At 40.8% G+C, this 115,343-nt stretch carries 87 protein-coding genes and 1 riboswitch (2 of these 88 only partly in view); of the genes, 61 read left to right on the top strand and 26 right to left on the bottom strand.

From position 1 onward, the window contains the following. The 5 genes from ACFSQ3_RS04025 to ACFSQ3_RS04005 all read right to left on the bottom strand — a co-directional run. Positions 1-1,268, bottom strand: the start of a protein-coding gene (locus tag ACFSQ3_RS04025; protein WP_380867722.1) for a S41 family peptidase. Its footprint begins 2,023 nt before the window's first position; the window shows 1,268 of its 3,291 coding nt (coding positions 1-1,268); it begins with the start codon at positions 1,266-1,268; its stop codon lies off the left edge, out of view. A 94-nt stretch (positions 1,269-1,362) separates the two neighbouring features. Next, positions 1,363-2,583 carry an OmpA family protein gene (locus ACFSQ3_RS04020; protein WP_380867720.1) on the bottom strand — a complete coding sequence of 407 codons (1,221 nt, stop codon included), beginning with the start codon at positions 2,581-2,583 and terminating at the stop codon, positions 1,363-1,365. A 217-nt stretch (positions 2,584-2,800) separates the two neighbouring features. Further along, positions 2,801-3,385: a hypothetical protein gene (locus ACFSQ3_RS04015; RefSeq protein WP_380867718.1), complete on the bottom strand. Its 585-nt coding sequence runs from the start codon at positions 3,383-3,385 to the stop codon at positions 2,801-2,803. Positions 3,386-3,398: 13 nt separating this feature from the next. Continuing rightward, positions 3,399-4,430, bottom strand: a complete 1,032-nt coding sequence (galE, locus tag ACFSQ3_RS04010) for a UDP-glucose 4-epimerase GalE (RefSeq protein ID WP_380867715.1) — start codon at positions 4,428-4,430, stop codon at positions 3,399-3,401. Then, positions 4,423-5,415, bottom strand: coding sequence for a UDP-glucuronic acid decarboxylase family protein (locus ACFSQ3_RS04005; RefSeq protein ID WP_380867714.1), 993 nt, complete (start codon positions 5,413-5,415; stop codon positions 4,423-4,425). The genes galE and ACFSQ3_RS04005 overlap by 8 nt, the downstream gene beginning before the upstream one ends. Positions 5,416-5,537: 122 nt before the next feature. Here ACFSQ3_RS04005 and ACFSQ3_RS04000 point away from each other — a divergent pair, with 122 nt between their 5' ends. The 7 genes from ACFSQ3_RS04000 to ACFSQ3_RS03970 all read left to right on the top strand — a co-directional run bounded on the left by ACFSQ3_RS04000 (position 5,538) and on the right by ACFSQ3_RS03970 (position 13,672). Further along, a complete protein-coding gene (locus ACFSQ3_RS04000) occupies positions 5,538-6,548 on the top strand; it encodes a Stealth CR1 domain-containing protein (protein ID WP_380867712.1) in 1,011 nt (336 codons plus the stop codon). Between the two features lie 15 nt (positions 6,549-6,563). Further along, on the top strand, positions 6,564-7,346 hold the full coding sequence (locus tag ACFSQ3_RS03995; RefSeq protein WP_380867710.1) for a glycosyltransferase family 2 protein: 783 nt from the start codon (positions 6,564-6,566) through the stop codon (positions 7,344-7,346). A gap of 56 nt (positions 7,347-7,402) precedes the next feature. Next, positions 7,403-8,341 (top strand): capsular polysaccharide synthesis protein, encoded by a 939-nt coding sequence (locus ACFSQ3_RS03990; protein WP_380867708.1) that lies wholly within the window; start codon positions 7,403-7,405, stop codon positions 8,339-8,341. A 280-nt stretch (positions 8,342-8,621) separates the two neighbouring features. Next, on the top strand, positions 8,622-9,449 hold the full coding sequence (locus ACFSQ3_RS03985; protein ID WP_380867705.1) for a hypothetical protein: 828 nt from the start codon (positions 8,622-8,624) through the stop codon (positions 9,447-9,449). Positions 9,450-9,510: 61 nt separating this feature from the next. After that, positions 9,511-10,536, top strand: coding sequence for a hypothetical protein (locus ACFSQ3_RS03980; RefSeq protein ID WP_380867703.1), 1,026 nt, complete (start codon positions 9,511-9,513; stop codon positions 10,534-10,536). Between the two features lie 74 nt (positions 10,537-10,610). Further along, a complete protein-coding gene (locus ACFSQ3_RS03975) occupies positions 10,611-11,789 on the top strand; it encodes a glycosyltransferase family 4 protein (RefSeq protein WP_380867700.1) in 1,179 nt (392 codons plus the stop codon). A gap of 2 nt (positions 11,790-11,791) precedes the next feature. Then, positions 11,792-13,672: an alpha-1,2-fucosyltransferase gene (locus ACFSQ3_RS03970; protein ID WP_380867698.1), complete on the top strand. Its 1,881-nt coding sequence runs from the start codon at positions 11,792-11,794 to the stop codon at positions 13,670-13,672. A gap of 21 nt (positions 13,673-13,693) precedes the next feature. Here ACFSQ3_RS03970 and ACFSQ3_RS03965 read toward each other — a convergent pair whose 3' ends face one another. The 10 genes from ACFSQ3_RS03965 to metF form a co-directional block, all read right to left on the bottom strand. Continuing rightward, positions 13,694-14,434, bottom strand: a complete 741-nt coding sequence (locus ACFSQ3_RS03965; RefSeq protein ID WP_380867696.1) for a LytR/AlgR family response regulator transcription factor — start codon at positions 14,432-14,434, stop codon at positions 13,694-13,696. A gap of 3 nt (positions 14,435-14,437) precedes the next feature. Beyond that, on the bottom strand, positions 14,438-15,472 hold the full coding sequence (locus tag ACFSQ3_RS03960) for a sensor histidine kinase (protein ID WP_380867695.1): 1,035 nt from the start codon (positions 15,470-15,472) through the stop codon (positions 14,438-14,440). Positions 15,473-15,481: 9 nt separating this feature from the next. Then, positions 15,482-16,093, bottom strand: coding sequence for a tetratricopeptide repeat protein (locus tag ACFSQ3_RS03955; RefSeq protein ID WP_380867694.1), 612 nt, complete (start codon positions 16,091-16,093; stop codon positions 15,482-15,484). 213 nt (positions 16,094-16,306) lie between these two features. Next, positions 16,307-18,469, bottom strand: a complete 2,163-nt coding sequence (locus ACFSQ3_RS03950) for a TonB-dependent receptor (RefSeq protein WP_380867691.1) — start codon at positions 18,467-18,469, stop codon at positions 16,307-16,309. Between the two features lie 99 nt (positions 18,470-18,568). Further along, positions 18,569-19,486, bottom strand: coding sequence for an AEC family transporter (locus ACFSQ3_RS03945; protein WP_380867688.1), 918 nt, complete (start codon positions 19,484-19,486; stop codon positions 18,569-18,571). Then, a complete protein-coding gene (locus ACFSQ3_RS03940; protein ID WP_380867686.1) occupies positions 19,473-21,008 on the bottom strand; it encodes an FAD/NAD(P)-binding protein in 1,536 nt (511 codons plus the stop codon). Before ACFSQ3_RS03940 ends, ACFSQ3_RS03945 begins: the two co-directional genes overlap by 14 nt. A 159-nt stretch (positions 21,009-21,167) precedes the next feature. Then, a complete protein-coding gene (locus ACFSQ3_RS03935; RefSeq protein WP_380867684.1) occupies positions 21,168-22,715 on the bottom strand; it encodes a DUF5689 domain-containing protein in 1,548 nt (515 codons plus the stop codon). Positions 22,716-22,741: 26 nt separating this feature from the next. After that, entirely contained in the window at positions 22,742-24,163 is a 1,422-nt protein-coding gene (locus tag ACFSQ3_RS03930; RefSeq protein WP_380868473.1) for a SusD/RagB family nutrient-binding outer membrane lipoprotein, read from the bottom strand. A gap of 59 nt (positions 24,164-24,222) precedes the next feature. Further along, complete coding sequence (locus ACFSQ3_RS03925; RefSeq protein ID WP_380867681.1) at positions 24,223-27,480, bottom strand: SusC/RagA family TonB-linked outer membrane protein; 3,258 nt, start codon at positions 27,478-27,480, stop codon at positions 24,223-24,225. A 303-nt stretch (positions 27,481-27,783) separates the two neighbouring features. Then, complete coding sequence (metF, locus tag ACFSQ3_RS03920; RefSeq protein WP_380867679.1) at positions 27,784-28,740, bottom strand: methylenetetrahydrofolate reductase [NAD(P)H]; 957 nt, start codon at positions 28,738-28,740, stop codon at positions 27,784-27,786. Between the two features lie 61 nt (positions 28,741-28,801). Continuing rightward, positions 28,802-28,906, bottom strand: a riboswitch (SAM riboswitch). 165 nt (positions 28,907-29,071) lie between these two features. Between metF and ACFSQ3_RS03915 the strand changes: the two genes are divergently transcribed. The 40 genes from ACFSQ3_RS03915 (at position 29,072) to ACFSQ3_RS03720 (ending at position 76,882) form a co-directional block, all read left to right on the top strand. Next, positions 29,072-29,551, top strand: a complete 480-nt coding sequence (locus ACFSQ3_RS03915) for an adenylyltransferase/cytidyltransferase family protein (RefSeq protein ID WP_380867676.1) — start codon at positions 29,072-29,074, stop codon at positions 29,549-29,551. A gap of 74 nt (positions 29,552-29,625) precedes the next feature. Beyond that, complete coding sequence (locus tag ACFSQ3_RS03910) at positions 29,626-30,918, top strand: nucleotide sugar dehydrogenase (RefSeq protein WP_380867674.1); 1,293 nt, start codon at positions 29,626-29,628, stop codon at positions 30,916-30,918. A 139-nt stretch (positions 30,919-31,057) separates the two neighbouring features. Beyond that, the gene (locus ACFSQ3_RS03905) at positions 31,058-31,522 is read left to right on the top strand and encodes an adenylyltransferase/cytidyltransferase family protein (protein ID WP_380867671.1); all 465 of its coding nucleotides are present in this window, start codon (positions 31,058-31,060) and stop codon (positions 31,520-31,522) included. Between the two features lie 18 nt (positions 31,523-31,540). After that, positions 31,541-32,593 (top strand): dTDP-glucose 4,6-dehydratase, encoded by a 1,053-nt coding sequence (gene rfbB / locus ACFSQ3_RS03900; RefSeq protein WP_380867670.1) that lies wholly within the window; start codon positions 31,541-31,543, stop codon positions 32,591-32,593. A 1-nt stretch (position 32,594) separates the two neighbouring features. Beyond that, on the top strand, positions 32,595-33,161 hold the full coding sequence (gene rfbC / locus ACFSQ3_RS03895) for a dTDP-4-dehydrorhamnose 3,5-epimerase (protein WP_380867668.1): 567 nt from the start codon (positions 32,595-32,597) through the stop codon (positions 33,159-33,161). Between the two features lie 68 nt (positions 33,162-33,229). Further along, positions 33,230-34,078, top strand: a complete 849-nt coding sequence (gene rfbD / locus ACFSQ3_RS03890) for a dTDP-4-dehydrorhamnose reductase (protein ID WP_380867665.1) — start codon at positions 33,230-33,232, stop codon at positions 34,076-34,078. Between the two features lie 76 nt (positions 34,079-34,154). Then, complete coding sequence (gene rfbA / locus ACFSQ3_RS03885; RefSeq protein ID WP_380867662.1) at positions 34,155-35,018, top strand: glucose-1-phosphate thymidylyltransferase RfbA; 864 nt, start codon at positions 34,155-34,157, stop codon at positions 35,016-35,018. 38 nt (positions 35,019-35,056) lie between these two features. Further along, complete coding sequence (locus tag ACFSQ3_RS03880) at positions 35,057-36,577, top strand: lipid II flippase MurJ (protein ID WP_380867660.1); 1,521 nt, start codon at positions 35,057-35,059, stop codon at positions 36,575-36,577. Beyond that, entirely contained in the window at positions 36,574-37,668 is a 1,095-nt protein-coding gene (locus ACFSQ3_RS03875; RefSeq protein WP_380867658.1) for a glycosyltransferase, read from the top strand. Before ACFSQ3_RS03880 ends, ACFSQ3_RS03875 begins: the two co-directional genes overlap by 4 nt. Before the next feature lie 354 nt (positions 37,669-38,022). Beyond that, positions 38,023-38,895, top strand: coding sequence for a hypothetical protein (locus tag ACFSQ3_RS03870; RefSeq protein ID WP_380867656.1), 873 nt, complete (start codon positions 38,023-38,025; stop codon positions 38,893-38,895). Then, entirely contained in the window at positions 38,888-39,835 is a 948-nt protein-coding gene (locus tag ACFSQ3_RS03865; RefSeq protein ID WP_380867654.1) for a glycosyltransferase family 2 protein, read from the top strand. The genes ACFSQ3_RS03870 and ACFSQ3_RS03865 overlap by 8 nt, the downstream gene beginning before the upstream one ends. Before the next feature lie 2 nt (positions 39,836-39,837). Then, complete coding sequence (locus ACFSQ3_RS03860; protein WP_380867651.1) at positions 39,838-40,968, top strand: hypothetical protein; 1,131 nt, start codon at positions 39,838-39,840, stop codon at positions 40,966-40,968. Then, positions 40,965-42,128, top strand: coding sequence for an EpsG family protein (locus ACFSQ3_RS03855; RefSeq protein WP_380867649.1), 1,164 nt, complete (start codon positions 40,965-40,967; stop codon positions 42,126-42,128). The genes ACFSQ3_RS03860 and ACFSQ3_RS03855 overlap by 4 nt, the downstream gene beginning before the upstream one ends. Next, positions 42,022-43,608, top strand: a complete 1,587-nt coding sequence (locus ACFSQ3_RS03850; RefSeq protein WP_380867647.1) for a right-handed parallel beta-helix repeat-containing protein — start codon at positions 42,022-42,024, stop codon at positions 43,606-43,608. Before ACFSQ3_RS03855 ends, ACFSQ3_RS03850 begins: the two co-directional genes overlap by 107 nt. A gap of 1 nt (position 43,609) precedes the next feature. Further along, positions 43,610-44,707, top strand: coding sequence for a glycosyltransferase (locus tag ACFSQ3_RS03845; RefSeq protein WP_380867644.1), 1,098 nt, complete (start codon positions 43,610-43,612; stop codon positions 44,705-44,707). Continuing rightward, on the top strand, positions 44,700-45,854 hold the full coding sequence (locus ACFSQ3_RS03840) for a glycosyltransferase (protein WP_380867641.1): 1,155 nt from the start codon (positions 44,700-44,702) through the stop codon (positions 45,852-45,854). The genes ACFSQ3_RS03845 and ACFSQ3_RS03840 overlap by 8 nt, the downstream gene beginning before the upstream one ends. A gap of 3 nt (positions 45,855-45,857) precedes the next feature. Beyond that, positions 45,858-46,781 carry an NAD-dependent epimerase/dehydratase family protein gene (locus tag ACFSQ3_RS03835; protein WP_380867639.1) on the top strand — a complete coding sequence of 308 codons (924 nt, stop codon included), beginning with the start codon at positions 45,858-45,860 and terminating at the stop codon, positions 46,779-46,781. Between the two features lie 20 nt (positions 46,782-46,801). After that, complete coding sequence (locus ACFSQ3_RS03830; protein ID WP_380867636.1) at positions 46,802-47,761, top strand: MraY family glycosyltransferase; 960 nt, start codon at positions 46,802-46,804, stop codon at positions 47,759-47,761. 12 nt (positions 47,762-47,773) lie between these two features. Next, entirely contained in the window at positions 47,774-48,211 is a 438-nt protein-coding gene (locus ACFSQ3_RS03825; protein WP_380867633.1) for a hypothetical protein, read from the top strand. Between the two features lie 71 nt (positions 48,212-48,282). After that, positions 48,283-49,071, top strand: a complete 789-nt coding sequence (locus ACFSQ3_RS03820; RefSeq protein ID WP_380867631.1) for a polysaccharide biosynthesis/export family protein — start codon at positions 48,283-48,285, stop codon at positions 49,069-49,071. A 6-nt stretch (positions 49,072-49,077) separates the two neighbouring features. After that, the gene (locus ACFSQ3_RS03815; protein WP_380867628.1) at positions 49,078-51,471 is read left to right on the top strand and encodes a GumC family protein; all 2,394 of its coding nucleotides are present in this window, start codon (positions 49,078-49,080) and stop codon (positions 51,469-51,471) included. 449 nt (positions 51,472-51,920) lie between these two features. Next, positions 51,921-53,561: a polysaccharide biosynthesis protein gene (locus ACFSQ3_RS03810; RefSeq protein WP_380867625.1), complete on the top strand. Its 1,641-nt coding sequence runs from the start codon at positions 51,921-51,923 to the stop codon at positions 53,559-53,561. 151 nt (positions 53,562-53,712) lie between these two features. Beyond that, the gene (locus ACFSQ3_RS03805) at positions 53,713-55,419 is read left to right on the top strand and encodes a tetratricopeptide repeat protein (protein ID WP_380867624.1); all 1,707 of its coding nucleotides are present in this window, start codon (positions 53,713-53,715) and stop codon (positions 55,417-55,419) included. A 386-nt stretch (positions 55,420-55,805) separates the two neighbouring features. Next, on the top strand, positions 55,806-57,224 hold the full coding sequence (locus ACFSQ3_RS03800) for an exopolysaccharide biosynthesis polyprenyl glycosylphosphotransferase (protein ID WP_380867622.1): 1,419 nt from the start codon (positions 55,806-55,808) through the stop codon (positions 57,222-57,224). 350 nt (positions 57,225-57,574) lie between these two features. After that, on the top strand, positions 57,575-58,318 hold the full coding sequence (locus ACFSQ3_RS03795) for a tyrosine-protein phosphatase (RefSeq protein ID WP_380867620.1): 744 nt from the start codon (positions 57,575-57,577) through the stop codon (positions 58,316-58,318). Between the two features lie 33 nt (positions 58,319-58,351). Continuing rightward, entirely contained in the window at positions 58,352-59,170 is an 819-nt protein-coding gene (locus ACFSQ3_RS03790) for a polysaccharide biosynthesis/export family protein (protein ID WP_380867618.1), read from the top strand. A 56-nt stretch (positions 59,171-59,226) separates the two neighbouring features. Beyond that, positions 59,227-61,584: a GumC family protein gene (locus tag ACFSQ3_RS03785; RefSeq protein ID WP_380867615.1), complete on the top strand. Its 2,358-nt coding sequence runs from the start codon at positions 59,227-59,229 to the stop codon at positions 61,582-61,584. A 50-nt stretch (positions 61,585-61,634) separates the two neighbouring features. After that, the gene (gene menD, locus ACFSQ3_RS03780) at positions 61,635-63,368 is read left to right on the top strand and encodes a 2-succinyl-5-enolpyruvyl-6-hydroxy-3-cyclohexene-1-carboxylic-acid synthase (protein WP_380867608.1); all 1,734 of its coding nucleotides are present in this window, start codon (positions 61,635-61,637) and stop codon (positions 63,366-63,368) included. 15 nt (positions 63,369-63,383) lie between these two features. Beyond that, positions 63,384-64,946: a lipopolysaccharide biosynthesis protein gene (locus ACFSQ3_RS03775; protein WP_380867605.1), complete on the top strand. Its 1,563-nt coding sequence runs from the start codon at positions 63,384-63,386 to the stop codon at positions 64,944-64,946. Then, on the top strand, positions 64,909-65,781 hold the full coding sequence (locus tag ACFSQ3_RS03770; protein ID WP_380867604.1) for an SDR family NAD(P)-dependent oxidoreductase: 873 nt from the start codon (positions 64,909-64,911) through the stop codon (positions 65,779-65,781). Before ACFSQ3_RS03775 ends, ACFSQ3_RS03770 begins: the two co-directional genes overlap by 38 nt. 5 nt (positions 65,782-65,786) lie before the next feature. Continuing rightward, the gene (locus tag ACFSQ3_RS03765; protein ID WP_380867602.1) at positions 65,787-66,938 is read left to right on the top strand and encodes a polysaccharide pyruvyl transferase family protein; all 1,152 of its coding nucleotides are present in this window, start codon (positions 65,787-65,789) and stop codon (positions 66,936-66,938) included. Positions 66,939-66,960: 22 nt separating this feature from the next. Continuing rightward, the gene (locus ACFSQ3_RS03760) at positions 66,961-68,232 is read left to right on the top strand and encodes a VpsF family polysaccharide biosynthesis protein (protein ID WP_380867600.1); all 1,272 of its coding nucleotides are present in this window, start codon (positions 66,961-66,963) and stop codon (positions 68,230-68,232) included. After that, positions 68,216-69,256: a glycosyltransferase family 2 protein gene (locus ACFSQ3_RS03755; protein ID WP_380867599.1), complete on the top strand. Its 1,041-nt coding sequence runs from the start codon at positions 68,216-68,218 to the stop codon at positions 69,254-69,256. The genes ACFSQ3_RS03760 and ACFSQ3_RS03755 overlap by 17 nt, the downstream gene beginning before the upstream one ends. A gap of 18 nt (positions 69,257-69,274) precedes the next feature. Beyond that, a complete protein-coding gene (locus ACFSQ3_RS03750) occupies positions 69,275-70,375 on the top strand; it encodes a glycosyltransferase family 4 protein (RefSeq protein WP_380867596.1) in 1,101 nt (366 codons plus the stop codon). Beyond that, positions 70,368-71,501: a polysaccharide pyruvyl transferase family protein gene (locus tag ACFSQ3_RS03745; protein ID WP_380867594.1), complete on the top strand. Its 1,134-nt coding sequence runs from the start codon at positions 70,368-70,370 to the stop codon at positions 71,499-71,501. The genes ACFSQ3_RS03750 and ACFSQ3_RS03745 overlap by 8 nt, the downstream gene beginning before the upstream one ends. Before the next feature lie 2 nt (positions 71,502-71,503). Continuing rightward, a complete protein-coding gene (locus tag ACFSQ3_RS03740; RefSeq protein WP_380867591.1) occupies positions 71,504-72,394 on the top strand; it encodes a glycosyltransferase family 2 protein in 891 nt (296 codons plus the stop codon). A gap of 11 nt (positions 72,395-72,405) precedes the next feature. After that, positions 72,406-73,503, top strand: coding sequence for an acyltransferase family protein (locus ACFSQ3_RS03735; RefSeq protein WP_380867590.1), 1,098 nt, complete (start codon positions 72,406-72,408; stop codon positions 73,501-73,503). Then, entirely contained in the window at positions 73,487-74,242 is a 756-nt protein-coding gene (locus ACFSQ3_RS03730; protein ID WP_380867587.1) for a WecB/TagA/CpsF family glycosyltransferase, read from the top strand. The genes ACFSQ3_RS03735 and ACFSQ3_RS03730 overlap by 17 nt, the downstream gene beginning before the upstream one ends. A 48-nt stretch (positions 74,243-74,290) precedes the next feature. Beyond that, positions 74,291-75,673 (top strand): nucleotide sugar dehydrogenase, encoded by a 1,383-nt coding sequence (locus ACFSQ3_RS03725; protein ID WP_380867585.1) that lies wholly within the window; start codon positions 74,291-74,293, stop codon positions 75,671-75,673. A gap of 105 nt (positions 75,674-75,778) precedes the next feature. Beyond that, positions 75,779-76,882, top strand: coding sequence for a glycoside hydrolase family 26 protein (locus tag ACFSQ3_RS03720; RefSeq protein ID WP_380867583.1), 1,104 nt, complete (start codon positions 75,779-75,781; stop codon positions 76,880-76,882). A gap of 72 nt (positions 76,883-76,954) precedes the next feature. On the opposite strand, the gene ACFSQ3_RS03715 is transcribed toward ACFSQ3_RS03720, so the two are convergent. Next, a complete protein-coding gene (locus tag ACFSQ3_RS03715) occupies positions 76,955-78,505 on the bottom strand; it encodes a capsule assembly Wzi family protein (protein WP_380867582.1) in 1,551 nt (516 codons plus the stop codon). 295 nt (positions 78,506-78,800) lie between these two features. Here ACFSQ3_RS03715 and ACFSQ3_RS03710 point away from each other — a divergent pair, with 295 nt between their 5' ends. Together ACFSQ3_RS03710 and ACFSQ3_RS03705 are read left to right on the top strand one after the other, a co-directional pair. After that, positions 78,801-79,799 carry a mannose-1-phosphate guanylyltransferase gene (locus ACFSQ3_RS03710; protein ID WP_380867580.1) on the top strand — a complete coding sequence of 333 codons (999 nt, stop codon included), beginning with the start codon at positions 78,801-78,803 and terminating at the stop codon, positions 79,797-79,799. 72 nt (positions 79,800-79,871) lie between these two features. After that, positions 79,872-81,428, top strand: coding sequence for a gliding motility protein RemB (locus tag ACFSQ3_RS03705; RefSeq protein WP_380867577.1), 1,557 nt, complete (start codon positions 79,872-79,874; stop codon positions 81,426-81,428). A 68-nt stretch (positions 81,429-81,496) separates the two neighbouring features. Here ACFSQ3_RS03705 and ACFSQ3_RS03700 read toward each other — a convergent pair whose 3' ends face one another. The 7 genes from ACFSQ3_RS03700 to ACFSQ3_RS03670 all read right to left on the bottom strand — a co-directional run bounded on the left by ACFSQ3_RS03700 (position 81,497) and on the right by ACFSQ3_RS03670 (position 93,664). Further along, complete coding sequence (locus ACFSQ3_RS03700) at positions 81,497-81,997, bottom strand: hypothetical protein (protein WP_380867575.1); 501 nt, start codon at positions 81,995-81,997, stop codon at positions 81,497-81,499. A 145-nt stretch (positions 81,998-82,142) separates the two neighbouring features. After that, positions 82,143-83,951, bottom strand: coding sequence for a RagB/SusD family nutrient uptake outer membrane protein (locus ACFSQ3_RS03695; protein WP_380867574.1), 1,809 nt, complete (start codon positions 83,949-83,951; stop codon positions 82,143-82,145). A gap of 23 nt (positions 83,952-83,974) precedes the next feature. Continuing rightward, positions 83,975-87,073 carry a SusC/RagA family TonB-linked outer membrane protein gene (locus ACFSQ3_RS03690; protein WP_380867572.1) on the bottom strand — a complete coding sequence of 1,033 codons (3,099 nt, stop codon included), beginning with the start codon at positions 87,071-87,073 and terminating at the stop codon, positions 83,975-83,977. A 29-nt stretch (positions 87,074-87,102) separates the two neighbouring features. After that, a complete protein-coding gene (locus ACFSQ3_RS03685; RefSeq protein ID WP_380867569.1) occupies positions 87,103-87,675 on the bottom strand; it encodes an ATP/GTP-binding protein in 573 nt (190 codons plus the stop codon). Between the two features lie 246 nt (positions 87,676-87,921). Next, positions 87,922-88,719 carry a tyrosine-protein phosphatase gene (locus tag ACFSQ3_RS03680; protein WP_380867568.1) on the bottom strand — a complete coding sequence of 266 codons (798 nt, stop codon included), beginning with the start codon at positions 88,717-88,719 and terminating at the stop codon, positions 87,922-87,924. 324 nt (positions 88,720-89,043) lie between these two features. Continuing rightward, a complete protein-coding gene (locus tag ACFSQ3_RS03675) occupies positions 89,044-90,687 on the bottom strand; it encodes a RagB/SusD family nutrient uptake outer membrane protein (RefSeq protein WP_380867565.1) in 1,644 nt (547 codons plus the stop codon). 19 nt (positions 90,688-90,706) lie between these two features. After that, positions 90,707-93,664, bottom strand: a complete 2,958-nt coding sequence (locus ACFSQ3_RS03670; protein WP_380867563.1) for a SusC/RagA family TonB-linked outer membrane protein — start codon at positions 93,662-93,664, stop codon at positions 90,707-90,709. A 579-nt stretch (positions 93,665-94,243) separates the two neighbouring features. Here ACFSQ3_RS03670 and ACFSQ3_RS03665 point away from each other — a divergent pair. The 5 genes from ACFSQ3_RS03665 to ACFSQ3_RS03645 all read left to right on the top strand — a co-directional run bounded on the left by ACFSQ3_RS03665 (position 94,244) and on the right by ACFSQ3_RS03645 (position 102,441). After that, the gene (locus ACFSQ3_RS03665; protein WP_380867561.1) at positions 94,244-97,723 is read left to right on the top strand and encodes a SusC/RagA family TonB-linked outer membrane protein; all 3,480 of its coding nucleotides are present in this window, start codon (positions 94,244-94,246) and stop codon (positions 97,721-97,723) included. Positions 97,724-97,741: 18 nt separating this feature from the next. Further along, on the top strand, positions 97,742-99,337 hold the full coding sequence (locus tag ACFSQ3_RS03660; protein ID WP_380867559.1) for a RagB/SusD family nutrient uptake outer membrane protein: 1,596 nt from the start codon (positions 97,742-97,744) through the stop codon (positions 99,335-99,337). A 14-nt stretch (positions 99,338-99,351) separates the two neighbouring features. Then, positions 99,352-100,251 carry a zinc-binding metallopeptidase gene (locus tag ACFSQ3_RS03655; RefSeq protein ID WP_380867558.1) on the top strand — a complete coding sequence of 300 codons (900 nt, stop codon included), beginning with the start codon at positions 99,352-99,354 and terminating at the stop codon, positions 100,249-100,251. 6 nt (positions 100,252-100,257) lie between these two features. Beyond that, complete coding sequence (locus ACFSQ3_RS03650; RefSeq protein ID WP_380867556.1) at positions 100,258-101,547, top strand: DUF4302 domain-containing protein; 1,290 nt, start codon at positions 100,258-100,260, stop codon at positions 101,545-101,547. A gap of 231 nt (positions 101,548-101,778) precedes the next feature. After that, positions 101,779-102,441, top strand: a complete 663-nt coding sequence (locus tag ACFSQ3_RS03645; protein WP_380867555.1) for a hypothetical protein — start codon at positions 101,779-101,781, stop codon at positions 102,439-102,441. 58 nt (positions 102,442-102,499) lie between these two features. On the opposite strand, the gene ACFSQ3_RS03640 is transcribed toward ACFSQ3_RS03645, so the two are convergent. After that, entirely contained in the window at positions 102,500-104,950 is a 2,451-nt protein-coding gene (locus tag ACFSQ3_RS03640; RefSeq protein ID WP_380867553.1) for a TonB-dependent receptor, read from the bottom strand. A 329-nt stretch (positions 104,951-105,279) separates the two neighbouring features. Here ACFSQ3_RS03640 and ACFSQ3_RS03635 point away from each other — a divergent pair, with 329 nt between their 5' ends. From ACFSQ3_RS03635 to ACFSQ3_RS03605, 7 genes are all read left to right on the top strand, one after another. Then, positions 105,280-106,452: an amidohydrolase family protein gene (locus ACFSQ3_RS03635; RefSeq protein WP_380867551.1), complete on the top strand. Its 1,173-nt coding sequence runs from the start codon at positions 105,280-105,282 to the stop codon at positions 106,450-106,452. A 14-nt stretch (positions 106,453-106,466) separates the two neighbouring features. Next, entirely contained in the window at positions 106,467-106,754 is a 288-nt protein-coding gene (locus ACFSQ3_RS03630) for an acylphosphatase (RefSeq protein ID WP_380867550.1), read from the top strand. After that, positions 106,755-108,281, top strand: coding sequence for a lipopolysaccharide biosynthesis protein (locus tag ACFSQ3_RS03625; RefSeq protein ID WP_380867548.1), 1,527 nt, complete (start codon positions 106,755-106,757; stop codon positions 108,279-108,281). A gap of 236 nt (positions 108,282-108,517) precedes the next feature. After that, on the top strand, positions 108,518-109,285 hold the full coding sequence (locus ACFSQ3_RS03620; RefSeq protein ID WP_380867546.1) for a sulfite exporter TauE/SafE family protein: 768 nt from the start codon (positions 108,518-108,520) through the stop codon (positions 109,283-109,285). An 18-nt stretch (positions 109,286-109,303) separates the two neighbouring features. After that, complete coding sequence (locus tag ACFSQ3_RS03615; protein WP_380867545.1) at positions 109,304-110,668, top strand: hypothetical protein; 1,365 nt, start codon at positions 109,304-109,306, stop codon at positions 110,666-110,668. Between the two features lie 17 nt (positions 110,669-110,685). After that, positions 110,686-111,030: a response regulator gene (locus tag ACFSQ3_RS03610; protein WP_380867543.1), complete on the top strand. Its 345-nt coding sequence runs from the start codon at positions 110,686-110,688 to the stop codon at positions 111,028-111,030. A gap of 103 nt (positions 111,031-111,133) precedes the next feature. Further along, complete coding sequence (locus tag ACFSQ3_RS03605) at positions 111,134-113,692, top strand: ATP-binding response regulator (RefSeq protein ID WP_380867541.1); 2,559 nt, start codon at positions 111,134-111,136, stop codon at positions 113,690-113,692. A 7-nt stretch (positions 113,693-113,699) separates the two neighbouring features. On the opposite strand, the gene dusB is transcribed toward ACFSQ3_RS03605, so the two are convergent. Further along, complete coding sequence (dusB, locus tag ACFSQ3_RS03600; RefSeq protein WP_380867539.1) at positions 113,700-114,698, bottom strand: tRNA dihydrouridine synthase DusB; 999 nt, start codon at positions 114,696-114,698, stop codon at positions 113,700-113,702. Positions 114,699-114,710: 12 nt separating this feature from the next. Next, positions 114,711-115,343, bottom strand: the 3' portion of a protein-coding gene (locus ACFSQ3_RS03595) for a 4'-phosphopantetheinyl transferase family protein (protein ID WP_380867538.1). Its footprint extends 18 nt past the window's final position; 633 of the gene's 651 nt are visible here — the last part of the coding sequence; its start codon lies off the right edge, out of view — the gene reads right to left on this strand; it ends in the stop codon at positions 114,711-114,713.

Here is a 115,343-nt window from a genome sequence, read left to right as displayed (position 1 = left end):
ATATCGATATAATACAAATTCAAATGCGCATCGTTGTAGAACAACTTCTTGCTATCCGGTGACCAAGTCGGTTGGAAGTAATAAGCCGTTTCGCCTAATGTCACGTAAACTGGATCTTTCTCTCCTTTTTGGTCGCGAAGAACCAATTCATATTTTCCATTTTTATCCGATATAAATGAAATCCATTTTCCGTCTGGCGACCAAGCAGGAAAACGCTCGTGTGTACCTGGAGAATTCGATAGATTGCGCGCATCGCCTTTTTCCTTAGGAACGGAGAAGATTTCGCCACGCGATTCGAATAAAGCGCGCTGTCCGGTAGGAGAGATGTTCCATCCGCGAATGCCATCTTTCATTTTTACATAGTGCGGACGTTTGTACATCGCATCCGGATGAATATGAATCGCCAACGCGGTAACGGATTTTGAGCTCGTTTGCAGCAGATTAATTTTTCCATTGTACTCGAAAACCAATTCGTTGCCACGGCCTTGTAAGGAGCGAACATCGTAATCGCTGTAGTTCGTTAACTTTTCGACCTTTTTGGTTTTGATGTGGTAACTGTAAATGTTTACCGTCTTGTCGCGATCAGATAGGAAGTAAACGTAATCGCCCAACCAAACAGGTTTCACATCGTTGCAGTTTTCGCCCGGTACAATTTCAATTTGATGGGTTTTAGCGTCGAAAATCCAAATGGACGGCATGCCGCCCCCGCGGTAGCGTTTGAAAGCTACACGGTCGCGTTCCGTTGGATCGCCATTTTTGATATACGCCCAATAGCGGCCATCTGCAGATGGAGATCCTTGATAAGCTTCTGGCATCGTCAATGGTTGATCGGTGCCTTTTTCCAAATTGGTTTTGTACAATCTAGAACCCAAAGAATAGGTAAATTCGCGCGCTGTTGTGAAATACACTTCATCGTTGTTGATCCACCCTCGAACGACATCTGCCGCAGGATGATGTGTCACTCGTTTTGGTTCGCCACCTTGCGTGGAAACGACATATACATCGGTGTTTCCGTCGTAGTTTCCGGTAAAGGCAATTTGTGAACCGTCCGGTGAAAAAATTGGGTTTTGCTCTACACCTGGATTTACGGTTAATCGACGTGCATTTTGACCGCTCTTATCTGCGATCCAAATGTCGCCGCCGTACACAAAGGAGATATGTTTGTCGCTTACGCTGGGATTGCGTAGGAGCAACGTTTCCTCTTGAGCGTGAACAGCCAAAGCTTGTCCGGCCAAAAGGGCAATAAAAGGTATTACCTGTTTTAACATATTAGAATTTGGTTAATTAAAGGGCTAAATATAGCAAAATAGCCAGTGTCCTTTGTAGAGACACTGGCTATTTGCGTGTAAAAAGATTGTGCTATTAGTCTGCAATCACGATTACTGCCCGGCTTAGTCGAGGATCGTCGTAATACATATTTTCCACGCCGCCTTTGTATATTTTGTTAAGCTGTCCTGGTGATACCCCAAACTCTCTGACTAAAACATTATAAATCGCATCCGAACGTTCACGGCTCAACCTGTCGTTAATCTGTGGAGTTCCCGTACCACTATCTGCATATCCAGTGATGTTGTACTTGATGTTAGAATCTCCTTGCTTAATAATGTCTGCAAAAAATCCTAAGTTCACTCGCGCTTCATTACTTACGATGCTCTCATTTATTTTAAACGTTACCAAAATTGGTGCAACGAGTAAGTTGTTTTCTACTTTGATATCCGTGATTGTTGAATTCTTTGATTCTGCCAATTGCTTTTTAAGCTGATCATTATCTTTAGCTAATTTTTGGGCGGTTGCGCGAAGCATTTGTATATCCGCTTCGTTGTAAGAAATCTCTACTGTTTGAGGACGTTTCCAGCCTTTGTCTTTTCCTAATAGATATTTTAGACCAACTAATGCACGAAGATTACCATCGTTTAAACGATTACCATTTTCGCCATCAAAATTGTCGCCAATCATGGAGGCGCGTGCTTCGACGGTAAGTCTTAGCGCTTTGCTTAGACGAAACTGATTGGTTACTCCAATATTTGCACTCAACTCTCGGCCACCACCAGCATCTGTTTTGTCTCTATTTTTAGTAATCATCATAATCCCAAGACCACCATATGCAATTAGCTCGTAAAAACGACCTTCCGGCTTATAGCCACTAAACAAATTTTGTATATTCACACCAACATCTTGACTGATGTTGATGAAATTTAATTCTTGTCGCTCCAGCCAATATCCTTCCCACGGCAGTTTATCATACGGACCGACCACATAACTGCCGTTTTGTGTTAGTCCATTTGCTTTAAAACCATTAATTCCAAGTCTAAGTCCAAGAACCGGAGTGAAAAATTTCCCTACGTAAAACTCAAATGCCGGGGTGATACGATCTCCCAATTCCATCTGTTTGTTGTGGTCGCCATAGTATAATTGCGCTCCAGTTGAAGCACCTATAAACCAATTTCGCCAAAAACGATTTGTTTCAACCTCGAACTTGTCAGTCGTCGTGGTTACAGATGTGTCACGACGTATTTCGAAAGACTGAGCCGATGCGGACAAGCTCGCCACAACTGCCAAAAGGAAAGTAAAATAATATTTCATTGTTATCGGATATTATTGTTGGATTCAGTAGTTATCTTTTCAAAAAAATCAGCGAATAATGTTAGATTTTGTCGGTTTACTATCCGCACATATTTCAAGACAAAGATATTCATAGCTTTAAATAAATAGTTCTCTATTTTGATCGATGTAGTATTCGCGCTACATAGCTCATACGGGTTGAATTTAGTTTTACGAAATAATTGGTTTTTGCACAGGATCACCACCAATCCTTTGAAATTTTATGTTGCTTCAAGCAGTTTCCGATGGAAGTTTCATAGCTTGCTTGCAGAAGTGTTTGAATATCGTCCTGATAGTCAAAACGCAAATCTTCATGCAATTTATTGGCATGACCAATAATGTACTTAATACGGCCTGCGATATACTGATGTAATTTTCTGCTCGCCGCGAGATCTTCTCGGGAAATAACTACCGAAAAATGCTCAAAAGATTGTTGTAAAATCAGAATTCGAAATTCTATTTCGCTGAGTTTGTGCTTGGTGATTTTCTCATGTTCGTTGACCATGCCGTTTGCTTGGCGAATCAACTTCGTTAAGCCAATGATATTGCTTTGATGCGCTTGATTGCGAATGGATTTGGTAGATAACTCAAAAAGTTGAGTTAATCTTTCGCGCAGGTCGTCAATCCGATCGGATAAATCTGCCTCATCTTCCAATAGTTGGAAATGTAAGCGTTTGATCAACATCTTATCTTTGTTGATCAAACGGATTAGCAGTTTGTCCTTTTCCTTATCGGGCAAACCTAATATAGCGGCTTTCAGTTCTGGTTGCTGGTGTACAGACATGAAAGTATAACGTTTATTCGGCTAAAGGATTTTCTTGAATATATTTTTCCCATTCCCATGCGGACGCCATCATCTCATCGATTCCGAGTTGTGCTGTCCAACCCAGTTTAGCAGTCGATTTAGAGACATCTCCCCAAACCTTCACGATATCGCCATCGCGACGTGGCCCGACTTCATAATTCAATTTTTGTCCTGACGCATTTTCAAATGCCTTGATCGCTTCAATAACAGAGTAGCCATTTCCGGTACCGATATTAAACACGTCGTATTTTCCATCGGGATTTCCTTTTTCTAGCAATTTAATAGCCGCAACATGCGCTTTGGCTAAATCCACTACGTGAATATAATCGCGGACACAAGAACCATCTACGGTGTCATAATCTCCACCAAATACCGTCAGTTTTTCACGTTTTCCGATTGCCGTTTGTGTGATAAAAGGAACTAAGTTCTGTGGAACTCCGATTGGCAACTCTCCGATCAAGGCAGAAGCGTGTGCTCCAACAGGGTTAAAATACCGAAGCGAAATGATTTGATAATTATCATACGCATTAGCCGTTTCGCTTAAAATTTCTTCTGCAATTTGTTTCGTATTGCCGTAGGGTGATTCCGCAGTCTTCACTGGTGCAGATTCAGAAACAGGAAGAATATCAGGTTGTCCATAAACGGTGCAGCTTGATGAGAATACGAAGTTGATTGGTTTACCTTGGTAAGCATTCAACAAGTTGATCAACGAAAAGAAGTTATTGTGGTAATATTTCAACGGTTTTACTACCGATTCGCCGACTGCTTTCGACGCTGCAAAATGAATAACGCCTTTGATATCTGGATTGCTCTCTACGAATTTCTTAGTCGCTGCTTCATCGCATAAGTCGAATTGATGAAATTCCGGACGTTGGCCAATTATCTTTTCGATCTGATCCAGCATCTGAATACTCGAATTGGAAAGGTTGTCGACAATGATGGGTGTATAACCTGCCTGAAATAATTCTACTACGGTGTGCGAACCAATGAATCCGGTACCCCCGGTGACTAATATCTTATGCATTTTCTTTGAAATATATTTGAGTCGTTTCTTTTAAATCTATTTTATCTAATGCCTGATAGTAGGCAATTGTTTTTTCTAAACCTTGCAAACGCGAAAACGCAGGTTGCCAATTCAAAAGCTCTTTTGCTAAACGGATATCGGGACGGCGTTGTTTGGGGTCATCCACAGGCAACTCCCCATACGTCAATTTGGAAGAGCTATTGGTAAGTGAGATGATTTCCTTTGCCATCTGTTCTACCGTGATCTCGTCGGGGTTTCCAATGTTTACCGGTTCGGCGTATTCCGCATGTAGCAAGCGGAATATCCCTTCGACCTGATCATCGACATAGCAAAAGGAGCGCGTTTGTTGCCCATTGCCAAATACGGTCAAGTCCTCATTTTGTAGCGCTTGGGCAATAAATGTCGGCAATGCTCGACCATCGTTTAATCGCATGCGCGGGCCAAACGTGTTGAAGATTCTGACGATACGTGTTTCCACACCGTGGAAATTATGATACGCCATTGTCATGGCTTCCTGAAAACGTTTTGCTTCATCATAAACTCCGCGTGGGCCGACCGGATTAACATTTCCCCAGTAGCTTTCCGCCTGCGGCGAAACTAAAGGATCGCCATAAACTTCGGAAGTTGATGCGACCAAAATTCGTGCTTTTTTCGATTTTGCTAAACCTAACAAATTGTGCGTACCGAGTGATCCAACCTTCAAAGTTTGGATAGGGATCCGCAAGTAGTCAATTGGACTTGCCGGCGAAGCAAAGTGCAGAATGTAATCCAAATGCCCGGGAACGTGTACGAACTTAGAAACGTCGTGGTGATAGAATTCGAAGTTTGGCAGCTTGAAAAGATGTTCGATGTTGCGCAAACTTCCTGTAATCAAGTTGTCCATACCAATTACCTGATAACCTTCTTGAATAAATCGGTCGCTCAAGTGCGAACCCAAAAATCCTGCGGCTCCGGTAATTAAAATACGTTTTGGCTGCCCGTTCATTAAGAAATCCGTTCCATTTGTTGAACAACGAATATAGGCATTATTTCTACGGCTTAGAATACATGTGACGGAAAATCTCTATCTTAGTGCACTCCAAAAAAAGAGATAGATAGGAGGGCGGTATGGACATAGATTTTGTGATCACATGGGTCGATATGAACGATCCGATATGGCAAGAAAGCTTTGCCCAGCATTCCGGAAAGATCAACAATGCGAAGAACGAAGTTTCTGAAGCTCGGTTTCGTGATCACGGTTTGCTAAAATACTGGTTTCGTGGAGTAGAAAAGTTTGCGCCGTGGGTGAGGAAAATTCACTTCGTAACTTGTGGTCAAAAGCCAGAATGGTTGGACGCCAATCACCCTAAGCTCAATCTCGTTCACCACGAAGATTATATTCCAAAGGAGTTCCTGCCTTTGTTTAATTCCAGCGTTTTGGAAGTGCATTTGCATCGCATTCCAGATTTGGCGGAGAATTTTGTTTACTTCAACGACGATTTCTTTATCATTGATCGTCTTGCTCCCGAGCGCTTCTTTAGAAACGGTGTTCCGCAAGATATCGCCGCTTTTCGCATGAACATGGGCATGTCTTTATGGAGCAAATGTTTGAAGAACAATATTCGGTTGATCAATCAGCGATTTGATAAACCGACAGTGATGAAGCGCGATCACGATAAGTGGTTTGATCCGAGCTATGGAAGTAAAGGAAGGTTGACGCGTTTGCTTTCTTGGTACAATAAATTTATCACGTTGCGCACGCCGCATAATGCACAACCCTATACCAAATCCACTTTTAAGGAGGTTTGGGATTACGCGGAAGCGGAACTTTCTGCTATGTCGAAACACAAATTTCGCTCGCCCGAAGATTTTACGCAGGAATTGTTTCGCACTTGGCAAATATGTCAATCCAATTTCGATTCGTACAACACCTATCAGGATACGAAAATGTTTCCTTTGCTGTTTCGTTCTAAGAAAGCTACCTCCGCAATTCGCGAACAAAAATATAAGTTGGTATGTCTAAATGATAACGAACACATGCCAAATTTTGATCAAACGATGTCGGACATCCGGGATGCCTTCGAAAGTATCTTGCCAGAACAATCGGCTTTCGAGCGGTCAGATCTATTATCCGTATAATTTAGTATTTCCTTTATGACACAAGGACCTTTGATTTCGGTTGTTATACCTGTTTACAATGGGGAACAATATGTCAAAAGTTGTTTGGATACCATGTTTGCCCAAACGTATAAGAACCTCGAAATCATCGTGGTCGACGATGGGTCTTCCGATCGGTCGGGACAAATTGCGCTGCAGTATCCAGTGAAAATGATTCGTTTGGCTGAGAATCGTGGATTGTCGGCGGCAAGAAACACGGGAATTGATGCTGCATCGGGCGAATACATTCATTTCATGGATGTTGACGATGGTATTAATTTGGAATATTACGAGCAAATGGCGGCAGCTGTAGTAGAAACCAATGCAGATATTGCTTGCGGCGGGATGGTCAACGAAAAGCACAGTTTTAAAACCTGGAAGTTTAAAAAGCGTGCGCTTTATCATGATACGCAGGATAAGCTGAAAGCAACATTCGTCGGGAAATGGGGTTATGTTTGGCGCTATCTGTTTCGTCTTGATTTTATTAAGCAGCAGGGTCTTCGTTTCGAAGAAGGTCGCTTTATTGAGGATTTAACGTTCTCCCTACCTGCAGTTTATTATGCGGAAAGCGTGGTCGTCGTTCCCGGAGCGGAATACTTGTATTACCATCGTGAAAACTCGATCATGAACAAAAAGGATAAAGCGCACCGCGAAAAACGACGTTTGGACTGGTCGCACGCCAAAGCTTTCCGTAAAGAATTCTCTCGCAAGCACAACCTGAAAATTCCGGGAATCGATACGGGTAGATTTGCTTATTTGTTGAGGAAGATTTTTGGTTAGCAGCCGAGGTTTGGAATATTTAACTTATTCTTTCATCTTTATTCTAAATTTCCTGCATGAAAAAGGTCAAAAATTTCTTTGCTAATGGTGTTTTGTCGAAAAAGATATGGGCGTTAGGGAAACGTAAGCTTATTCGTAGAAAGCAGGATAAAATTGCTCGTTTTTGGAACCCAATTATCGATAAATATTTCGCAGGTAATTTGCCGATCGATGAAATCAAGGCAAAAGCCGATTTGAAAGGTAAAACCGTAGTTTGGCAGTATTGGGGGCAAGGTATGAGTGGCGAATTGCCAGAACTGGTGAAAATTTGTTTTTCTTCCGTAGATAAATACTGTAGCGATTATACTATCATCCGTCTGGATGATAGCACAATTCAGGATTACATTGACTTTCCTGATTATGTTTGGAAAGAAGTTGGTGAACCGAAGTTTAAAAGGGTATTTTTCTCCGATCTTTTGCGCTTAGCTTTACTAGCTAAATACGGCGGAGTTTGGATTGATGCAACGATTTTACTAACAGGGGCGTTGCCAAAACGTTATTTTGAAATGGATTTCTTTGTCTTCCAACGCGACGACAAAGTTTTTGATGAATCCAACTGGCCAAGTACCGATATGAAGTATTGGTCATCTGATCCCGATTTCAAAGTGAGGATGTTAACGAGCATCATGTTCGCGAAATCCAATAACGAATTGGTGAGCGTATTGCTGGCTATTTTACTTTATTATTGGAAAACACAGACTAGAATTCGGCATTATTTTATTTTACAGATATTATATCACGAACTTATTACCGGTCGTCTGCAACAGGCGAAACCTTTTGTGGAGTCTGATACTTACTCACACTTGTTGAGGATGTTGGTAGACGGACACGAGAATGTTTCCACAGTAACTGAACTTTTGGCTACAACACATATCCACAAGTTGACCTACTTAGAGGATGAGCCGATGTCGCGGTTTAGGAGGTTACTTCGTTGTATAGAAGAAAAAGATTTTTGACTAACGGTAAGTTTTGTGCAATCTAAATCAACATCTCAGATGTATGAGAGAATTTCAAGGAAAACGCGTTCTATTAGCAGCACCTCCGCACTTTGGCTTTAACAATTTGTTTGCTAAAGAGTTGTCTGAAGTGGGCTTCGACGTTAAAGATTTTTCACCTTCAATAGATTCGTTTCGGTACGCAAGTTTTCTACAAAGGATAGGTAATTTTTTACGAAAAATATTTTATAGAGATTACCTGTACAAGCGAAAACTAATAGAAAAATGGAACTCATCTGTTTTGGCGGAGGAATTACGTAAGTACGATTCGTTTGACTATGCGCTGTTTGTGCGTCCAGACATGTTTCCTTTAAGTTTTGTTGAGTCTGTTCGAGAAAAGACGGCTTGTATGTCAGCATACCAATGGGATGGTCTATCACGATATAATGAGGTTAATTTATATATTGAAAAGTTTGATAGATTCTTCGTGTTCGATGAGACTGATCTTTCCGATAATTTATTGCCTTTAACCAACTTTTGTGCCGGTAGTCTTTATCCGTCAGTTAGCGGATCGAACGAAATTGAAAAATCTGCTTTTTTCTTAAGTTCCTATGATCCTGCTCGTTTTCGACAATCGATCGAACTTAAACGGTTGTTGGAGATGCATAAAATTAAGTGTGAATTCATATTCGTATCTTCTAAACGAAACAAAAAGCAAGACAAAGAGATTCAAATTAACGGTTTCGGTGTTCTCAGGAAAGAAATAAGTTATTTAGAGAATATAAGAAATGTTGTTAACGCTGACATAATAATTGATATCTGCGTTGAAGGGCACCAAGGTTTGTCATTTCGTGTATTTGAATCTTTGTCGTTATCGAAAAAACTAATAACAACGAATTCATCCATAAAGCAATATGATTTCTACCACCCAAATAATATATTCGTATGGGATGGTAGCAATGCGAAGGATTTAAGTGATTTCTTGGAAAAGCCTATCTTTGTTGTACAAAGTCAAATTAGGAATAAGTACACATTCCTTAATTGGATAAAATATGTATTTGACTTTGGGTCTTATAAGGAAATTAATCTTCCGAAGAATGTTCAGAGTCAAATTAATGCTGGCAAATAATAGCTGAATATTTTCTTTTGCGCGAAGCGTAACTTTAGCCAGCACTAAAATAAATACAACAATGCCAATTTTTGATGGTAAAAAAATTTTTCTAGCCTTGCCAAAAAATAATGGCTTTGAAGAGGTTTTTAGAATTCAACTGACCAATTTAGGTTTTGATGTGACAATATGTTCTCTGGATTCCATGTCAAAATTCAAATACAGTAGCGTTTGGCAGAGGGTGTATAACACTTTTAGAAAGATATGTTTAAATGATTACGCCCACAAGCAGGAGCTCATCCAGAAGTTTCGGGAAAAATTAGTCTTGGAGGATTTGCCCAAATTAGAAAATTCTTACGATTATGTTTTGTTTATCCGTCCAGATATGTTTCCAATCGAGCTGTTCGAGCTTTTAAGTTCGCGCACTTCCAGCATGATTGGTTACCAATGGGATGGTTTTAGCAGATACCCTGTAGACGAAAAAAGGTTGAATTATTTCGACAGGTTTTTTGTTTTTGACCCAGATGATATGAAACCTAGTTTCTTACCATTAACCAATTTTTATATAGATCCAAGTTCTGCCGATGAATGTAATGGCAAGGCTTTAAATAAAAGTTTCCGGTCAGCGTTTTTTATTGGAGGTTATGAAGCAGAACGAATGGCAAAAATTAAGCAAATAAAGGATGCATTTAATAGTATAGGGTTTGACGACAAATTCCTTTTCTTTAGCCACTCGAAGAGCGGCAGAAAAGTGATCGAAAGAAACGGGATGGATGTAATTGATAAAATCGTTAATTATTACGATATGTTACCTATGGTGTGGAGTGCTGATGTATTGGTGGACGTTGTCAGTAAAGATCACATGGGGCTGTCGTTCCGTACATTTGAAGCTCTTGGTTATGGCAAGAAATTAGTAACCACAAACGCGATGGTAAAGTTTTACGATTTTTATCGGCCTGAAAACATCTTCATTTGGAATGACGGGGATGTCGATAATCTTGCGGAATTTTTAAACACCCCTATGGTTTTAGTTAGTAAGGATATTTTGCGGAAATATGAATTCGTAAACTGGATTAAATATGTGTTAAATTATGGGGATTACATCTAGATCACTTTACCCTATTTAGCCATATTATAAGTGTCACTAATTCTTTTATTATAGAAAAATAATAGTATTTCTTGATGTATAAAGAAAAAATGAGGAAGCTATTCCATACCGTCAAATCAGTTATTATGTACCCGCATATAATTGGTAGAATTAATAAAATTGAGAGTAACATCATCTTTTTTTTTCCTTTTTATCATACTGGGGGGGGAGAGCAGGTTCACGCTGATATTTTAAATGCAGTTAAAGATCAGTTTCCAGTTTGTATACTGACGGAAATGTCGCACAATCAGGATTTGAAATCCGAATACCAAAAGTCGGCGGAGTTAATAGAATTGATACGACTTGGATCAAAAAAGTCGTTTAGGAAATTTGTAGCGAAAAGGGTCGCACGTATCTTAAATAGAAAAGGTAATCTAACAATATTCACTTGCAACAGCCCATTTTTTGATTTGATGGCACCCTTTCTGGACGATAAAATCAGAAAGATAGATTTAATACATACCTACCGGGGAGATGTTGTCGGAGATACGGAACACAGAACGCTCCCATATGTCAACCAACTAGATAATAGGGTTGTTTTGGGAAATAAACAAAGGGAATTGACAATAGGCTTTTATAAAAGATTTGGTTTGCCGGATTATCTGAACGAAAGGGTTGTTGTAATCCCCAACGCTGTACCGTTGGTCAACTTTAATGATAGTAGGAGGTATCCAACTAAAACCTTGAATATTTTGTTTGTTTCGCGAAATGGATGGGAAAAGCGTCCCCGTATGTTTGTTGATATTGCGAAGAAAGCGTTTGAAAAAAATATGCCGTTTCATTTCACCATGGTAGGAGATTTTGAAGAATTTGGGAATCAAGTGACACCAAATGTGACACTTGCCGGCAGAGTGTCAGACAAACAAAAGCTCGGAACCTTTTACAAAGAGGCACATGTATTATTAGTAACATCGGTATTTGAAGGGCTCCCGATGGTAATATTAGAAGGTATGTCTTATGGAGTGGTTCCAATTTCCACAGGAGTTGGAGAGATCCCATATCATGTGGGGGAACAGTCGGAGACAGGATTTATCATAGACGGTAGCTTGAAAGAAGATGCTATGGTTTTAGATTTTGTTGACAAGATAACTTACGTTTTTGAGAACCAAACTATTTTACAATCGTTTTCTAAGAAAGTCGTAAAGAAAGTCGCTGGCGAATTTTCAAAAAGTGCCTTCATAGAAAATTATCGTCGACTGATTTTAAACAAATAAGAATGTCTACGTCACATAATGAGATTCCGCATGTAACCGTATTTATAACTACTTATAACAACGCGAGATTTATAGCTAAATCGGTACAAAGTGTCCTAAATCAGTCTTTTGAAAATTTTGAGCTCATTATCATTGACGATGGCTCAAATGACAACACGGCTAGTATTTTAGGCCAACTTAAAGACGATAGAATAAGAATTATTACCAATAAAGAAAACAAAGGAATTGTTTACTCGAGAAACTTGGCCCTCAAGCATGCGAAAGGCAAATTCCTAGCTGTGCTTGACGGGGACGACATCGCGTTACCAGATCGGCTTTCCATTCAATTAAAGGAGTTTTCCCTTCGTCCGCAGTTGGGGTTGTTAGGCGGACAAGCTTACATTATTGATGAATTCGGGAAAAGGTATGGGAGTATTCCAGAGCGTGTAGTTGGTCCCGATGAAGCTAAAACTCAATTATTTTTCGATAATCCATTTACACACTCTAGTGTGATGATGCGAATGGATATATTTCGACGCGTAAATGGATATCCTAATATGAGGATTCCAGTTGTAGAGGATTTGGCATTGTATATTAACATTTCCAACTTCTGCGAAGTTGATAACGTCCCAGATTATTTAGTCGAATACCGTAGACATTCTGATAATGTAACTCGAAGTAGATATAAGGATGTCTACAATATGTTGACCGAGTTGCGTGGAAGACATTTGAAGGATTTTGGTATCGCTAATTATTTGGATAAGGCAAAAATGCTGACTTATTATCGCATGCCTAATACGCTGGGTTTAGACATGTATCGAAATCTTTTCTGCGAACTAATAGAGGTTAATCAAAGGTTGACAGTGTACAAAATAGAAGTTTTTAATAAAAATATCTACCAAATGTGGCTAGAGATTTTGATGACAAGGGCGCCTAATAGGGCACTAATTGGATTGTTTTCATTACCCGGTTTTAAAATTAATTACTTCACAAAAAAGCAAATGTTAAAAGTCTTATTAAAGTCGTTATTACCTCCGCAAAGAAGATTGAAGGTGGTGAAAATTTTAGGAGGCTTGGGAAATCAAATGTTTCAGTATGCCTTTTTTCTAGCTCTGAAGGATCAAGGGCACAACGTCAAGGTAGATGTTGATGATTTTAGTCGCTATGAATTGCATAATGGCCTTGAACTCGAAACAGTTTTTAAAATTTCGTTGAACAAAGTAAAAGAAAGCGAGCGTCGACTCCTGATTAAGTCCAAGCGAGATAGTTTATTTCTTCGCTTACAGCGTAGATTAATGAAATCAAGAAAATCATTTGTCCAAGAACAACCGCTATTTTCTTTTCAACCACATCATTTGACCAACCCTGGTTTTGCATATTATTGGGGATATTGGCAACATGAAGATTATTTTTCCCATATAAAAACCACAGTACGAGAGGTTTTTAATTTCCCTCCATTGAAGGGTAAACGAAACAAAATTTTGTACCAAACAATAAAGAATTCTAATAGCGTAGGAGTTCACGTTAGACGAGGGGATTATTTGAAAGACCCTCTGTTAGGAAATGTTTGCGATTTAGATTATTTCACTAGAGGAGTAAATTATTTGCGCTCTCAAATAGCAAATCCAGTATTCTTTTTCTTTTCGGACGACTCTGAGTGGTGTAAGAATCACTTTGACGGTTTGAATGTTCACTTCATCGATTGGAATTTAGGTGGAAATAGCTACATTGACATGCAGTTAATGAGTAATTGTCAACATCAAGTTATATCGAATAGTAGCTTTAGCTGGTGGGCAGCTTGGTTAAACAGTAATGAGGAAAAAATAGTGATCGCGCCGAAGCGTTGGATCAGCGATAGCAGCATTGATACAACTGGTTTGACAATGAACTTTATACAGATGTAATTATTTGAATTCAGTTCATTATCACCCCAACCACTCCTTAAAACTACCCACCCGTTCGCGGCTCACTATCGAATCTTCCGAATTGTAATTCTGCAAGTTGATTTTTAGGCGCGAGTTGGAATGCAAGGAAATATCTTTGATGGCTGGGAGGTGGATAATGTGGCTGCGGTTGATTCTAAAGAATGCTTTCGGATCCAGCAATTTCGAGAGCTCATCTAAGGTGAAGTCGATTAGGTAATCGTGACCATTGTCAGTTCGGGCGTATGTGCCTCCGTTCGCACTGTAAAAGCAAACTATATCCCTTTGAGTAATTATACGGATCGATTGACCGATTTTAACGGTAAATCGATCTTTATAATTCGGTTCGCTTGAAGTTAAAAGCGCTTTTATGGCGTTGATATTGTAGGCTGGATTTTTTCGTAATACATATTTATTTATCGCTTGTGCCAGTTCATCTTCATTGATTGGTTTTAGCAAATAATCCACACTATTTTCCTTGAACGCACGCAATGTATATTCATCGAAAGCAGTTGTAAAGATTATCGCCGAAGGAATTGTGCGTTTTCCTAACAGATCGAAAGCTGTTCCATCAGAAAGCTGAATATCCATAAATATTAGTTCGGGAGCATGGTTTTCCCTCAACCAACTATCGGCTTCCGCAACGGAATGTACAGAATTAATCTGTTGATAACCCAATTTTTGCAATTTACGTTGTAGCAATCTCGCCGCTGGCTTTTCATCTTCGATTATAAGTAATTGCATAATTTACGGAGTTTGGGGATTCAAAATTAGAGGTAATGCTACGTGGAAAATATATTCATCAGACTCAACAATTACGGGAAGCTTGCTATAGCTTTTGTATCGTTCTGTAATGATGGCCAATCCTGTATTATTCGATTCAACAAACGATTTTCGCGGTTGCAGATTGTTTTCGACGATCAAATAACCATCCTTAGAATACATTCGAATGAGCAATGGATGTAAGTCAGAAGCTTCGTTATGTTTAATTGCGTTTTCTAAAAGTAGCTGCAAGCATAGGGGTACAACAACAGATTGTTTCTGTTCCAAATCTGCCGAAATTATATAATTCAGCGCATCCTCAAAACGGATTTGCAATAAATACAGGTATTCCTTACAAAGTTGCAGCTCCTCTGCTATCGGCACCAGCTCTTTATCTTTTTGCGTCAACACATTCCTGTAAAGAGATGAAAGACTGCTTGTGTATCGAGATGCTTTCACGGTATCCTCTTCAATAAGTCCGCTCAAAACGTTCAAGCTGTTAAACAAAAAATGAGGATCGATTTGGTTTTTTAAGTTGATAAATTTTGCCTCTGATAAGCTTGATTTGGCCTTTTCCTTTTCGATTTGTTCATCCTTCATTGCTTTTATAGCATTAATAGCATAGAAACTACCTCCTGTAACAATCGATACGATTGCGCCGAAAATATATGTTCCAGATGATTCCAATTGAAAAAATAGGATTGGATTATATTGCGTTTTCGTGCCGAAAATCAAATACCTGATGATAAATAAAGTAATGGCAGTAAGTGCAGGATTGATTAATAGATAGACTAAAAAACGGTGAAAGCGATTTTCGAAATAATGCTGTATCCATATAGCAACGCGATGATTTAGTATGTACAACGAGGCGCTCAATAGTAGCGTAAAAAGTAGCCATTGCACGGGGATATTAATCAGACTGCATCCGCACTCAATCATGGAAATGACCAGCATGATTACCAAGCCAAATAGCAGCGAAAAGAATAGGTCAGGAATGGACTTCGCGATAGTGATACGCATGGTGTTCGGTTATTTTGTTAACATTTTTTCCGTTCGGTCTTTCCCCCAGGATGGATAAAATGCTCCTTTGGTTTTGTCTTTGTCGTATAAAGATAATGCTTTTTCCAAATCCTTGTAATCTTGTTCGGTTTGTCCTCCGGTAAACCTTTTGGATTGTATTTGAAATTCCGCTAAACCAGCTATGGCTCGCGGATTTTCGGGGTCTGCCTGAATGGCCTTTTTGTATGTGGCTATGATCTTTGGAGAAAGTTTTTGCGCGTTATTCATCGGATCGGTAATCATTTCGGATGTTAATACAAATGCTTTCAGCACGAGCCATTCCGATTCCGAACCCAGGGTTTGCTTTTCGTTGATGATTGATGTTGCTTTTTGCAATAATTCCATGCGTTTGGTTTGATCCTGTAAAGGAAATGATTTCGTGATGTAAGCCAAGGATTGATAATATGCCGGCAACCAATTCTTTTTTTCCACAGATGCGATTCGTTCAAACTTTGCGGCTGCTTCATCAGTTTTTCCAGCTTCCCAAAGTTGCATTGCTTCGGTCATGGCTTTTTCATATGAATTTTGTGCAAATGCGAGTTGGCACATGATCAGCGATAAGGCAATAAAAAATGTTTTCATAATGTTTAGTATTTAATGTTGATGGAAGTTAGGGAGATGGTCTTAGATGATGAAAATAGATGAGATGAACTGTCGAAAAATATAGATGAATTGTAGCGGTTTCAAACTTTTCTTGATAAAAATTTTGAAAAATAGAGAAGTTAGTGGCTGTTGAGCTGAAGTTTGACAAGTGTCGATTTCGTAACAACGTCACGTTTCCAACACCTAACACCATTACAAATTATCCAACTGATTATCCTTTTTATTGTTACTGATTGTCCAAAAGAAGCCGATGAACACAAAGCGTTTGGTAGTCGGTGTTAAAGCTTGTCGGTCAAATGTGCCCGTATTATTTCTGCGTTGTGCATATTGATAACCGAAAATTGGCTCGTTGCCGAGCAAGTTGGATACCGCAATATGTATAATTTTCTGTTGGCTAATCAGGTACGACCAGTTGGCCGACAATGTATTGATCGGACGTGTGTAAGATTGAACGTATCCCGGTTGGTTGAGATCATGATATGGTCGTCCGGAAATAAATGTATTTGTGATGCCAACCTGAGAGCGCCAAGCGCCAATCCAGTATTTGGCCACCAGCGAAGCGTAATGTTCCGCAACATACGGAGGTTGCACTTCACGCTCATAATCTTTTTCCAGCTTACGCGCATTAGTCCATGAATAAGAAAGCCAATATTGTAGGTTTTGGATGGAACGGCTGTCGCGCCAAAATACATCCAATCCGTTCACTTTTCCGTAACCGTCTGTTGCGTAGTTGCGAGAAAAGGTCGGATCACCACGTTCAAAGCGAACCAATCGGTCATAAGATTTGTGAAACAATTCTACCCGAAGTTGTTTGCCGACATCCGCGTAGCTGTATTGTAAAATCGTGTGCTGGGCAGATTGCCAAGGCAATTCAGGATCAAACTTTTGAATATCTTCCGTAGGTTGTTGGTGAAAAAGTCCATAAGAAAGCGAAGCAGAATGTTTTTTGTCGGCGATGAATGTAAGCGCAGCCCGCGGTTCTAGATAATCGCGCGTTTGCGTATGGACCGTATAACGCAAGCCCGCATCGGCATGCAAACGATCGAAAATGTGATACGAAACCTCGCCGTAGCCCGCAGCAAGATGGTTCGCAAAACCATAACGGGGCGTAACATATTCGGGCGATGAAAATCGTTCTTTGTAATTTTGGTAGAAATAATCGATCCCGAAGAAATAACGTAGCGAACTATTTACATTCTTCTGAAACTTGTTTTTGATGTGTAAATCCGTTGCTGCAGTTGGGATCTCGAAGGTGCTGAAATGTAAATCGCGCTCAAAATAGCCAAGTCCAAAACCGGAATCCCATTTCCAATTATTCGCTAAATATTTCGTGTAATTGGCGTTGGTGTAATAGTTTGAAGAGCGGATATTTGTTTCTACGTTTTGACCATAATCGATATGATCATCACGGAATCCTAACCGTTCGCCAGCGAAGGAAGCGTAAATATTCAAAGCTTGTTTTTCGGAACGTTGTCGATAAATCGCTTCCCCGCTCCACTGTTGATACGGATTTGTCCAATCCATATTTTGCTTGATAATTTTTGCAAAGGGCGCCAAAGAAATATAGTTCGCATTGAATGCTAAAGAAGATTTTTCGTTCAATCTCGATGTATGTCCCGCGCCAATTCCAATCGCGGAAATAGATAAATCAGTTTTTGCTTCATCGGGTTCTTTGGCGGTCTTCAGGTTTAAAATGCTGGATAAAGCATTTCCAAATTCTGCAGAATACGCACCTGTGGAGAAGTTGGTTCCTTGGAATAGCATCGGTGAAAACCGACCACGCACAGGTAAGTTATTTCCTGAAACCGTATACGGTTGGCCAACGCGGATGCCGTTGATGTAGGTTTGCGTTTCGTGCGGATCACCTCCGCGGACCATCAATCTTCCGTTTTCGCCGGCAACTTGTGCGCCGGGCAATGTTTCTAGCGCAGCGATGATATTTCCCATGCTACCAGCCGTAGTGACAATATCTAATGCAGTAAGTGCGGCGTTTTGTTGATTTCCTAGCCTAAATTCCCCCGCTTTCACGACTACTTCTTCTATATTGTTTTCGCTGGCAGTAAGTGTTATTCGAATGTCGTTTTGTGGAAAGGAACGTAAAGGAACCGTAATCGGGCTATAGCCGAACGCGGTAACTTGCAAATTAATGGTGTCGGTTTTTACTGTTGAGAATGAAAATTTACCTAACCTGTCCGTTGTTGCTCCATCATAGCTACCAACTGCAAAAACATTCGCGCCAGCTATTGCCTGATTCTTCTTGTTGGTAACACGCCCTCCAATAATAACGTTTTCATGATTTTGTCCGAAGCAAATTGCGGCTTCGAGAAATAAAATTATGGTTAATAATCTGCACATATAAAAGGAATTTAATCGAAATTAAGCTCCTGATGTTGCTGTACGAATTAATAGTATATGAGCGGTAGAATCCACCCATTGAGTTGTGAATTTTTCTGTTTAGAACAATAAAATACTAACCAGCGGAACTAAGATTAGTGATACAATCGACGATATACCGACCAATAAGGCAGCATTTTCTTCTTCCGTTTCAAGGAAAGATGCAAAAACAACTAAGTTGGCCGCGATTGGGAAGCTAGCCATTAATAGCATGAGCATAGACTGCTCTTCCTCTAATGTTCCGATCCATTGCGATTCTGCAAATACCAATAAAGCCAAAAAGATTGCGCCAGCTACATAGCGCATGCCAAGAATTTTGCTAAACGTTTTATAGGCCACTTTCTTGAAGTCGATGCCTCCCAGCGTAACACCGATGATAAGCATACCCAACGCGGAAACCAACCAACTAACTACGTGGCCGACCGGTTCTACAGCTTCTGGAACTTCTACCGATGCTAGGTTAAGACCGATAGCGACTGCACAGGCATAAATTGCTGGGATTTGAAAAACCTTTTTAATCGCTGTTTTTGTAGGAACGTCTTTGGTTCGCGACATCAGATAGAAACCAACCGTATCGCCATAAAGTGCGTTTCCAACGTAAGCGGAAATGATCAATGGCATCTGTTCCTCACCAAATAGCGCCATCACCACCGGAATACCAAACCAACCAATGTTATAATAAGAAAAGGCTCCTTTCAACAAACTTCCGTCGTAGTCCGTAGCGATTTTTTTCTGCGTAATGATTGCAGGAATATTCATAGCTAAAGCCAATAAAAAGATCATCGATCCAGAGATGGCAGTTTCTGCTAAATCGGCTTTGAGCAAATTTTCAATAATTAGTATTGGAATCAACACGTAAAGCAAGGCTTTGGAAATCCATTTGCTTTGCAAATTCCATTTCGCGTGCGCAAACCAGCCGACGAGAATAAATCCATATAGCGGCAATACGCGCGTCGCCAGTTCCTTAATGATGTCCATGGCCTAATTGCTTTAATAAATCGTCTGTGAGTAGATCGGCTTGTTCCACATTAAACCAAAGCGAGTTGATGTCCAATTGTGATCCTGCCAATTGATGGCCAATCACGTAAAACGGAGACAACTTGTCTGTTTCGGAAGTCCAAATTCGCATCGTATTCAAATCCGCAAGTACACCCGAAATTGGATGTTCCGCGATATGTTTCTTGGATAGCAAATCAGGAAGGATCGGCTGATCCGCCATTTTTTCAATATCGCTGGAAGGTCCGGAAGCATTAATGACATAATCGGCTTCATAAGAACTGCCATCTGCTTTCTTCAATACAAAATGATCATCTTGCCATTCGATATCGTCGGTATGTCCGATGATCGTTAATTGTCCAGAACGTAAAATTTCCTGAATCTTCAAGCCATTTTCTAGTGGAATAGCATGGCGGTAGATGTCAAAATGAGGTTTTACCCATTTTCCGAAAAGCGTTTTTTGATCAGGAGGGAGCAGTCGCCAAATTTTGTAGGAATCTTCGCGAAGCGAATACAAAATAGTTTGAAAAAGGTTGCCGCCTGAGGTTGCATCTTTTACATCCTGCTCCAGCAATGCCAATTGATCTTTGTCGATGCGGTCTTCATCCGACCAATTGATCTGTTTTTCCAATGTGCTAACTACTTCCGATCGGAAAAGTCGAATCAGATCGATGACGCGGAGCGTACGTTGTTCTTCACGGATGATTCGCCGAATATTACTCAGCGTAAGAACCTTTCTTTCGTACGGAATTTCTGAAGGAGTTTGAACACCGGGAAGCAATCCAGTTAGCGAAAAGAATTGAATCGGACCTTCGTGGCCGTTATCTACTAAAGTAATGAGCGCGTCGATCGCGGTTAGGCTACTGCCCACAATGCTAACCCGCGTATTTTTATCTTTGATTTCCTTCAGCAATCGGCTGGTCGGCCATGGCGAGCAAAAGAAGTTTTTGACATCTTTCAGTTTTGCGAATGTAGAAGATTCTGGATTTCCCGTAGCCAAAATCGCGAAATCGACAGCCACCTTCTGCTTATCTTGCGTAACAAGTTCCGCTCGATTGTTTGCTACAACATCCGCAGCGATCACTTCACTAGCGATTTTCTTAACTTGAATACCGTTTTCTTTCGCCCAAGTTTCGTATTGCTCGAGCGTAGCTTGCACATATTTTCCATATAGCATGCGTGGCGGATAGCTATCTGGGTGTGTACTTACTTGCGGAAATTCTTTTTCTATTTGATCGCTATTCTGATGCATCCATTGTACGAAGTGCATGCGTTCCTGCGGGAAAATGCCCATTAATCCGGCTTTCGTATTGAGTAAATGTCCTTCTTGACCCGTTCCGAACGCCAGTCCGTCGCCGAACTCCTTGCGTTTTTCAAATAGCGTTATCGATAGTGGAAACGGATTTCCTTGGGTAAGATGTTTCTGTACAAGTTGAATAAAACAGGCAACGCCGCTGGCTCCTGAGCCAATAATAGCAATACTTTTGGGTAGATGTTTGACCATACAAACACTTAAACAGTAAGAACAACGTATTGTTTATAAGCGAAATATTTGTTACCTAACCTTTTTTTTTTGATGAATCTGAATTGCTTTATGAACATGTGAAATCCGCGGATAATATCAATATTCGCGGATTTCAAATTGCTGCTGGAAAGAAATTACTTATTCTATTTGCTTCGTGACGAATTCGCCGACTTCCAGTTCGTTAGCCGCAGATTGTTTCGTTAACCTCAGCGGATTATACGATCGCCGAGTGTCCCATTTTCTAGTCGTTGTATTGAATGTTCCGCCCAATTGTATAAAGAATCCTACATTGCCAGGTAAGAAATGTGGAATGCGGTATTGATTGGTGCCCATAGAGAAAAAGGGTTGTGCTACACCTGTCGCTTGCTCGAACGGTTTATAGTGATCGTTATTAGCTACGCGATAACCTAACATATTGATGGAGTCAATCACGGTAGCGGTACCTGTACCTCCAAACATGACCAAATCTATTGGGACACTTGCTTCATTAATATTAGTACCTACGAACAGGGCCATGCCACTGGCATTTCCAGTGTTTGCTAAAATGTTGGTGCTTGGGTTACCAAGTCCGTCTCCGCCCGTAGTTCCGTATGGAACCGCTCGTATCCAATTTAAATCAGATAAGCTGGTTGAATTTGCACCGCTAATTCGGCGTTGATGTCCGCCAACGTAAAAGAATTCTCCCTTTTTAACTGAGCCTTCGGTAAGATTAAATTTCAGCGTACGAGCTCCACCGGTCGCCCATCCCGCTCCCGGAGCGGCGCCTGCATTCGGTTGGTTGGCTCCAGCATTGTTAGTTGTTACTACACTAAATGGGATTTCTGCGAAGTTAATGTCGGTATTCGCCAATAGTTGGATGTATTCATAGTTGGTATCTGTACCTTCCGGATCCGGACAATAGCCGGCAAATACAAGCGGCATATCGCCTAAATTGCCAGGAATTTCCGGGTCAGAGATGTCGTCGATCGATGTTGCGTCGAGTGGCCATACAGCCATCCGATCTTCTACATCTGGGTCGCCAAGAAGAACCCCAGTAACGTTGATGTTTCTCGGCAGAATATGGTTAGAGAAGTTCGATTCTGAACGCACACGCATGTGTAGGGTATCTGCTCCGTTCAATATTTTCTTCACGCCGCTGATCGTTTCGCCCGACGTCGGACGAGGGGTTACTTCCGCACCTAAGACTTTTACCAATGTGCTTTCGAAATCGTTTGGTCGTTGGTAGATTAAAGATGCTGTAAGTGTGCGTACAATTGCAGAGTTGCTTTTTCCAATTCTTTCCACGTCGGATTCGCTTACCCCATCAATATATAAAAAGCCATTTCGCTTTAAGGTTTTGTTCCCCACGTTAATCATTAGCGAGTCACCCAGCGAATAATTGTTCGCCACTTCACCCACATGAATAGCTATACCATGGGTTCCAGCTCGTCTAGTTTGTTGTATCACAATCATTCCATCGGGCGTGTTTCCATTTTTTTGGTTGGAGATGACGGTTCCCGAGGTAAAGGTTGCTTCGGATAACTTATCTGGTGTGAGCTGTATATCTTCTCCTTTATGTATTTGTCGGATATCTTGTATGGCCATATACGGACTCAATGTTCCTTCGGCGAAATCTCGTTTTTCGCACGCGCTGATGCTAAAAAGCACGATCGCTAAAAGCGCAATACCTGTACTAATATTTTTCATGGAATAATGTCGTTTCATAGTGCCGATTATGGTTTTTGCCACCAAACTAAGGTGTTTATATTGTCCGGCCCCTGTTCTTGTACTGCTTGCTGATAATTTTCTCTGTTCGCCGATTGTACATAAACCGGATAATTCAGGCGGGAAGGCATTCTACCATCATTAAGATGTCCCGAACGAATGGGCAGCTTGGGATATCCTGTCCTCCGAAATTCAAACCAGGATTGCATGTCGGTAAAAAACAGCGAGTAATACTTTAGTATATGGATCATCTCCATTTTCTGCTCTGTTGTATAAGAATCTTTCCAAACATTTAGATCCGAGGTTAAATAAAAAGATGGAGCTTCTAATCCCCAGAGGGAAATAGCTGAAATGGCACCTCGTTCGTAGTAGGCTTGTGGCGACTGTGCGCTTATCCATCCTTTTAGCGCAGCTTCTGCCAAAATGAACTGCAGTTCAGCATAGTTCATGATGTTGCCAAGTAAAGCTTCCGACATGAGGTTGGTATTCAAGGCAGAGCCTGCAACAGGTGGTTGTCCGACAGGATATCCGCTAGGGATACCAAAATAATCGCCGTTTACTGCTGCTGCCCAAACAGCCAAACGAGGGTCGCTACGCTCGCTTAAGTTGTCAATAAAGAAGTTTGTGAGCTTCGGAAAATACCAATCCGCAGGTCTCCATGTGGCAAAAGGAGATACATAAGGTGCGCTTCCTGTCCAACGTAGAATAGCCGAATCGTCGTTGCCGTTCATAATTGGGTAGCGCAACGGTTCGACGTCAATGATTTTAGTGATAATCTGGCTGCTATTAAGCTCGGGTTTATGTGCAAGGCGTAGTGCCAAACGCAGGTAAAGCGAGTTGCCAAACTGGCGCCACTTTCTTAATTCACCACCAAAAAGCGGGTCTGACTCTTTCGAGAGCGATGCATTGGTGCCTAATGCGGATAATAATGTATTTGCTTCTTCTAGATTCGCGAACAAAGCGGGATATATGTCCTGCTGTTTGTCAAATACCGGAAGGACATGATTTAAGTTTTTCCCTTGTAGGGCTTCTGTGTAGGGAATATCACCATAAATATCGGTCAGTATCGAAAATATCCACGCCTCACAAATTTGTGCAACCGCCATGTATTGCTGCTGGTTGAGCTCTTCGGCAAACTCGTAAATATCCCGAAAGTTTCGCAGCTGTACGTACAAGTTGTTCCACATATAGTCTGCCTCCGTTGCACGAACTTCGTATCGAAAGATACGCCCATCTCCATCGCCCATGTTCACCGTAACTTGCATCAGTTCGTTGGTGATGCGCTGACTACGACTCATATTGTAGGTGACCACTTTCGTTAATGCGGGAGCAAGTAAGCTGCTGGGGCGTACTCTGGGGCTGGTGTTTGGATTAGTGTTTATCTCCTGAAAATCTTTGTTGCAGGATGTCGGAAGTACAATGACGAGCATTCCGAGGATTATGGTATAGATATATTTACGGATCATATTTGTTTTCATCTGAGTATCGATTATAGACCAACAACTAAGTTAAATCCAAAGGTGCGCGTAGCAGGAAACTGTCCTAGTTCAAAGCCACGGGTTATATCGCCGTTGCCTAAAGTTCCAAACTCCGGATCGTACGCTGGCCAATCGGACCAAATAAATAAATCCCTGCCAAACACGCCGACGGTGGCGCGTTGCAATCCAATCCGACGAAGTAAATTGCTATCCAAAGTATAATCAAATCGTATTTCGCGTAATTTGAGGAAGTCGGTGGAGTAGGAGGTTCCCTCTACATTGTCCCGACCAAGGTGCGCATTATAATAATCCCACACGTTCTCAGAAATGACATCGTTTGGTCCGTACGTGCCGTCGCCATTTTCGATGACGCCGTGGCCAATAATTCCATTGTAACGACCAGGCAAGGTATTTTTTGTTTTACCTTGTTCCGCGTGAACTGCAGAAGTCAACGAATATCCGACGGCGCCAAACTGCGCATCGAACATAATGCCCAAGCGAAACTGCTTATAGCGAAATTCGTTATGAAGCGCAATACGCCACGCTGGATTGGTTTGTCCGATGTATTGCAAAGAATCGGTCAGCGTTGGCAATCCATTCCGATAGATGATCTGCCCGTCCGGTGCTCTATTGTAACCTCGTCCATACAGGTCATCCATTCGCCCTCCAACGCGAGCTATGATAGCGCCGCGACTTCCAGGGCCATTTTGCAAGATCATTTCGTTAAGATCATCCGTCAAGCTTACCACCTTGTTTCTATTGGCGCTAAATACCGGACTCATTGTCCATTGAAAGTTCGGTTTACGAATAGGGGAAATTTTGGACTCGATTTCCCATCCACTATTTTGGATCATTCCCGCGTTGAGCAAAACTTCATTGGCTCCGGATGATCGGTCAATAACTGCGCGCAAATGTTGGTTCGATGTGTTGGCGCTATAGTAGGTAATGTTGAATCCAACGCGGTTATTGAAAAGGGCAACATCGGCACCCGCCTCATATGACCAAGTGCTTAGCGGTTGTAAATTTAAGTTGGGGATGAGTGTCGGATTCGATCTTCCTCCCGGAAATGTCGGGTCGAGATTATAGTTATACGATGTCAAATAGGGAGTCATGGAACCGCTGCCTACTTCGGCGGCAGATGCCCTAAACTTCATCAAGGAAATAGCTGATGGAAGTTTCACGGCGTCCGACAACACGAAACTCATATTCAATCCAGGATATCGAAAAGCCTTCCCTTTGTTTGTCGGCGAAGCCAATGCGCTATTCCAATCATTACGAAACGAAAAATCTGCAAAAAGAAAATCCTTAAAGGAAATAGTACCTAATGCATACAAACTATTGAGCACGATCTGTGAACGATTTGGTGTAGTTACGATGACTCCAGCAGCATTTCCCAAATTGAAAATACCCGGATAATCCAGTGAGTCCGCGGCGTTCCGTTCTAAAGAGCTTTCATTGCGAAGCGTACTTCCGCCAGCTGTCAGCCGTATGTTTAGGTCGGGTGTCACCTGTTTTTTATAGGTAAGCATCACATCGGAAGAAGCCTCTGTATTGTTTATCTGCTGCGTTCTGTACATGCCCCTTCGGAACTTCTCGGTATCGTAAGGCCGTTGTTGGCTACGCCTTTCTGTATTTAAATCGAGTGAAGTACGTACCATCAATTCCAACTCGTTGGTGAATGCATAAGAAGCTTCTACGTTACCTGTGATTCCGTGGCGCTTATTCTTGTTAAGCATTTCCTGAGTAATAAGGTAAGGATTGTCAACCAAGCTACTGAATGGAAAGTTTTGTACTCGATTTTCTTCTCCAAATCGCCAGTAATCTTCCAGCCAACTTATTGGAGCGCTTGGTTGCCAAAAGATGCTCCAGTACATCAATGATTGGTTGTTGTATCCAGTTGATGGCAAATTATCGCTACGATTTTGACGGTAGTTGATGCGGGTATTTACTTTTAGCTTATCAGTAACCTTATGCGCGGCTGTCAACGACAGGTTGTTGCGTTCATATCCAGTGTTTGGAATAATCCATTTGTTGCGTAGGTCGGTAAATGAAAATCGAACCTGCGTACTTTCGTTTCCGCCATCTAAACTCAATGAATTGGTGAATGTGGTACCTGTGTCGAAAAACTTCTTTCTCTCGTTTGGATAGGCTTGCCACAAAGAACGTTCCGCGGCACGAGTTTGTGTGGCAGGGTCAAATTGGAAGTAATATTGTCCATCGAATTTAGGGCCCCAAGCCGAACTTGTACTACGCGTAGACGGACCATCAGGACCATCAAGAAATGAATGGTAACGCACACCTTCTGCACCTTGTCCATATTCATATTGATAGTCTGGCCATCTAGATATGGATTCCATGGTGCTGTTTGAAGTGAATGTTACTCCGATTCCGTTGCCAATGCGACCGGATTTAGTAGTAATGACTATAGCACCATTGGCTCCGCGTTGCCCGTACAATGCCGTGGCATTCGCACCCTTTAATACCGTAAGCGTTGCGATATCTTCAGGGTTGATATCATTAATCCCTGTACCAAAATCCGTCGGAGAATCTCCACCGAGGTAAGCGCCATGTCCCGTTCCCACTTGATTTCCACTACTATTGCTTACCACAACGCCATCAATAACAATCAGCGCATCGTTGGCACCTGTTAAGTTATTCTCACCACGTAAGATAATCTTATTAGATCCAGCTGGTCCACCGCCAGAGCGGACAAGGTTTACACCGGCAACACGTCCCGACAGCGCTTCACTCCAATTATTCGGTAATGCTTCAGTGAGTTGTTCACCTTTCAATTCAGTTGCCGCATAACCCAACGCTTTTTTTGTACGTTCAATGCCTAAAGCAGTAACGACTACTTCTTCTACTTCGCTCACAATTGGTAATAAACGTACAACCGTGGCGGCGGTAGACTCATCGGCAACTATAGTCTGCGTTTCGTACCCCAACGTGGCTATCATTATTGCACTACCCGAAGCAACCGATATGCTAAATTCTCCATTTTTTGAAGTGGTTGCCACTATTCTATCAGCAACTCGAACCGTAGCCCCCGCAACAGGTTGGTTGGTAGCTGCATCAACTACGCGTGCTGAAAATCGTAGTTGATCTTGCAGGGAAATGGCCGTTTCGAAAAGTGTTGAATGTCTTTCGGCTTGTGCCGTTTTTACGGAAAATAACAGTAAAAAAGCGATAGCGGTAAAGCGTATTCTTCGGTTATTTTTTCTGTCGAAAGTGAGGCGACCAACGGTTGATCGGGTAGATGAATCTATCATTTTTTCCAATTCTTAAAACTCCAGAAAAAAACTACAGGCAATACAAATCCTACCAGCGTTGCTCGCTGTTAAATCAATCGAAAAGTAAATATGATTTTTTTAGAATGATCTATTTGGGTGAATCCAAAATGGCACTTGTTGTTTAGTTGTTTTTTCTTTTGTTTGACGATGCAAAACTAGCCATCGTAGAATGAGGAAGGGCTAAATGTTTGGTTAAATAATTATTAACTTTCTGTTTACTAAACAAGTAATGCTTGCGGACGAATCGGCAAGCATTTAATCTTCACATAATATGTGGAATGTTTACGCTAACTTTTCGACAATACGCTTGCTCGGACCTGGATTACTCATGGTGTAGAAATGTAAAACTGGCGCACCAAAATCGATCAATTCCTTACATTGTTGTACTAACCATTCTTCGCCGACTTGACGCACATCTGCATTGGTTTTGCAGCGCTCTACCGCCTCAGAAAGTTCCTCCGGAATATCCAAGTGGAAGATGCGAGGCAAGGTGATTAATTGCTTCTTGGTCGTCAGCGGTTTTAATCCCGGTATTATCGGGACATTAATGTCGTGTTCACGACATTTGGTGACAAATTCTTTATAGCGATCTACATTAAAAAACATTTGCGTAACGATGAATTCTGCGCCCATGTCCACTTTCTTCTTCAGCCATTTAAAGTCGGTTTGGGAGTTCGGTGCTTCGAAATGTTTTTCTGGATATCCGGCTACGCCGATACAAAAATCCGTTTTAGAAGATGTGTTGATATCCTCATGTAAATACCTTCCATCGTTCATATCTTTTACCTGCTTCAAAAGATCCGTTGCATAAGCATGGCCACCTTCCGTCGGAATAAAATCTGCATCGCCTTTCCGCGCATCACCGCGTAGTACCAACACGTTATCAATCCCCAAGAAATCCAAATCGATCAACGCATTTTCGGTTTCTTCCTTCGTAAAACCACCACAAATGAGATGTGGAACGGCGTCGACTTTATATTTATTCATAATCGCAGCACAAATTGCCACAGTTCCGGGACGTTTACGGTACGAAACGCGCTCGAGCAATCCATTAGCATGTTGCTTATATAAATAATCCTCGCGGTGATAAGTAACGTCGATAAACGGCGGATTGAATTCCATCAATTCGTCCATCGTTTGAAATATACTCTGTATTCCCTGACCTTTCGCGGGCGGTAGCAACTCGAAGGAGAACAATGTTTTTCCTTGCGCATTTTTGATATGATCAATGATCTTCATACGTATCTTTTTGTTGAATGGAAGGCTTGCAGAGGATGGTGTCGCTCGCGTGGAGCTCGTCCGCTTATCGTTCCCAACGGCTAATTGGGTAGATTGTAGCACCTTGACATGCGTCAGGTTGCTAAGGCGTCCTTGGTTCTAATCCCTCGACCTTTCTCTATAAGCTATCGCAAATATGTGAAAACCGAATGGCATAACAAAATGAAGAGGTACTTTAATTTGCTTGGGAGCATTGTCCACCATTTGTCCCCGGTACATTTGGTGTACATCGTACACTACCAATAGAAAAATCTTTTATTCTTGTAATGAACAAACAAAAGAATCACACAACATGGAAAAGCAGAAACAATCGGATTACAATCCTGGACCACGCATCGGTATTACATTCTCTACGTTTGATTTATTGCACGCCGGACACATTATGATGTTGGCGGAAGCCAAAAGACAATGCGATTACTTGATTTGTGGATTGCAAATGGACCCAACATTGGATCGCCCGGAAAAGAACGCACCTACTCAAACGGTAGTAGAAAGATATATTCAGCTACGCGGATGTTCGTATGTTGATGAAATTGTACCTTATTCTACGGAACAAGATTTGGAAGATATTTTGAAATCTTTTAAACTCGATGTGCGTATTGTGGGGGATGAATATGCCGAAAAGAACTTTACTGGACGTGAATACTGTGAGAAAAAAGGCATTGAGCTTTATTTCAATAGCCGTGACCACCGTTTTTCGAGCTCCGGCTTACGTCGTATTGTAGCTGAAAAAGAAGCGGAGAAATTGGTTCGCGAAATTACGCCACAGTAGTAAAAGGCAGAGAAATCTGCTTTACGGTTTTTTGATGTTCCGTATAAACAGACATTTTAGTACATTCGTGGAGAATGAAGAAAATAGCTGTTATCGGACAAGGATATGTCGGGTTGCCTTTGGCATTGGCATTTGCTCCGCACACACAAGTTTTGGGCTTTGATATCGACGAAGCGCGTGTTGGCGAATTAAATAGTGCGATTGATCGAACGAAAGAAGCCGATCAGGAAACGCTAAAGGCAACCCTTCAATTGCATGCTGAATCAGCGGGTGCACGCGGTTACGCCGCATCTTCCTCGGAAGAGGATTTACGCGCTTTCTCTATCTATATTGTTACTGTACCCACTCCAATTGACGAATTTAACGCGCCGGATTTACGTCCTTTGCGCGCGGCAACGCGGATGTTGGGAAAAGTGCTGAAGCAAGGCGATATCGTGATCTACGAATCGACAGTTTATCCTGGATGTACGGAAGAAGTTTGCGTGCCGATTTTGGAACAGGAATCCGGTTTACAATTTAATACGGATTTTTTTGCTGGATATTCTCCCGAACGCATTAATCCAGGCGATAAGGTCAATACGCTGACCACGATAAAAAAAGTGACATCAGGATCAACTCCTGAGATAGCCTTAGCAATCGATGGGCTTTATAAAACCATTATTACTGCTGGAACACATTTAGCGCCAAGCATTAAAGTTGCCGAGGCATCCAAAGCCATAGAAAATGCACAACGCGATGTAAATATTTCTTTTGTCAATGAATTAGCATTGATTTTCGACCGAGTCGGCATTGATACGCAGGATGTATTAAAAGCAGCCGGAACAAAATTTAATTTTTTGCCTTACAAACCTGGATTGGTAGGGGGGCATTGCATTTCTGTTGATCCTTATTATTTAGCACATAAAGCCGTGCAATTAGGTTATCATCCGAATGTGATTCTTTCCGGTCGCCGCGTGAATGATTCTGTGGCAGAATTTATCGCTTCAAAGGTTGTCAAGTTGATGATTCGTAAAGATATTGCGGTCAAAGGTTCTCGCGCACTTATTCTGGGAGTAACATTCAAAGAAAATTGTCCAGATACGCGCAATACCAAGGTGATGGATTTATTTAACGCATTGCAAGATTTCGGCGTGGAGGTTGATTTAGTTGATCCATGGGCAGATGCTAACGCGTTTTGGTTGGAATACGCGGTAAATCTAATTTCATTGGAAAATGCGATGAACGGTAATGCTTATGATTCCATTATTTTAGCCGTATCCCATCAGGAATTTCTAAGTATTGATTTAAGTGCTTTGGTAAAGGAAAAAGCAGTAGTGTTTGATATAAAAGGCGTGTTGGACAGAAGCTTAGTTGATGCGCGACTTTAAGAATTTGTAAACGACCTTCCATTGGCATATTTTTTGATCAATCGGGCGTTGTGTACATCTGCTATTTTCGATAGATATTTTTGGGCAATCGATTGCCAAATCTGCGAACTTTATTATTAATTAAATGCACCATTCAATTATGGAAAAAAATATAAGAAAAGATTACAATCCTGGTCCACGAGTTGGTATTACATTCTCTACATTCGATTTGTTACATGCCGGGCACATCATGATGTTGGCTGAAGCAAAAAGACAGTGCGATTATCTAATTTGTGGTTTGCAGATGGATCCCACGCTAGATCGTCCGGAGAAAAATGCGCCGACCCAAACTGTCGTGGAACGTTATATACAGCTCAGAGGTTGTGAATATGTGGACGAAATAGTTCCTTATTCTACCGAACAAGATTTGGAAGATATTTTAAAATCATTTAAGTTAGATGTGCGTATTGTAGGTGACGAATATGCTGATAAAAACTTTACGGGGCGCGAATATTGTGAGCAAAAGGGGATTGAACTCTATTTTAATAGCCGCGATCATCGCTTTTCAAGCTCTGGCCTTCGTCGAATTGTAGCGGAGAAGGAAGCCGAGAAAAATAATAAGTAAGAAAATAAAAAATCACAAATGGATAAAACCATATTAATAACTGGGGGAGCAGGCTTTATTGGTTCGCACGTAGTTCGAGAATTTGTCAACAAATATGCGAACTACAAAATTGTCAATTTAGATGCATTGACGTACGCCGGTAATTTGGAGAATCTTAAAGATATTGAGAACGCTACGAATTACGAATTTGTTAAAGCTGATATTACGGATGCTGTGCAGATTTTCGAGGTGTTCCAAAAATATCAACCGGATGGGGTAATACATTTGGCAGCAGAATCACACGTAGATCGTTCCATTGCTGACCCGACAGCATTCGTGATGACAAACGTTATTGGAACAGTAAACTTGTTGAATGCAGCTCGTGAAATCTGGAAAGATAATTTTGAAGGAAAACGTTTTCACCACGTTTCGACGGATGAGGTTTTTGGCGCTTTAGGTAGCACCGGCTTATTTACAGAAGAAACGAAATACGATCCGCATTCTCCGTATTCAGCGTCCAAAGCATCTTCCGATCATTTTGTTCGCGCTTATCATGATACATACGGTTTGCCGATTGTGTTGACAAACTGCTCAAATAACTACGGTCCAAACCACTTTCCAGAGAAGTTGATTCCATTGTGCATTCACAACATTTTAAACAACAAACCGCTTCCAATCTATGGCGACGGGAAATACACACGCGACTGGTTATTTGTCATCGATCACGCTAAAGCGATTGATCTAGTTTACCACAAAGGTAAAAACGGAGATTCCTACAACGTAGGTGGATTCAACGAATGGCAGAACATCGACTTGGTCAAAGAATTGTGCAAGCAAATGGACGAGAAGTTAGGTCGTAATCCGGGTACTTCCGAATCGTTAATTACTTTTGTAAAAGACAGACCAGGTCATGATTTACGTTATGCTATCGACGCATCGAAGATTAATAAAGAATTGGGATACGCACCTTCGGTAACTTTTCAACAAGGTTTATCGGTTACGATTGATTGGTTCTTGAGCAATGAAGAATGGCTAAAGAATGTTACCTCTGGTAATTATCAGAAATATTACGAAGAGCAATACGAGGGATAATATGAACGCGACAGAAACAAAACTAAAAGGATGCTTCATCTTAGAACCCAAGAAATTTGGCGATAGTCGAGGTTATTTCTTTGAGAGCTTCAACGAAAAAACATTTAACGCATTAACCGGCACACAAACTACGTTTGTGCAAGATAATCAGTCGTATTCTTCAAGAGGCGTTTTGAGAGGTCTGCATGCGCAAGCTGGCGAACACGCGCAAGCAAAATTAGTGCGTGTGATTGAAGGAAAAGTATTGGATGTAGCGGTCGATGTTCGTCCGGATTCTCCTACATACGGACAGCATGTTGCGGTGGAATTGTCGGCGGAAAATAACTTGCAGCTATTTGTTCCACGTGGATTTTTACATGGTTTCGTGGTGTTAAGCGAAACAGCGACCTTTTTTTATAAATGCGATAACTTCTACAACAAGGAGTCAGAATGTGGCGTACATCCTTTAGATGCGGATTTAGCAGTAGATTGGCAAATTCCTTTGGAACAACTTCAATTGTCTGACAAAGACAAAGAAGCGCCATCGTTTAGCGATGTATTTGGAGGGAAGGTCAAGAATAGTTTATAGAAGGTAGTAGAATTTTCAACTTTTATCAACTTTATTAATCCTTCTCAACCCCTATCAACTTTAAAGCAATGAAAATACTCGTTACCGGTGGAAACGGCCAATTAGGTTCAGAAATTAAGGATTTGTCTGGAAGTTATCCGAACTCCGAATTTCTTTTTACCTCACGGGCAGAGATGCCGTTGGACAATTTGGACGCGATCGATAATGCTTTGCAATCTTTTCAGCCGGATGTGGTCATTAACGCTGGAGCATATACTACTGTCGATAAAGCAGAATCTGAGCCCGAATTAGCAGACAAAGTCAATCATTTGGCTGTAGCTCAAATAGCGAAATGGGTAAAAGCGAATAACTCCAAGCTAATTCATGTTTCTACGGATTACGTTTTTCAAGGCGATAGTAATGTGCCATTGAAAGAAGGTGAGCCAACAAATCCGATTAATATATACGGCGCAACGAAGCAAAAAGGCGAGCAAGCAATTGTTGATTCTGAAGCCGAGGCCATCATTATTCGTACAGCTTGGGTATATTCTACTTACGGAGCAAACTTTGTTAAAACGATGATTCGCTTGATGACGGAGCGCGATGAGATCTCAGTAATTTCCGATCAAATTGGTTCACCAACCTATGCTCGGGATTTGGCAAAAGCGATTTTGCAAATTGTGCACGGAGCGAAATGGACAAATGGTATTTATCATTTTAGCAATGAAGGAGAAATATCTTGGTATGATTTCGCGATAGCTATCCGCGATTTATCTTCGTTAGATTGTAAAATTAACGCAATTCCGACTGAGCAATACCCAACACCTGCAAAGCGCCCAAAATTTTCTCTTTTGGACAAGACAAAGATTAAAGAAACTTTTGATGTGGAGATTCCTTTTTGGAAAAACAGCTTAACATCTATGTTAAATCATTTATAATTAAAACGTACTATAGCAAACGCCGAATTTAAAAGTTGCATCTTTGTAAATCGGGATCTACCAAACACTGTTACCCATGAAAGGAATTATACTCGCCGGAGGATCTGGCACACGTCTGCATCCGTTAACACTTGCTGTTTCGAAGCAATTGATGCCTGTCTACGATAAGCCGATGATTTATTATCCGCTATCTACCCTGATGTTAGCGGGAATCAACGAAATTCTGATTATTTCCACACCACAGGATTTGCCGAACTTTCAGAAACTTTTAGGAGATGGTTCTCAAATTGGTTGTAGATTTGAATATAAAGAACAGCCTTCTCCGGACGGATTAGCTCAGGCGTTCATTTTAGGCGAAGAATTTATTGGAGATGATAAAGTAGCCTTAATTCTTGGCGACAACATATTTTATGGTTCAGGTATGTCGAAGTTGTTGCAATCCAATGCTGATCCTGATGGAGGTTGCGTTTTTGCTTATCAAGTGCACGATCCGGAGCGTTATGGCGTGGTGGAGTTTGACAGAGACAATAATGTTGTTTCTATTGAGGAAAAGCCAACGGAGCCGAAATCCAATTACGCCGTTCCAGGGCTCTATTTTTATGATAATGACGTGGTAGAGATCGCGAAGAATATTAAGCCATCTCACCGTGGTGAACTCGAAATTACCGACGTAAATAAAGTGTATTTAGAGCAAGGGAGGCTTAAAGTCGGTGTTTTCGATCGCGGAACAGCTTGGTTAGATACAGGAACGATACAGTCTTTGATGCAAGCTGGCCAATTTGTACAGGTTATTGAAGAGCGTCAAGGGATGAAGGTCGGAGCGATTGAAGAAGTGGCCTTCAGAATGGGATGGATTGATGAAGAACAACTTTTAGAAATAGCTAAACCACTCGTTAAGAGTGGGTATGGAGAGTATCTATTGAATATTTCCCAATCATAATGAGTAATGTATACATGTACAATTAGTATGGAGGAGATTTGAGAAAAGCTGCTTCGCTACTGTTTTTATTAAAGTTTTTAAAAGCTCCCCTTAGTATCATTACTCTGTCCCTAACGGCCAAGTATTTTGGGGTCAGTTTGGATAGAGATATATGGCTATTGTCATTCTCTTTCATCATAATGATTGATTTAGCAATATGGGGACCTATAAACGAAACTTTTCGGGCAAAATTTATTACGATCAAAGAATCCGAAGGAGAAATTGCGGCGTTGGAACACACAAGATCTCTACTAGCCTATATTTTCTTGGGGTCACTATTGGTCGTATTGCTGATGGAGATTTTTGCTCCGATGATTGCCAGTTGGATTGCGCCTAATTTCACGGAGGAGGAGTCCAAAAGTTTGACCTCCATGTTACGATGGGTAAGCCCCATCTTGTTGTTTAATCAATTCGTGCTCTTGGGAAATTCAATTTTGAATGCCTATGAGATCTTTTATGCTCCGGAATTGGCTGCTTTTATATCTCAAGGGGCAAATATTCTGTTGTTGATACTGCTTGCTCCTTATATTGGTATATACTCTCTACTATTTTCTACGGCTCTCAGTAGTTTTTTTCAAATAGCTTTCCTTATTTTCTATTATCGTAAGTTACGCATTCCAATATTCAAGCGTCAAACTATCAAGTTTGAACACTTCTGGTTTTTCTTTCTATTCGCCGTACCATTTTTTATCCCATACTTTTTTGGGCAACTAAACGGTATAATAGAAAAATCTATAGCATCTACGCTAGGCACGGGCGTCGTATCGACCATTGATTATGCTCGGCGCGTACCTGATATCATCAACGGAGTTTTAATAAGCGTGGTACTAACTATAGTTGTGCCTTTACTAACTAAAAACTTTGTGAGAAAAGATGAAGATTCATTTAATGCTAATTTTATGTCGTCTTTTCAGTTAGGTCTTTTTCTGTTAATGGCATTCGTGGCTTTTATGGCAACTGGTTCGATGCATCTTAATACGCTACTCTATACCAGTAACTCGATTTCATTTGATGCTATGAAAGATATTACCGATCTATCTGTATTATACGCCGGGGCATTGATTGCTATATTTCTGTACCTCTTATTTGGTATGTGTATGATATCTGTCGGGAAAAGTAAACTTTATGCAGTATTAGGTGCCGGAGCACAGGTATTTATTATTTTGTTGAATATGCTTTTAGTTGAACGTGTCGGCATGTACACATTTCCACTATCTATATTTGTCGCTCACTTCGTCAGTGCCATCGTAATGGCTTACAATTATCCATATGATAAAAAGCAAATAGCAGTCGAATTTATACGGTATGTGTTGTTTGGAGTAGTGTTATCTATAGGTGTCTACTATAGCTACGCTTCCTTGGTCTACATGTACACTTTGAATAACATAATTTTTGAAATTATTATAATAGGGGTAATACAGATCTTGTTGATGCTAGTCATGGGCTACTTATTTCAAATTAAAGAATTTGTAGATTTACATCACAAAGCGAAAGCAGTGCTAACAAAATTTACTAGATGAAAAAATTTTATTGTTTATTCCCTCACGGAAAGAATATACACTTAATTAAGGATGTAGGTATGATTCCCTACACACTGCATAAAGAGAAGTTGTACGAAGCTCATATTTCATTCTATGAGCAAGAAGAGAATTTACCTTCTCTGAAAACAGATGTTAATGGACTTATCTACGATCGTATAAAAAATTTTTTTTCTAATGATGATATTGATACATTCTTTTTCCTGCTCACTCGTTTTTGGAAAATTGATGTTTTGATGATGTTTCATCCTAGTTTTAAAAAAGTATTGATAGCATGTTTTTTTAAAATTATAACATTCAATCGTATAAAGTTTTATTTTAAGTTAGATATGAGCGAAAAAACTTTTGAAAATGACCAAAATCCGGTCTCCTCAATGTCTGAACTTAGGAAATTTTTCTACAGAAAAGCAGGTTTGTTTACCGTAGAAACAAACAAAGTGAAGGATCTTTTGGATGAAAGTTCTTTTGTCAATGTAAAGTACCTGCCAAATGGATTCAACAATGAATCAAGCTGTCAAATTAATAGTCAAAAGAAGAACATCATTTTAACAGTTGGGAGAATTGGTAGTTTTGAAAAGGATACTGACACACTATTAAGGGCGCTATCAAATGTTGATTTACAGAACTGGGAGGTGAATATTGTTGGTCCAATTGAAACCGAATATCATGAAAATATCACTCAGTTTTATCGCTCCAATCCATTGTTATTAGAGAAAGTGAAGTTTATTGGCAATATATCTGACCGCAAAATTCTAAATGAATACTACAAAGAGGCTAAAGTGTTTGTGCTAACCTCACGTTTTGAGAGCTTCGGTTTGGTTTACGCTGAAGCGCTAAGTCAAGGCTGTTATATTATTAGTACGAGATTGGCTCCTGCATACGAAATCACTAGCGGGGAGAAGTATGGATTTCTTTTCGATATAGCGGATGATGCTGCACTATCCAGTAAATTGAGTGATGTGATCTCGGGTAAGGATACACTGCCCGAATATCAAAAAATCATGAGTTTTGCTAATACGAACTATGATTGGAGTGTAATCGTTAGAAAGTTACATAGTATGCTAGAAGGTTAAAAGTAGAAAATAATTTCCATTTTAAGTGGGCTGATTACCTTTTATTTGACCAATTTGGATAGGCCGCGGGAAGGTATTTCTGTAACTCATAAAATAAAAAAGCGTCTCATCGGATGATTGCGATAGCAACCTGACTATGTAAGATTATTATAAACAAATTAGAGTGATAGGTAAAAGGCTAGGACGTAAAATCGAAACCATGTATTTTTAATCTGTCAACGTGAGTACTATTAAAATCTACGGGATCGAATACAGTGAATAAACCATATCTCGTTATTTTGTAGAGATATTTATTATACTTCATATATCTTGTAAGATAGCTGATATTAACAATTTTAATAAGATCAACTTCAGATGAAATTAGCTGGGATTATTGTAACATACATGCCCGATGTGCAGGACTTAATAAATAACATTGATTCCTGTGTCAACGACCTTGACTATTTAATACTTTGGGAAAATACTCCGCGCGAAATGATTCGTTATGATCGAGATTTTTTTTTAGAGAGATTTCCAAATAAGATTAGTTTCGCTGGAACGGGTGAAAATGTAGGAATAGGTAAGGCTCTTAATTATGGTGCTAGGATAGCTACGGAAAATGGTTACACACATTTATTGACAATGGACCAAGATAGTTATTTTGAAATAGATCACCTAAGTAGGTATAAAGAACAAATTTTGACATGTCATTATACCAGTGTTGGGATTTTTGGAGTCAATTACCGAAACAACGATTGCGACACTTTTAGCAAGGCAAGTCGTTATTTAGAACAACCTGATTGTATAACCTCTGGTTCGATAATTGCAGTTGAGACGTTTCATAAAACTGGCTTGTTTAACGAAAACCTATTTATTGATGCTGTTGATTTTGATTTTTGCTACAACATCAAGAAAAAATGTAATTTGATAACAATGATTTGTACGGAAATCAGCCTTTTTCACAAAATTGGATATGGGAGCAAAACACGATGGGGATTTTACACGGATAATTACTCGCCCATGAGAACTTACTTTATAGTTAGAAATCAGTTGCTCATGTGGTTCAAATACCCCGAACAATTCCCCAATACTAGAAAGAAATTTCTTATCAAAGATTATATTTTAATGAGAATCGTAAAGGTTTTACTTGCAGAAGATCAAAAAATTAAAAAATTGTCAGCAATTTATTTCGGAGTATTAGATGCATTATTGCGTAACGAAAAGAAAAGGAGGTATTTCAATGGCTAATCTTGCTGTCATTATTCCAGCTTACAAGTCTGACTATTTAGAATCGGCGTTAACATCATTTTCTAAGCAATCGAATAAGAATTTTGTGCTCTATATAGGGGATGATGCTAGTCCGTATGATCTGACTCCTATCATAAACAAATTTAAATCTAAATTGGAAATCGTTTATCAACGTTTCGAAGAGAATTTCGGATCTAAATCATTAGTTAAACAATGGGAAAGATGCATTGAGATGAGTTCAGAGAATTGGATTTGGCTTTTTTCCGACGACGACGTAGTTAAAAGCGATGCTGTCGATAATTTTTTTTCCATAGTAAATTCAAACAGTGAGTTCTATAAACTTCGCACCGAAGTGATCAATGTCGATGGGAACCTTCATGATCAGTTTACTAATGCTCGCGGGAAAAATGACGTGGGATCGACTATACCCTCTGAAGACTTTATAAAACGTAGACTTCAATCTGATGGGTTCAGAAGTTTTGCGGTAGAGTACATCTTTTCTAGAAAGCTTTATAATGAAAATAAGTTTGTCGAATTCCCGTTGGCGTGGGCATCTGATGACGCAACCTGGTTTCTGTATTCTCTTAAAAATGGCGGAAAAATAACAGTAATAGATTCCGTTGTGTATTGGAGATACAGTGGCTCAAACCTTTCTTCGGAATCAAAACAGCACGATATTGTTCGGCAAAAGATATTAGCAAGTCTTTCATATGTTATTTGGGTCAAAGATATCGCTTCAAACCTAAATCTATGCATAAGTGATAATCTCCTAGCTAAGTGGCTGACATTGCAATTAGCATCTATACAGTACAAATTATCTTTTGGAGATTTTACAGACATGCTTTATAGAAAGACGAAATTAAGTATCTCAACTTATAAGCGTCTTAAGCTGTTTATAATTATTAAGCTCTACCATCTTAAACATAAAATTTATTCGTAATAATGGCTGGAACCAAATTAATTGTCGTTGAGCCTAATATGCATTCATATCCACACTCGGAGATTAATGCAGGTCTGTTGTCGATAATGCAAGAAGTTTTTCCTTTCTCCACGAAGTATTTTTACGTGTCTAGTGGTCACCTCAATGCTTTGCAGGATTTTTTTGATCACAAAAAATGGAAAGTTAGAAATATAAATGTAATTCCTTTTACACCTTGGAGAATTCCGCTACTAGATCTAATTTTAATGTTTAGATTATTATTTATATACTACAAAATGCATAAAGATGATCATCTAATTTTATTAGGCATATATCCTCTTTCGAATTGGGTTTTGTCGTTACTTAATAGGTTTTCTAAGAGGAATGTACTTATATGTTTGCATGGCCAAATGGAATCATATTTGCAAAACACAACGATAGGTGTTTCCAAACACTATTATAACCTCTCAAAGCACGTGTTTAAACAAAAGGATTATCTTCGATATATAGTTTTTGGCCAGTCTATCTTTAACAACGTTAGTTTTCTTTTTCCAGATCACTCGAAAGCTATTATTATAGACCAGCCTTATGTGTATGATAATGAGTCTTATGGGGAAATACTAGGTGCTCCTCCATTAAATTTAGGATTTTTGGGAAGGTTCGATAAAACGAAGAATGTACAGTCTGCCTTTAACCTATTTCAAGCTGCGAAAGACCTTAGGGATCGTGGATTAGTAAAAATTTCTATAATTGGACGAGTTTCGGAAGAGTACATTGGGAAATTCGATAATGATATCTCCTTCTCTTCGGATTCTTTACCGAGGGATAAATTTATAGAGGAGGTTCTAAAACAGAACTTTATTATTTCATTCACAGGTCCATCATTCTACAGAGCCACCCCAAGTGGCGTTTTTTTCGATTGTATTAAATATGGGAAACCTTTAATTGCGCTACGTAATGAATATTTAGAATACTACTTTAAAAAGTACTGTGCCTTAGGCTATCTCTGCGATTCTGTAGAGGAGATGTACTCGATTATAAAAGATTTAGCAGAAAATCCTCAGCATTTAGTGGATTTTCAAGAATCGTTCGACACTGTTAGGACGGAATTGGGATTGTCGAAAATTGCTGAAAGGCTTAAAGAGGCTTTATGATACCATACATAATTTTCTTTTTAGTTTCGCTGGCGTTTGTTTTTATTGACATCCAAAATGCACCCAGTGTTGTTAAGAAAACTCTTCTTTTATTTTTCGGATGCTTCTTTATATTATTTGCTGGTGTTCGCTGGGAAACTGGAACTGACTGGGACAACTATTATGCATATTTTAATATAGTTCCTCATCTTTCTATAGGAAATACAGGGTTTGAGATATTGTATGAGTATTTAGTTAGATCAGTACATTTGTTTTCAGATGATTTTGCTTCGTTGAACTTCGTAACAGCGTCATTAATAATTATTCCGACTTATGTGTCAATTTACTACAGTTCACCCTATCCGCTTTTCTCTGTATTCCTTCTATTAACCTATAGCCTCAACAGCAGCGGGTTCGGTTACAGACAAGACATTGCAATCGCGTTGACTACCTCATCCTTTATTTTTGCTTACAGGCGTCAATTGATACCATTTGCATCACTTGTTATTTTAGCATCTCTCGTTCACCAATCTGCGTTTATATTTATTTTCGCATACTGGTTGATCAATTTCAAGTGGTCCGCTAAATCTAGCAAATATTTATTTTTACTGGTATTGATTGGTTCTATTGTCTCATCTCAGATTGTTGGCTTGGCTGGCTTGTATAGTGAGTCCGCAGCAGGTAAAGTAGGCGGGTATAGCAACTTAGAGTTCAGTGAGTCAACAGGAGATGGTAGCAACCCATACCTAATTATTATACGCGGCGTACTAAATCGTAGCTTCCTATTGATCATATCAGGGATATGTGTTTTCAAATATTTAAATTACCCTAATAAAGAAATTGCGACCAAGTTTTTTAACATCTACATGTTTGGTTTTATACTTTTTATATTATTTAGCCCACTTGGTACCGTCTTTACTCGATTTACTCGATACTTTGACATATTCTTTATTTTTCTAATTCCCATATGTTTATATTCGGTAAATAATAAGAAAAGATATAATTTGTTAATTTTAATAATTTTTTATTGTTCTTTAAAGTTACTTACATTTTTAGCATTAGACGACGAAACTTATGTGCCATATAAAACAAAAAAATATTTTACCTATCAATACAATATTTTATGTCCTACTAATAGTTCTGCTTTTTGTACTTTCAGAACAATCAGCTATAGGTCGTGAAATTAAAGTTTCATCACTTATCAATGCCGACCAACGAATTACTCAAGTAGGTTGGAGTAAAATTACTGAGAATCTATCAGTTAATGACATCCTCATAATTGACTGTGATTTCTATATTGATGAAGAAATTATTATATCACATTCAGTGAGGGGTGACGAAAAACATATAATTTATACTACTGGAAAAGGAAAAATCCTCATTAACGCCGATAAAATTATAGTCGAATCTTTGATTATTAATGGTGGAACGGCTAAGATTAGAGGACATGGAATAATAGCAAATTACGTAAAGAACTTGCAAATCTCGAATTGTGATATTAGCGATGTTGAAGGGCCAGGAGTACACTTACAGACTGTCGAAAAATTTTTAATAAATAGCAATAAAATCTGTAACACTTTCGGTCTATACGGAGATGGAATACTTATGTTGAATTGCTTAGAAGGAGAAGTTCTACATAATCATTGTTCGAAATTTCAAAGGATCGGAATCGTAAGTGACTGGAGCGAGGAGAGAAAGTCGAAGAACATATTAATCTATGGTAATATATGCAAAGATGCAATTCAGTCGATTCGTCCCGAAATAAACGGCGGTATCTGGGTGGAAAATACTCTCGAGTCCAAAATTATCAGGAACGAAATTAGCAACACTATTAGTAAGGGGATAGTCGTTGCTCCCGATACTGAAAATATTCCATCCTATCATTTGATAGAAAAGAACTTTGTTAGTAACTGTTTTGAAGGCCTAAACGTGACGTTCGCTAAGAATCAAACGATCGATGAGAAAAGAAACAGATTTCTCGACGTGATTAACATTGTTGAAATTTCAGAACCTAAAGTCTTCAGAAGTTCTGGGACGATTTTCGAGAGTGTAGATTCGGTTCCAAAGCGTATTTATTTTTTATTACCATCAAAAAATCCGACAGGATCAACTATAGAAATTTTAAAATCCAAGAACAAAGTAAAAAGTAAAGGGTTAGTCCCGGTTGAAGTAGGAAATGTATTTGGTATATCTGGAGATTTGAGTATCAAAGATTGCGAAGGTAATTTTGCAGTAAAATTGTCGGAAAACAGTCTAAATGGTTGCATTTCAATATCCAAATGTAAGCTAGATTACAGCGATTTGAGATCCGATTTTATATCCAATTCTAAACAAATGGTCATTGAAAATTGTAATATTTTGTTACCTCCAAACCGCAGTATGAAGATGCAAGGCGAAAATATTGAGTTTAAATCATGTTCCATTTCTTCAGAAAAAGGCGATTCGGAGATTCACTTTGGCACATACGGCGCGACTAAACTATTAATAGCAAATTCCTCAATCTCTAAGGTGAAATTGTCATCTATAATACGTCCTGAGACCAAAATGGAGTTCGATCGAGTATACATCAAGATGGATAGGTCAGAACTATTTGATTCAGATTTTCAACAAAACAAAGGTGTAGTGATAAAAAATATGAAAAAAAACAGCTTCTTCTTTTGATATGAGAATTTTATATGTTATTGATAGTTTGATTACTGGCGGAGCCGAAAAGCTCGTTGTGGAAACGGTTCCTAAACTCATAGAAATAGGGTTTAAAGTCGATATAGCTTTGCTCGACGGCAAACCCTATCCACTTCTTAAGGAATTGGAACAATTAGATATATGTCATATTTATAAACTCTCTTTCGGGTCAGTCTATAACCCTATTTTGATCTACAAACTGACCAAAATTATCAAGCACTATTCGGTTGTGCATGTACATTTATTTCCCGCGCAATATTGGGTGGTTATAGCTGGATGGTTAAATACACAAAATACTCGCTTAATATTTACAGAGCACAGTACATCAAACCGCAGACTGAAAAATTATTTTCTCCGTATCTTGGATCGTTTATTTTATAAGTCTTACGAGGAGATTTTATGCATAACCGAAGCCGTCAAAGACGAGTTGCTAAAGAGATTACAAGTTGGTGTCGATAAGCTAATAGTTCTGTCTAATGGCGTTAACATAGATAAAATTGAAATGGCAATCCCAGTAAATAGAGTAAAAGTTTTTGGATACTCAAATGAGGATAAAATTTTGATTATGATAGGGGCATTTCGGAGGGAAAAGGATCAAGACACGGTAGTTAGATCAATGAATTATCTTCCGAAAGAGTTTAAGTTGGTGTTTGTTGGTGACGGTGTGAGAAGAAAGGAAGTTGAAACCTTGGCGGAAGATTTAAATCTTTGCAAACGAGTTAAATTTCTTGGGAATAGATCAGATGTTGGATCGCTTTTAAAAGCTGCAGATATTTCGATCTTAAGCTCGCACTGGGAGGGGTTCGGTTTAGCTGCAGTAGAATCTATGGCCGCCGGAATTCCTGTTATTGGAAGTGATGTGGCGGGTTTAGCTAATGTTATAGGAGATGCGGGTCAGCTTTTTATTCCCGCGGACGAGAAGGACTTAGTTAAAAAAATTAGATATATAACAAAATCAACAAAAGTCTATAATTCGTTCACGACTGCTGGTCGGATTAGGGCTCAGCATTTCTCGATAGATAATATGGTTGATAAATTAAGCTACTTATATAAAAAATATAATTTATCAAATGAGTAAGAGAATAGTGTTTATCATAACAGATTATGGTAGTTTCAATAATTTTCTAGGTGATGTCGCAGTTAGGCTGGTCAGGTTAGGGAACAAAATAGATGTTATCTCTTCCGCAAGCAAGGTAATAGATATAGAAGATAAGTATGATTACAACGAAGCAGGGATCGTTTTTCATCCCGTTAATCTTCCGAGAGGGTTTAATCCATTTAAACACTATTCCGCATCCAAAATGATACATAAAATTGTAAATCAAATACAACCAAACGTAGTATCCATACATTTCACCACAGGCGCATTTACTACTACGTTCACCGGGCGACTGAATTACCATACATCTGCTACTTTTCATGGCTTAGGATATCCAGTAATTACTGATAGAGTCAAAAGATTTGTTTATAAGTTCGTAGAGGATCGATGTTTCAAACGTGTAGATGAAGTTTGGGTGCTTAACAGATTCGATCTAGAATTATTGGAAAGTCGTCGTCTGAATGTGCCCGTTAGGCAGGTTCCTACGAAAGGTCTCGGATGTGATCTGGAAAAATTTGACCCAAACAAGTTTAGTTTAGATTTTAAAAGTTCTTTACGTGGATCATTGACCATAGAGCCATCAGACTTCGTTATTGGTTTTACAGGACGATACGTCACTTTCAAGGGATTTGATAAAGTTGTACGTGCTTTCAAAATGCTATGTGAAGAAAGAAATATCTCTAATATTAAGCTTCTTTTGATAGGAGGAAGAGATGACATACATCCTAGCGGCTTAACAGATCTTGAAGAGCAGTGGCTGCTACACAGCAAACAAGTCATTAATATCGGATTCAGTAGTAAGGTGCAAGATTATCTCAGCATAACAGATTTATTTGTTTTTCCAAGTGAAAAAGAAGGTATGCCTGTATGTATTATTGAGGCCTTGGCAATGAATGTTCCGGTAATAACAGCTGACGCAAGAGGATGTAATGACCTAATTGTCGACGGTAAAAATGGGATCCTCTTACAGCTAAGTACAGAAAGTGAAATTGCAGATGGGGTTTTGAAGTTAAAGGATGATACTGTTTTTTATAATAGTTTAAAAGAAGAAATAAAAACGCAAAGGGCTAATTACGATAGGACACACTTTATAAACCAACAAGTTGATTTTTTTGAAAGCAAGTAGCTTATGAAAGTTATATTAACAGGTGCCACTGGCTTTGTTGGCGTAAATCTGAAAAGCTATTTAGAAGAAGAGGGCGTGATCGTTGAACCAACCTCTCTCCGAATAGATGACTGGAAAGACAAAATCAATTCGCAGGCGGATGTCATTATTCATCTTGCAGGTAAAGCGCATGATACGCGCAACACGTCCGATGACGCGGAGTATTTCAAAATCAATAGAGATTTGGCGGTTGCGGTTTTTGAGCAATTTTCGACATCCGATATAAAAGACTTTTTTTACTTTTCTTCCGTAAAAGCGGTGGCAGATTCTGTGGTGGATATTTTGACGGAGGATATGATGCCAATGCCATTAACTCCTTATGGAAAATCAAAGCTGGAAGCGGAGGAGTATCTGTTGTCGAAAAGGTTGCCCACCGGAAAGCGTGTTTTTATTATTCGTCCGTGCATGATTCATGGACCTGGAAATAAAGGAAATCTAAATCTACTTTATAATGTAGTAAAGAAGGGTATTCCGTGGCCATTAGCATCCTTTGAAAACCGACGCTCTTTTATTGGAATAGATAATTTATGCTACTTAATTGATAAGATGATGGTTTCGAAGGATATGGAATCGGGTATTTATCAATTTGCCGATGATGAATCTTTGTCCACCAATGATGTGGTATCTATCACATCTAAAGCTTTGGGAAAAAAGCCGAAATTATGGCGGTTTCCGGTAGTTTTAGTTAAAAGCGCAGTAAAGGTAGGGGATTCACTTTCATTGCCTTTAAATACAGAAAGATTAAAAAAGTTAACCGAGTCTTACGTGGTATCCAACCAGAAAATTAAAAATGCCCTTGGGATAAATAAGTTGCCATTTTCTGCAAAGGAAGGGCTAGAACGTACGATACAGTCTTTCGCACGCGAATCCACATCTGCCAAAAAGTAATTGTTGACCTAACTACAACCATGATTTATATTTTACTGCTAATTGCCTTTATTGTTTTCGAATTGCTTTACTTTCGTGTAGCAGATCGCTATAACATTATTGACAAACCTAACGAGCGGTCTTCGCATACAGATGTAACCTTACGTGGTGGTGGCATCGTTTTTTATTTTTCAGCACTTGTTTATTTTGTTGTTTCAGATTTTGCCAATCCTTGGTTTTTTATTGGCCTTACGCTAATGACATTGGTTTCTTTTGCAGATGATATATTGACCTTGTCAAATAAATTGCGATTGCTGGTACACTTTACTGCCGTATTATTGATGGCGTACGAGTTGCAACTTTTTGACTTATCTTGGATCTATCTACCGATTGCATTTGTTGTCGTTGTGGGTGTCATCAATGCCTACAATTTTATGGATGGAATCAATGGTATTACTGCGGCATACAGCCTTTCCGTTGCATCGCTTCTGTGGCTGGCCAATCAAAAGATTGCATTCATCGATCCAGATTTTTTGCTGTATACTGTTTTGGGAATACTTGCCTTTTCGATTTTCAATTTCAGAATGAAAGCGAAATGTTTTGCCGGCGATGTGGGTTCTGTCTCTATTGCTTACATTTTACTTTTTGCTTTAGGTATACTAATTTTGCAAACCGGTAATCTACTTTATATCTTATTTTTGTCGGTATATGGATTGGATGCGGTATGGACCATCATACGTCGTTTATTCAAGCGTGAAAACATTTTTAAGGCACATCGATCGCACCTTTATCAATATCTCGCGAATGAAGCAAAGGTGAATAAGTTAGTCGTTTCTGGATTATATGCGATATTACAGTTTGTCGTTGGTCTAATCGTTTTATATGTGGCGGACTTGGAAGCCCACGTGCAACTTCGGTTTGCGATATGTCTTTTAATCATGCTAAGCGCTCTTTATCTGTACTTCAAATCCTTCATCATCAAAAAATATAATTTGCTCTAGTTTTTAAAATAAATGATTCCATTAGATTTTAGTTTTACGGAGGGCGGCATAGCTCAAGATACACGTGGGCAGATACGGTTTGTGAATGATTTTGATATGACTGCGGTTAAGCGTTTTTATTTAATTAAGAATGCAGATACGGAGATTATAAGAGGCTGGCGCGGACACGCCATCGAACAGCGTTGGTTCTACGTATTGTCTGGTAAATTTATTGTCCATCTCGTAAAAATAGACGATTGGGATGAGCCATCGATGGATCTTGAGATTATAAGTTTAGAGTTGATTGCATCACAGAGTAAAGTGCTTCATGTGCCGCAAGGATATGCTACTGCATTTCGGGCAGAAGACGAGCATGCAGAGTTACTTGTTTTTGCGGACCACGATATAGAACACGCCGTTATGGACGATCATACTTGGCCGATATCTTATTTCCGTCAGTTCCATAAATAGATTGATCAATAGACGCCGCAATAGCAGAAAAATACTATTTTTGTAAGATTTTAATAATGTACCTTTAGTATATGACAAAGTTTTTTTTTCGTACGTTTGGATTACATACACTGCTTTTATTCGCCTTGCTTTCATCTTGTGCATCGAGAAAGGAGATTGTTTATTTGCAGCCTTCTGCCAATGAAGAGCAGCAGCTTATTACGAAATTCGTTCCTAGGATTCAACCAGAAGATCTTATAACAATTACCGTTTCAGCTGCCGATATTAAAGTGACAGTTCCATTTAATCAACAAAATCCTTATCAAATGCAGGCTGCTGCGGGACAGGATTTCGCATTCAAACCCACTTATTTGGTAGATGATAAGGGGGAAATTGATTTTCCTGTATTGGGGAGACTTAAAATTGGAGGGCTTACGCGGCTGGAAGCCACTGCCTTATTGAGGAAAGAACTAGGTCGGTATATCGTCGATCCAGGAGTCAATTTGACATTCGCTAATTTTAGAGTCACTGTGCTAGGGGAAGTCGCCAAGCCAGGTACTATAACGTTACAGCAAGAAAGAATAACTATTCTAGAAGCTTTAGGGATGGCCGGAGATTTGACCATCCGTGGTGTGCGAAAAAATGTCTTGTTGATTCGGGAAAAGGATGGTGTCAGACAAACTGAGCGCTTAGATCTCACTTCCGATTCTTTGCTAACATCTCCATTTTACTATCTCGCACAAAATGATGTGATTTATGTAGAACCCAACGGAGCGCAGGTTCGAGGATCTAGCTTGGGAGCAAATACCAACGTATTGATATCGGTATCAAGTGTAGTAATCAGTATTTTAACACTCGTGGTCACCAATCTTCGCCGATAACTGGATATGGATAGCAATAAGTTAAATTTGACAAGCAACTCAAGCGATCAAGAAATTGATCTGAAGCAAATAGCAGAACAATATGCGTACTATTGGAAATGGTTCGTATTGTCTGTAATTGTGTTTTGTGCCTTAGGTATCGTGTATCTAAAATTTACTGCGCCGCTATATAAGATCGAAGCTAAAATCTTGTTGGAAAACGAAGATAAGGCGTCTGGAGATTTAGCAGGACTGGCAGAACTCAGCTCTTTGACTGGTGGAGGTGGCCCATCGGCTTTTGTGATGGATCAAATTGATGTATTCAAATCACGTAGGCTAGCGCAAAAGGTTGTCGAAAACACGAATCTTGCAGTTACTTATAAAGTAAAGGAAGGATTTGGCACAACGGAGATTACAAGTGATGAAAGTCCATTCATTTTGGAATTTGTTGACTACAACGCCGCTGATAAACAATATGAATTCCGTGCAAGCTTGTCGGGCGATCAGTTTACTCTGATCGATTTGTCGAATGAAAAGGAGATAAAAGCGGCATTTGGAGCTTCGATTAAAACGGGAGTTGGGTCTGTTCGCATTGTGAGGAACAATATGCCAAATGTTAGGAAATTCGAGATGGTGGATATCACGGTCTCCACAACCAACTCCGCGATCGATCTTTTTAGAAAGAGTATTGACATAACGCCTAATACGGAGAAGCAGTCTTATATTGTCAACTTTTCAAGGACGGATGCTTTGCGTGGGCGAAGTATTGCGGTGATCAACAATCTGATAGCTACTTATAATAGTGACGTTTTCGAGGACAAAAGCAAAGTAACATTGGCGACTTCGAAATTTATCAATGGACGTTTGGATTTAATCAGCAGGGATTTGTCTAGTGCTGATAAGCGCGTGCAGGATTTCAAAACTTCGAATAGGCTAACCGATTTAGCTGCCGAAGCCGAGGTTAATCTGAAAAATCTAACAGAAATAGATAGAGAAGTACTGCAAGCGCGAACCCAACTGCAGTTAGTTGACTATATGCGGGAATCTGTATCAGGCAATGCTGATTTACAGTTGCTTCCAAGCAACATAGGTTTAGAGGATATTTCTATCGAAAAGTCGTTAGTAGAATATAATAAGCTCGTTTTAGAGCGGGAAGATCTATTGCGTAGTTCTACCGACGACAATCCCATGGTTCGGAATCTGACAAAAAGCATTCAAGATTTTAATAGAAGTCTAAACCAATCGTTGGATAATTATCGATCGACCTTGCAGCTCTCTTTACGTAGTATTGAAGGACGACAAGGAGAAATAAAAGGCCGCATTGCAGGTGCTCCGCAACAAGAATCTGGCTTTAAGGATATCGCTAGGCAGCAGCAAACGGTTGAAGCCATTTACTTATTTTTATTGCAAAAGCGTGAAGAAAATGAAATTAAAGCTGCAGCGCGGCCAGATATTCTAAAGGTAATCGATCCAGCATTTAGTTCGGATCAGCCAGTTGCGCCGAAAAAGGCAATTATACTACTTGGTGTTTTCATAGCTGGCTTACTCATTCCTTTCGGTATTTTGTATCTGAAATTCTTACTTGACAACAAAGTCCAGTCTCGTAAAGATATTGAAAGCTTGGTCGGTGCTCCTGTTCTAGGAGAATTACCTTCTTCCAAAGACCCCGTAGTGCATGATAATGACCGCAGTCCATTGGCAGAAGCATTTCGTATTTTGAGAACGAATATGTCCTTTATGTTGGGTAAACAGAAGGAATCAAATGTCATCTTCATCACGTCAACCACATCAGGAGAAGGAAAGTCTTTCGTTTCTACCAATTTGGCTCGTATTCTTTCTATGTCTGGAAAACGGGTGCTGTTGATTGGTGCGGATATTCGTAGTCCAAAAGTTTTAGACTATCTTGGATTATCACATCTGAAGCATACAAATGTCGGTATTACGCAATTTCTGATCAATCCAGATATGGATGTCGACAATATAATTATTAAGCAGCCGGAGGATTATAATTTTGACATTATCTATTCTGGATATGTAGCTCCGAATCCTGCTGAATTATTGATGAACGGCCATTTTGATGATGTAATCGAATATGGGAAGAAGCATTACGATTACGTATTGGTAGATACCGCACCCGTTAGCTTAGTAACGGATACATTGCTTATTGCGAACAACGCGGATCTAACCGTCTACGTTTCTAGAGCTAATTATTTGGATAAGCGCTTGCTAAATGTTCCAAAGGAATTGTATCAAGATGGTAAATTGAAGAATATGGCATTCGTTATAAATGATGTGGACTTCGCACGCGGTTACGGGTATGGCTACGGTTATGGCTATGGTTACGGAGACACTGGAAAAACATCTGTTGTATCTAAAATTAAATCTTTATTCAACAAATCGTTCAATGCTAACGATTTATAGTGAAGCGTTTGCGCATATAAATAAAGGATATTGTTATATTAGTGGAGCGCCAATTTTGTGGCGCTCTTTTTGTGCATTAGTATTTTTTAATCTACCAAATCAAATTATTACAATGCGAATGTCTATGCGTTACTTTAAGCTATTTTTTTCTTATGCTAAATAGAAAGTTAGTCCGTGTATTCGATAAAAATGGACCACGGTGGGTCATTTTTTTAATAGACTTACTTATAGTTGCATCGACTTATCTCGTCAGTTACATTATTCTAAATCACCATCAAGGTCGGATCAATGTTACGCTTATGGCCACTCAACTAGCTATGGTGTTGCTGTTGTATGCAGTATCGTTTTTGCTATTTAAACCTTATCGTAGTATAGTGAGACAAACAGGGATGGCAGAATTGCACTGTATAGGGAATTCGGTTGCCCTTGCACTAATCGTCTCTTTGTCTATGACCTTAGTATTTGAAATTGTGGTTTATGGAAATGAATTATCTGCACAACAAGTTGTTTTACCAATTGCACAATTATTTGTGCATGCTATGATGGTGGGTGTAGGACTAACATCAGCGCGATTAGTTTATAAGAACGTTTATCGTTTTTTCTTTTGGCACAAAAAAAGTACTGCGATCCCCGTGATACTATTTGGTGCAGGTGATATGGGACACAATACATTTCAACTGCTTCAATTTGGTTCCAGAAATAAATTTAAAATTGTAGGAGTGGTGGATGATAACCCTTCTAGAATAGGGAAGGCGATGCATGGCTTTAGAATCAATTCTTTGAGTGATCTTGATGCGGTATTTTTGGAACGCATTGGTGGAGCACAGCAGCTTGTGATTGCAATTGATGATCATCAGCCAGCGCGATTGCAGCGAGTGGCCGCACAAGCAGAGAATTTATCTATTAAAATGAAGATAATTCCGAAGTCAGCAAAGTTGATGGAAGATATCGTTGCCACTAAACAGATTCGCACATTAAAGATTGATGATTTATTAGGGCGAAAATCAATCGAAATTAACAACCCTGCTATTTTGGCAGAGATGACCGATAAAGTCGTTCTTGTAACTGGTGGTGCTGGTTCTATTGGTAGTGAATTGGTTCGGCAAATTTCAAGAACAGATTGTAGCAAACTTATAGTACTTGATCAAGCGGAATCTGCACTTTACGAAATCCAACAAGAATTAAAAGCCAAAATAGACTTATCCAAAGCATACTTTATCGTTGGAAACGTTCGCGATTATGCATTTATGGACGCTGTCTTTTCGGAACATAGACCACATATAGTGTTTCATGCGGCCGCTTACAAACATGTTCCTTTAATGGAGGATAATCCATACGAAGCAGTACTTACTAATGTATGCGGATCTAGCTATGTTGCGAAATTATCCGATAAATATCAGGTGCAAAAGTTTGTAATGGTTTCTACCGATAAGGCCGTAAATCCCACTAACGTAATGGGAGCTACGAAGCGTGCTGCAGAAATCTTTGTTGCTTCGTTAAATCAACTCTCGAATACGGCTTACATTGTCACGCGATTTGGAAATGTTTTAGGATCTAATGGCTCCGTGATTCCACTTTTCGAAAAACAGATAAAATTGGGGGGACCTATTACGATTACGCATCCGGATATCACACGTTATTTTATGACTATTCCGGAAGCATGCAAGCTCGTGCAAGAAGCTGGTATTATGGGAAGTGGAGGAGAAGTGTTTGTTTTTGATATGGGATCTCCCGTTAGAATTTTAGATTTAGCAATTAAAATGATTAAGCTTAAAGGTCTTCGTTATCCCGATGATATCGATATCAAGTATATTGGTCTTCGACCCGGCGAAAAAAAATACGAAGAGCTTCTCGCTACCGACGAGAATACTATAAAAACATATCACGAGAAAATATTAATTGCAAAAGTCTCTAACGGTACTCCGAAGGATATGATCGAACGAATTGAGTCACTGTGTGCCGTTGCGCAACAAGCTAATGCAGTTCAAGAAAAAATGAATATTGTAGCAATTCTAAAAAGTATTGTGCCAGAATATATCTCCAATAATTCCTTGTTTACTGAGTTGGACAATATAAACGTCGCCGGCTAAAATACGTCGACAGTTTAGAAAAAAAATCTCGCTAAGTTGCTCGATGGTATAAATGAATTTTTATATCGTCGATGTATTGATGTTAACTATACCTCGATTTTTCCTATCTTAGAAAAAAGATTTAGCACACTCGATGTCCCGTTTCCTATGCGTGATAGTATTTTTATTGGTGGGACTGAGCTTAAGCGCTCAGCATCACGCTCTTTCAAATAAATTACGAGGTGAAAACAAAGTTGCCGCGCTAGAATCCATACTTAGCGATCCCAAGTTCATTGGAAAAGACAGCATTACTACTTGGAAAGAAATCAATAGCCTATATGAACGGGCGAAAGAAGAAAAGGTACCTGAAGTCGAAGTTGCAAGTGATCTATTAGCCGCAGAATTCTATGCAAATAGGAATGACCAATTAAATCCCAAAACCGACTTTTATTTCGCAAGAGCATTATCCACTGCTAAACGTATCGGTAGCAAGGAGCTTCAATTAATAGCATTTATTCGAGAAGGTTATCACTATTTCGGACATCGAGAGTTGGAAATGGCCATTCCCTATTTTCTACAAGCTGGTCAATTAGTGAGCCAGGTCGATCGAGAATCTGTACCTCAGTTTGGAAAACACATTAACCAGATGTCGTCTTTTTATGGATACATCGGGAACTACCCAGGGGCAATAGAACTGCTTCAAGAGGCTTTGCCTTATGCTAAGGATGGTTCGGGTTTACACATTAATATGGTGAATTCCATGGGTGTGTTTAGCGAAAAGCAACAACTTTTCGAACAAGCTGTTGTGCATTTTCAACGCGCGCTAGGTATTGCACAACGTAGTCAGGATAGCCTTTGGATGGGAATTATATTCGGAAATCTGGCGAAGATCGAAGAGCATAAAGGCAATGCTTACAAAGCGATCCGTTTGTTGGAAGAAAACGTCCGGCTTTCTGTGAAATATAACGAAACCACAGATGCCATGCGCGCGATGCTGAATATTGCTGATGTATTGATTGATGTCGGTAAGTGGACGGAAGCGGAAGCATATCTCATTGAAAGCGAAAAATATCTACAGCATAAGCCATCCTTTTTGCAAACCAAAACGCAGCTTGCTAAACTTCGGTTCGAAATAGCGCATTTTAAAGGCGATCAATCTGCGGAACTAAGCTATCTCACGAACTATGTTAGGTTGGACGACAGCCTGCGTACACGCGAACGGTATGACGAACTTCAGCGTGCATATTGGCAATGGCAATCTGACGAATTTCAGCGATCCATTGAGGCAGCAAAGGAAGAGCGCGAAAGTGCACTATTACTCGAGTTGACCTTTGGTTTATTTCTTACCGCAGTTCTCGTTATTATTATTCTATTGCTCAACCGTAGCAAGAATAAGCTTAAAATAAAATCTGCCATCCTGGAAAAGGAGAAATTTGCATCTGCTTTGAAGCAAAAGGTATTGGCAGAAGAATTAGAAACTGTAACCATATCTTGGAAAGAAGCCGAAGAAAAGTCGCACGAAAATACCACACTTATTGCAGACTTACAAAGTAATTTGAAGAAGCTAGGACGCGAAAATGATTCCATAAAAGTTCGCTCGGTTGAAGCACTCGATGAAATGCTTAAAGAGCCAATTATGACCGACGACCGCTGGGCCAAATTTAAGTTGACATTTGATCAAGTTTTCCCGGATTACTTATCGAAAAAACGCAAACGCTATCCGCGACTGACGGAGGGAGACCAACGTCTTCTGGCGTTGATGAAACTCAAATATAGTAACATGGGAATGGCTTCTTTACTAGGAATTTCTTTGGACGGTGTGAAGAAAGCGAAGCAACGACTAAAGAAGAAAATGGAAGAGCCTACTGATACCCAGTAACCTATGATTATCCTAGATTTTAAATAATCTTAACATTTATTGCGAATAATTCAATTAAACAGGGTGTTCTCTGTCTATTTGTTACTGATTTTGCAGTGGACAAAAGGGGGACACTTTTTCTAAAAATCGCACTTGAGTGTACCCCCAGCGCAAATCTAACCCGTTAGTACCTTTTTTGTCTCCCTGTTTTGGAGTTAGAATTGTTGGTGTCAAATCAACACAATCGTAAATTTGTGTATCTACCAAAATGAGAAATAGCATGAATAACTTCTATCATTTCGGTTGATCATTTTACACCATGTCACACTACGCACATCGCGCAAGGATGATAAAGGGCAAAATGGGAGGTTTCAACATGATTTGTTTACCACACTAACAAAGAAACTATGTTTAAGTATGTTCAAAATCGGGTTCTAGTCTACTTAAGGGCTTTTTGGATTGCAGTAGATCTTCTGTTTATCAACATCTCTTTTTTATTCGCATTTGATTTAGCGGTTGATTTACATTTGATTCATTACATGGATAAGTCCAGTTCAGCATTTCAATCGCTATGGATGATGTACAATCTATTAGCGCTCCTCGCCGCATTAATCACCAACCTCTACAGAGATAGTTCTATGGAACGTTTGGAGAGTATGTTTCGCGCGACGTTTCGCGGAGGAATGGGTTTAATTATATCTTTTGGGATTTGCGTCATGTCCGGCTTCCAACTCGCGCATGCTTGGCCCTTCGTCGCTATTCTATCATTTATTCTGGCCACCTATTTTATAGTGTCAAGATTTTTCATGACATATATATATCCGGCATTCGCTAAGAAATTCAACTGGTCTAAACGCGTTGCCATTATCGGTCATGGCGATCATGTTGCTCCAGTGGCTGATTACTTCGAGCGACAAGGCGATTTTTATAGCATCAACACCATTGGATACAAAGATCAGGATGCTTTCCATAACAAAGAGAAGACGCTAAAACGTTTTAAAGAATATTTTAAAGCGGTGTCGAATCAGGGTATTCACGATGTGTTTCTGGTAACTACCCCAGATATGAGCGCTTATAGCGAAGAGTTAATTGTTGCTGCGGATTTTCAATGTGTTCAATTAAATTTTGTTCCTGCGATAAGCGCAAGAATTACCTATAATGGAAGCGTAGATTCACAAGTAAATTTCGAATTGCCGGTGTTGAAATCCCACGAGGAGCCGATGTCCACCATGGAAAACCGTTTGAAAAAGCGATTGGTCGACTTGTTCATCAGTAGCATGGTTATCATCTTCATATTAAGTTGGATGATTCCCATTATCGGATTAATTATCAAAATCCAAAGTCCGGGTCCAATCTTTTTCAAACAGCCTCGTTCTGGAAGAAATAATAGAGCTTTCGGCTGTTACAAGTTTCGCAGTATGGTGGTCAATAAGCAATCTGGTGAGAAACAAGCTACGAAGAACGACAAGCGGATCACACCGATTGGGAACTTCTTGCGTAAAACAAATTTGGACGAATTTCCACAATTCATCAACGTATTCTTGGGGCAAATGAGTGTGGTTGGGCCACGTCCGCACATGTTGTCGCATACGGAGCACTATAGTCAGTTGATCCAACATTACATGGTAAGACATTTTGTTAAACCGGGGATTACTGGTTGGGCGCAGGTAAATGGATATCGTGGCGAAACAAAAGACCCGAACTTAATGGCGAAACGCGTTGAGTACGATATAGAATACTTACGCAATTGGTCGGCCATGTTAGATTTCAAAATCGTTTGCATGACTGCTATCAATATGGCAAAAGGCGAAGAAAACGCTTATTAAGCTTTTTTGGGAATAGTCGCATCACGTATTATGCTTCTTATTCGCTACTAATGACGACTTGAAAATTGGTAGGATAAAGCATAAGCGGCATGATTTTTAGAAATAATAGTCAGCAATAATTTCGTGCAACAGCTTGGTCGATAATTTTCAATAGGCCATCTGCAATTCTCTCTAGCATGCTTACTAAATGCCTGCTAACCTGAGATAGAAAGCACGAGCGGTAGTCACCAAGTGCACACTACCTAGTGTACTACCGAAGATACAAGTGTTAGCTTGTAATTGTAGTGAAATATCCCGGACGGTCGCTCCGGCCGGGTATTTCTACAGTTTCGAGTGTTGCAAATCAAACTATGTTAAACATTTTTCGAGCAAAAAGACAGTTTCAGGATTTAGAGTGGATGCATGTTGATATGCACTCTCACTTGTTGCCAGGAATCGATGATGGCGCTAGTTCATTGGACGATAGCCTACATTTATTGGAGCAACTTCAAGATCTGGGACTGAGAAAATTCTTCTTTACGCCGCATGTATTTCGCGAAATGTATCCCAATACGCAGGATACGATTCAAGAAGCTTTTCAGCAGATCGCTTCCAGCGCTTCTGCAGATGCGGTCGGAGGATTTGCAGCCGAATATATGGTGGACAATTATTTTGATCGTTTGCTACAAACACAAAAACCTTTGGCGTACCTGCCGGATCATCACGTATTAATTGAGATGTCCTACATGCAGGAGAGCGCAATGATCGAGAAAATTATTTTCGATCTGCAAATGCAAGGTTACAAACCCATTCTTGCTCATCCTGAACGTTACGTTTTCTATCACGGCAAAACGGATCGTATTGAGCATTTACGGAACTTGGGTTGTTTGTTACAGCTTAATTTACTATCCCTTTACGGGTATTATGGAAGTAAGGAAAAGCAGGTAGCTCGATTGCTTTGCGAAAAAGGATTAATCGATTTGGTAGGTAGCGATGTACATCATCGTCGGCATATCAAAGCGATTGAACACGGCTTGACCAAAGAGGATCTCTGGCCGTATTTTAAGCGATGTCGATTAAAGAATCAGGAATTATTTAGCGAGACATACGCCTAAGTAAAACATATTAAAAACTACAATTACACTACAATGACTAACAACTTTAAAAACAATCCACCGAAGGCTAGGGTCTGGTATATATTCAGCGCCCTACTAGTGACTTTGCTATTGGGCAGTTGTTCGGTAAAAAATGTTGTTTATTTCAAAGATCTTCCTCAAGATACGTTGAAAGTAATGAAAGCAGCGGCAGCATTTAGCGAGCCGGTTATTCAATCCGATGACTTGCTAAGCATTACGGTGCAGACGCTGGATCCTACAACGAGTAGTATTGCTAATCAGACCGAAGCCGTTCAAGCAGTTGGTGCCAGTAGTGCATCTAATGTTGGTAATCAGGTAATCTCAGGTTTTCTAGTCGACAAAAATGGCTTTGTACACATGACGCTATTAGGCAAAGTCAAGGTAGCGGGATTAACTACATATCAAGCTCGTGAACTGATTACCGAGAAAGCACAAGAATTCTATCGCGATCCCACTGTTCAAGTTCGCTTTGCCAACTACAAAATTACAGTATTAGGAGAGGTGACGCGCCCAGCAACGTACACCGTTCCGAACGAAAAAGTAACCGTCTTAGACGCACTTGGTCTTGCCGGCGATATGACAATTTACGGTCAGCGCGAAAACGTCCTCCTTATCCGTGAAGAGAACGGACAAAAAGCGATGGTAAGATTAAATCTCGCAGATAGTGATCTGTTTCAGTCGCCTTATTACTATTTACGTCAAAACGACGTAATCTACGTAGAGCCAGGAAAAGCAAAAGCGGCGACCAACAACGCTGCAAGAACTCAAACATTCGCCATCATTGGTTCAGCACTGTCCCTATTGATCGTACTAATTACCCGTTGGAGATAATCTATCTTCTTCAACGGGTAATTATATATGCGTAAAACTCTCATAATTCAAGACTTATGGCTAACAAACAAACGGATTGGAATGACGAATTTGTTGATGAAATAGAATCTTCAGATAATAACGATTTACTACGATTTTTTAACAAAATACTATCCAACTGGTATTGGTTCGCTTTATGCGGCATAGTGGGTATTGTGTTAGCATTTTTCTACTTACGATTTACCGTTCCAACGTATACCGTCCGTGCAAAATTGCTTGTTTCCGATGAGAAGAAAGGCTCTGGCGGTTTAGCAGGATCAGCATTGGATGATTTTTCTGGTCTAATGGGTGCTAAAAGTTCTGTAGATAACGAAGTGGAAGTGCTTCTTACAACAGATTTGATGCAGGAAATGGTTTTGGCCGATTCTGCTTACATTGGCTATTATACGAAAGGAGCGTTGAAGGATGTTCCAACTGACGGTGCACCATTTCGCGTAAATATTGTGTCTAATCCTTTCGCTATACGGGAAGGAGTAAGTTTCGAAATTGAATTTGGCGAACAAGGAAATCTAACTTTTAAGGATTCCGATACTACATTTAGAGCACAACTTTCAAAACCCTTTTCATATCCAGAAGTGGGGACGTTGCAGATTGAACAAACTCGAGCTTTGGAAGAAGGCGAAAAATACGGTTTTTACATCAAGCCGGTGCACAAAGCAGTTTCCAGTTTAATGCAATCTTTAGAGGTGGCCGTAACGAACAAAAATGTATCCACTATCGATTTGACTTTGAACACTTCAATACCTACGCGTGGGGAGCGTCAGTTAAACAAGCTGATCCAAAAGTACACTGATCGAAACTTGAATGATAAAAATGTTATCGCAGATTCTACACTATCATTTATAAAAACTCGATTATCTACCATTACCAAGGAATTAGCTGGAGTTGAGGATAAGATTTCTGGTTACAAACAAAGCACGCAATTGGCGGATATGACAGAACAAAGTCGTTTGTTGCTTCAAAACTCATCTGAATACACCAAAAGCATTGCGGAGATTGATGTGCAAATATCTTCTTTGGATGCGGTTTTAGCTTATTTGAAAAATCGGGATAACCCGAGAGTTTTGCCATCGTCCGTGATGGAGCAAGATTTGGCTTTTAACAGTTTGATCACCAAATATAACGGCCTTGTTTTAGAAAGAGAGCGTTTGTTGTTGGCGAATACTGAAGGAAATCCATTAGTGAAAAATACTGATGTCCAAATTGCTGGATTGCGCGAAGATATGATTAGCAGTTTAAATTCCACCAAACAAAGCTTGGAGCTATCTAAGCAAAAGCAATCGCAAATGTCGGATCAGTTGTCTTCTCGGATTCAAGAAGTGCCAACGATTGAACGGGGTTACATTGATTTGGCGCGTTTGCAACAAATTAAGCAGGAGCAATACATTTTCCTGCAAGAGAAATGGGAGGAAACGGCGATCGGTCGTACAGCTAACGTTTCAAATTCCAAAGTAATCGATTCTCCACGAACGGATGAATATCCAGTATCGCCGAAAGGCAAAATCGTTTATGCTTTTGCATTGTTCATCGCTTTGTTGATTCCACTAGCGATTATTTATATCAGAGATTTGTTCAATGTACGTGTAATGAACTTCGACGACATTACGAATGGAACGCGTTTGCCAATCTTAGGCTCAATAGCGCATTCGGAAGATAGAGATCAGGTCGTCATTACGAAAACTGCCCGTTCCCCAATCGCAGAACAATTCCGGGCAATGCGGACGAATTTGGAGTTTACATTGAACGGTGGCAAACGTGTTTTGTTTACATCATCTATGTCTGGCGAAGGAAAATCCTATGTGGCTTTAAACTTAGCGGTCGCATTAGCACTGTTGGATAAAAAAGTACTGATCATGGAACTGGATTTACGCAAACCATCGATTACGTCAAAATTGGGCTTACATGTAGGGAAAGGTTTTTCGCAATATGTAGTTCGTCCTGAAATGCGAGTGGATGAAATCATTATGCCGTCAGGTACACATGAAAATGTGGACTTGGTACAAGCTGGTGCTATTCCGCCAAATCCTGCGGAATTATTGATTAGCGCACGCGCAACAGCGCTGATGGAGGAGTTGTCGACGCGCTACGATTATATCTTAATGGATGCGCCTCCGGTGGGAATGGTAACCGATGCGCAGTTGTTGGCGCGTTATGCTGATACGTGCCTTTATTTAGTGCGTCAAGGACATACATTCAAAGATCAACTGAATATTCCGAATGATCTAGTATCTAAAGGAAAAATTAAGCCAATCCAATTAATCGTAAACGATGTGAAAGCAAATGGTAGTTACTACGGAAATTACGGTTACGGATATGGTAATTATGGGCAGGAAAGCGAAAGCAAACCATGGTGGAAATTTTGGAGCAATAAGTAAGATTTTCCATCGACAAATCAATATTAGTTTAAGTTATTTAAAAAGTAGTTATGTATTCGGATAATCCATTGATTACAAATCTCTTGTCGCTGCTTAAGCAGTTTGGCATCAGAAAAATAGTGATTTCGCCAGGAAGTAGACATTTTTCTATTATCCACTCCATGGAGAGCGATCCATTTTTCGAGCTTTTCTCGGTCGTTGATGAGCGAAGTGCTGCCTTTTTTGCAGTAGGATTGATTCAACAATCGAATGAACCGGTGGCTGTTTGCTGTACTTCTGGTACTTCGGTAATCAATTACGGATCAGCCGTCATCGAAGCCTTCTATCAAAAGCTACCATTATTATTATTGACAGCAGATCGTTTGCCGGAATTTTTGGGACAAATGGAAGATCAAATGTTCCGCCAAGGTGATACCTTCCAACACTTTGTGAAATTCAACGGGCAGTTGAAGCAAATCAAAAATGCTTTCGATGAATGGTACTGTAACCGTATTATTAACGAAGGTTTGTTGGCGCTTAATCACAATGGCCAAGGTCCGGTTCAGCTAAATATTCCGATTGAAAATCATCACCTGGACACATTCTCTAAAACCGCGTTGCCAACTGTTCGAAAAATTGATCGTTTGTTCTCCTATGAAACGGACGAATCTTGGCAGAATCTTGCTAAGAAGCTGCAAAACAAGAAGGTGATGATCGTTTGGGGACAAACGCATTTCATACCTAAAGAAGTAGCCGCAGCGTTTGAAAAATTTGTGGAAGCATTTAATCCGGTTGTTTTGACGGATAACTTATCCAACTACAACGGGCCAAATACGTTGGACGATACATTTTTGCTTCTTCGCGCATTGAAGCGCAGCGAGAAAAGCGAATTCTCTCCGGATATCGTTATCACCCTTTATGGTAACTATGTATTCAACGGCGAGATTAAGCAATTGCTAAGACCGTTGGGTAAATCCGTAGAACATTGGATGATTGGAGCGAACGGTGAAATTGTTGATCCTTTCCGTAGATTGACGCATATTTTCGAAATGCCGGAACAACTTTTCTTCAATAAGTTAAGCGCATTTAGCGAGAATAGCAAAAGCACTTATTTCGATCAATGGAATGAAATATCGAAACTTCTTCCAGAACCAAATGTGACATATAGTGAATTATACGCCATCGGCGAATTCATTCATAAGCTGCCACAAAATGTCGATTTGCACATCGCAAATAGTTCCCCAATCCGGATGGCATCGACCTATAAGATCGATCCTTCGGTAAAAGTGTACTGTAATCGTGGTGTGAATGGCATTGATGGATGTATGTCCACCGCGGTGGGATTCGCAGCAGGAACGAGCAACGCAACTTTCTTGATGATTGGCGATTTGACGTTCTTCTACGATATGAACGCAGTTTGGAACAGACACCTATCTAAAAACTTCCGCATTCTATTGTTAAATAATGAAGGCGGAGCGGTAATGCACATGCCATTACATGAGCGTTTGGCAAGCATACTTCCTAAACACGTTTCTGCCGGACACGTTACATCGGCAAAAGGTTGGTTGGAATCTGTCGGGTTCACTTATCTAGCAGCGAATGACGAAAAATCGTGTCAAGAAGGAATTGAGAAGTTGACGGATCTTTCACAAGAAGGACCTATTGTTTTGGAAGTATTTACCGAAAAGGAAACCGACGTACGGATTCTGAAGGAATACTTCAAAAGTTTAAATCGAGAAACTTTGATGGATAAGGTGAAGATGAAGGCAACAGCAAAAATGAAAAACATTCTAAAGCGCTTCTAGATCGTAAGAAAAAGTATGTCGAGTAATAACACACGCATAGCACGAAATACAGTTTCCCTTTTCTTCCGGATGCTCATCACGGTGTTGGTATCGTTGTATACCTCGCGCGTTGTTTTGAGCGTACTTGGTGTGGAAGATTACGGTCTGTATGCCTTGGTGGGTGGCGTAGTTACTTTCTTCTCCTTTATCAGTGGAACGATGTCGTCGTCGACGCAACGATTCTTAAATTTTGGTAAAGGGAAAGAAGATCTTGATCAGGTTAAGCGTGTTTTTGGAACCAGTGTTTTCGTTCATGCGCTTATTGCTATTGGCTTACTGGCTTTGGTGGAAGGAATCGGTCTTTGGTTTTTAAATTACAAATTGAACATCGAACCTGAGCGGTTGGAAGCAGCAAATTGGGTATTTCATGTGTCGGTGCTATCATTCGTTTTAACCATTGCTAACGTACCATATAGATCGGTAATATTAGCAAACGAACGCATGTCCGTATTTGCGGTAATCAGCATTGTGGAAGTGTTATTGAAATTGCTTGTGATTTTCGTGATTCAGTGGGTTTCCGGCGATAAATTGATTTGGTATGCGATCATGCTTTTGGTTTCTACCGTGGTGGTTAACTTGATTTATAGATTCTATTCGAAAAGTCAATTCCAAGAATGTAAAGGCGGTTTGAAATGGGATAGCGATATTGCGAAAAAGTTGTTTGGATTTTCTGTTTGGACGCTCATTAGCGGTTTCTCGATTGTGCTAAGAAATCAAGGTGCAAGCGTTTTACTCAACATTTTCTTCGGAACGGTTATCAACGCTGCACAAGGAATTGCGAATCAAATCAACGCCATCATTGTCGGCTTTACAGCAAATTTTACCTTATCGGTAAACCCGCAAATCGTAAAAGATTATGCTGCTGGTCGTCTAGATGAAATGCGGAAATTGGTAATGTTTAGTTCGCGCATTGCCTTTGTTCTGCTGTTGATTATTGCTTTGCCGGTTGTTATAGAAGCTGATATAATTTTAAGCACTTGGTTAAAAGAAGTTCCAGATTACGCCGTGTTTTTTGTGCGATTAATCTTAATTCAAGCATTAGTAGAATCTTTCGCGAGCGTACATGGTACTGCGCAGGGTGCGACAGGAAAGGTAAAACAATACCACGTAGTTTTAAGTGCTGTTGGATTATTGAATTTGCCCATTGCTTATTTAGTGTTGAAAGCAGGCGCCGCACCATATTCTGTGCTATTCATCTCCATCGCGCTATCTGCAGTTATTTCCGTTTTGAGATTATTCTTTTTACGTAAGTCAATCGAATTGTCACTTCGCCAGTACGCAAAGCAAGTGATTTGGCGATGCTTTTTGGTATTAGCGATCGCCGTGCCTGTTCCCTTGTTCTTACGATATCAGCTTGAAAACACCGTAATTAATGCAATTATCATTTGCATCGTTAGTGTAATCATGGTCATTTTGACGACGGTCGTGTTTGGCGTTTCAGCGAAAGAGCGATCTAGTTTGATTAATAAAATTCAAAAGAAACTTCCTATTAAATTCTCAAATGATAAAAAAACTAATTCCAAAATCCCTGCGCAATAAGCTGGATCGGAAACTGAAAAAGAAATTCGCTTACACGGAAGTGACGAAGCCATATCAAATCAACATAGAGAATGGTTTGCGTCGGTTGGATGGGCAGATTGCCGTGGTTACCGGAGGTAGCGGGGTAATAGGTCGGGCAATTGCTTGTCGTTTGGCAGCGGAAGGAGCGAAGGTGTATGTCTGCGGAACAAGCATCGCGAAAGCGCAAGTAACGGTTGACGACGTCATAGCTTTAGGTGGACAGGCGGTACCTTTCGTCATCGATCTTTCTTCGGAGGAAGATATCAAAGCGAGATTCCGTGAGATTAATGAAGCGGAAGGAAAGATCGATTTGTTGATTAACAGTGCGGGAGGGAGTTCAAGAGAAAAAAATGCGCGTATCGATCAACTTTCCATCAACGTGATTGATACCATACTGACGATCAACCTGCGTGGAACAATGCTTTGCTGCCGTGAAGCTGCGAAATATATGGTGGACAAGAAAGCTGGAAACATCGTTTGTATCACTTCCGTCATTGGAGAACGCGGTAAAGCAAAGTTCTCAGAATATGCTGCCGCAAAGGCAGGAATTATTGCTTTTGTGAAATCCATTGCGATGGAATTAGGACCATTGGGAATTCGCGTAAACTGTGTGTCGCCTGGAATCGTGCCTCGTGGAGAAGTGAATGGCGAACAAGTAGAACGCTTGACGAAAACAAACTATCTGGCGGATTATGGCAAGCCGGAAGATATTGCAAATATGACCATGTTCTTGACTACAGAAGAAGCGAGTTTTATCACTGGACAAAACTTCATGGTAGATGGTGGACGTTCATTGGGTTTGAAAGGAGATTAATAAAAATGAAAACGTTAGATAAGACGAAAACGGTCGGGATAATGAGCCTTCCTCTGCATACCAATTACGGAGGAATTCTGCAAGCTTACGCGTTGCAGGAAGCATTGAAGCGTTTAGGAAATAAGGTGTACATCATTGATAGCGAAAACAAGAAAAAGCCTTCGCGCTTAGAAATGTTGAAACGCTATACCAAACGAAGCATTCAAAAATACTTACTCCGCAAAAACGTAGAAATATTTCGCGAAAAGCGCATCAAAGAGGAATATCCAATCGTTGCTCAACACACCAATAAATTTATCGAATCATATTTTAAGAATATCGTACATCTTGAAAAAATAAAGGCAGACAAAAGCTTTGCGCTAGATGCCATTGTTGTTGGTAGCGATCAAATCTGGCGTCCGCGTTATTATTACGCCATCGAAAATGCATATCTCGATTTTGTAAAAGATCGCGAATTACGTCGCATTTCGTATGCTCCTTCCTTCGGAACAGATGCTTGGGAATATTCCGAAGCGCAAACCCAGTTATGCAAATCTTTGCTTGGCAAATTTGATAACGTTTCTGTTCGCGAAGATTCTGCTGTGCAGATGGTGAAGAAGAACTTTGGAAGGGATGCAGTTCATGTTTTGGATCCAACGATGCTTCTACAACCAGAAGATTACCTGAAGGTTGTTGGTCAAGTCGACAACAAATATAGCGGCAGCGGCATAACCTACGTATTAGATAACTCTGGAGAAAAGAAGGAAATCTTGGATGAAGTAAGCGCTAGAATTGGATTGTCTTTCTCTCCATTGAACGTTCAAATAGGTGATAATGGTCCGGATGTAACTAGTCGAATCGCGCCTCCAGTAGAAAACTGGTTGCAAGGTTTTGCGGAAGCAGATTTTGTGATCACAGATTCTTTTCACGCTTCCGTGTTTTCCATTCTATTCAACAAACCATTTATTGTGGTGGCTAATAAAACGCGTGGTACTTCGCGAATGAGCTCTTTGTTGAAAATGTTCGGTTTGGAAGATCGATTAGTAGAAAATAAATCTGATTTGCCTACCGAAGATCTGAAAGCTATTGATTGGGAAATCGTAAATGCGAAGCTGGATAGTTTGCGTGCGCAATCTATCAACTTCTTATCAAACGCGGTTGCCGGAAAATCCGAATAAAAGTAATTAGTAGAAATAAAGCATGTTAAATCGGTTGTCCATACTAAAAACAGGAAGTTACCATCCAAACTATAGGTTTAGGTATGTGTTTTTCTTTGTTATTGCCTGCACCATTTTCGTAGGCACTAGTATTTGGCATGCTTTCGGCTGGCGGACAGGTTCTCCAAGCGCAGCTTCCTACCAACAATTGCTTCCTCAATTCTATTTCGTGTTGTTATTAGTAGGAATATCTAATAAAGAGAATATTCTTAAAACGCGATTGGAGGAAGTGCAAATATTGCTCACCATTGCAGCGCTCATTTTCACGATGGTGCTCATCGGGAATACAGGTAGTTTATCGGGTATTCCGAATGGCTTGATGTTACCGGCATTGATTTCGCTAATAATCCGTGGAATGCCGATTCAAACGGTTCGCAAAATCAGGCCTTGGGTAATCGGATTCGTCATCTTTAATAGCTTATTTGCTGTTGCCGAACGGTTACTGTACATCAATTTCTTTCCTTTCACTGGAAGTGAAACGGGCGGAGGTGTGATTGATGGTACATTCAGAAGCTCCGCTTTGCAGAATCACCCATTGAATAATGCATTGATGACGTCCACGATTATGAGCTTTCTGCTTTGGGACAAATCCTTGCCGTTGTTGAAGAAATATGGTGCGATCTGTTTAGGCTTTGTATCGCTTTTGTGTTTCAATACGCGAAGTTCCATCGTGCTTTGGGGAGCGATTTTGGGCGTCCATTTCATCGGCGTTCTACTATCTAATAAAAAACGCGTTAAGAAAGCAAAACCTGTTTTAATACTTGGTATGGCTGTGGCGGTGACGGCGTTGATGTATTTGCTTTTTGTTGCCGGATGGGGAAATCGATTGCTAGAAATTGATCTTTCTGACGATAGCAGCGCGGCGGCTCGTTTGGAAGTTTGGGCGATATTCGATTATTATAGCTTAAACGATTTCTTATTCGGAACCTCCGCGGATTCCTTTGGTCGCGTACTAGATCGGATTGGCATGGCTCGCGTAGAAAATTATTGGCTGATCTTCATCGTTCGTTATGGCGTTATTTTTACAGCCTTACTTACCTTCATGTATGTTCGGTTATTCCGTCGTTTGTTCAGCGGATATAAAACGATACAAGTGCTTTTCATTACAGGCGTTTTTCTGCTATTAAGTTCAACCAACAATTCGTTGGCATTTAGCGAACAGCCTTTGTCGGTATTTATTATCTGTTGTTACGTGTTTTCACCAAAGCTGTTTCCATCAAAAACTAAAAAAGTTCGACGTGAAGAAAGAAATTAAGTTTTCCTTTGTTGTTCCGGTGTACAATGCCGAAAAGCACATTGCTGCGTGCGTGGAAGCAATTTTGCTTAGCGCGAATAATGCAATTAGTGCGATAGAAATCATTTTGATCAACGATGGATCAACGGACGATAGTTTAAAAATTTTACGCGATTTCGAAGTAAAGCATTCATTCATCACGGTAATCGACAAAGAAAATACGGGCGTTTCTCCTACGAGAAATTTGGGGATAGAAAGCGCAGTTGGTGAATACGTTTGCTTTGTGGATAGCGACGATTACCTGACGGCAGATTATGTTCTGATGCTCGAAAAATCGCTGAGTAAAAATGCAGCGGATGTTGTTCAAGTTGGTTTTGAAAGGCGAATCGGCGAACGCGTTTTGTATCAGGTCGCACCAACGAAATCAACACTGTATACGGATATCAACCGCTATTTTGCTAACGAAACATATACACATGCTGTTTGGTCCTATGTTTTCAAACGTGATCTTATTGAAGCTTTTGAAATTCGGTTCGACGAACAATTGCGATACTCCGAAGATCAGGATTTCATCCTGAAATTCTTCGCAAGAACATCCAACATTGCAACGATCAATGGTGTAGTTTATCTATACAATGATGTGCCGACTTCGGCGGTAAATAGTTCTTCCCAAAATATCGAAAAGGGAAGAAATCGTGCGTTAGCGCAATTGGTAGTGATCGAGAATCTGTTTAAACAACAATTCGTTCCGCGCGGATATCACAAAGAAGTTGTAACGGATTTAGTGGATGATTTTTTTGTGTACGCTGTTCGTGTAGAAGGTTATTCTTCGGCGCAAATTATGGATGATTATACGCAGTTTCTGGATCGGATAGAATCATCTTACGCTTTGGATATCGCGATGCAAAAATGCTTAAAGCAACCGCGACGCAATCCAACATTATATCTACAGAAAATCAAATCAAAAATAAATTGGAAGAAGAAAACGCGAAAAGTGCAGAAAATGGTGCGCGGATTAGTCGGGAATTTTTCGTTAAAATCTTAAAACAACAACATGCCTAAGATGAAAATTATACATGTGGTGCACGACTTCCTTTTCGGCGGAATAGAGAGTTATCTTTATTATTTGGTGCAAGCGCAGTCGGCCAATCCAAATCTTGAGGTAGCAATATTATGCTGTCAAGAGGAAGACAAGGTGGCCAATCCGCGTATGAAAACGTTGGGTGTAAAAATCTACTACGAAGCGATCAAACCATTCGAGTGGAGGCTCAGCAAGTACAAACGCATTCAGCAGATTGTTAACAATTACGATTTAGCACAGTTGCATATCTACAAGCCCTTGCTGTTGGAAGCTTTGAGCCGTTCCAAAACTCCGGTGATATTCACGGTGCATACCGCGGGCGCTGTTCGTCGGGAACAATCAAAATATGCGAAGTTGAAAGTGAAATTTCAAGTTTCCCAATTAAACAGATGCTGTTTGGGTGTGGTGAACAACTCGAAATATTCACAAGATTACTGGTTGGAAAAAGGCGTTCAGAAAAAGAATAACGAAGTAATCTATAACGGCGTGCTGTTCAAAGAAAACTTCGATCGCAGTTTACCATTTGCCACTTTTCCACAGCTCAAGCCAGCTAAATTTATCATCGGCACAAGCTCTCGCTTTATCGGCTGGAAGCGCGTCGATTATCTCATTCAAGCTTTCGCTAAGTTTTTAGAAAAAGGCGGAGATGGCACCTTGCTTTTGGTGGGCGATGGCGATGAAAGAGTATCTTTAGAAAATCTGAGTAAAGAACTTAAAGTTACCGATGCAGTCGTTTTCGCTGGTTTCCAAACGGAAGTGACCGCGTATCAATCGGTAATGGACGTATGCGTTTTTCCTTCCGTTTCAGAGCCATTTGGCTTGGTCGCTATCGAATGTATGCATTTAGGCAAGCCCGTTTTGGTAATGCGGGATGGCGGCGGTTTACAGGAATTAGTGGAGCAAGTTGAACCAAATTTTGTTGTCGAAAATGTGGATGAACTAGCCGATAAATTGTTGGGATTATCCGACGCAAAAGCTATTGATAGCCAAGCTGCTGAACAACGCGTCGCATTTGCCGAGAAGTTCAATATCTATCAAATCGAATCAAGTTATTACGCTTATTACCAATCATTGCATGAATAGGGTTTTATATTATAAAGGTTATACACAATATCACAATATTGGCGATCAGCTGATTAATAAAAGCTTGTTGGATCACTTTCGCAAGCACGCATCAATTGTGGTAAGCGACGCAAAAATGCCGGAATTTTACCTACAGAATTTGGAAGTAACGGAGGCAGAGCGTGTGTCCAAAAAAGGAAAAGGATTTCACGGCGCTTTGGTGGCTGATGCGTTCAATGCATGTTTCGATCCGCAGAAAAAAGTATATTTTTTGGCTTCGCCTCCGGGGCACCAATTTGATAACTCCTTCGTAACCGGATGTAAATATGTCTTAACAGGGTTATTCTATCTATTGTTGAATATTCTTGGCGTAGAAATTATAAAGATCGGATTTTCCATTGGTCCGTTGAGTAGCATGGGCAAAATTGGTGAGCGTTTTCGTGCTTGGTTCGTAAGAAACTATTACGTGCGCGATTCTATTTCCTTAAAATATGCGAAAGGAATTGGCGTGAACCACGCAAAGTTTTTCCCGGATTTATGTTGGAGTTATCAACCCAATCCCGAAACGCGTATTACGGTTCCAACGGAAGTTGCAAATGCATTACCGAAAGTCGTGATATCGTTTAGAAGTGCTGTGCACGGCGAATCGGCGGTTGATGCCTACGAGCAATCTTTGGTGCAAATTCTAGAGCAGATTTCGATGAATTATCAAGGTCAATATCAATTTGAAATCGCTTATCAAGTTGCTTCCGACAAAGCATTTAGCGAGCAACTTTACGAAAAATTTAAAAGCCGTTTTCCAATTACCTTGCGCCAAGCACAGATCGATTTGCAAGGCGCTGGATATTATAGTTCAGCCGATTTTGTGTTAACAAATCGCTTGCACGTTGCTTTGTTGGCCTACAAGTTCACATGTTTGCCGATTATACTTACTGATATTCAGCAACATGCTAAAATCAACGGAATCTTTTCAGACGCTGGATTGAAAGAACTTTTAGTAGATACGCAGGAAGGAACGCCTACAGCACTTACGAACGTAGGTCTCGTATTTCAAAACAAAACACCATTGCTAGCGAAGTTGCAAAGCGAAGAATCTGCCTATCACGAGCTGGCAATCAACATTATGTCGGATATTTTTAAAGCGTAAGTATGGTTTTTTCAGTAATTATACCTCATAAGAATGCGACTCAACTACTTCAACGCTTGTTGGAATCTATTCCGCAACGTGTTGATTTGGAGGTGATCGTAGTCGATGATAATAGCGATGTGCAAGAAATTGCCAATTTGGAGAAACTACAAGCTAGTCATACATTTTCGCTTTACCATAATAAGGGGAAGCGTGGAGCAGGAGCAAGTAGAAATGTTGGATTAGAACACGCACGCGGTAAATATGTGTTGTTAGCCGATTCGGATGATTTTTTCAATGCAGGTTTCAATGAGGAGCTGGATCGCGTTGCTGAAAGGGAAATCGACGTTTTTTACTATAAAGTGCATTCCGCGGATTCGGATACGTATGAAGAAAGTCATCGCCATTTATTCTTCAATGAACTAATCGATGCTTACAAAACAAAGGGCAAGCGCGATGTGCTGTACAAGTATTCCGTGCCTTGGGGTAAGATTTATCGCCGTCAATTTATTGAAGATAATCATATTAGCTTCGCGGAAGTAATCGCTGGTAACGATATGTGGTTTTCTTGTCGATGCGGTGTGTTGGCTAAAACTTTTGAGATTTCCGATTTCGTTTTATATACGGTAACTATCCGCGATGGCAGTATTGTGAACACCATCAAGCCCGAATATTTCCTTGCTCGCTTCGATGAAACGATCCGAGTGAATAATATGCTTCGACAAAGCAATTTGAGTGCATACCAATATTCGGTGCTGTATTTCGTTTCGAAAGCGCATCAATTTGGTGTCAAATCCTACGTTGCGAAAGAAATCTTGCGTAATCGAAGCAATATCTTCATTGGTTTAGAGAAGATTTTGGATTACAAAAAGGTAATGATCGATCGGGAAAACAAGCGTACGAAAAACCATTAGCCATAAATAGTATGCAATTAGATAACAAAAACATTGCCCAGCTCGACGGCATCAGAGGAATATCTATTCTGATCGTGTTCTTCTCACATTTGGGCTTCGGTCACTTAATCCCGGGTGGCTTTGGAGTAACGGTGTTCTTTTTCATCAGTGGATTTTTAATTGCCAAATTGCTGATGCATGAATTGGAAGAATCTAAAACTATAAACTTTCGAAATTTTTATATTAGGCGCGCGTTTAGGCTTTATCCAGCGCTACTCTTTTTTGTTGCATTGATCGTTAGTTTTCTTCTGCTGCATAAAGTAAAGATTATCCCATCTCAGATCTTCGCCGCTTTATTTTATTTTGAAAATTATTATTACGCGTATCTAATCGACTACAAAGAAGTACATTCATTGTACCTTTCTTTCAAAATCCTTTGGTCATTATCTATCGAAGAACATTATTATTTATTCTATCCACTTTTCTTGTATTCGACTTACTCTAGAGTGAAATTACACACAATTTTGTCTGTGATTTTGTTGATTACGCCATTGGCGATAAGATTGTATAATGTGGAGATTTACGAAGAAAAAGGTATTTACGAGAAATACAACTACGCTCTGACTCATACGCGTATAGATGACATATTCTATGGATCATTTTTAGCTTTTTTGCTATTTAAGCACAATGCATCGGAGAGTATATTTAGATTCTTAACAAATAGGTTGGTGCTCCTAATTAGCTTAATATGTTTAACGGCGACCTTCATTTACAGAGATGATATATTTAGAGAAACTTGGAGATACACCATTCAAGGTATCTGTCTAGCGCCACTAGTAACCTGGGCTATGTATGGAGGTAAATCGATTGTTGATCAATTGTTTCTTTCCAACAGAGTATTTATTTATATCGGACGATTAAGCTATTCGATCTATTTATTCCATTGGTTAGCGATTCCGTTAGCTAGTTTATATTTCAGAAGATTTGGTTTGGAATGGCAGCTGTTTGTTTTTGCCGTTACGATTGCGCTATCACTTTTTTCTTACTACAAAGTGGAAATGCCTTTCGTGAAGCTACGTAAGAAGTTTGGTTCTAATGTTAAAGTGAAAATTGATGAAAAGAACAGTTAAACTGTTAAACATAGATATTCTAGATATCAGCACGGAGGAATTATTGCAATCTTTCGATGAAGGTGTGCTGATTACGCCGAATGTGGATCATTTGATTAAGCTGCAAAAGGATGCAGAATTGTATCAAATATATCAGCAAACCGATTGGGTCATCTGCGACAGCAAAATTGTGCAACTTGGTTTAAAATTCTTAGGGAAACCTGTGAAAGAAGTGATTCCCGGTTCCTCATTCTTTCCGGCTTATTATAATTTTCATCGCAATAACGAAGCAGTTAACATCTTTTTGATGGGCGCTGCGGAAGGTATTGCAGAGAAAGCTGCTGCGAAGATCAACCAGAAGGTTGGGCGCGAAATTGTAATCGATCATTATTCGCCTACTTATGGTTTTGAAAAAAACGAACAAGAATGCTTGGATATTGTCGACAAAATTAACCAATCCGGCGCAACGGTGTTGGTAGTTGGTGTAGGTGCTCCAAAGCAAGAAAAGTGGATTTTTAAATACAAGCATTTGATGTCCGGCGTGAAAGTTTTTATGGCGCTCGGAGCAACAATCGATTTCGAGGCGGGAACACTAAAACGTGCGCCTGTTTTGATGCAGAAATTGTCGTTGGAATGGCTTTACAGAATGTGGAAGGAGCCGGGTCGACTTTGGAAGCGATATATGGTTGATGATTTGCCATTTTTTACCTTGATATTTAAAGAAAAGCGTGGTGTTTATAAGAATCCCTTTGGGAATTAGTGATATTTTAGCATAAATGATTTTTTCATTTTTATAATAATTAGATAAATGAGCAAAATTAAGAAGATAACTTGTATTGGCGCAGGATACGTAGGCGGACCTACGATGTCGGTAATTGCGCAGAAAAATCCAAATATTGATATTACGGTAGTTGATTTGAACCAAGCGCGTATCGCAGCGTGGAATGATGAAAACTTAGAGAATTTACCTGTTTACGAGCCGGGATTGGATGCCGTTGTGCAGGAAGCCCGTGGCAGAAATTTATTTTTCTCGACTGACGTGAACAAGGCGATCGCTGAAGCAGATATGATTTTCATTTCGGTGAATACGCCAACCAAAACATACGGAAAAGGGAAAGGACAAGCTGCGGATCTAAAATATATCGAGCTTTGTGCGCGTCAGATCGCTGAGGTGGCTACCTCCGATAAAATCGTGGTAGAAAAATCCACTTTGCCGGTTCGTACCGCGGAAGCTTTGAAATCGATCTTAGATCATACCGGAAACGGCGTGAATTTCCACATCTTATCGAACCCGGAATTCTTGGCGGAAGGTACAGCTATTACAGATTTACATAATCCGGATCGCGTATTGATCGGTGGAGAAAACGCAGAAGCAATTGAAGCGTTGGTACAAGTTTATGAAGCTTGGGTGCCGCGAGAGCGCATTTTGACTACGAATTTATGGTCTTCGGAGCTTTCCAAATTAGTAGCTAATGCCTTTTTAGCGCAGCGCGTTTCCAGCATTAATGCCATTTCAGAATTGTGCGAAGCAACCGGAGCGAATGTCGATGAAGTTTCCAAAGCAATTGGACAAGATTCGCGTATCGGATCGAAATTCTTAAAAGCTTCGGTTGGTTTCGGTGGATCTTGTTTCCAAAAGGATATTTTGAATTTGGTGTACATCGCGCGTTCGTATAACCTGCGAGAGGTAGCCGATTACTGGGAGCAAGTGATTTTGCTGAACGATCACCAGAAAACGCGTTTCGCAGAGAAGATTATTCAAACGATGTACAACACGGTAAACGGAAAGCATATTGGTTTCTTGGGTTGGGCGTTTAAGAAAGACACAAACGATACTCGCGAATCAGCAGCGATCTACGTGGCTGACCATTTATTGGCGGAAGAAGCGACAGTTGTGGTTTATGATCCTAAAGTAACCGCAGAGCAGATTTACCGCGATTTGGATTATTTAGGCACACGCTCTCCGGAAGATAATCGCCGATTAGTACGCGTCGTGAATGATCCTTACGAAGCTTTGGCAGGTGCTCATGCTGCGGCCGTATTGACCGAATGGGATGAATTCAAAACGTACGATTGGACACGTATCAAGGCGGATATGAAGCGTCCATCATTCGTTTTTGATGGCCGTAAGTTGCTAAATAGATCAGAATTGGAATCGCAGGGCTTCGCGTATTACGCAATCGGCGAATAAAGCTATTTGCGCATCAGCACAGAATAAATCAAATGGTAAAACGTTTTAAAGGAGGGTTCGCCCTCCTTTATTTTTATATCGAGTATCCATAAACAAAGCAAAACGATGAATATGATAGATACAAACATACATCACATTTCCGCACAATTTCCCTCAAACAATTACATTACCAATAGAACCCGGCAGCTGCTTCATAATTTGGTGAAGATTGGTCGTAGTGATCAAGTTATTTTAGGTCATCAAAGCACAAATACTTTGTCGAGAACGGGTTGGCGAGGGTTGGACGAGAGTGATTTCAAAGATGTGACCGGACAGTTTCCGGGAATGGTCGCTTACGACATCGGTGGGATCGAACGTGGAAATGATCGAGTTTGGTTAGATGGAACTACTTCGCGCGTGGTGGATGCTATCAAATATGCTTATGGAAAAGGACTTTTGGTTTCTATTTCGTGGCATACCAGAAATCCAATCGATGTGAATTATGATCAAAAAAACCGCGCCGGTAATGGAAAGGTAAAAGATTTTGGGAACACAGTTAATAAAATCTTAAACGATAAAACGATACAGCAAACGTATTTGAAATGGCTGGATATGCTGGCGACATTTTTCGATCAATTAGTGGACGATAGCGGGGTTGAAATTCCAGTTTTGTTTCGTCCTTTCCACGAATGCACGGGTAAATGGTTTTGGTGGGGAACCGAGCGCTGCACCGATGAAGAATATATAAAACTGTATCGACTGACACACGAATACTTGAGTAAACAAAAGGGCGTGAACAATATTCTTTGGGTGTATAATACAGACCGCGTGTCTTCCGAGGAAGAGTATACAAAGCGGTATCCCGGGAACGATTACATTGATTTATGCTCGATGGACTTCTACGATTATGAAAACTATAAGCCCGACGTTTTAAAAGCTAGATTGTCTAAATCATTGGATGCTATGCGTAGCGCATCTAAAAAGCTAAATAAATCGTATTTTATTGCTGAAGGTGGCAAAAAGAATAATACGGATGTCAGCTACTTCACTTCTCGATGCACCCAGTTCTTTCCAAAGGATTTGGTTGCGTTTTGTTTTTGGGTAAACAGCAAAAACAATTACTATGTACCATTCAAAGGCGATCCGAATGCGGAGGATTTCAAAAAGATGATTCGCCAAAACAGTCTTCTTTTGGAAAACGATGTGAGAAAATTGAAGATTTACAGTTAGCTAAAAGCAAGAAAGATTACCATTCGATAATCTTTCTGCTGGGTATTTTCCTGAAAGGCTGTAAGGCGTGGGTTAAAACTCGCGCCTTACATGTAATAATAGTCCGGAACCACTTCTCAACATTTTCCCTTGATCAATGGCAAACATGCCGCCGATCCATGTATTTGAGAAGAATTGTTTTTCGGTTTGCACGAAGGCAGAAAATTGGCTGACCGGAACAAACATCTCACTATGTGGTTGGTGGAATGTTCTACCAGTTGATTTGCCATATTCGCTTGTCGCGAATGTACCATAATGTTTTGCATAGGTAATTTTCGTGAGCACATTCCAATCCTTGATATGTCCGCTGGCACCGACATGCGCGGCAACAACGCGATTGCTAATGAAGAAATCGTGTGGAAATAATGCTTGACCGGGGCGAGCGGTATGTCCTGTGATGATCAATGGTGATCCCATACCTGCATCCTTGTAAGACCAACCTTCCAAATATTCGGAGTTGTTGTAGTAATCTTCGTCACCGGATGCGGTCGGTTTCGACCACGGATAACCTGCTTGATCTTTGGAATAGAAGAATTCAAATAATAACGATCTCCAATCCCAGTCTTTTTGAGTTTTTCGATATTGGTTATTGGTCAATGTAACGCCATTCAATCCATCCCGAATGTTCGCCAATTTGGATAGCGCACCCACATCATAAAAATTTTGTCGATAAGCCATTAAGGTAACCGGACCGAAATTATACGACGCACCGATATCTACTGATCCTTGGTGGTTTCCAATTTTGGAACGTGGGATCGGATTACCTTGTCCGCCGTAAGCTCGGCCGAACGTGACGTAAGATAATGTTTGGAAAAAATTCAAGTCAAAGTCACGACCATATCTATCGGCCTCTCCGCCCCACTGTACCTGATGATTAAATCCTCCGAAAAGTTGCAATTTCCAATCTGCTCGACCCAAACGACCATATAATGATTTTTGGTGCATATAAGTCGGAACACTATAATCATCGGTCGGTACCCGAAATGAGGACGGCTTCAATTCGTGCCGACCCATATAACCATTCGCGAAATTACCTTTGAACGATAACAAACCATCGAACCAAGGCAATCTGTAGTATTCAGGAATACTAATTTCGAATTTAGGCACCCCAAGTGCATTTCCTGATACGGCAAAATTACCTGAAGTTAACAATGTATCTCCGTTCAAACCCATCACGTCTTTGCTTCTGCCTAATCGCGCTTCAAACATAGCAAATCTAACTTTCGCGTGAGCGTCGATCAGTTGTCCTTGAAACTTGTGTCCAACATTCGCGCGCGCTTCCAAGCCGTATCCCCAATCCCAAAGTTTGTTATCGTTTGCTTCGCGACCTCTCCATTCGCCGGGTTGGTTGTACTCCTTAAATCCGCGAAGCAAAACACTTCCTGATCCGCCATCGAGCGGAACCGATCCAAACTGATTGGAACGCATCCAAAATGGAGCTACTTCGTCACCAGCATATCCACCCATTACCTGCACAGATAATCCAGAACGGCGGGTGGTATCTTTTTCTATGGTCGACTGCGCATGAAGGGTTCCTAGCGCAATCGAAAAAGCGCCCGTGAGGGCGATAATGCTTTTTTTCATGAGTTAATGTTATGCTTAAATATAAAGAATTGCTAAGCAGGTGGCAAATTAATGTTACGCTAATTCGATTTAATAACCGCTTAAGAAAGCTATTCTGGGAATAATTCGCGTATTAAAAAATGCTTATTAAGTAATCTATCGGTTGAAAATATGTATCTTTCAATAATTTTAAAAAACATTCACACGTCGAACGATATGTGTCTTGTTTGTAACAATTTGGTAAACGCAATGTTTTCTCGCAGCATGTGCAAACGATCGAAAAACATCGCATAACATTAATAAAAACTAGATTTCCGTGAGCAACGTTATCCACGTAATTTTGACAGGCGGTGTTGGTAGCCGATTGTGGCCATTGTCCCGAAAAAGTAATCCAAAACAATATTTAAAACTTTTCAAAGAAGGCTCGCTATTCGCGATGACCGTCAATCGAAATCAAGCATACTGCGATCAGGTGACTGTTGTGGGAAATTGTGATAACCATCAGTTGAGTAAAGAAGTGATGGACGCGCAAAGTATTCAATACACCGATGTTGTTGAAGCTACCCCTCGGAACACCGCCGCCGCTATTGCATTTGCAGCTTTCGCCGCTAATCCAGATGATATTCTGATTGTTACGCCGTCTGATCATGTAATCGTAGGCGAACAAGCTTACGGCGACTCCATTCGTGCAGGTATTGAAAAGGCACGTCAAGGTTATATTGTTACTTTCGGTATTAAACCTACACGCCCAGAAACTGGCTACGGGTACATTGAGTTTCAGGAAGATCAAGTGCTATCATTTCGCGAAAAGCCGAATCAGGACACAGCGGAAGATTTCATCGAACGCGGTAACTTCTTGTGGAATTCTGGGATGTTCTGTTTTCGAGCGGATACCTTACTACACGAATTGCAACAGTTCGAACCACAGGTTTATGCTGCTGCATTAGCTACATGGAATAATCAATCCGACGGACGTTTGGATGAAGCATTATCTAAAAAAATACCTTCGATTAGTATTGATTACGCGGTAATGGAGCGTTCTAAAAAAATCCGTGTTGTAGCTACAGAGTTCGCGTGGTCGGATTTAGGTTCTTTCGAATCTTTATACGATTATTTGGTAGAAACAGGTCATCCGGTAGACGAAAATGGGAATATGGTATTAGGTTCTGATCTTTATACAGCGTTTGTCGGTTTGAAAAATACGATTGTTGTTTCTACTTCGGATGCGATGCTGTTCGTGCAAAAGGAGAAATCGCAGGACGTGAAAAAGGTTTACAATACCTTAGAAAAACATCAATCAAAATTGATTGACTAATACACATTACATCTTGGGTGTCCAATCGCTCGAAAAAAGCGTATCTTCGAAACTTACAATAAGTACGTTTTGATGGATACGCTTAACTTTGGGAAATCGCTGGCGAAATGGTTCGTTTGTATATTTGTGATTGCGCTATTGAATGAGGCAAGAGCACAGATTAGCTATCAACCTTATTCTTACCAACGATATCATTATTTTCAAAAAGAACGCTACGCGGATACTACGTTGGGGCACACGGCTGTCAAGCCTTTAGTTCAACGTACGTTGGGCGATTTTGATCTGTCGCCGGGATTGCCTGATTCTACGAAAAATTGGTTTCTTCGAAAAATATTTGACGAGCATTTGGTGCAAGTTGTAAAGGAGGACCATAGTTTTTACTTGGACTTCCTGCCGGATTTCATCGTTGGAACGCAAAGCGGAACACATCAAAAAAGCTTATGGACGAACACACGTGGGGCGCAAGCCGGACTCACGGTCGGCGATAAATTTTCACTTTACGTCAATTTCTTCGAAAATCAAGCTCGATTTCCGACGCATATTGATAGTGCTGCTAAGCGAATTGGAGGTATTCCGGGGCAGGGTTTCTCTAAAAACGTCGAAACTAGTCGATTTGACTGGATGAATGCGACGGTAAATATGACTTATGAGGTAAATCCAGCGCTTCGGATGACGTTAGCGTACGATAAAATGCATATTGGAGATGGTTATCGTTCGGTTTTGATGTCCGAAAGTCCATATAATTTCGCACACGCTCATGTCTCCGGAAAAGTCAAGAAGTTTCAATATAATAGCGTTTGGGGAACGATGCTTGACCGACATAATCCAAGAACTTACGCCGGCGATACAGCTGCATTCACAACTCGGCTAGGTGAAGGAATTAAATTTGCAGCTTTTCAATACGTGGATTATTTGGCGGCAGATAATTTCACCGTTGGGTTATTTCATTCATTGATTTGGGCGCAAAGTGATGCTTCGCATGATGGCGGTGCTAACGGCGGTTTGGGCTTGAACGTCAAATATCGGCCGTTCCCAAAATGGATTGTTTATGGTCAATTGTACGCGGATCAGCTGTCGAAGTTTAACTTCAATAAGGATAAAGACCGTCGAACTGCTTACCAGTTAGGTTTGAAAACACATGATTTGTTTCAAGTAGACCGTCTGAATATAACGCTCGAATTTAATCAGGCGGCACCATATACCTATCAGCATCCTAATAATAGAATTAATTACAGTAACAACGGTGAATCGATTGCTCATCCAAACGGAGCAAACTTTCGCGAAGTGCTTGGTATTCTTACCTATCGATGGAAACAGTTCGATTTTTATGGCCAAAGTATGTTTTCTCGTTATGGTGTTGATCCAAGTGCGTCGACGAACGTTGGACATGACATTTTGCGGAGCGATATGAGCGACGCTGCATTTCGAATCGGCCGGGGCGACCTTCGTAATTTATTCTACAACGAAATTAGAGCAGCTTACATTCTGAATCCAAGATATAATCTTCGCGCGGAGATAGGCTTAATTAATCGTATTGAGGATGCGCCAAATAGTATCGGTAGAACGACAGCCAATATTTTTACTATCGGACTTCGATCGAGTTTCAGAGCTTTTCAAACGGAATATTAATATCTAGAAAGGAAAAAGCGTACGCCGATTAAGGCAATACGCTTCATTTAGATTTTGGTTCGAAAGAACTAGCGAGATTCGTTCAGAATGACTGTTCCATCATGTTCCTTCTTTACAATCAATGCTAAGCTAGAACGCGTGCTATCCGGCTGCTGTGTTCCGCTTTCCCATCGATATGTTAATACTACTTCGTTCGGCTCAGATTTCCTCAAACTGATTGGTTTTACCGTGTTGCGAGTGTTTGTATTGGGCGCTACTACTGCAATAACGTAGTTTTTGTCGAAATCTACTTCTACCGCCTCAGGGTGCTCGTGTGTGCAATAGAAGATGCTATCAAACTTGGCTTTAGTTTCTATTTTCGGGTTGTTAAGTGTGCCTGTATAAGATGGACGCACCAAGAAATGTTCAGCTGCGGTATAATCGATGTGCATATTGTCGTCGCCAGTAGCTGGTTCCTCCAAAGCGGGATCAATTTTTTGTTCATTTCCGTTAGTAGGTCCATTATTACACGAACTCATCATCAAAATGGCTGCGCTAGCAACCCCGAATAGTATTCCTGTTTTTTTCATATCTATCTGAATGGTGTCTTTTTATAACGCGGATTCACATAGAAATGTTTGGATTTCCGTAATAACGTGTTTGACTTCGATACGTGAAGAAAGAGAGGCGCATCAAAGTTGATGCGCCTGAAAAGTAATTTTGAACAGTCTAACTTTACCAGCCTGGATTTTGAACGAGATTTTCGTTTTTAAGTATTTCATTATTCGGGATAGGGAATAAATAATCTCTGTTGGCTCGGAAGATGCGATTTTCTATTACTGTTCTTTGGTAGAACGCATCTCCATCTCCTTGTAAGTTCAGTCCATAGATCGGTCCGTTATCGGTAGTCGCAGCGATTTTCCAGCGGCGCGTATCAAAATAACGCACACTCTCGAAAGATAATTCCACACGACGCTCTCTGCGGATGGCTTCACGCATTGCTTCCTGAGACGCAGGTACTGGAATGCCTGTGGATCCTAATACAGGTACACCAGCTCTGGTTCTGATTAGGTTCAAGTAACGTAAGATATCTGCGTTGCCTGGGCTTGACTCGTTCAAAGCTTCTGCGTAATCCAAATAAACATTTGCTAAGCGTAATAATAGAGCACCTCTATTGTTGTTGTTAGCAGCAACATTTTTACGAACTGTATATCCAGTTGGCGTCACGTCAGATGTACTTTGCACACGGCCAGAATTGCCATTGTAATTGAAATTGGAAACTACTGCTGTCGAGCTATTTGCTTGATTCAACCAATAAGCCCCGTTATAAGTGATACCTACATAGAATCGAGGTTCACGATTGGTGTAAGCAGCGTAGGTAGTACGGTTGGCGACATCAAATGGTGCACGAAAGCTAACAAAGCCCGACGAAACATAGCCAGAAGCAGCGTTTTCAATCGGTAAGCCGTTACGCATATAATAAGCATCTACAATGGATTGTGTAGCACCATGCGCACCACCACCCTGCGCAGCTGAAGGAAATCCTACATGCTTAGGCGTACGATCGTACTGCATATTGTTGCCACTATTCGAACGAGCAAATATCCATTCTTTGTTCCAATCTACGGTCATTACGTTACGACAAGCTAAATAAGCGGCCTGAAAGGGGTCGGCGTTGGTGACAGTATATAGATCATAATAGTTAGGCACAAACTCATCTAAGAACGCTTTTGCAGCATTTGCGGCCTCGGTCCATTTCGCGACATCTACGCTTTGACTATATAGTGGCGTACCATCTCTATTCGCCACAGATGCATAATCCGGGTTCCCATTGAATAAGGGACTGGCTTGTAACAGTAGTGCCTGTGCTTTGTACGCTTTTACGATACCCTTGGTGATGCGGCCAAACTCATCGTTGGCAGGTAGGTAAGGCAGATCGTTGTACGCTATATCCAATTCGGAAACAATGAAAGCGATACATTCATCGAACGGAGTTCTGCTCAATTTTAGATCTTCAATCGGCGCGTCTAAGTCTAGCACTTGATCGCCGATGAGAGGTACGGCGCCGTACATACGAACTAAGAAAAAGTAATATAATGCGCGCAATGCTCTTGCTTCTGCTTTATAAGTGGTTTTCATTAAATCCGTTACCTCAGAGGCATTGGCTCCGTCGATATTCGCCATAAAATACGATGCGTTTCGAATGCCTCTGTAGTAGTTCGTCCAATAACCTGCAACAGTCCCATCCGTGTTAGCCCAAACGCTGCGGTTCATGTTATTGGCGTAATTGAAATCCCAAGTGTATTCTGAATCATCAGATGCAGCGTTCCATGGACCAGAATTTGTTGTGCCAACAAAACGTTGCGCGTGCTCATTTGGAAGTGTATTATATATGTTGGCAAGAAAGCGATCGGTATTGACCTTCGATTGAAAAATCTTATCGATAGTTATAACGTCATCTGGTACTTGATCCAAATAATCCTTACAACTTGTTGTTACGAACATCGCCGTGAGGATCAGACAAAGATTGATTAATTTTTTCATGTCTTATGTATTAAAACGGGTAGTTAAAATGATGCTTGAACACCTAAAGTAAAAGTCCGGATGTTCGGATAACGAGAACCATTAGAAGTATTTAATTCTGGATCCCATAGTTTAAATTTACTCCACGTAAGCAAATTGTATCCCTGTAAGTATATACGAGCATTTTTTAGTAACAAACGATCTGCGGTAGTCTTCGGAAGGTTATATCCTAAGTCAACTGTCTTCAAGCGAAGAAAATCTATATCTTTAACCCACCAAGAGGATGCTACTGCATTGTTTCTGTTCGCTGTATTACCATATGCTAGACGTGGATAGAATGGGTTTTCTAAAGGGTTTTCTTCTGTCCATCGATCTTCTGCTATAGCAAATAAGTTGCTGCGTTCAGCTCCAGTACTGTTGTTGAACGGTATAATGCCATCACCCGAAATTAAACGCTCTGCTCCGGAAACACCTTGGAAAAATCCTCCTATGTAAAACTGTTTGTAGGTGAAGTTGATCCCGAATCCAAAGATATGGTTAGGAACGTCACCATTACCAATTCGAGTAATATCGTTTGCATCAACTATGCCATCGCCATTCAGATCCCTATAACGAATATCACCAACACGCTGTTGCCCTAGAGCGGACTGGTTTGCATGTTGATCAATTTCTGCTTGAGATTGGAAGAGACCGTCGGCTACGTAACCGAAACTAGATAAATAATTTACTCCGCGACGTTCCATATAAGAGAAAGGCTGTTTTGGCATGTCGTTCTCAATCACCTTATCACGGTTAAAGGTATAGGTTCCGCGCATATCAACAAATAGGTTTCCGATTGGGAATGGAGTAAGTTCCAAAGTGGCATCAAATCCTTTATTCTCAATAATTCCCAAGTTACCCCAGGGAGCGGTATTTAGCCCGACAAAGTTTGGTAACGATTCTCTTTGCAGAAATACGCCACTACGACGTTCCTTGAACAAATCAACTACTAAGGATAGCTTATTTTGTAATGTGTTTATTTCGATACCTAAGTTTTGCTTGTGAGCTTCTGCCCAACGCACATTAGTACCGTAATCGGTAATAGCACCGCCTGCATATCCAACATTATTAGTTCCATTTCCAAACGTGTATCCGCCTCCATCTACATTCGTGTTTACCAAAGTCAAGTAGCCGAACCGTCTGCCTCCGTTACCGCCATCGCCCACAATACCGTTGGAATAACGTAACTTTAGAAAATTGATCGTTTCTGCCAAAGGCTGGAAGAATTTCTCGTTAGACACCACCCATCCTAAACCAAATGAAGGGAAAAAGCCATATTTAAAACCTGGTGCAAAATTTTCTGAACCATTATAACCAAAGTTACCTTCAAAGAAGTATTTGTCTTGGTATCCATAAGTCAAACGACCTACTAAACCCTGCTGGCGATACGGCAAAGATGACGTCACTGAATTTGCAAAAGCGCGTACTTCTTCACGTTGATTATACAAGATCATGGCGGTTAGACTGTGATCATCAGCAATAGTGGTGTTATAGTTAAACGAAGCTTCTGTGTAGAATTGACGATTGGAGTCGTTAGCTCTTCCAAAACCTAAGTCGTCAGACCCTTGAGAAATGATGTTCAATATAGGGTTTCCGTTTTCATCGTAAGGGAATAGCCTGTTGATGAGATATGTACTTCTTGTGCGTGTACGATCTATGCGGTGCGAATTCCAAATATCGAAAGAGTATAGAGCATTAAATGTCAAACCTGGCACCCAAAATCCTAGATCTTGAATTAATCTAGCATTCGACATGATTTGATTGCGGAAAGTATTTTGCGTTCCTGTTTGTGAAATCTGTCCGTATGGATTTGGTTGAGCGCCTGCGGAACTTACACCAGGAACAAAGCCACCTGGGTACATTTGTGGATACAAAACCGGGTTGGTTTGCATTACGTTCGCAAATGCATCTTGTGGATTTACACCCGGATAATTTAGGTTGGAAATATATCCTTGAATACCTAATTCAAACTTAGTAGTTTTTGTCCAATTCATTCCTACGTTGGACGTAAAGTTGTAACGTTTGAAGCGGGTTGATGCATTATAGCTTTGTAAGGCATCGGTGTTCAATAGGGCAGTTTCATCGTAGTAAGCACCCGAAATGTAGTAGTTAGCGAAATCGGATCCGCCACGCGCACTGAAATTAGCTCGCTTATTGTCGGACATATCATTGAACAAAGCGTCCATCCAATTTACATTTGGATATAACAAAGGATCTGTTCCTAAGATAGTATTGTTAATGTAATTATTGGAATATTCCGGTGTCATGCCTGACGCGCGTTGTGCTTCATTGCGAAGCAACATATAGGTTACCCCATCGGTTAACTCTGGACGACGAGTAAATGCCGTGATACCTTGATTGTAATTAAACATCAAAGTGGGTTTGCCACTATTTCCCTTTTTAGTAGTAATTAAAATAACTCCGTTTGCTCCTGCGACACCATATACAGATGTAGCTGCTGCATCTTTTAGTATGGAGAATGATGCAATATCTTCTGGATCAAAACTATTTATGTCACGTCCCTGAACACCGTCAACGACAACCAAGGGACCTGCATTATTACCTGAACGATTAAATGTGGAGATACCGCGAATCCATAAATCAGCACCATCGGCTCCGGGTAAACCAGTCCGTTGCACACCAACTAAACCTGCGATGCGCCCAGCAAGCGTTGCACTCAAATTTGCCACGGGTTGCTTCAAATTGTCTACGTTTACACTCGATTGTGCACCAACAACTGAGATTTTCTTTTGCTGACCAAAGCCAACGACCACAACTTCGTTGATACTTTGATCGTCCGCCTCCAATGTTATATTCAGATTCGTGATGTTACCTATTCTAGATATGTAAGTTTTATATCCAACGAAATTGAAGATTAATGAATCTCCGCGAAGAGCTCGGATTCTAAAATCTCCCAGATTTCCAGTCACTTGGGTTTCTCCGGTGGTTTTATTTTGTACGGTTACACCGGTTAGGGCAACCTCCAACTCGTCCCTGACAATCCCGGACACAGTTGATTGCAAGTTTTCCTGTCCAAAGGCGTTATTAGCCAATAGGATAGTGATAAAACTAGCAATCATGAATAGTAAATTTCTATTATTCATAATTGTTTGTATTGATAGTGAAATGGTTATTAGTCGGTTTTGCGGTTTGGATCATAGATCAATCGCCACTCAGCCATCTGGAATAATCCACTGCCACCACGAATGGCTTTTATATTCAATCTGTAATACCTATACAAGGTGGAGTTGTCTATGTCAAAGCGCGCTTTTTGCAAACGTGATGTAAACATGTAATCGGTTTTGGAATCGATTACCGTCCAATTCTCCAAATCGTTCGAACCTACTAAGTCCCAAGTTTTTGGATCTCTATCTTGCGCATCATTGGCAGACGCCAAAATGTATGCTGATACGGCAATACCTCCTGGGAATCGCAATTGCATATAAAGATTTTCTCGATAAGGATTAATTAAAAATTTCGAATTGTAGTCGTTATCGACCAATTTGAGGGACCCCTCGTTGGCACCAGCCCCGCCGGAATTTTCAAAGTTGACGGAAATCGTGCCGGAAGAGGTAATGTCCATTTCTGGCTCTTCTTGCTCAGGAAGCAGTTCATACTGCCGAACTTCTTCCTTTTCGCACCCTCCCATTCCGAATGTTGTAATCCCAATAAATAGCGCATAGGCTAACTTGGTTTTGATTTTCATAAAAGGTAGTTTTAGTTAAAAATTAGCTTAATTGATTTAGCTGATTCAAATATAACTACCTAATATACATCTGCCTGTTAATGAATTGTTAATGAGAACTTGTTAACGTTTGATTAATTTTACTTTTAACGGGTAAGTACTGTAAAACGAAGAATTTATTAATAGCGTGCAGTTTAGTTCAAAACACTTTAGTAGCTTACGTAAAGCTGTTATGTGTGAAACAAAGGTAGGCTTTAGGTAAAAAATCTACCCCGCAGCTATAGAAAAATTCGAATCAGAACAATCCAGTAACGTTTGATTCTTTATCTTACAGGTTTTCAACATATCACGGACTGGGTATTTGGCAACAACTTGCTCTAAAGCCTTTAAGTGGCGTTCGTGATGAAGGTCTGTGCCTACAAAATCGTACATTCCAGACTTTAAGAGCGTTAACGCAATCGCTTTGACGGATTCGCCATAATATCTACTTATAGCTAAAAGGTTTAACTGCAGCAAGCATCCCGCATCTTTTATTTGCTTATACATGCCAAAGTCCATATGGTAATAATTATACCTTTCTGGATGAGCTAGAATTGGCTTGTACCCAAGTTTTATAATGTTCTGTATTGTATGAAACAATGCGCGAGACTCTGAAAGATACGACATTTCTATCAGCACATAACCACCCGGCATAACGCATAGGGAGTCTGTACTAATTAAAGTAGCTATTCCATCATCAATCATGTGTTCCGCAGCCACACGAATTTGTGGTTTTTTATTTTCTTCAGCTAAAGCAATTTCAAGTTCAGAATAAGCTTTTGTGATTGTAGATATGTTATTACGATGTACTCCCTCCATGATATGAGGCGTGCATATTAATCTATTTAACCCCATATGCTGCAGCCCGTTAATTAAGTTAATAGATTGCTGCGTATTTTTACTACCATCGTCAATTCCAGGAAGGATATGATTGTGCATATCTACCTCCAAAAACGCTAGTTTTCCAAGGACTTTTACATTTCCTTTTTCGTCTTTATTACCTAAAAATCTCGAAAAAAAACCCATAATTTAATCTGTATAATTTTCCTCTTCACTATTTTTCCCTCTTCACTATTTTTCACCTAAAACCGCCTCGTATACAGAAACGTGATTTTTTGGTAATCGCTACAAATTGCCGTGAATACCATAAGTATAGCTAGAATCGTACCAAGAATCGTAGCAAATATTTCGCCAAAGCGAAATATTTGCAAATATAGTATAAATAATTAATATTACTGACGTAGGTAAAAAACAAGAATGACGTTGAATAGTAATCATAATGACTATTTCGTGCTTGCCGCGCATTAAGTTGATAAAGTTCAATCTCCAACAAAGAATTGAAATTTTACATTAAGGATTTTGCGTTAATACACCTCCTGATAGTACAATTTGTCTTTCAGGAATGTATTCTATGATGGATGGGCTCGAAGCCGGAATCACAAACAACGGCGTCGCGCCCGATAAGTGAGTTCCCGGATAGCGCCTGTCGATAGTAATTCCGTTTCTAATATGGTCAAATTTACTATGACCTTCCCAGGCTAGTTCCAGTTGACGTTCTTCCATGATTACATCCATAACGCTCTTTTTTCCTAGATTGCTCAGCGTGTACAGTCCTACATCAGGAATTCCAGCACGCGTGCGCAATGTATTGACATCGTTCAATGCAGCTGAATAATTTCCTAATTTTGCGTTGGCTTCCGCACGGATTAAGTAAATTTCTGCCAATCTAGAAATTACTGGTGATAGCAAGTGTGCCTGACCTTCTTGTCCAGATGCTTTTGAAATGTAGTACTTCGGATAGCCATTGCGCATGTCCATCGCTTCTTCAATAAGCACTGTCTTTAGTCGATTACCGTCTTCCACGAAATAATCATATCCATCAACGTTGTTTGGTTGTTTTATCAAACGCTTTATAACACCGTTTTCTAGGTATGTGTAATCGTCTCCATGTGCACTGACAACCTTGTATGCATATCGGTAATCATCGTTTACATATAAAGCCCAAGTTTCATCAAATTGAGTAGGGTTATTGGTGGGAACTGCTTCTATGAATGTATATCGTACGTCCGTTGGATACTTTCTGATTAATTCTAGGTACGTGCGTGATGCATACATTTCGCCCCAACCTGAGCCCAAATAATGCGCATAGAGCGAACCAATAGTAAACCATCCATTGCTAGCATAATCGACATCTTTTACGTGACGTATAGCAAAGATAGTTTCGGAATTATCTTCCGGAATTTTAATAGAGTAATTCGGAAATTCACTTGTTGGTAGTAAGGAGTAACGTCCCGATTGGATAACTTTATCGGCATATTCCAACGCTTTATCATTTTTCCCTTGATACAAATACATTCTAGCCAATAACGCCTGTGCTACCTCTTTTGATGCATAGATATTTTTCTTTTTTGACGTAAATAGCTGTTCTGCACGTAATAAATCCTGTTCTATTTGCAGGTACACTTCTTCCACAGTAGAACGGATTGGATTTTCCTGGATATTCGTTGAAAGTTTAATGGGTACCGAGAGATTGTCAGGGCCCTGATTGTATGGCCGTCCAAATACATTCGTCAAGTAAAAATAAAGCATCCCACGTAGATACAAGTTTTCAGCTAACAACTGATCGTGTTCATCACTCTCGCCTTCCGCGATGCGTTCGATAATTAGATTACATCCAACAATGTTGCGGTAAGACATTTCCCAAAAGTTATTAACCCGGATGCTATTTACTAATCGTTGAAGGTTGTAAGAAGGATATAGGTGGTCGCTCGTTGTGCCACTTAAGGATACGTTTGTGCCCGGATATTCCGTTATCCGGTGCCAGTTTTCTACCCATCCTTTTAATTGCGAATAATTTCCGACAGTTAGCGACGCGAGACTACCTTCGATGGCTGTTAGGTCATCTTCGGCAATGTGTGAAAATGGTGTTCGATCCAAGTTACAGCCAGAACAGATAAGCCCCAGGATGCAGGAATAAATAGTTAAATTTTTCATATGTTTTGGTTTAGATCGTTTAAAATGAAATGTTTACTCCAAATAGAATCCGCTTTGGTGTAGGGTATTGTGCTGTAGCATCTCCATCTCCGTCAGGATTTCTGCTTGCCGATACCGCCAACACGCCTTCAGGATCAAGGCCAGAAAACTTGGTTACCGACCATAAGTTGTCACCCGATATATAAAGATCGAGTCCAGATAACGAAAGTTTTTTTGCAAGCGACTGAGGTAATCTATAGCCTAAAGACAAAGTTCTCAACCGTAACAAGGAAGCATCCTCTAGATAACGAGAAGACACTCCATTCGACGCATTTTGCGAATTGTAAATTAATCGAGGATGAGTAGCGTCCGTATTTTCCGGAGTCCATCTCGACCAGCCATTTATTAAAGCCATTTGATTATAGTATGGATAGGCTCCGTCCGCATCGAAAAGCTGTCTGCCTGAATTGTATGCCCAAGCGCCTTTGGTAAAAGCAAACATAGCGTTCAGATAGAAGTTTTTATACGACATTGCTGAGCTCAGTCCACCTTGATATTTTGGTGTAGCTGTTTTGTTAACAAACTGTAATGTTGCTTGATTGTAGTTGTTGGTAACCTCGATTTCTCCAGTTGCTGGATCAACCTTTTCCCAAAGAGGATCTCCATTTTCTGGATTTACACCAACCCACTTACGCATGAAATAAGAATCAATATCTCTACCAACGGATCGACGCATATTTCCCGCAGGAATATCTTGATCTTTGTACAGCGCGGATATCTTATTTCGGTTAAACGCAATATTAAAATCCAGTCTCCATTGAAATGCATAGGTTGACGGGAGTAAGCTTGCGCCGAGGCTAGCTTCTAATCCGCGGTTTCGTACCGCTCCAACATTTTCCCAATACCCTGACCAACCAGCCGTGGAAGGAAGGGATACGAATTGTAAAAGACCATCGGTATTATTGTTATATAGCTCAATCGTGGAATCAAAGCGTTTTAAAAATCCGATCTCCAGACCGATGTTGGTGTTTTTTGACGTTTCCCAAGATACAGCACTATTTCCTAATTGACTCATTCCCCCACCTGGTGCGGATGCATACTGTGCATGGAGGGAGAATAGGGAATGAGAAGCGTAAAACGAATTTGGCACATTGCCAACTTGACCATAAGATGATCTTAATCTTAGAAAATTAATCGCATTCACGTCGAAAAAGGCTTCGTTTTGAATATTCCATGCTCCGGAAATAGCGAAGAAAGTACCGTAACGTTTGTTCGTTCCGAATCTTGAGCTTCCGTCGCGACGGATAGAGCCTTGAAAGCTATAGCGATCATCGTAGCTATACTCGGCCTGTAGCATGCCCGATTGAAAGGCATATTCGTTGCGTGTTCCTCCAATAGATTGCGGTGCAGAAGTTATGTCCAAAATTTGCGATCCCGGAACGATACCTTTTCCAAGTGCTGATAAGGATTTGGAGTTGTAGTCTGTATATTCGTATGCTACGAAAGCCTGAATAGCATGCTTGTCGAAGTTGTTTTTGTAGCGGAGCATTTGGTTTGAGAAACGCGACGTTTGTCTATGTGCATTGTTCCCCAGTAACCCATTCTCTGCAAGTCCTGCATCTGATTTAGGATCAATATAAGTTAAACCTTCTCCATTTAAATACGACAGATTATTCGACGACGCGAATGTAAATTGGTCATTAAACTTGTACTCAAAATCTATATTCGATTGGATATTAAAGGTGTTTGATGTCGAATAGTTGTATTGCAGGTCAAATAAATAATTTGAATAATCGCGACCTAACCACGTCACATTACCGCGACGCGGATTCAACACCGATCCATCGTCTGCATACGGCGAATCCCATGGGAGGTTCAAATACATTTGATAAATGGAATGTTCGCGTTGATCACTTTCTGTATAAGTCATGTTGATTTTCGGCTTAAACAACAATCGATCTGTTAATGCGTAATCTACGTTCAATCGACCGGAAAAACGATCGTACTTGAAACCCTTTACCGAGCCTTCTTCCTTGTAATAGCTGGCCGACGTGAAGATGGATGCTCTCTCGGATTTACCAATGTAGGATGTGTTAAAATTATTCAATCTTCCTGCTTGCGTACCATTTTTAAACCAATCAAAATCTCCATTTAGCACGGACTCTGGGGTCGGCGGAATTGCTTCTTGGTTGGTAAATTGAGTAAACATGGTTTTTAATTCTTCGCCCGTCATCACACGAAAATTATCAGGGTTGAAATGTGAGCTTCCCATACTCAAATTAGCCGTTAATTGACCCGTGTCCAGTTGCTTTGCACGTTTCGTTGTAACAACCACCACGCCGTTCACTCCTCTAGATCCATATTGAGAAGTCGCCGCACCGTCTTTTAATATTGACATGGATTCAATATCGTTTGGATTAATGTCCGGAATAGACGATGCTATCACGCCATCGACAACCCAGAGAGCTTCTGTCTGTGAAGAGATAGAACTTCTGCCTCGTATACGCACTGTAGGAATGGAGCCTGGCCTTCCAGTTTGCGTCATCACATCCACACCTGCGGCCTTCCCTTGTAGCAGGTTAGCTGCGCTATGCGAAGCTGGTGCATTCAACAACTCCTCGCTACTAATTGTGGTGATTGAAGCAGTAATCTCACTTCTTTTTTGCGTCGTATAACCTGTAACGATTACTTCGTCTAGATGAGCTTCTCCAGCGTAAAGTGTTATCGTCAATTTACGCGCTGCACCTACAACAATCTCTTGTCGTTCAAAGCCAAGGCTATAAATAGCTAAAATAGATTGTTCGTTTGATAAGCGTATTCGAAACACACCTGAAGCATCAGTAGAGACAGCATTATTGGGGTCGGATTTTTCGGACACGGATACGCCGGGTAGCAGTACTCCTTTCGCATCCATTATCTGTCCGAAGACATCAACTTGTGCATAGGCAAATTGGCCTATAAGCAAAAATAACCAAGTGAATAATAAAAACTTTTTCATAATGGGACGGGTTTGGATCGTCCACCAAAGTGGATGATTTAAATTAATAAACACTTATGTACTGCAGCCAATATAGTGCGAGAATTCGCTCCGTGCGGAATTTTAAATGAACGAAATCGATTGCGTAATTTGCCCAATCGATTGCTTTTTTGAAGGAAAAATAAAGTTGCTGGAACTAGATTCGCTCATCACTTCTGTTAGTAAACACAAATTGAATAATTTTTTTATTGTATAATTCAAGGGAAAAATTTAAGTTTGAGCCAACAAGCCAAAAAGTGTTAATCGCGTCGACCAAAAACGACGTTTATTATGGAGATTTTATCTTCAAAAACTAGTTTTATTGCAGTTTTTTAAATCATATCGATTTAAGTTTTAGAAAAATTCAGTTCAAGTAATGAGTTTGCTAATTCATTTCAAAAAATTTAAAAACGACAATAGTGTATTCGCTTTGACTCTATAGGCCTACATCAATAATTTTATTTTTAACAGGGAGGTAAACAATTAGGCTAACTAACAATGGTTTAGTCACCAAAATGGCTAAGTTTTACAATGAAAACTAACAAAATTAACTAAAGGTATATGAAAAATAAAATACCACAATTCTCAAGATCGATCGAAAAAAGCGCATGGGGACGCGTTAACAATTTGGGGACTCGAAAGCGAATTACGTCCATTGCTTTTATGGCTTTCGCAATAATTTCTCAAACAAGAGCTTCAGATTTATCGGGGTTTATAGCTAAAGAGGGTAGAGGCAGCTCGGTCGCAACGAATGTCGAGCCTGCGTATATTATTACAGTAAATAGTAATGACCAAAATGTAATAAAAGGTGTTGTTCGCAACGACGAGGGAAAAGGGATCGCCGGTGCTACGATACGAGTAGTGAGAACAGGGTTTGTCGCCTCTACAGGTGAGGATGGAGCTTTTCAAGTTACTGCGCAAGGCAACGATGTTTTAGAGGTGACTTATCTGGGGTACACAACCCAGCGAGTGAATATTCTAAATCGAGCGGTTTTAACTATCAACCTTAAAAACGAAGAGGGGGACATTGAAGAAGTCGTAGTAACTGGAGTTGGGGTACGTATTGATAGACGTACCTTCTCAGGAGCTACGAAGAGAATCACCGGCGAAGAAACAGAAATCGGTGGTATGATCGATCCAAGCCGCGGGTTGGAAGGTCGTGTTGCGGGTGTTACAGTGCAGAACGTTTCCGGAACATTTGGTACTGCGCCAAAGATTCGTGTTCGTGGTGCTACATCTATCTTCGGTAACTCCAAACCTCTATGGGTACTCGATGGGGTGATTATCGACGACGTGGCCGATGTGGGTGCAGATGCCTTATCTTCTGGAGATGCACTTACTCTGATCAGCTCGGCGGTAGCTGGTTTGAACGCGAATGATATCGAGTCTTTTGAGATTCTGAAAGACGGATCTGCCACATCTATTTATGGTGCCAAAGGTATGGCCGGGGTTATCGTCATCACGACCAAAAAAGGAGCCGCCGGACGTAGCAGCATCAACTATTCGGGCGAGTACACTTCTCGAGCAACGCCACGGTACAGCGAGTTCAATATTATGAACTCTCAAGAGCAGATGGGTGTGTATCAAGAGATGTATCAGAAAGGATATCTTCGCCTAGCCGGAACGACCAATGCTTCTAGCAGTGGTGTATACGGCAAGATGTATGACTTGATCAATAGTGGCCAATTATACAATGACTTCGAATTGGGCGGAGCGAATGTTAATGCGCATTTGCGTGAAGCAGAATACCGCAACACAAACTGGTTTAAGGAGCTATACAGCAATACTATACAGCATACGCACTCCTTAAGTTTGTCATCGGGTAACGAGCGCTCTCAGTACTACGGCTCTCTAAGTGTGGTCGATGATGCAGGTTGGACAAAAGCTAGTGGTGTAAAGCGTTACACAGCCAACTTGAATGCCAACTTCAATATTTTTGACAATCTGAAGTTGAACTTGATTACGGGGGGATCTTACCGTCAGCAACAAGCTCCTGGTACCCTTGCGCAAAGTATTGACGGCGTATTTGGTGCCGTGCGACGCGATTTCGATATTAATCCTTACCGTTACGCGATGAATACTTCGCGTACATTAGATCCACATACGTTTTACAAGCGTAATTATGCGCCATTCAACATTCTTCACGAATTAGAAAATAACTATATGGATGTGGATGCTTCAGACTTGCGTTTCCAAGGAAGATTGGATTGGAAAATCTTGCGCAACTTAGAGCTTTCTACTTTGGGATCTATTCGTTTCCAAAATACAGCACAAAGCCACCACATCAAGGATCAGTCGAATCAGGCGCAGGCTTATCGCTGGATGCCTACTACGGCGATCAGAGACGTCAACCCTTATCTATACAGGGATCCCCTAAATCCGTATGCTGTGCCGATTTCCGTCCTACCAGAAGGTGGTATTTATAATCGTACTGACCACATGATGGTGGCGCAACAGTATCGTACTACCTTACAGTTCAACGAGACATTTGCCGATAAGCATGCCCTGACATTGTTTGGGATGTCAGATATCAATTTCTTCGACCGTAACAATACTTGGTTTAGAGGTTGGGGCTTGCAGTACGATTTGGGCGAAATTCCATTTACCAACTACCTAGTGTTTAAACAAGGTCAGGAGCAGAATACCCAGTATTTCAGCATGAATAATAGCCGCGCACGTGAAGCAGCTTTCGCCGCGCAAGGTATCTATACTTACGACGGTAAATATACTATCACAGGTACCTACCGCTATGATGGTTCAAACCGCTTAGGGATGACTTCGCAAGCACGCTGGATGCCAACATGGAACGTGTCCGGTGCCTGGAATGTAGATCGTGAGCGTTTCTTTGAAAATGTACAGCCTTACGTATCGTCCTTATTGTTAAAAGGTTCTTATGCACTAAATGGTGACCGCGGTCCGGCTTTCGTAACCAACGCACGTTCAGTGATCGAGCCGTTCAACCCTTGGAGACCAAATGCGGGTGATACCGAATCAGGCTTGCGTGTACGGGAGGTAGAAAACAGCCAGTTGACTTATGAGAAGAAATATGAGCTTAACTTAGGAACACAGATCGGCTTCTTCAACAACCGAATCAACATCGAAGCAGATTATTTCAAACGCGATAACTTTGACCTGATTGGTATTGTCAATACGCAGGGATTGGGAGGGCAGATTTCCAAATATGGTAACGTTGCTGAGATGAAATCTAATGGTTTCGAATTAGGTGTTACGGCAAATATCTTCAAAAATACCAACTTCAGTTGGACATCCAGCTTTATCTACACTCACGTAGTGAACGAGGTCACTAAGCTGGAGACGAACTACCGCGCTATAGATTTTATGACAGGTAATGGTTTTGCGATGGTGGGTGGCCCACACAGGGCTTTATACTCTATTCCATTCGTTAAACTCAACAATGAAGGTTTGCCTATCTTCCTGAATCAGAACAATGTGGAGACCATCACTTCGATCAATTTCCAAGAGCGTGATAAGTTGGATTTCTTGGTGTATGAAGGACCAACGGAGCCTACAGATTTTGGAAGTTTCAGCAACATATTGACCTACAAAAACTTCCGGTTGAATTTATTCTTTACCTATTCGTTCGGTAATACCGTGCGTCTTGATCCAGTGTTTGCCAGGGACTATAGCGATTTGACGGCTACACCACGCGAGTTTGCTAACCGTTGGGTAGTGCCAGGAGATGAGGATTTTACCGATGTGCCAACGATTGCTAGCATTCGTCAGAACCGCAACAATAGCAACCTGTCGTACGCTTACAATGCCTACAATTATTCAACAGCTCGTGTAGCTAGTGGAGACTTTATCCGATTGAAAGATGTCTCTTTCCAGTATGATTTCCCTAAGAGCATGATCAACAACTGGAAAATCACCGGACTGAGCCTTCGTTTGAATGCCACAAATACCTTCCTACTGTATGCGGATAAAAAGCTGAATGGACAAGATCCTGAGTTTATCAATGCCGGGGGGGTTGCCGCGCCGATTGCCAGACAATATACATTGACATTACGGTTAGGGTTATAATTTAAAAGTGAATTAGCAATGAAAAGACAACATAAATTTTTGATATTCACCTCGATCCTGGCGTTTAGCCTGGCATCCTGTGAAAAATATCTCGACGTCATGCCGGATAACCGGGCGGTGTTGGATAGCGAGGATAAGATTTCTAAAATCCTTGTCTCTGCTTACCCGCAGAGTTCGTTTATTGCCACTACGGAGTTTTCTTCTGACAACGTGGACGATTATAGTGTAACGAATCCAAATTATGAGCGGATTTTGGAGCAAATGTTTCGTTGGGAAGACATCACCGAGGTTGGGAATGATGGTCCGAACCGTGTTTGGGAATCCTGCTATGCTGCAATCGGAAATGCGAACCAGGCTCTGGCGAGTATAGAAGAACTAGGTAACCCAACTTCATTAGATCCACAACGTGGTGAAGCCTATGTAGCGCGTGCCTATAGCCACTTTGTATTGGTCAATGTGTTTGCACATCATTATACCAAGGCTAACGCCGCCACGGATTTAGGGGTCACCTATATGGAGGCGCCGGAGCGTGAGTTAGATCCTAAATACCAACGTAATAGCGTTGCTGAGGTATATGCATTGATCAAAGCCGATCTGGAAAAAGGTATACCATTGATCGACGATGGCGTCTATGGAGGTACACCGAAGTATCATATGAACCGCGCTGCGGCGAATGCCTTTGCTGCCCGCGTTGCTCTGTACACCCAAGACTGGGATGGGGCGGTACGCTATGCTACTGCTGCGGTAGGTACAAATCCTGCAGGTAGTATGCGTGACAATGCGCGTATCGCGTTATCTGCTGCCAGTTTGGTGAATGCATCCATCGCGTTTACATCTAGTGGTAGCCGTTCCAATCTCTTTATTTTGACAGCGGCTAGTACATTAGGTACTTATTTCGGGCCCTATTACGATGCATCCAGATTTGCGCACGGCCGTATTATCAATGAGAACGAGACGTTCTTCGCTAATACACCTTGGGGTAAATTAGCTGCTTCAGCAGCTTACACACCTCGTCTGTATATCTATACTGGAACCAACCTGGATAAGACGTTGATCGCTCGGTTACCTTATTTATTCGAATACACCGATCCGGTGGCTCGTATTGGTTACCGCCGCACCGTATATGCGCCTTTCAATGTAGAGGAGACGATGTTGGTACGTGCGGAGGCTAATATCCACCTGAAAAACTACGATGCAGCCTTTACGGATATGCAGCTTTGGGTGAGAAACAACGTAGCAACAGTTCCCGCAGACTTTTCTATTGCCCGCATCAATACCTGGGCTAATAATACCGCTTACTATACGCCGACAGCGCCTACCGCAAAGAAAAGGCTAAATCCGGAATTTACGGTGGAAGCAGGTACCCAGGAAAATATGCTGCAAGCATTGCTCTTGATGCGTCGTTTGGAAACAATGCATGTAGGTCTGCGCTGGTTTGACATCAAACGCTACGGTATTGAGGTTACACGTCGTGTCATCGTTGCCGGAAGTGGTAATACTATGACCGTAGGTTCTACCGAGGCGGAGTCTAAGTTAGGTCCAAGAGATAAACGTCACGCGCTACAGTTACCTACCGATGTAATCAGTGCTGGTTTAACACCGAATAGACAGTAATAAAAGATTGATTTATGAAATTTACGATTAAAAATATCATGTTGTTGGCGCTGGCAATAAGCGTCACATCTTCTTGTTCGGACGAACAATTGGATCCAAACAGCGTATTTGTCGATTCACCAATCGAACTTACCGCTATGGATCGTTACATTGAGCGCGAATACACCAAGCCATATAATATTTCCCTACTGTATAAGTATGTGGATATGGAGTCTAATATGAACTTTACGTTGACTCCGGCATCCTTGGAAAATTCAATTCGATTAGCTAGAATCATTAAATACTTGGCTATAGATCCTTACGACGAATTGATGGGCAATAAGGAGTTTATTGGCACTTACTTCCCAAAGGTGCTTAACTTCATCGGTTCAAACGCCTACAACAACAATGGTACGCGGATCATTGGAACGGCTGAGGGTGGCCGTAAAATCACCATGTTCAACGTAAATAGTATCGGAGGCATGGCCAATAACGTGGCTACTATTCAGAGTGAATACATTCATACGATTCACCACGAATTTGCCCATATCTTTCACCAAACGAAACCTTATTCGCCAACATTTAACCAGATCTCTGCGGCCAACTACATCCAGGATCAATGGAATGTGGAGTTTCCGGGTACTGCGGCGGGATTGCAGGCAGCGCTTACCAAAGGGTTTATTTCTCAATATGCTAGTAAGGATCCTGATGAAGATTTCGTCGAGCTTATTGCGTTCTATGTGAACCTTACGCCTGCGCAATGGGAGGCACGATTGGCCTCAGCTGGTACTGGGCGTGCTATCATCGAACAGAAATTTGACATTGTAAGAAATTACTTGCAAGTGTCTTGGAACTTCAATATCACCAACCTTCGCACGATTGTACAGCGGAACATCGCCAACTTTGGATCGTTTGACCAGCTAAATATTAATTAAGTTATTATGAAAAACTATTCTATTATTTTAATTATACTATTCCTGGCCTTAGGTCTGGGAAGCTGTACACGGCTGGAAGATCCTATTTTCGAGGATAATGCTTCAGCACGTGTTCAGGCAGATGTAGATCTGGCGCGCTCCAGCCTGCGCAGCCATGCTGACTGGTGGCGGATAAAATATTATCCAAGCTCCAATAGGGAGTTTGGTGGGTATAATATCTTTGCCAAATTTGTCTCTGACTCAGAAGTTATTTTGACTTCAGATATAGATTCTGACAATACCACCAGTTCATATGCCGTGATTTCGGAAACTGGTGCGCTACTGACCTTCAATGGATTTAATAAAATCATCCATTATTTTACCGAGCCGGGTATAGATAGCGGTAAAGGTGCTGCGGATTCTGGTTTGAAGGGAGATTTTGAGTTTATCGTACTCGAATCTACCACGGATTCCATTACTTTAAAAGGGAAAAAGTCGGGGAATATTATGGTGATGGAACCCATCCGTGGTAACGGGGAAGAAGTGGTGATACAATACCGCAGATCAGCAGCCATGGTCGATGCCTTCAACGGGTACAGAATGCTATTGCCTTCTGGCAAAATTGAATCTTTGACCAAAAGTGAGCGTACGTTTCGTCTTACCTCGAATGCAAACAGTTCTATTATGTCTTACCGCCCAACTTTAGAAGGATTTGAGCTTTATTCACCTTATGAAATTGAAAATGTGAGCTTTAAAACTCTGAAGTATGTTCAGCCGGATGCTACTTATCCAGAAGGACATTTTACAGACGAGTCAGGCAGCATCAAGATTTTTGCTCCGCAAACGTCCAACCAAATGTTGTTCTCACAAAACAGATGGCACATGACCTATAGCAACCTGGGTGCTACTGGAAAGGGACGCTGGGATATCGCACGGACGAAATTACAAGCTGCAGGATTTACGCTGAGCAACGTTTACATCGGCAGAGTGAGTGCTACGTATCCGATGGGTATCGCGGTGGGTATGAACAATATGTCTGCGCAAGGCGTAGCGTCTTTCACCTTCACACCCATTGCTGGTACTACGAATCAGTTCCGGTTGCCTTTTGTAGGTGCCTACGCGCTAAATAATGGATTTACCGGTACACATTATAATGCCGGAATGACTGACATCATTGCGCCATTTGCGAATACTACATTTACTATTTCGGTAAATGCTAACGAGCGACCATTGTTTATTACGATAACAGACAATGCGAATCCAAACAATTTCTACCGGTTAACGCTGACTACAGCCTACAACCCATATAATAAGTAATCTGTATGGCAATCTCGGATTGTCAAAAAACTGTGTTTAGTTAATGGAAGACTGTCCTTCGGGGCAGTTTTTTTAGTTATCTTTAAGCCTTACTACCGTTAATTTTCACCATCATCTTATGATTTTTCGCTTTTTACTACTTGTCGGAATATGCTGTTCAAGTATTTCATCTTCCTTTGATGACTTCAAATACCGCCATAATTGTATATTTTAGAAGCCAGTCCAAACCACATGAAGTTAAAAATCTCATTTTTCGTGCTTTTATTGGTGTTTTCGCTTGAAAACACGAGTGCTCAAAGCTGGTTGTATAAACTTCCTATTGACTGGGATATCCATCTTGGTGGCGGATATTTCACGGCGGGCAATCTAAAACGGATGACGGATGCGCAAGGTGTTAAAGGTTTTCCTCCGCTTGGGTTGGATATGAATATCGGCCTTGGATATCGATTAGGCAAAGTCAGCATTGGTGCTAATTTCGGAAATTTACAAAGCAAGCGAAGCGATAATCAAACGAATGTGAACACGATAACGGCTTTCGTGGCTACCAATATTTGGCATGTTGGAAGGTGGACGTTCAGTCCGGCAGTAGGGGTAGGGCCGCAGATTGCTACTATTGTTTTGGATCGAGGCGATTTGACAGGGAATTTTGAGGAATATATAGGTGAAAAGGGAAATCAAACTCGCCTTCAGCAGGTTAATACGGCATTGGATTTTAGTTTGACCTTCAAAACCTACGAACTATTAACGGCACGATATCGTCCTCAGTTTAGAATGGGTTATCAAACCGGATTGAGTGATGCAGCATGGAAAGTTGGAAATACTTCTTTAATAAATGCACCGCGCGATAGAACAGGGATGTTTTATCTGCAAATAAGTGCAGGCATCGGGCGATAGCTGTGCTTTTAATAGAAACAGCTCATCGTGAATGAACGCGATGAGCTGTTTTCGTTTGCTAGAAGCGGATATTCAGTCCTAGGAGGAAGTTTGTAGTGGCTTGCGGATAATAGAAGTTGAAAAAATTGTGATTACCCGATGGATCAATGGATCCCCAAGTATATCCGCTGGTAGAGAATTTCGTGTTGAACACGTTGTTCACAGCAAGATTCAAATCAATCCTTTCTAACCCTAAAGCTGATAAGGTGTACACTGCGCGCAGATTGTTGACAAAAGATGGGTCGATGCTGCGGTCTTTCGATGACGTATTGTCCAAGTACATCCGAGAAATGTATTTGCTCGTCAGGCTAAATGCCAAAGGCTGGATAGGACGGTAGGTGAAATCGTTTGATAACACTGTTGAGGGTGATAGCGCGATATTCGTGCTTTCGTAATGGTTAACCTGTTGCCCCGCCAAATCCCAGTTTTCATCGTAAATAGATATATACTCCACGAAATCCTTGATCTTATTCGTGCTTAACGCTGCGGTCGCGCGCCATTCGAATTGTGGAGATATAATCCAAGCACCATCAAACTCAATCCCAGCGCGATAACTATCTGGTACATTTTGACGAATAGCGCTACCTACATCGTTTAGTGCTCCGGTGGCAATTAGCTGATCTTTGTAAAACATACCGTACGCATTTGCACCAATATTGTAGTTCGCGCCGCGTAAGCGATAACCTAATTCGATGTTATGCATCCGTTCCGGTCTCGGAAATTCAGCCAAGGGATTCTCAATGTAGTCTTTTCTCACTGGCTCTTTGCTTGCGTAAGCGTATGAACCATAAACATTCGAGGTCTCGTTGACTCGATAAGTTATTCCAGCTTTTGGATTAAAGAAGTGTAGCTTGTCGCTAAAATTCAGTAGCTCCAAAGTATGATGAGGTCCTTGCCCATTATAATTGATCGTTCGATACTGTAGGTCGGCGTTAAGTGTCCAGTCACCCAATCGGTAATCCACTTTTCCGTAAATATTAAAATCTGTTTTTTTTGCGTCGTTCAAATAATATTTATCGCCAGGATTGCTCGTCGAAGCATATCTCGCCCATGTAATTTCCCCGAAATGGTCGCCGACGTATTCGTTATATGCGCCACCTAATGTCAGACGCAAATTATTTGATGGTGTATAATTTACGGCGTAAGTCATACCATAGAAATGATTATCTAACCAACGTTGTCTGACTAGATCGGTGGTTTTTACCGTATCGGCACCATGGATTACGTTCGGCAGTCGATAATTGGAAAGCTTATCGTCCGGTCGGAATTCTTCGAAATAGCCGGCTCCGCGCGTGTAGTGTAAGGCACTTTGCACATGGAATTTTTCGTTCGGGCTATAAATGTATTGCAAATGCGCGTGCGTTTGCTTGTAATTATCTGTTTGTCCGTCGTACGTATAATAATTATAACGTCGATCGGCTGAGAACAAACGCTGTCTTCCGGCTTCGTCGTAAATTTCTAATGCGTCAGCGTAAGCGGGCAATTGATCACGATTTCCGGTTAGTAAAGGTTCCGGCGTGCCATACCAAGCTTGGTAAGTTGTTTGCATTCCGCCGAATACCGTTGCTTTCAAGGTGTGTTTTTCGGTAAACAAACCACCATCGACATAGAATGATTGCATATTCGCGCTAGCGCGTTCCACATATCCATCCGAAGCGATACGGGATAGGCGTGCGTTGAAAGCATATTTGTCTTTCAACAATCCTGATCCAACTTTCAGCGTGTTTTTCCAGGAATTGAAGGATCCGTAAGTGTTATTCAGCTCGGCGTAAGGTTGCGTTTCCAACACATCCGTTTGAATATTAACCGAAGCACCAAATGCTCCAGCGCCATTGGTCGAAGTTCCTATTCCACGCTGTACTTGAATGCTTTCTACTGAGGAAGCAAAATCAGGCAAATTCACGAAGAATGAACCCATGCTTTCAGCATCGTTCAACGGAATTCCATTCAACGTAACGTTGATACGCTCATTGTCCGAACCACGAATTCGCATACTTGTGTAGCCAATTCCTGCGCCCGCGTCTGAGCTAATTACTACACCCGGAGTTTGGTCCAAGAGAAAAGGAATATCCTGTCCAAGATTCGTCCTGCGGAGTTCTTCCTTGTTAATGTTTTTGAAAGTGGTTGATCCATTTTCGCGAGCACGTGTGGATTCTACGAAAACCTCGCCCGTTTGTCGTAATGCAGACTTTAAAACGAACGTTAATGTGTTTTCTCCATTTCGAATTTGCTGTGTGGTGGATTCGAATCCAACAAAGGATACACGAACGGTTTTGTCAGTTAGCTTCGCATTTGTGAAAATGGTTTTTCCGTGATTGTCGGTCGTTTGCGAGTTCTTACCTATGGAAACCGTAGCTCCTAAAATAGCTTGGCCTTGTTCATCGGTTACTTGTACGGTAAGGTTGTTTTGCGCAAAGGCAAATGTTGCCAAAAGGCAAAATGTACATAAAGCAATAAAGCGCTTCATCATGTTAATATTGTTTGTTTTCGTTAAACCAAGTTTTGCAAGGGGTTTACAAAACCATTTATTTAACTTTCCCTCCCTCCGCCGGCATTATCCGGATCAGGTATGTTCTATTGCTTAGATAGAACTGGGTATAATCTCAGCCTGTATTTGTGTTGCGAGCAACAAGGCACCCCTAATCGATGGCGCAAAGCTAATCCTTTATCATGTAAATTAAAAGGCTAATCGTCTACATCGCAATTTTACGTAACAAGATTTTTATATCCGCTTGGATTTATTTACGTTTGACGCAAGGTGGGGTAGTGCTGGCTTCACAAATTTTCATATTATTCGAAATGACGAAATATTACACTGCAGATTATATTTTGCCGATTACAATCCCCCCTATAAAAAATGGCGTAATCGGCCTAGATGAAGACGGTATGGTGCTCGGTGTGCATTATCCGGGCGATCAACAAATCATCGATAAATCTGTCACTAAATTAGATGGTCTACTGATTCCGGGCTTCGTAAATGGGCATTGTCACCTTGAACTTTCGCATATGCTTGGAAAAGTTCCACGAGAAACCGGATTGCCGGAATTTTTGACCACGGTGATGGCAGATCGCTCTGCAAATGAACAAGCTATAACAAAAGCGATGAAAGAAGCTGATCGCAAGATGTTCGAAAATGGTATACAAGCCGTGGGCGATCATGCGAATACAGCGATATCGGCGGAAGTAAAAGCAGAAAGTCCAATTCATTATCACACATTCGTGGAAATGCTCGGGTTCGATCCCGAAGTTGCGGAACAGCGTGTGGATCAAGCGCGTGATGTGGAATATTATTTTGAACCACAGCGCACTTCCATTACGCCACATGCAGCATATTCCTGCTCTCGGAAATTGCTCCGCTCATTGTCCGGTAAGGTTGATGCAGACAATATCTTCAGCATCCATAATCAGGAAAGCGATGAAGAGAATAAGTTTTTCCGCTATAAAAAAGGCGCGTTCTTAGATTTTTATGCGAAGAACAATATATCTCACGAACACGTAACGGCTAATGGTAAGAATTCGTTGCAAAACTGCGTGCAGTTTTTGCCGTCAGAGAATTCGTTGGTTTTAGTGCACAATACATTTACCGCACCAAAGGACATCGATTATGTTTCCAGAATCGGCCGCGATGTGTATTATTGTCTTTGTCCGAAAGCAAATCTTTTTATTGAAGGAAAGTTGCCAAAAGTTCAGAACTTTGTGTTGGCGAAACAGCGATTGATGATCGGTACGGATAGCTTGGCCTCCAATGATACACTAGATATCTTGGAAGAGATAAAAACACTCTGCAATGCGTTCCCGGAATTTGATTTTGAAACAATTATTTCTTGGGCAACCATAAACGGAGCAAAAGCACTGAGAATCGATGAAACGTACGGCTCGTTGGATGTCGGCAAAAAGCCAGGATTGGTTTTGATAAAGAATGTAAAGGCATTAGCGCTTACACCGGATTCTTTTGTGGAAAGAATCGTTTAACTTCGAAAAATAGCATGGAAAAGAAACAGTGGAATATAAAGGTAATGGGTAAAGTGCAGGGCGTTCATTTTCGCGCATCTACAAAAGCCGTTGCCGATCAGTTGGGCGTGAAAGGATTTGTAGTCAACCAATCGGATGGTTCGGTATATCTGGAAGCGATTGGCGATTCATTTGCACTCGATAGCATCAAGGAATGGTGTTGGGAAGGGCCAGAGCATTCCGCTGTCGATGATGTGATTGTCGAAGAAGTAGCTCCGACCAAAATATACACGAACTTCGAAGTTCTTAAGAAAAATAAATAGGTGGCTGGCGTCAAGCGATTTTTAACAGATACGATTATTTATGGTCTAACGACCATTGTTTCGCGCTTATTAAACTTTCTGCTAACACCAATTTTTATTGGTCGACTGAAAGGCGCTTCCGCATACGGCGTCTTCACCAATATGTATGCATCCGTTTCCATGGTGAATGCTGTTTTAGCCTTCGGAATGGAAACTACCTTCTTCCGGTATCTACAAAAAGTGGAGCCGAAAGACAAAGGAAAGGTTTACGATCAGGCTTTCTTTATCACGCTCTGTACTACATTTCTGCTTGCTATTTCCGTCTACTTCGGTCAATCGCAAATAGCGGGTTGGTTTAGCGGCGAGCCATCTAATGTCGACTATCAAATGTACGTGCAACTGCTTGCCGGAACGCTAATTGCCGATGCGTTGGCAGTAGTTCCGTTCGCAAAATTGCGCGCCGAAAGTCGACCTATCCGATATGCCACCATCAAAGTATTTAACATTGTCGTCACTATTGGTGTAAATCTTGTTTTCCTTTTTCTATTTCCAAAGTGGATGCTCGAAAGCACGTTCTGGCAACATGCATTGGAAGGCTGGTTTAGGCCGGATTGGGTGCTCGGGAATATCTTTTTATCGAACTTTATTGCCAGCGCAAGCACGCTGGTTCTGCTGTTACCTCAACTTCTTTCGTTGCGATTTAGGTTGGATAAATCTCTGATTCGTAGCATGCTAATTTATAGTTTTCCTATTCTGGTGGCCAATATTTCTTTCATCGTTAATGAGCACTTGGATAAGATGATTCTGCCCAGTTTATTGCCCGAGGAAATTGGCGATCGAGATTTAGGTATTTATGGAGCAGTTTCTAAGCTAGCGGTATTTATCGCGCTATTTGTCACGGCATTTCGCTTGGGCGCCGAACCGTTTTTCTTCTCGTACGCGAAGAATGAAAACGCCAAGAAAACTTATGCCGACATTATGTTGTATTTCGTGTTGTTAATGATAGTTGGAGCGCTCGGTATTTGTGCAAACCTCGAATGGCTGAAATATTATATCAACAAACCGGACGATCCCATTCAGCAGGCGATTTATTGGTCGGGCTTAACTATTGTTCCAGTGTTGTTGTTCAATAATGTGCTTTTGGGGATTTATATGAATCTTTCCATTTGGTACAAACTAACCGACCAAACACGTTATGGGCTATATATTTCGGTAATCGGTGCGATTATCACAGTGGTTCTCAATCTCTTGTTGATTCCGCATTATTCATACGTTGGCGCTGCTATTTCTACAACCATTGCTTACCTCAGTATGGTGTCGCTATCCTATTTTTGGGGGCAAAAAAATTACCCCGTTCCTTATCAATCTCTAAAAATCGTTGGATATTTATTGAGTGCCGTCGCAGTAGCTTATATTATGCAGCAGGTCCTAGATAACCACTTTTGGTGGTGCAATCTGTTGCTTATCGCTTATGCCTTATTAATCGTCTGGATGGAAAGACCTGCAATCGTTATGGTAATACGCCGATTAAAGCCTAAAGTCAGCTAACCCCAAATCTCATTTTTTCATGCATTGGTTAGCGAACAATATATTGAAAATATTGTTTTAAAGCAGTTCGCGATGATTACCTTGATAGCAACAGCATGCTTGTTAATAAAGGTTAATTCATGGTATTAAGCGTGTGTTTAAGTAGCAATTTCAATGAAATATCAATAGTTTTGTTACATCACACATCGGAAGTGCGTAAAGCTGGATAACTTCGAAAAGATTTTAAATAAGTTTATATGTATATCGTTTTCCTCGTCATTGGGGTTATCATAACTTTTATATTAAGCGTGCTAAGTGGAGGAGGAGCCAGTTTATTGGTAATGCCGATTATTGCCACTTTTATTGGCGTTCAAGGCGTAGCGCCGATCATGACTATTGGGATTGCTTGTAGCAGTGTTTCGAAAACTTTTTTCTTTTGGAAATACGTGGATTGGCATCTATTTAAATGGTTATTTCCGTCCACTGTGATTGGTTCCGTGATTGGAGCGAGGTTATTAGCCGAAGTGCCGACGGATATGCTTCAAATTATTATCGGATTATTTTTAGTTTCCACGTTCGTTCAATTTAAAACGCCAAAGGAAACGGAAGTCGCGAAAAAACGAACTATTAAAGCATGGCATTTTGCGCCAATGGGTTTGGTGGTTTCTTTCCTTTCCGGATTGATTGGTGGTGTTGGCCCATTGATGAATTCCGCGTATCTGAAGTACGGTATGTCCAAAGAAGCGCTTTTAGGAACCCGATCTGCAAATGCCATTTTGTTGCACGTAACAAAAATCATCAGCTACGCTGCACTTGGATTAATCGATGCCGAAATTGTTAAATATGGGTTAATTGTTGGTGTTGCAGCAATGGTTGGCACCTACTTTGGTCGTATGGTGCTCGGTAAGATTTCCGAATATATGTTCCGCATGATTGTGGTTTCCAGTATGGTACTAAGCGGAATTTATATGCTTTACAAAAACAAGGAGTACATTATGTCGTTTTTAAACGACATGCAGTTTTAATTTAAACATATATATGCTATGAAGCTGTCTATTTCTAAAGGTGTTCATTTGGTAGAACCTGGAGATTTCGAGCCGGCGGATCATTGGTATCCCCGCGCGCTCAACTCCAATCTACATCCTTTGGTTTCATATTTTTTAAACCTGAGCAATCATCAATTGATTGAGCGATACGTCCGTTTGAATCCGCATGTGCACATCGATGCGCTTGATCGAATTGTCAACTACACGCCGAAATACTTTAAATGGGCAGGTACGGATTTGATGCACGTCGTCAATAGCAAAGGCCAAAAGAAATTGGTTGTTATTGAGACAAACTCTTGTCCTTCTGGACAAAAATCAATGCCTTTGCCGGAGTTCGATCCGGAAAGTGGCGGATATTACAAGCTGATGAATGATACCTTCAAACCAATTGTGGATGCACATGAGGAAGAAGGCGCTTTAGCATTGATCTACGATAAAAATCCAATGGAGAACGTAGGTTATGCGTCGGCGATAGCTGATGTGTTCGACGAGCCAGTTTATTTGGCGGAATACAAGTCGGACAAGGCAGAGTCAGTGAAGTTCGTAGATGGGAAGCTGCATATCGAAGATGAACAAGGGAATTGGGTGCCTATCCGTGCGGCATTCCGCTATGTGACGCAACATCCTTGGGATCGCATTCCCGAGAAATCAAAAACGTTGCTGCTGAATCCAATTGAAGCTTGTTTGGCCGGAGGCCGAAATAAAAGTGCAGCCTACAAAGCTTATGCGGATTTTAATGAGAAATTTCAAGGTGATGGACTAGAAATTTACGTTCCAAAGACCTTTTTGGATGTATCGTTAGACCAGCTAGCTACTTACTTCGAAAAGCTGGAAGGTAGTATGGTGATTAAGGTTCCGGATAGTAATGCTGGACAAGGCGTTTACACGGTGACGTCCCAAAAAGAATTTGATAAAGCGTATCAGGCATTATCGGAAAATCCGGATGATAAGTATTTGATTCAGGAGTTAATCTTTAGTAATGCGAACGAAAAGTTTGAAAATGCGTTTTATCACATTGGAACTTTGCCGGATAGCAAAAATCGAAGCTTCGCGTTTGATGCGCGTATGATGGTGCATGCTACTGATAAAGGAATGCGTCCGTTGGCAATTTATTCCCGGAAATCGAAATATCCTTTGAACCAACCTTTGCCCGAAGGATTAGATTCTTGGGAAATCTATGGAACCAACTTATCGGTAAAGAATACGGATGGCTGGTCGTACGACGATGTGCGCCTAATCTTGTTCGATATTAAAAATTTCGGTATATTAGGACTTGGTCTAGACGAATTGATCGAAGGTTTTGTCCAAAGTTGTATGGCGGTTTATACGATTGATCAACAGGCAAAGAAAATGTTTGATTAAATAAGATAGATATTATTATGAAAAACATACTCGTAATCGAAGACGACTTAATGTTCTGTAAGCTCGTTACTAATTACTTAAACAAAAATGGCTATCACGCATCGCAAGCAACAGATGGTGCGTCGGCCAAAGAACAAATGAAACAATCTGAATTCGATGTCGCGTTAATCGACTATCGTCTACCGGATACCAACGGGGTAGATTTGGTGCGCTGGATTAAAGAAAATACTGCTGTAAGCGAAGTGATCGTAATGAGCAGAATGCTTGATGAACAACTACGCGAAGAAGCGCAAACCTTAGGTGTGTCCACCTTTTTGAATAAGCCGTTTAATCCATCCGAGTTGTTGGATCTTTTAAAATAATCAGTTGAATCGTTTTTTTACGATTTAATGTATTTCAGCTCCGGTAGCCGTCCGAAACTCAGATAGGACCTTCGCTCCGGAGCTTTAAAAATATACCCATAACGTGAAGGCTCTAAAAGGAAAGATTTTTTTTATACTGCTGCTCTCTGCCATTTGTATTGGAGGGATTGGCGCGTATTCCATTAAAAACCTTTTCGAGCTTACGGATCGTATCGCACAGCTCTCAAACCCCAATAAAAAATGGGAGCTTTTCCGCGAAATTACTGCCGATTTGCATCGGCTGAACGATATATTTTACTCCCAGAGTTTAAATCCGGCCAAAGATTTCGATAGCCAACACGTTCTACTGATTGATTCTATTGGAGAGAGTATTGAAAGTCTGCAATCACTTTATTCGAAAGAATTAGACTCGGCCGATATCAAGGATCTGAACTCAATTCCAAAAGTGTTAGAGCAAATTAAGGATGATTTCCGTGTGCTAAAAACGCTTCGTAAAGAGAAGCAGATGGAGGTGCTAACGGATTTGGAGAACGACTTGCTGTCGAAACTAGATACGTTTAGTTCCAGTGATTCCCTGAATATTGTCGATCGTATTTCGTTAGAAATTCGAAGCCGTAATATCCCTGATAGCATGTTTTTTCGGCAGTCCGAATCGAATGGAGATAGCAAGCGAAGAAGTTTCCTGCAACGTTTGTTTACCAGAGCCAAGCCTGAAAAGAAAAAGCCTCGCGTACTGCAACAAACATATAAAACCGTTTCTGATACTGTCGTCCACACCGTTTCCGACACCGTGGTGGTCGAGCGCATTGATCCAAAAAAATCGGAGGACCATCTTACTGGGGTAATAAAGGAAGCCTTTTCAAACTATTATACCAATGAGTTGGAGTTGATGGAATTAATCAACCAGAACGAGATTAAGCTTTATCAGAAAAGTGCGAGGATTACTATGGATTTGGAGCAAATTCTAAATGATTTGCGCTTTCAGGAAAACAACCAAATGATGACACAGGCACAACGCACTGCGGAGTTCTCAAAAAACTTCCAGCATACCATCATCGTGGTGATTGTTTCCTTTGCTGTCCTCAGTTTGGTATTGGTATTCTTCGTGGGTCGAGATATTAATAAAAATAATGAGTATCAGCAGCAGATTCTTAAAAACGAGGAGAAAGCGAAACGTGAGGTAATTGCTAAACAGCAGTTCTTAACAACAATGAGCCACGAATTGCGTACGCCATTAACGTCGATCATCGGTTACGCCGAACTTTTAGATGCTTCGGATACGAAAGCGCGGTCTATAAAATCCTCGTCGATGCACTTGCTGAATGTAGCCAATGAAATTCTGGATAGCGCGAAGATCGAGTCTGGAATTATAGAAACCACGGATAATGTATTCAACGTAACAGAATTACTGCACCAAATTCGTGATAATACTACCAACATGATTGCGGATGCGAAGCTGGAACCACAGTATGATCTTCCAGAAGAAGCCTATTTCGTGTCGTCGGATGCTTATCGCATTCAGCAGATTATCTATAACTTGATCCATAACGCCATTAAATTCAGCTATAAAGGATTTGTGAAGCTATCGGCAAAAGTTGTTGAATCTAACGGTATCTACGAAGTGAATATTGACGTGGCGGATTCTGGAATAGGTATCCAGCAATCCAACATTGATAAGATTTTCGAGGAATATCAGCAAATTGGAACTTACAAGAATAAAACCCAAGGAATTGGTTTAGGACTTGGCTTGGTCAAGAAGGTCGTGCTTCAACTGGAGGGAACGATATCTGTGACAAGTGTGTTGGGAGAGGGATCTACCTTCCATTTGTTTTTGCCTCTTAAAAAGTCTGAAGAACCTGTGCCAACTGCCGAAATTTCCGATCTATCCAAGGAATTGTTAAACGGAAAGGAAATTTATTGCGTAGATGATGATCCACTAATAACGAAACTTTACGATATGGTCTTGTGCGAATACGGAGCACATATTACTACCGTAAACAACCCATTAGATGCGTTGGATCACTTAACTGAAATGCATAATAAATATGATTTAGTGATCACAGATGTAAAGATGCCTGAAATGACTGGGCACGAATTGCTGGCAGAATTGGTAAATCGCGGAGCGCGACCGAAAAACGTGATAGCATCTACTGCTAATGTGCTCTTGAATGACGAGGAAAAGAAGGAACTGGAAGCGTATGACGCATATATTTCGAAACCAATTTTGAAAATTAAATTGCTCAAATCGGTGACTGAAGTGTTGGGTGTGGAATGGGATACCTCTGGGAATGAAGAGGATTCGGGGGCGAAATCGGACGTTTCGCAGCCCGTCTTTCAAATTGACGATCTCGAGGCATTCACTATGGGCGATGACGATATGTTGAAAGAAGTGCTCGTAGAACTTCAATCCGGAAATCAAGATATGCTGAAGCAGGGATTGCAGTATCTTCGCGAGCGCGAATTAGTACCGTTAGGTGAATTAATTCACAAGCTAAGTTCTCGCTTCGCGCAAATAAAAGTGAAAGAAATCTTGCCGGTAAAACCCTTGGAAAAAGCTTTGCTTAATCAGGAAGACCAATTGAAAGAAGCCGAAGAATTGCTGACGTACTGGAGCGAAATTAACCACCAGTTGAAAAATACAATCGACGAGCGTTTTGTATAGATACGAATTATATCGTTTCGACTAAAGCGAATTGATGTTCGATCTCGTTTAAAACTTCTTCTATTTCGGCTAACGTAGGCAAGCTTACCAATCGCATTCTGTATTCCTTGAAATTAGGGATGCCTTTGAAATAATTGGCATAATGGCGGCGCATCTCAAAAATACCTGTTTTATCACCTTTCCATTCAATAGATTTCGTCAAGTGCGTGCGACAAACATCCACACGTTCTTTAATAGTCGGACCTTCCAGTCGTTCGCCAGTTTGGAAGAAGTGCTTAATCTCACGAAAAATCCAAGGATAGCCGATTGCTGCACGGCCAATCATAATTCCGTCCACCTCATATTCTTGTCGCCAAGCAGCCGCTTTTTCTACAGAATCTACATCGCCGTTTCCAAAAATTGGAATCTTGATGCGTGGATTTTTTTTGACATCTCGGATCATCGTCCAATCCGCTTGCCCTTTATACATCTGAGCACGCGTACGTCCGTGAATAGAAAGTGCTTTGATGCCAACATCCTGTAGTCGTTCAGCAACTTCGTAGACATTTTTGGTATTATCATCCCATCCCAAACGTGTTTTTACGGTTACTGGGAGGTGCGTGCCTTCAACAACCGCTTTCGTCATCGCTACCATCTTATCGATGTCTTGCAACAAAGATGAGCCGGCGCCTTTGCATACCACATTCTTTACTGGACAGCCATAATTGATGTCAATAAGATCGGGATTCGCGAGGGTGCATATCTCGGAAGACTGGCGCATATGTTCGATATCCGACCCAAAAATTTGAATTCCGATCGGACGTTCGTACTCGAAAACATCAAGCTTTTGTCGGGATTTAGCGGCATCACGAATCAAACCCTCCGAAGAGATAAATTCAGTGTACATCATATCCACGCCGTTCTGCTTACAAACGAAGCGAAAAGGCGGATCGCTAACATCTTCCATAGGTGCCAACAATAGCGGAAATTCGCCTAAATCAATATGTTCTCCAATTTTTACCGACATAGCGGCGCAAAGTTACAAAATATTTTCTACCACATAACCAAGCATATAATCCTTAAATCGCTCGTAGTAAACGGGTAGTAGTTGGTCGACCGTCTGCGTATGTAGCCTTACCTGCATAACGCCTTGCGGAGAATATTCGAATGGAAGCACGGTCATATTCTGCTGAAAAGATGTGCCTTTGTTGCCCTGAAGTTTGTAAACTGCTTCCTTAGCGCACCAACACGCATATAAATATTCAATGCGATTAACATTATCCGGAACAGCAGCTAATTCTTCGGGCTTCAAAAATTTAGTTTTTATACGTTCAATTTTGTCTTTTACCAATTCCAAATCAATACCGCATGCGCCCTTTTTACTAAGTAACGCGCCAGCATAATCGAAGGAATGTGTCAGCGAGATTTGTAACGGGAAATCGGGAAGGTAAGGTTTGCCATTGCAATCTGGGACACACCGAATGTAATCTTCCGTTTGTAGCAATTGGCGTAGCAAAACGCGTGTCGCCAGCCAGTGTAAAGTGCGTTTGCCCTTATTCAAATTCTGTAATGTGTTACGCTCATCTTCGTTGAGCTGCAACATGGCGATCAATTCTTCGGAAGATTCCTCGATCTTCCAAATGGCAAATTTTGACTCGCTATCCAGTTCCCG

It is taken from the genome of Sphingobacterium corticis, assembly GCF_042684745.1.
GTDB classification, from domain to species: Bacteria; Bacteroidota; Bacteroidia; order Sphingobacteriales; family Sphingobacteriaceae; genus Sphingobacterium; species Sphingobacterium corticis.
The sequence above is the reverse complement of the archived record's forward strand: the minus strand, read 5'-3'. Positions and strand labels throughout refer to the sequence as shown.

What these genes read in the sequence shown, in the direction of transcription:
- ACFSQ3_RS04020 (WP_380867720.1), bottom strand. Translation starts at nt 2,583, where the DNA reads ATGAAATATTATTTTACTTTCCTTTTGGCAGTTGTGGCGAGCTTGTCC.
- ACFSQ3_RS04015 (WP_380867718.1), bottom strand. Translation starts at nt 3,385, where the DNA reads ATGTCTGTACACCAGCAACCAGAACTGAAAGCCGCTATATTAGGTTTG.
- galE (WP_380867715.1), bottom strand. Translation starts at nt 4,430, where the DNA reads ATGCATAAGATATTAGTCACCGGGGGTACCGGATTCATTGGTTCGCAC.
- ACFSQ3_RS04005 (WP_380867714.1), bottom strand. Translation starts at nt 5,415, where the DNA reads ATGAACGGGCAGCCAAAACGTATTTTAATTACCGGAGCCGCAGGATTT.
- ACFSQ3_RS04000 (WP_380867712.1), top strand. Translation starts at nt 5,538, where the DNA reads ATGGACATAGATTTTGTGATCACATGGGTCGATATGAACGATCCGATA.
- ACFSQ3_RS03995 (WP_380867710.1), top strand. Translation starts at nt 6,564, where the DNA reads ATGACACAAGGACCTTTGATTTCGGTTGTTATACCTGTTTACAATGGG.
- ACFSQ3_RS03990 (WP_380867708.1), top strand. Translation starts at nt 7,403, where the DNA reads ATGAAAAAGGTCAAAAATTTCTTTGCTAATGGTGTTTTGTCGAAAAAG.
- ACFSQ3_RS03980 (WP_380867703.1), top strand. Translation starts at nt 9,511, where the DNA reads ATGCCAATTTTTGATGGTAAAAAAATTTTTCTAGCCTTGCCAAAAAAT.
- ACFSQ3_RS03975 (WP_380867700.1), top strand. Translation starts at nt 10,611, where the DNA reads ATGTATAAAGAAAAAATGAGGAAGCTATTCCATACCGTCAAATCAGTT.
- ACFSQ3_RS03970 (WP_380867698.1), top strand. Translation starts at nt 11,792, where the DNA reads ATGTCTACGTCACATAATGAGATTCCGCATGTAACCGTATTTATAACT.
- ACFSQ3_RS03965 (WP_380867696.1), bottom strand. Translation starts at nt 14,434, where the DNA reads ATGCAATTACTTATAATCGAAGATGAAAAGCCAGCGGCGAGATTGCTA.
- ACFSQ3_RS03960 (WP_380867695.1), bottom strand. Translation starts at nt 15,472, where the DNA reads ATGCGTATCACTATCGCGAAGTCCATTCCTGACCTATTCTTTTCGCTG.
- ACFSQ3_RS03955 (WP_380867694.1), bottom strand. Translation starts at nt 16,093, where the DNA reads ATGAAAACATTTTTTATTGCCTTATCGCTGATCATGTGCCAACTCGCA.
- ACFSQ3_RS03950 (WP_380867691.1), bottom strand. Translation starts at nt 18,469, where the DNA reads ATGTGCAGATTATTAACCATAATTTTATTTCTCGAAGCCGCAATTTGC.
- ACFSQ3_RS03945 (WP_380867688.1), bottom strand. Translation starts at nt 19,486, where the DNA reads ATGGACATCATTAAGGAACTGGCGACGCGCGTATTGCCGCTATATGGA.
- ACFSQ3_RS03940 (WP_380867686.1), bottom strand. Translation starts at nt 21,008, where the DNA reads ATGGTCAAACATCTACCCAAAAGTATTGCTATTATTGGCTCAGGAGCC.
- ACFSQ3_RS03935 (WP_380867684.1), bottom strand. Translation starts at nt 22,715, where the DNA reads ATGAAAAATATTAGTACAGGTATTGCGCTTTTAGCGATCGTGCTTTTT.
- ACFSQ3_RS03930 (WP_380868473.1), bottom strand. Translation starts at nt 24,163, where the DNA reads ATGCTCGTCATTGTACTTCCGACATCCTGCAACAAAGATTTTCAGGAG.
- ACFSQ3_RS03925 (WP_380867681.1), bottom strand. Translation starts at nt 27,480, where the DNA reads ATGATAGATTCATCTACCCGATCAACCGTTGGTCGCCTCACTTTCGAC.
- metF (WP_380867679.1), bottom strand. Translation starts at nt 28,740, where the DNA reads ATGAAGATCATTGATCATATCAAAAATGCGCAAGGAAAAACATTGTTC.
- ACFSQ3_RS03915 (WP_380867676.1), top strand. Translation starts at nt 29,072, where the DNA reads ATGGAAAAGCAGAAACAATCGGATTACAATCCTGGACCACGCATCGGT.
- ACFSQ3_RS03910 (WP_380867674.1), top strand. Translation starts at nt 29,626, where the DNA reads ATGAAGAAAATAGCTGTTATCGGACAAGGATATGTCGGGTTGCCTTTG.
- ACFSQ3_RS03905 (WP_380867671.1), top strand. Translation starts at nt 31,058, where the DNA reads ATGGAAAAAAATATAAGAAAAGATTACAATCCTGGTCCACGAGTTGGT.
- rfbB (WP_380867670.1), top strand. Translation starts at nt 31,541, where the DNA reads ATGGATAAAACCATATTAATAACTGGGGGAGCAGGCTTTATTGGTTCG.
- rfbC (WP_380867668.1), top strand. Translation starts at nt 32,595, where the DNA reads ATGAACGCGACAGAAACAAAACTAAAAGGATGCTTCATCTTAGAACCC.
- rfbD (WP_380867665.1), top strand. Translation starts at nt 33,230, where the DNA reads ATGAAAATACTCGTTACCGGTGGAAACGGCCAATTAGGTTCAGAAATT.
- rfbA (WP_380867662.1), top strand. Translation starts at nt 34,155, where the DNA reads ATGAAAGGAATTATACTCGCCGGAGGATCTGGCACACGTCTGCATCCG.
- ACFSQ3_RS03875 (WP_380867658.1), top strand. Translation starts at nt 36,574, where the DNA reads ATGAAAAAATTTTATTGTTTATTCCCTCACGGAAAGAATATACACTTA.
- ACFSQ3_RS03870 (WP_380867656.1), top strand. Translation starts at nt 38,023, where the DNA reads ATGAAATTAGCTGGGATTATTGTAACATACATGCCCGATGTGCAGGAC.
- ACFSQ3_RS03865 (WP_380867654.1), top strand. Translation starts at nt 38,888, where the DNA reads ATGGCTAATCTTGCTGTCATTATTCCAGCTTACAAGTCTGACTATTTA.
- ACFSQ3_RS03860 (WP_380867651.1), top strand. Translation starts at nt 39,838, where the DNA reads ATGGCTGGAACCAAATTAATTGTCGTTGAGCCTAATATGCATTCATAT.
- ACFSQ3_RS03855 (WP_380867649.1), top strand. Translation starts at nt 40,965, where the DNA reads ATGATACCATACATAATTTTCTTTTTAGTTTCGCTGGCGTTTGTTTTT.
- ACFSQ3_RS03850 (WP_380867647.1), top strand. Translation starts at nt 42,022, where the DNA reads ATGTGCCATATAAAACAAAAAAATATTTTACCTATCAATACAATATTT.
- ACFSQ3_RS03845 (WP_380867644.1), top strand. Translation starts at nt 43,610, where the DNA reads ATGAGAATTTTATATGTTATTGATAGTTTGATTACTGGCGGAGCCGAA.
- ACFSQ3_RS03840 (WP_380867641.1), top strand. Translation starts at nt 44,700, where the DNA reads ATGAGTAAGAGAATAGTGTTTATCATAACAGATTATGGTAGTTTCAAT.
- ACFSQ3_RS03835 (WP_380867639.1), top strand. Translation starts at nt 45,858, where the DNA reads ATGAAAGTTATATTAACAGGTGCCACTGGCTTTGTTGGCGTAAATCTG.
- ACFSQ3_RS03830 (WP_380867636.1), top strand. Translation starts at nt 46,802, where the DNA reads ATGATTTATATTTTACTGCTAATTGCCTTTATTGTTTTCGAATTGCTT.
- ACFSQ3_RS03825 (WP_380867633.1), top strand. Translation starts at nt 47,774, where the DNA reads ATGATTCCATTAGATTTTAGTTTTACGGAGGGCGGCATAGCTCAAGAT.
- ACFSQ3_RS03820 (WP_380867631.1), top strand. Translation starts at nt 48,283, where the DNA reads ATGACAAAGTTTTTTTTTCGTACGTTTGGATTACATACACTGCTTTTA.
- ACFSQ3_RS03815 (WP_380867628.1), top strand. Translation starts at nt 49,078, where the DNA reads ATGGATAGCAATAAGTTAAATTTGACAAGCAACTCAAGCGATCAAGAA.
- ACFSQ3_RS03810 (WP_380867625.1), top strand. Translation starts at nt 51,921, where the DNA reads ATGACCTTAGTATTTGAAATTGTGGTTTATGGAAATGAATTATCTGCA.
- ACFSQ3_RS03800 (WP_380867622.1), top strand. Translation starts at nt 55,806, where the DNA reads ATGTTTAAGTATGTTCAAAATCGGGTTCTAGTCTACTTAAGGGCTTTT.
- ACFSQ3_RS03795 (WP_380867620.1), top strand. Translation starts at nt 57,575, where the DNA reads ATGTTAAACATTTTTCGAGCAAAAAGACAGTTTCAGGATTTAGAGTGG.
- ACFSQ3_RS03790 (WP_380867618.1), top strand. Translation starts at nt 58,352, where the DNA reads ATGACTAACAACTTTAAAAACAATCCACCGAAGGCTAGGGTCTGGTAT.
- ACFSQ3_RS03785 (WP_380867615.1), top strand. Translation starts at nt 59,227, where the DNA reads ATGGCTAACAAACAAACGGATTGGAATGACGAATTTGTTGATGAAATA.
- menD (WP_380867608.1), top strand. Translation starts at nt 61,635, where the DNA reads ATGTATTCGGATAATCCATTGATTACAAATCTCTTGTCGCTGCTTAAG.
- ACFSQ3_RS03775 (WP_380867605.1), top strand. Translation starts at nt 63,384, where the DNA reads ATGTCGAGTAATAACACACGCATAGCACGAAATACAGTTTCCCTTTTC.
- ACFSQ3_RS03770 (WP_380867604.1), top strand. Translation starts at nt 64,909, where the DNA reads ATGATAAAAAAACTAATTCCAAAATCCCTGCGCAATAAGCTGGATCGG.
- ACFSQ3_RS03765 (WP_380867602.1), top strand. Translation starts at nt 65,787, where the DNA reads ATGAAAACGTTAGATAAGACGAAAACGGTCGGGATAATGAGCCTTCCT.
- ACFSQ3_RS03760 (WP_380867600.1), top strand. Translation starts at nt 66,961, where the DNA reads ATGTTAAATCGGTTGTCCATACTAAAAACAGGAAGTTACCATCCAAAC.
- ACFSQ3_RS03750 (WP_380867596.1), top strand. Translation starts at nt 69,275, where the DNA reads ATGAAAATTATACATGTGGTGCACGACTTCCTTTTCGGCGGAATAGAG.
- ACFSQ3_RS03745 (WP_380867594.1), top strand. Translation starts at nt 70,368, where the DNA reads ATGAATAGGGTTTTATATTATAAAGGTTATACACAATATCACAATATT.
- ACFSQ3_RS03740 (WP_380867591.1), top strand. Translation starts at nt 71,504, where the DNA reads ATGGTTTTTTCAGTAATTATACCTCATAAGAATGCGACTCAACTACTT.
- ACFSQ3_RS03735 (WP_380867590.1), top strand. Translation starts at nt 72,406, where the DNA reads ATGCAATTAGATAACAAAAACATTGCCCAGCTCGACGGCATCAGAGGA.
- ACFSQ3_RS03730 (WP_380867587.1), top strand. Translation starts at nt 73,487, where the DNA reads ATGAAAAGAACAGTTAAACTGTTAAACATAGATATTCTAGATATCAGC.
- ACFSQ3_RS03725 (WP_380867585.1), top strand. Translation starts at nt 74,291, where the DNA reads ATGAGCAAAATTAAGAAGATAACTTGTATTGGCGCAGGATACGTAGGC.
- ACFSQ3_RS03720 (WP_380867583.1), top strand. Translation starts at nt 75,779, where the DNA reads ATGAATATGATAGATACAAACATACATCACATTTCCGCACAATTTCCC.
- ACFSQ3_RS03715 (WP_380867582.1), bottom strand. Translation starts at nt 78,505, where the DNA reads ATGAAAAAAAGCATTATCGCCCTCACGGGCGCTTTTTCGATTGCGCTA.
- ACFSQ3_RS03705 (WP_380867577.1), top strand. Translation starts at nt 79,872, where the DNA reads ATGGATACGCTTAACTTTGGGAAATCGCTGGCGAAATGGTTCGTTTGT.
- ACFSQ3_RS03700 (WP_380867575.1), bottom strand. Translation starts at nt 81,997, where the DNA reads ATGAAAAAAACAGGAATACTATTCGGGGTTGCTAGCGCAGCCATTTTG.
- ACFSQ3_RS03695 (WP_380867574.1), bottom strand. Translation starts at nt 83,951, where the DNA reads ATGAAAAAATTAATCAATCTTTGTCTGATCCTCACGGCGATGTTCGTA.
- ACFSQ3_RS03690 (WP_380867572.1), bottom strand. Translation starts at nt 87,073, where the DNA reads ATGAATAATAGAAATTTACTATTCATGATTGCTAGTTTTATCACTATC.
- ACFSQ3_RS03685 (WP_380867569.1), bottom strand. Translation starts at nt 87,675, where the DNA reads ATGAAAATCAAAACCAAGTTAGCCTATGCGCTATTTATTGGGATTACA.
- ACFSQ3_RS03680 (WP_380867568.1), bottom strand. Translation starts at nt 88,719, where the DNA reads ATGGGTTTTTTTTCGAGATTTTTAGGTAATAAAGACGAAAAAGGAAAT.
- ACFSQ3_RS03675 (WP_380867565.1), bottom strand. Translation starts at nt 90,687, where the DNA reads ATGAAAAATTTAACTATTTATTCCTGCATCCTGGGGCTTATCTGTTCT.
- ACFSQ3_RS03670 (WP_380867563.1), bottom strand. Translation starts at nt 93,664, where the DNA reads ATGAAAAAGTTTTTATTATTCACTTGGTTATTTTTGCTTATAGGCCAA.
- ACFSQ3_RS03665 (WP_380867561.1), top strand. Translation starts at nt 94,244, where the DNA reads ATGAAAAATAAAATACCACAATTCTCAAGATCGATCGAAAAAAGCGCA.
- ACFSQ3_RS03660 (WP_380867559.1), top strand. Translation starts at nt 97,742, where the DNA reads ATGAAAAGACAACATAAATTTTTGATATTCACCTCGATCCTGGCGTTT.
- ACFSQ3_RS03655 (WP_380867558.1), top strand. Translation starts at nt 99,352, where the DNA reads ATGAAATTTACGATTAAAAATATCATGTTGTTGGCGCTGGCAATAAGC.
- ACFSQ3_RS03650 (WP_380867556.1), top strand. Translation starts at nt 100,258, where the DNA reads ATGAAAAACTATTCTATTATTTTAATTATACTATTCCTGGCCTTAGGT.
- ACFSQ3_RS03645 (WP_380867555.1), top strand. Translation starts at nt 101,779, where the DNA reads ATGAAGTTAAAAATCTCATTTTTCGTGCTTTTATTGGTGTTTTCGCTT.
- ACFSQ3_RS03640 (WP_380867553.1), bottom strand. Translation starts at nt 104,950, where the DNA reads ATGATGAAGCGCTTTATTGCTTTATGTACATTTTGCCTTTTGGCAACA.
- ACFSQ3_RS03635 (WP_380867551.1), top strand. Translation starts at nt 105,280, where the DNA reads ATGACGAAATATTACACTGCAGATTATATTTTGCCGATTACAATCCCC.
- ACFSQ3_RS03630 (WP_380867550.1), top strand. Translation starts at nt 106,467, where the DNA reads ATGGAAAAGAAACAGTGGAATATAAAGGTAATGGGTAAAGTGCAGGGC.
- ACFSQ3_RS03620 (WP_380867546.1), top strand. Translation starts at nt 108,518, where the DNA reads ATGTATATCGTTTTCCTCGTCATTGGGGTTATCATAACTTTTATATTA.
- ACFSQ3_RS03615 (WP_380867545.1), top strand. Translation starts at nt 109,304, where the DNA reads ATGAAGCTGTCTATTTCTAAAGGTGTTCATTTGGTAGAACCTGGAGAT.
- ACFSQ3_RS03610 (WP_380867543.1), top strand. Translation starts at nt 110,686, where the DNA reads ATGAAAAACATACTCGTAATCGAAGACGACTTAATGTTCTGTAAGCTC.
- dusB (WP_380867539.1), bottom strand. Translation starts at nt 114,698, where the DNA reads ATGTCGGTAAAAATTGGAGAACATATTGATTTAGGCGAATTTCCGCTA.